We start from the raw sequence: 112,885 nt of genomic DNA on the forward strand, positions 1-112,885 counted from the left end.
AAGCGCAGCCAACTGCTGCGGCCGACCAAGATTTCGGCCAGCGATCCGCCGTCGCATTGGTGGCCGTGCGAACGATAACGGCGGACAGCGCTCGTACAGTCTGGACAGCGGCCGCGTCCCTGTGGTTGTTTGCGTCGATCGGCAAAACCTGTGGGGATGGGGCTCAAAAGATGATTTCAACGATCTACGCGTGGGTGCATTACGCCGCAATTAAGCTGTTGCCTTACGCTCCTCTAATCACGCCTTCCGTAGCCATAATTGCTGGAGCGATCGCGCTGTACTCCATACACGTTACGAGGAGCATCGCCCGGAAACGGGCAACTATTGACTTCTTTCTGAAAACTGAGGCCGACAGCTCAATCGTGAAGCTGTTTCAACAATTCGATACGCACCTCGTGAAAGTAAAGCAGCAGTTGGATGAGGGGATAGCATTTATCGAGATTACAAAGACCGTGGAATACAACACCGTACATGCCTGCCTCAACATGCATGAGCTGATCGCGGTAGGCATCGCGAACAAGGTCTTCGACAAGAAGGTTGCGTACAACTACTGGTCGGGTGCTCTTGTTTCACACTGCAAGGACGCAGCTCAGCTGATCGACGCCAGCAGGGCCGATCCTGATGACCTATCCGCCTACATTGGAATGCTTGAGTTAAACAGGCGATGGAAGAAGAAGCTGGATAATTGGACTAAGAAGCAGCCCAAGCGACAGCTTTTGATTGTGCGCGGCCCCATGGTGCCACACTTCGGAGACCCTGAGGTTTAGGCTGAGGTATGTGCAACCTATATTCGATCACCACCAACCAAGCTGCGATTATCAACCTGTTCCGCGTGGTCAATCGCTACGTCGGCAACCTGCCACCGATGCCGGGCGTGTTTCCCGACTATCCCGCTCCGGTGATCCGAAACGCGGACGCGGGAAGCGAGATGGCGCTGATGCGCTGGGGCATGCCGCCGCCGCGAACCGGCGGCCCGCCAGTCACCAACATCCGCAAAACGTCGTCGCCGCACTGGCGCATGTGGCTCAAGCCGGAGAACCGCTGCTTGGTCCCGGCCAACAGCTTTGCCGAGTACGCGCCGGAGCCGAACCCGGAGACCAAGAAAAAGGACGTCGTCTGGTTCGCGCTCAACGATGATCGACCGCTATTCGCCTTCGCTGGCATCTGGACCACGTTCAACGGTGATCGCGGCACGAAGTCGAAGCCGGTGCCGGGGCCGCATCAGGTGTACGGCTTCCTGACGACCGCGCCGAACGCGGTGATCGCGCCGATCCATCCCAAGGCCATGCCGGTGATCCTGACGACCGACGAGGAGCGCGATGTCTGGATGCGCGCGTCGTGGGATGAGGCGAAGGGGTTGCAGAGGCCGTTGCCGGACGATGTGACCAGGATCGTGATGCGGGGCCAGGATAAGGAAGATAAGGCAGCGGCATGATGATGAAACATCCGATCGCGGGGTCGGACACGCTGCTTGATCGGATCAAGCAAGCCCTGACGCCAAATCGACTTCCGCTTTTGATTACAATCGACGGTGCAGACGGCGTCGGCAAATCCTCTCTTGCATCGTGGCTGGCATGGCAACTGGGAATGCCCGCAATCCAACTCGACCTATACCTGACCAACCTCGAACCAATGCAATGGCTTACGGCAGACCTAAACCGAGTTGTTTCGCGTCGGTTGGACGGTGGGCGCCCCGTGATCGTAGATGGCGTACTCGCGCTTGACGCACTTGATCAAATTGGACGCAAGACTGATTTCCTTGTTCACGTTGAAGGTGGGACAGGAATTGCGCTCGCTGCACAAATAACCGCTTACCATTCCCGCCAAACGCGTCTGGCCGATTTCGCGATCGCCGGGTATACCGATTAACGAAATGCCCGAGAAAAGCTGGCGCCACGTTGCGCTTATAGCCGTGTTGCTGGTCGCATCAGGCGGCGCCGCTCAGTCAGCCGATATAGTCGGGCAGGCCAGCGCCATCGATGGCGACACCCCCGAAATCCATGGCACGCGAATTCGGCTCTGGGGCATCGACGCGCTCGAGAGCAACCAGCTTTGCCGTGGAGAGGATAACCTTCAATATCGGTGGGGGCCAAGGCGACCAATGAACTGGCCGCATTCATCGGCAATCGGTCAATATCATGCAAACCGATGAGCCTCGACCGTTACGGGCGCACGGTCGCTTCATGTGCGGTTGTCGGCACCGGGGATTTCGCGAAAGCGCTTAGGAGCGATGCGTTTGAGTTGCGCCAGGCTGTTAGCCACCGGACCGAAGCAGATCCACTGCTTCAGCTAATCGGTCCGCTGCTTGCACGGCACTCGGCATGGATTGCTTTTCGGAAGGCAGCGAGCCGACGGAATTGGCTGTCAGCCCGGTACCAGCGGCGAGGGCAGCTATCACAATCGCAGCGAGATATTCGGTCCTCATAGCGATGGTTCCTCCCATTTGTGCGCTGCCCAGAGCGCGCGTTCCTTTCAGAACACCCCGATCAAGATGCTATGGGGCGGGGCGGACGGCGAGGGTTTGTGGCACTCTCGGCGCTCTGTCCAAAGACACCAAAGGAGCGCCACATGTCGCAACCTTTTGAGGCGAGCAGGTCCCTCACCGCCCTCGAGCAGGATAGCACGATCATCGCCGTAATCGAGATGGCTCAATCGAAGTGGTTGGTAGCCGCGGTTGTTCCTGGCATCAAACGCCAGCCGCTCAAAAAGCTCGATGCGGATGCGGAGTCGCTGTTGAAGCTCTTGCATCGTTGGCGCAAGGAGGCTGACCAGGCCGGGCATCCGATAAGGCGCGTCGTTGTCGCCTATGAGGCCGGACGCGATGGATTTTGGCTGGCCCGCTCGCTGCGCATGCGCAGTGTTGAGGCTTACGTGATCCACCCTAATAGCATTGCGGTGCCACGCGAACATCGACGCGCAAAGACAGATCGCCTCGATACGGAACTGCTGCTGCGCGCCTTACTTGGATGGCTGCGTGGAGAGAAGCGTCACTGCAGCATGGTCGCGATCCCAACGATCGAAGAGGAGGATGCCAAACGGCCGAACCGTGAGCGAGACAGCCTCGTCACCGAGCAGACGCGGATCGGAAACCAAATCAAGGCGATCCTCACCCGCTTTGGCATTCGTAGGTTTCGGCTGAAATTGCGCAAAGCCGAGCAACAACTCAAAGAGCTGCACTCGGCGGAAGGATCACTTTTGCCGGAAAACACCCGTGCAGAGCTGTTTCGTCACCTCGCACGTCTCCACATGGTGCGTGAGCAAATCCGAGCGATCGAGAAAGCACGCCTGCAGAAGCTCGAAGCTGACCGCGATAAACAGAAACGCCCACACGCGATGGTCCAGCTTATCGCGCGGGTCGTCGGCATCGGCGTTGAGACCGCAGACATGCTGGTTAACGAGGTCTTCTCGCGTCAGTTCCGCGACCGTAAGGCGGTCGCTCGCTACGCCGGCCTTACCGGCTCCCCGGACGAGAGCGGCAAACGCCGGCGTGAGAAGGGTCTTGCCCGCGCCGGTAACGCTCGCGTCCGCACCGGCATGATCCGATTGGCGTGGCGTTGTCTGAGGTTCCAAGAGGGCAGCGCCCTGGCTCAATGGTTTCAAACCCGAACGGCCGACGGGCGCGGTAACACGCGCAAGACCATGATCGTTGCGTTGGCGCGCAAGCTGCTCATTGCACTCTGGCGTCTCGTTACAACAGGCGAAATGTCGGACGGCATTGTCCTGCGTCCTGCGTCATAACCGATAACTTCGAAGGGGAAAGGAGATCAGATAACAGCACGACAGTTTTGGCGGGCCGTGGAGGTGTGGTCTGCCGATGACGATCCGAGGCGGTGGTGATTCGCTTTTCACAATGGCTTTCAAGCCGCGATCAAGGATGGACCCGCCGCCCCGGAGCTCGCCGCCGATGCGCATGATTGCATCATGGTGCGATCCTCGAAGGATCGACCGAATACAAGGCTGCGGCGCGATCAGCGCCTGATAGCGGGCTCGCCTCGGATTTTGTCGCCGTGCCAATGCCGCTGTACACGTGACGTCATGCTCACGGGTGAGACGACCAACGGCGTGTGAAGATGAAGATCGTAAACTTCGCCGCCAGGCCACTCTTGGAATGGCGCATTATCGCTCGGCACGCGCTTTCGCTGTCAATCCCGCGCGCCAAAAGGCGCGCCCCTTGCGGGCTGCAGGGATTGACCGCTCAGCGCGGCCAAGCAAAGGGGGCCCTTCATGCCGAGAATGGAAGAAAGCGCCTCGCTGACACCGAACCAATCGTCGGACTCGACAAGTGGATAGAGAGCAGCGTGTGGGGAAGTTTACCCTTGACAAGGAAAGCCCCATACAAGGCGAAAAAGCCGATTTCGACGAGGAAAGTGACAGACATGATCGCGACCGTAAGAAACGCATCGCGCACCGGTATGAGAGCCATGGCATGCCTCCGCCTCGGGCGGCCCCATCGATAAATTCACCCATGATAAAAAAGTTTCGGTTCCGCCGGATCGGTGCAAGTACCTTCCGCGTTATGACGGCGGCGGCAGGGGACAAACAACGAAGCTGTGCCAATCAAGCCAACGGTGGCAGCCATGGCGAAGCCCCTTCCGCCCCAAGACCCTCACCTAACCGAAGCTTTAGAACTCGACCATTGTCGGGCGATCTGCGAGGAGATCGGTGGGCGGCTTCAGCATAGCCTTGCGCGCGACACCTCACCGTTATCGACGCGCCATTGCCGAACTGGAAGGCAACGCGCCTCCACTCATTCCCGACTGCGAGGACGAACCACCAGCCCGGGAGCGCCCGAAGCGCGGGCGGAGGTTTTGGTGGTTCCCCTAAAAGAGGGACGGCCTCAGGCAACCATGGTCTCCGAGACCGCTCGCGAGCAGGGGCAAGCCTTGACTTCTTGAGCCTTGGTGATGTCGAACGCGGCCCGCAACTCTCGGCGGTCCCGTGATGTGCCGAAGGCTCAACTTGACACCTCCGCGAGACCACCGACCGAGATCGCGGCGACGCTTAGTGCAGGACGGCCGCATTCACATCGAGAAGATCAACGCGCCGTTCCTGTTTAAGCTCAAGGTGAGCGGGCCTGAGTTCGGCGCGGGCATCAAGATGGCGGTCGAGCGGTTGGCTCGAGTTGCACGAGAGCGGGACCTATGTCCGTCTCTTGAAGACGGACGCCGCTTAACTGAAGCGGCCCTATCGAAGGAAGTGAAGGCACCAAAATGAACCAGGTGAATGCCCGGCGCGAGATTATTCGGGAATGGCGTTCGCTTCCGAAGGAGCTGAGACAAACGGACGAACAAGCCGCAGCGTTCGCGATGCAGATCAAAGACAAATACAAATTCTCTAGCGATAGCGCAGACCCATATCAAACCGTCATGGGTTGGCTGCTGAGTTACCTATCGCTTACGCGCAGGCCTGGAGTGAAAGACAGCGGAGCGCCCGTGGCGACTTTCTTTCGCAGGTGATGACCAACTTAGTTCGCTGACTACGTAAGCGCTGTTGCCGTCGTCAGGGATTCGGATAGCCCTTCCACAACCACTCCAGCGCCGCCGGCAGGGTTTGCGCAACCGTCGGGCGGTCGACATGCTTGGCGTTGCGCGCGAACAGGAACTGGTAGTGGTAGCCCTTCTCCGCCAGCACCTTCGCCATCAATTCGGCGGATAGCGTCCAGTCGTGCATGCCATCAGGGATGGTCGGGTTGGGATAGAACAAGTCCTGATCGCCCATCTCGAACCAGTAACGGATCGGCTTGGTGGGCGCGCTGGGGATCAGCGGCACGCCGGGCGGCTCCGACGGCGTGAGCACACCCGCCTTGACGGTGAGGTTAGGACCGGCGGGGCCCGCCCATGGGCTGTGATATTCCCACGCGCCGCCGCGCAGCGCCGGATTGTACGGCCATTGCTGGTTCACCATCGTCGGCGAATAGGCCAGCACCCGGTGATAGAGTTCGGGATGAAACCACGCCATGGTGAAGGCCGCCGTGCCGCTCGAGCTTAGTCCCATGGTCGCGCGGCCCTCGGGGTTCTTGGTGAGTTTTACGCCGGCATTCTGCTCGACGAGCGGCAACACCTCGCGCTCGACAAACTGCGCATAGGTCCCCGACACCGTGTCGTATTCGCGCCCGCGCTGGGCACCCTGCGCGTCCTGCCCGCCATTGCCGATCTGGATCGAGACCATCGGCGGCACGCGGCGCTGCGCGATCAGATTGTCGAGGGTGGTGTTCATATCCTTCCAGGCCATCGAGCCACCGTCACCCAGCACGATGAACGGCGCCTCCGTGCCGGGCACATATTGCGCCGGGACATAAACCTCGATCGTGCGCGTCCAGGTGCCGGGATGGCTGGTTGTGACGATCATGTTTGACTTGTCGCCCGGCGCCGTCGTCGCGATCATGATCGAGCTGTTGCCGCAGCCCGCCACATCGTCGCGGATCAGGCCGGGGTTGTAGATCACGCTGTCTTTCGACGAGAGGGTGAACGACGTAACCTTGCCGCGCGGCACGCCCTCCTTCGCCACCGTCTCAGGCGCGGGCGCATGCGTCGGGCCGACGATGAAGTTGCCCTCAGCGCCGGCCGGCGGCAGCGTGCCGTCGGAAAGCTCGGTTGCGCGCGGATAGTTCGGGTTGGACGGATCGCGCGTGGGTGGCGCCGTCTTGAAATCGAGGCCTGTGGCGTCGATGAAGAAGGGCGCCGTCTTGTCAGAGGTGTTGGCGCCGGGGGGAACGGCCATGTTCTGGGTGACGCAGGGCGATTGCGCGAGGGCGGCAGGCATGAGCGAAACGGCAGGGATCAGCGCCCCCGCGAGGACAGCCAACAATTTGCGCATCGTCTTCTCCCGGCGAAGACGAGTCTCATTGGCTCGCCTTCACGGGAACTATGACGAGCGGCCGGAGGACGGTCAAGCATGGCCCCTAATGGCCGTCATACTGCGAAAGCGGAGTATCCAGTGACGCCCCGGCGCGGGGTATCGCAGACGACATTAAGCGCTCAGGGATCACAACGGTGCCGAGGGAGCCGCATCGCGACCCTTGATCAGGTCCAGTGCGAGGGCATCGATAGCCTGCGTCCATTCACGAGGCGGTCGGGATCAGCGTCACGGCCGTGTCGTCCGATTTTACTTGTCGGTGCCAAACTTCCCGCGACTTCGTGCCTTGGCGCTTTTTGGACGCCGGCGAGCTGAGCGTGCGGACGGTCTCGTTATTGCTGGCGTCCAAAAACCAGCACAATAGCCGACATGACGGTTGTGGTTTAGCATCGTCGTTTTTGCGCATCGCGTCCCAGAAGCGCCGGGCGTCGACCTCATGCGCAAAACCAACGACGATATCGTCGGCATACCGCACAATCATCATTCCGCCCGTGGCCTCGTGCCGTCACCAGCGCTCGGCCCATAGGTCGAACACATAGTGCAGGTAGACGTTGGCGAGCAGTGGCGAAATCACCGACCCCTGCCCCGTCCCCTTTTCACTGATTGTGACGACCCCGTCCTCCAGCACGCCCGCCTTGAGCCATTTCTGGATCAGGCGGATGATGCGGGGATCGGCGATCCGATGCTCGAAAAACGGATCAGCCAACTTTGACTGACTTCGTCGAAAAAGGATCGAACGTCCGCGTCAAGAATGAAGTTCACCTTCTTGTCGGTGATCCCGACCGCCAGAGCGTCCAGCGCATCGTGCTGGCCGCGCTTCGGCCGGAAGCCATAGCTGAACCCGAGGAACTCTTCCTCGTAAATGCAGTTCAACACCGCAACGGTCGCTCTTCCTCTCCGGCTTCCTGCCAAGAGAGCGTGGGGATGGATGCGCAGCGGGGAGACAGGTTTCCTCTTTGGCCGGTCTCCCGCACATATCACAGATCGCGCTGTCGGTGTCCTGCTCGACGGCGCGTTGGGCAAGGCACCCGTTGACGCAGGGGTGTCTTGTCAGGGCGGAGCGCCCGCGCCGAGTGCCCAAGGCGACGGGTTGCAAGGCCGGTTTCACGTCGCGCAGGGCTGGAACAGGAGCATCCAGCCCGCCTCTGATGTGGTCGAGAAACAGGACTATAGCGCTGTTCGGGATGTCGTTGATGTTGCAGCGGTAAAGGTCATTTGTCAGGGGTTGCCGCATGCGACGGGTCGCCGCACATGATCCAGATCAACGCTGCCCGCTCGACTGTCGCCAAAAGTGGTGCATGCATTTGACCCAAGACCGGGCTTTCAACATCGAAGTGGCCCTTGGCCTTCATGCTGTCGCCAATGGATCTGCTCGTCCTGTCTGCTGTTTTCACCAAGCGGATAGCAGGATGTAGGTGATCAGAGCGACGCTGAGAATGATGGTCGCCAGGACAGACATCCGCTGGATCTGTTGGTCGAGCGTTGGTAGAGGCGGCACATGAGAAACATCGTGGACGAAGCCGGCGAGATCATCGCGATAGCAACGGATGACCATACGCTCATCGGTGGCCACCACCGCCTCGCGGTGGCGGCCAGCCTCGGTAAAAAACTGTTCTGGCAAGATACCGGCGAACCTGTGAAGCTTAATCCCTTCTTCGGGGGAAGTTCTCATCGAAAGACAGCCTGATGCGCAGTCCAACTTGACGCGACTGGCCGAGCGTCCGGTCGAGGCGCATCACGTCGATGCTGCCGACCACTCCTCCTCGCGTTCCAGCCGCACCGCCTCGCACGTCGGGTTCTTCGACTTGAGCCACGTCCTCGACCGCCCGCTGCGATAGGGTGCATCCGTCCGCTTCGACACGATGCCCTCCAGCCCCATGCGGCAGACATGCTCGAAGACGGTTGGCCCGTCACCCGTCACATGCTCAGTGAACCGGATGGCGCGCCGCTTGGCCTTGCCGATCAGCTTGGAGCCGGCGCTGGCGCTTAATCAACGGCAGGTCGCGCAGGTCGTTGCCGTCATGCTCGATCAGGTCTTACCGATTAAGTACGGTGGGAGGTTGGCGAGCCGGGCTTCTACCTGGCCACGTGACCACTTCTGCCGCAGCACGATTGCGCCGCGCTGATCGTGGCCCACGATGTGGAACGAGTTCTTGCCGATATCGATGCCTATCACGGCGATCGCTGAGCTGAGTTTCTGAGACATGGCGTGCTCCTTGTCTTGGGCGCCCCTTGCCAGCTTGTCATGCTGGCAGGGCCGGAGCACGGCCGGACCATTCCATTGGCGGACCTCAGCTCAGCTGCTCGCATAGCGCCAGTCCTGACGGATCAGACGCGATCACGCGCTCATCCGCCGAGCCGCATTGTCCAGATAGGCGGCGAGATGCGCGCTGAGGTCGCGCGCGTCATCGCCGGCGCCATCGATCAATGCTGACTTCCGACGCCGCAGGAACTGCATCCCCATGAGGTAGACGCCCGGCGCCGGGACAACGCCGCCGTCATGCGTGACGTAGCCTTTGCGGTCGAGCACCGGCAGCTCCAGCCAGGAATAATCCGGCCGATAGCCGGAAGCCCATATGATGGTCCTGATCCCGCTCTTGACCAGGTCCATGCCGAGCGGGGGCGCGTCCTCGACGCGGGTCGGCGGCAGCCGATCGGGCGTCGCCACCGCGCCGTCGAGGCCGTTCGCGCGCGCCCATTCATCGAGGAGCTCGAGCAGCCTCCGCATCTTGAGATCGGAAAGCGCGCACATGTTGCGCAGCGAGCCGGAAAATTGCGCCTTGCCGTCCTGTGTGATGCCCGCGAGACGGCCGGTAAGCTTTACACCAATGTCGGAGAGCGCATTGAGGTCGAGCGTCGAGCGGTCCGGCGTGCCGGCAAGCTGCAGCGAGGGAACGCGCCGCGCCCGCACGACGTCGTCCACCTGGTCATAGCGTTCGTCGAGCACGCCTGCGGCGTCCATCCACCATTCCAGATCCTTGCCGCGATAGACGCGCGGGGCCCGGATATGCTCGCCGACCGCGAGCGTGACTGGCCGTCCCGAGCGCTGGAGCTCGTGCGCGATCTGTGTGCCGCTCGAGGACGCGCCGACGACGAGAACGCCACCGTCGGCAACCTGAGTCGGATTGCGATAGGATTGCGCTGTCAGCGTCGCGACCGACGGCGGCACGCTCGCCGCAAAGCTCGGCACCTTCGCGGTGTTGCACGCACCCGAGGCAATGACGACGGTGCGGCATCGCCAGTCGCCGCGATCCGTGCGCACGAGGTACCCCGCACCATCGCTGCGCACGGAGGTGACGGTCGTATGCGTTCGCACCGGGGCCGAGATCGATTTCGCATAGCCTGCGATAAAGTCGACGATTTCCGGCAGCGTCCGATAACCATCGGGATCGCTGCCCGTATAGGTGAATCCGGGCAGCCGGCTCTGCCACTTGGGCGTGAGCAGCCGCAGCGAGTCCCATCGCTCGGTACGCCAGCTCTGCGCGACTTCGCCGCGCTCCAGCAGGACATGGTCGATCGAACGCTCCGCGAGGCAGCGGCTCATCGCAAGAGCCGCGTGCCCCGCACCGACAATGACGGTGGTGACAGCGCTCATCGGGCCGTCTCGGCAAGATAGTGGTCGCTGCCGCGATCAGTTCACCACGACGGTAACGTTCGTCGGATTGGTCACGATGTCATAGACCGCCGAACGCTTCTGCGATTGCGCAACCAGCGCCTCGATGTCCTCGGGCTTCGCGTCGGCATCGATCTTATATTTCACCGTGATGCCCTTGAAGCCGTTGCGCACCTCGCTGTCGATGCCGAGGATGCCGGCAAGGTCCATGTCGCCCTCGATGGTCGCGGTCACGGACTTCAACTGGATGTTCCGGTTCTGCGCGACCGCCGCGACGCCTGCGGTGAGACAGCTTGCCAGTCCGACCAGGACGAACTCCACCGGCGTCGCGCCCTTGTCCTCGGAGGCGAAGACCTCCGGATGATCGGCATCGAAGTTGAAGGTGGTCTTGCGGTGCTGCTCTTCGCCGAGGCCGAAGAAGCTTTCGACGGTCGAATGGCTGTGGGTGCCGTTCTTCCACTCGCACGCCGCGCGCCACTTGAACTGCGCGGCCTCCGGAGCCTTGGTGAGAGCGTCGCGCGCGTCGAGCAAAGCCTGAACGTTGACGCCATTGCTGACAGTTGTACCGTTTGCCATGATGTGTCTCCCTGTTAATATCCGTGCGGTTGAGTTACTAATCCCGCGGCAATTTCGTTGCCGCGCGATCAGAAGTTCTGAAAGAGCTAGACAAGCGAAACCTCGATTGCCAGCGGCGGCCGCTCCCTGAGGGTGCAGTCCACGGTCGATTGCGTCTCGGCGATTTCGGCCAGATCACGCAATTGCTGATCAGGGACATTTTCCGCCCCGATCTCAATCGACATACGCAGGCTACTGAGCGCTGTCGAAACTCCATCGATGCCCGTCATTCCGCGAGCGTCTGTCTCACTGTGTACGGTCACCTTGAGCGATCTCAGGGTGATACCGAGGCGAGCAGCAAGCATGGCGATCGACGTAGCAGTACATGAAGCCATAGAAGCTCGCAGCAGCCAGCCGGGGTTCGGCCCACTCGCATCACCTCCCATGGCAGGCGGCATGTCGGTGATGACCCTCTCCCCATGGGGCCCCGTGACTTCACACCGCAGTCCATTCTGCCACGTTGCGCTCGCCGGCGGGTTCGATTTCTTGGCTGCCGCCGGGCGTTCGAGGAACACACGGTGTAGTCTTTCCAATGACTCGCGCACGCGCGAATTTGACATGGTCCGATCCTCCCAAATGGACGTACCGAACTGTTCGTCCGGCGAAAGGGGTTCACTTCGTTCCTGCAACGACAACGAATTCTCCCGGTATCGAATAGTGGTCGCTAATCAGATAGGCCTTGAGGGACTCGAGATATTCCTTGCGCGCTTCTGACTTCGTGTCGGGCGAAAAGTGACTGTAGGCGAGCGCCACCGGTCCGCCGACGAATGCCGCATCACAGGCTTCGTCGCCCGTGGCGTATTCGAGTCGTGTCTCAAGTCGCCTCTCGACAATGTCGCCAAACCCGGCAGCGCTGAACGCATGCTGCAGGTTCTGGGCTGTGCCAAGGCGAAAGAACATTGGGCAAACCTCCGATTGGACACGCGCATCAACGATGGGGAAAATTTCCGCCCACCCACACTTGCTCCGCTGGCCCCAAACGGCGCATACGGCGCGCCCTCCCGGCCGCAGCACTCTATGGAAGTCGCGTATCGCCTTCTCGGGATCAGGCACGTACATCAGGCCTAGAGCGCAAAGCACGACGTCGAATGAATTGTCGCCGAAGGTCGACTGCTCGGCCTCCATTCGTTCGAACTGAGCATTTGCGATTCCCCGACCGGCCGCGATGTCTCGCGCGGCGAGGACCATCTGCTCAGAAATGTCCGTGCCGACAATCATACCACTGGGCACAATCGCGGCGGCAGCTCTGAGGGTCACAAGCCCCGTGCCACAGGCAACGTCCAGAACCTCGCCCCCGGGCTCAAGGGCGGCCAAATCGAGTAGGGTGGACTGTGCCGGTTCGAGTTGGGTTTGCCACGAACGTTCATAATACGAGGCGGCCTTGTCCCATCCGTACCGTTGCACGCGTCGTTGCAGCTTAGCGTCCATCTTCATCCTCTCGATGAGGATCGTCGCAATCGGCAGGATGGAGGATGCGCCCGAAATAGGTCTAAGTGTTTGAGGATAGCTTGATTTGTCCCTGAGATTGCCCTGATTATTCGCTGAGGACGCGGCCGATTTCCAAGGCGAACGGGGGTACTCGTGCGGTTCGACTGCCTCGATCCTACCCGACTCCCATTGCCGGAAGTCACGTCTTTGAGTGACGGTCGGAGTCCCGCGATTGGCTCCCAGCATTCAGGAATCAAACGTTTCGATGCCCTGGCGCGTGAGCCCCGCCTGCTATGCCACCAGTAGGTTCGGCCAGGCGTGGCACGAAGGTGCGCCCCAAGGTCTCAGCGCTGGGCGGGCGCCGGCGCTAACCAGGCAGCGTCGAGCGGGCCTTCGAGATCGTGCGAGCGCACTTCGCCTCCGTGGCTCGGGCAGTTGACCCGCACGTGTCGCGCAGCCAAGAAGCCGTGCCAGCGGCCGCGCGCGTGTCGGCGGCAAGCATCCTGCTGGACCGCGGCTGGGGCAAGCCCACCCAGCCGCACACCGGCGAGGACGACAAGGACATCCACGTCACCATCCGGAACATAGTCCAGGAGCGGCGTAAGGATTGACGTCGGTGTCCCCATTCAACGGCCGGCGCAGTTGTGTCGCTGCAGCAGCCGGCTGACAGGCAGCACGGCGCGCCCCGACGGGAAAAAAGATGACATGCGGCGGCAGCGGCGCGGTGCGGTGTGCCTGACGAAGCGGCCCTTGGCATCGCGAGAACGTATCATCGATCAATCCTCCAGCCCGAGCCGAACGCGAGCGCGCGCGATGGTCTTGTACGACAGCTTGCCGAGGCCACGGCGCTCGATCTCGGCGGCAGCAGCCCTTGAGGACAAGTGCGACAACTCCCGCAGGACAGGCTCCAGCTCGGCGTCACGGGCTGCGGCGGCGCCGCGGTTGGCGTCGGCGATCTCCTGCCTGCCAAGCCTGACGCCGCGCGCCTTGGCCGCTGCCAGTGCTTCCTTGGTGCGCCGGCTGATCATCGCGCGCTCCTGCTGCGCCATCGCCGCGTAGATGTGCAGCATGAACGGGTCGACGTTCCTGCCCAGCGCGGTGACGATGAACGGCACCCGCTGCGCCATCAGGCCTGAATGAACGCGACGTCACGGCTGAGCCGGTCGAGCTTGGCCACGCCAACTTCACACCGGACCTTCTAGCTAGGGTGGCGGAGATTCTCCGCTATCGCTTCATCTCGCCTCGAATCGAGTGTCAAGGAAAGCCGATGTTCAATCCGATTCCCGACAATCACGCGAATGAAGCCTATGAGGTCGTGCCCGCTAGCTATCCTGCGGGCTGGTGGACAGTTACGGCCCAAGGCATCCCCATTCGCCATTTCGGCGATAAGCGGATGGCGGAGCGGTACGCCAGCGACCCGGAATATCGGGCGAGCGTCGTCAGCGGCGGGACCGAGAGCGCAAGGCGGAGTGGTTACGCAGGGGTCTGCAAAACCAGTTGCAATAGATCAACCGCCGTCGCCCTTCTTGCCGCGCCATCATTGATGTGCCGTGCATCACAGTCGAGGCGAGGCCGATATGTTGTCATCCGCCTGCAATGGGGAAGCGGAGAGCAACATGAAGATCTATCTGCTGGTGATGCTGACGAGCGCGCTTCTGATGGCGATTCGCTTCACCACCGCGCGGGAACAGCAGTCGAATTCGCCCCAGGTGTCTCTTTCGCAAACAAGCACCTGCGCCGGCTCTATCTTTGATGTGCCGTGCCGTCGCCCTTCTTGCTGCGCCGGTCCAATCAGCAAAGCGGGCGCGCGCAATGAGACACCCGACTCACCCCACTGACTGCCACACGACCCCAAAACGGAGAATCGGAATGCCCGTAGCAAGATCACGACGACCTGTTCTCGCTTTCGCAACATTGGTGCTCGGCATCGCGCTTGGCTCTCCCGCCGCTGTTGCGGCCAGGCCAATGCACGCGCATGGTAAGCCCTTGGTGTGGTCACACGCGCAAGTCTATGGGACGAATAGCCAGCCTGCGCCGCGCGCCTTTAGGCCGCAACCGCAGAGCCATATTGATGATCCGCTCGCTTCCCTCTGGCTGGGATAACAACGGTCGGCAGTTGCAATGGCGCCAGAGCCGCAGCGCCGGTCGGCGACCAAGCAAGAAACGCTCGACGATGCTTGGCTCGCCGGGCCGGCCCTTTTCAGTGAAATTACAGCAAGGCGTCACGTATGATATGACGGCAGCAGCTGATGATTTGCCCCACAAGGGCTGTCGATTGATGCCGGTCCGGTATTGGGACGGGCGACCAAGGGAGGTCTGGCCATCCGGACGAATTCACGATGCCAGCGCGATCCGAATCATCCGCGCGAGATCAGTGCTGAGGTAAGGTTTCGGCAGCAGCAGCACGCCGGAGTCAAGCCGGCCGTGATGCATGATGGCGTTCTCGGTATAGCCAGACGTATAGAGCACCCTGAGCTCTGGGCGTCGCTTCAATGCTTCGGTTGCGAGTTGCCGGCCGTTCATGCCGCCGGGGATGATCACGTCGGTGAACAGCAGATCGACGCGTTCAGCACCGTTGATGATTGCCAGCCCTTCGGCGGCATTGCCGGCGGTCAGCGTCCGATACCCGAAACGGCTGATCTGCGTCACGACGTATTCGCGGACCAGCGCATCGTCTTCGACAATCAGGATAGATTCGTCGCCGTGTTCGCCCCCGGAGATGCCAGTTTCGGTGGCCGGCGCATCCGCGACACCTGCGGCTTCCGGCAAGTAAAGCTTCACCGTGGTGCCGTGGCCCTCCTCGCTGTAGATCTTGACATGTCCGTTCGACTGTTTGACGAAGCCGTAGACCATGCTGAGACCTAGCCCCGATCCCTTGCCGATGTCCTTCGTGGTGAAGAACGGTTCAAACACCTTGTCGAGCAGGCTGCGAGGGATTCCCTCCCCTGTGTCGCTCACCGCAATCATGACATAGTTGCCCGGCTTAACCTCGCTGTTCATGCTGGCGTAGCTCTCGTCGAGCACGACATTCTTGGTCTCTAACGTCAACTTGCCGCCGTTCGGCATAGCGTCACGCGCATTCAGGGCGAGGTTCAGGATCGCGGTCGAGAGCTGACTGGAATCGATCAGAGCCGGGGCGGCATCGTGCGCCAGCATCGAATCGATTTCGATCTGTTCGCCGAGTGTCGGTCGTAACAACCGTGCTGCATCGATGACCAAGGCGTTGACGTCAGTGCTGCGTGGCTGCAGCGGTTGTTGACGGGCAAAGGCCAGCAGATGCTGGGTCAGGTCGGCCCCCCTTGATGCGGCGGCGCCAATCATATTCGTTATCTGGGCGAGATGCGGACGATCCTTGACCGCATCGCCGAGGATTTCGATGGTGCCGGTGATTACGGTCAGAATGTTGTTGAAGTCGTGGGCAACGCCGCCGGTGAGTTGTCCGATGGCTTCCATCTTCTGCGCTTGCCGGATCTGGGCCTCGTTGGCCTCGATCTCCCGGAAGCGTCTGACCATGGCCTCCGCCTTGTGACGTTGCCTGGTTTCCTCCTCAAGTGCCGCATATGCTTGCTGAAGCTGGAGGCGTGTCGGCAGCACCAGGAGCCGGGGCAGCATCATCAAAAGGGCGGCTGTGATCCCGACTGAGACCAGCGCCAGAAGGCCTTTGATAAAGCCCTCGATGTCGTAAGCCGGTACCCACAAAGTGAGGATCGACAGCAGTCGAGTCACTCCGCAGACCGTGGCAAATGTGGCAAATGCCCAGAATACGCCGCGGAACATCACATCGCGGTGGCGCCGCCACACGAAGAACCCGAGGACGAACGCGGTAGCAAAGAACGCGACGGCGACCATGGCGTCGGAAACGGCATTCAGCCAGATCAATCCCGGCTTCCACAGCAGGCACGCGCCATACGGGCTAAGCGTCGACATGTCCAGGATACCCTCCTAGAAGCGGACAGCACGGGTTCAATCGCGATCCGATCGGCCCGCCGAGATGACACATCCGATCATTCAGCTTTCCGCCGACCGCGCAAGCGCCACGCCGGCCGGCGAGGATTGCTGCAGTGATCTGGGAGCCACCAGAACCCGCCTGCTGCACTTCAGGAAGCGAGCCAGCCAGGCGCTGATGCCAAAAACACCCGACAGGTCAGACTTTTCGCCGCCGGCTGGGTTCTGCCCCACACCGACTAAATCCAGCGTTCGTCCGCATGGCGGCTGCTGGGGGCAAACCGGAAATAGCCTGCGAGCGACCGAAACGACGCTCGTGACCCGTTACATACATCCCGGGATCAGAGATATTTCGTCTAAGAAGCTATCCAGGAGATGACTGTGGGTGCCTCTCTCTACGAGCCAATCAACGTCTACAAGCCGATAGCGCCGGACGTCGGGATAGTTGATGGACCATTCGAGTACTTGACCGTGGGTGGCGTCAGATTGCCACTGCCTTTCACTACACGGATGACAATCGTGCGCCTCTCGAACGATGACCTCTTCCTCCACTCGCCAATCAAATTTAATGTGGCGCTCGCAAGCGAGCTACAGCGGATGGGGACAATCCGACATCTCGTTTCGCCCAACCAGTTTCACTACGCTCATATCGGGGAGTGGTCGAAAGCCTTTCCCGATGCGATTACATGGGCATCTCCGCTCGTCCGTCAGAGAGCGCGCGCTCGGCAGATCGATGTCACGTTTGCGCGAGACCTCGACCCCAATCCGCCTGAGGAATGGCGGCATGACATCGACCAGACGCTGTTTCCCGGTGGATACTTCAAAGAGTTTGTTTTCTTTCATAAGGCGTCGAAGTCGCTGATTCTCGCGGACGCGATCATCAACATCGAATTAAGCAAGATGCCGGAGCCTTGGCGAACGGCGACAAAGCTCACTGGTATGTATTATCCCCGCGGGCAAATGTTTTTCGGCATGTGGCTCCCGCTGCTGCTGCAGCGGCGGAGGGCAAAGGCGGCGTTCGCAAAAATCTACGCTTGGCAACCCGAGCGCGTTTTGCTCAGTCACGGCCGGTGTTTCGAGTCCCGAGGCAGCGAAGTGATTGGGAGGATATTCGGAGGGCCGGCCTCTTGAAAGTGGCTCAGTCCGCCTCCCCGAACGCCAATTTCCGCTTTCCACACTTTAGCAAACGTTTCGGCGGCTACGTCGTTCAGTTCTACTCCTGGCCCTGAGCTTGCCGATCGGCTTATCCGGAGCGGCCTATCGAGGGGAGACCGGACTGGGGGCTTGGCAACCGGTTTCGGCATTGGGGATGGCCACTGAAACATGTCTTGACATTCCGCCGCATTTCAATAATCGTTGAAATATGGAAAAAGTAGATGCTGTCGCCGCTTTGGGCGCGCTCGCTCAAGACAATCGCCTCGATGTATTCCGGCTGTTGGTGCAGGCGGGGCCGGAAGGTATGGCAGCGGGCGCGGTGGCCGAGGTGCTTGACCTTGCTCCCAACACGCTGACGTTTCACTTCGACCGGCTGCGCATGGCCGGGCTCGTCACCGCGCGGCGCGATGGTCGATCAATCATCTACATGGCGCGGTACGAGCGGATGAATGCGCTGGTCGCTTTCCTCACCGAAAACTGCTGCAGGGGTGCGCAGTGCTCGCCCGGCGCAGCGCGCAAACCGAAGCGCACGAAAGTGCCTGCGTAAAAGCTCCAATACAGCCTAGGAGGTCCGCATGACAGACACCAAGGAAGCCGTCCGCCAGAAGTATAGCCAAGCCGCCTTGCGCGCAAGCTCCTGCTGCGGGTCGGATGCATCAACGAGCCCCATCACGTCCAACCTCTACTCCGAACAAGAGACGGGAGCGCTGCCCGAGGCGGCTGTCCTGGCCTCGCTCGGTTGCGGCAATCCGACCGCACTTGCGGAGTTGAGGGAAGGAGAAACGGTGCTCGATCTCGGATCGGGCGGCGGCATAGACGTTCTGCTCTCCGCACGTCGCGTTGGCCCCTCGGGCAACGCATATGGTCTCGACATGACCGATGACATGCTCGCGCTTGCCCGGGAGAACCAGAAGAAGGCCGGGGCGCTGAACGTCGAGTTCCTCAAAGGAGAAATCGAGCACATCCCGCTGCCGGACAATTCCGTCGACGTGATCATTTCAAATTGTGTGATTAACCTGTCAGCCGACAAGGACCAGGTGCTGCGTGAAGCATTCCGGGTGCTGAAGCCCGGCGGCCGTTTTGCGGTCTCCGATGTTGTGGCCCGAGGGCAAGTGCCCGACCAACTACGGAGCGACATGCTGCTCTGGGTCGGCTGCATCGCTGGCGCCCTGGAAGAGGACGAGTACAACTCCAAGCTGAAGGCTGCGGGTTTCGAGCAATCCAGCATCGAGCCGACCCGCATCTACAAGGTGGAGGACGCTCGCGAATTCCTAGCTGGCAAAGGCATCGACGTGGACGCAATGGCGAAAGAGGTCGACGGTAAGTTCATGGGTGCGTTCATCCGGGCCGTGAAGCCCCGCGATGGCACGTCGTGCTGCGCGCCCACGTGCTGCAGCTGAACGTGGGCAGGTACGGCCAGCACCCCAATTTCATGACAGTTGCATGACACGGCGAGTTCAAGTTGCTCGCGTTGACCCACGAACAATATTTCGATAAGTCTGGACACGTCGAATGAGATCGAGGGGAGGATTGGCCGTGCCCGACAAGGTCTACAACGTCCTGTTTTTGTGCACTGGCAACACTGCCCGCTCGATCCTGGCGGAATCGATCGTGCGCAGAGACGGAGCTGGCCGGTTTCGCTCGTTCTCGGCGGGAAGCCAACCTAAGGGAGAGGTGAATCCGTTCGCCTTGAAAGTCCTACGGGCCGCGAACTACCCGACCGACGGCATGCGCTCCAAAAGCTGGCTGGAGTTCGCCGCGCCCAACGCTCCGGTGATGGACTTCGTCTTCACTGTCTGCGACAGCGCCGCCGGTGAAGCGTGCCCGGTGTGGCCCGGGCAGCCGATGACGGCGCATTGGGGCATCGAGAATCCGGCCGCCGTGCAGGGGACCGAGCTCGAGAAGGAGGCGGCTTTCGTGGCTGCGTTCCGGTACCTGAAGAACCGCATCTCGATCTTCATGAATCTGCCGCTACGCTCGATCGACAGCCTGTCGCTCGGTGCCAAGCTGCGCGAGATCGGCAAGCTGGAAGGAAGCAGCAACCCCCACCCGAAGGCCGGCTGATGGACAATTTCGATCTCTCACGGCGTTTGGCCGCCGAGGCGCTCGGCACCGGAATCCTGGTCGCGACCGTCGTAGGGTCCGGCATCATGGCCGAAACGCTGACCAAGGACGTGGCGCTCGCGCTTCTCTGCAACACGCTGCCGACCGGCGCGATCCTCGTCGTCCTGATCACGGTTCTAGGACCGATCTCCGGGGCGCACTTCAACCCGGCCGTGACGCTGGTCTTCACCGGCAAGCGCGAACTTCCTGTGCAGGAGGCACTGCTGTACGTCGTTGCCCAGATTGCGGGCGGCATTGCCGGAACGATGGCTGCACACCTTATGTTCGGACTGCCCATTCTCGACATATCGATGAAGGTGCGGACCGGCGGCGCGCAATGGTTCGCGGAGGCAGTGGCCGCATTCGGACTTGTCGCAACGATCCTGGGGGGTATTCGCTTTCTACGGAATGCTGTGCCATGGCTCGTCGGCCTCTACATCACGGCCGCGTACTGGTTCACCGCTTCTACTTCGTTCGCCAACCCCGCCGTGGCGATTGCGCGCTCGTTGACCAACACATTCGCGGGAATCCGTCCCATCGATCTGCCGGGGTTCATTGTCGCTGAGCTGCTCGGCGCCATTCTCGCTTCCCTGCTGATGAACTGGCTACTGGGAAGGCCGGCGGTCCGCGGACCGGTACCTATTGCAGAGACTTCACGATGAACATTACGATCTATCACAAACCCGATTGCGCACGTCGCGCAACACGCTCGCAATGATCCGCCAGAGCGGCGTCGAGCCTACTGTCATCGAGTACCTTAAGACGCCGCCCTCCCGCGAAAAGCTGGTCGAGCTTATTAAGGCCATGGGCATTCCGGTTCGCGCACTGCTTCGCGAGAAGGGCACGCCATTCCATGAGCTCGGTCTCGACGATCCGAAGTGGACGGACGACGAACTGATCGATCAGATGCTTGCACAGCCAGTCCTGATGAACCGCCCCATCGTCGTCACGTCCGAGGGGGTCAAGCTATGTCGGCCTTCGGAGGCGGTGTTGGATTTGCTCCCGAATCCGCACATTGGCCGCTTCGTGAAGGAAGACGGCGAGGTCATCGAGACCTAGAGCCACCAGCTCGCGGATGACGTTGGCCGGCATGGGCCCCGACTTGGACGTCGGGGCCGCTCGCCTCAGACCCGGTAGTCGAGCGGCTTGAAGCTGAGATGCTTCACGCCCTCGGGCGCATCCGCGAGCTTCCGGATGTTCGCCCACGTCTGCTTGTAATTCGGGATGATGAATTCGTTCACCCCGGGTGAAACCACGTTGCCCTGCACGCCGGTCGCTTGGGCGAAGAGCATGAACGTTTGCTTCGGTTTGGCGGTCGGAGTGGGATAGACCATCGCTTGGGTCGAGCCGTTGTCGTTGTAAAGCTCGACCAGATCGCCGGGCTTGAGCCGCAGTTCGTCCATGTCTTGCGGGTTCATCTGGAGGTAGGGATAGGGCATCCGGTCCGTGACAAACTCGTTGTCCTGGTCGAGATAGGCGCTCTGCCAGGTGACGTTGGCGCGGCCGTTATTGATGAGGAACGGGAATTCCTTCATCTCGGCTTCTTTGCCGGGCGCCTGCAGACCGCGCCACTGCGTCTCCATGAACTTGGCCTTGCCGTCCTTGCTGCTGAACTTGCCGTCGGTATAGAGCCGCTTGGTGCCGACGATCCGCTCCGCGGCCCCTGCTGCCCCCGTCGTTGTGCCGGTTGGCGTGCCCGCGGCGGCCGCGCCGGTCTCAAGTCCAACGGCGGGCTCCTGGAAGCCGTTCGTTCCCATGGTACGCAAGCGGGCATAGGTGACAAACTCGCCGCCTTTTTCATGCTGGTGATAACCATCCATGAAGGCATCTTCTTCGGTCTTCCAATCGAAGCCCTTGAAGTGGTCGGCGATGTCGGCCTTGCCCTGCTCACGCAGCACGCGCTCCATATTGTTGGCGATACGCGCGGCGATCAGGCTATCAGGCATCGCCTGGCCGGGCGGGTCCATGTACTTCTCAGTCAAACGCATACGGCGTTCGCCGTTCATCGAGGTGAGGTTGGCCTCACCTGATGTTGCCGCCGGCAGCCACACGTGGCACGCCTGGCCAATTTTCGTCGGCACGATGTCCACGTCGACCGCAAAGAGCCCACCTTGCTTGATCGCTCCCGCGATCGCGTTGATCATCGCGGGCCGGTCGCCATAGGGCGCCGTCATCATGGCGTCCTTCACCATGTCGGTACGCTTCTTGTACGCCTGCTTGAACTTGAATGCGTTCAGCGTGGTCTTGTAGTGATCGCAGCCCCAGATGTGATGGACGCCGCCTTTGCCTTCGATCAGGAGTTGGTCGACATAGGCTGCGGGCCGCCCCACATGCGCGTCGGACGGCCGCGAGTAGCCTTCCTGGTGCCCGCCCATGCGGACGCAGCCGCCGCCGGGCCGACCGATATTGCCCGTTGCGAGCGCGACATTCACCAGGGCGCCGTTGGTGCGGTAGTTGTCGTTGCCCCAGATGAGTCCCTTCTCGTACGCGAACATCGCTCGACGCCGCGCATTGCCTGCCTTGGGCTGTGCAATCCATTCAGCGGATTTGCGAATTTGATCGGCAGTAAGACCCGTAATCTGCGCTGCGTCTTCAAGGCTGATCTTGTTTGCGGCCTTCATCTGGTCGAAGTTCGTCGTCGAGGCGTCAATGAATGCTTTGTCGAGCCAGCCCTTGTCCGCGATGTGGGTCATCCACGCATTGAACAGCGCGAGGTCGGTACCGGAATTGATCGCCAGGTGCATGACGTTGTCTTTGCCGGCCTCGACCTCGCAGGCATTGACCGTCACCGTTCGACGCGGATCGACGATGATGACCTTGGCGCGTTCGACCGGCTCGGAGCCAAACTCGGCCTTCTTCTTGTCGAGCGACGTGCCGCGCAGGTTCGGAACCCAGTGATTCAGGAAGTAGTTGGTCTGGGTCTCGAGCGCGTTGGTGCCGACTGCGACGAGCGTGTCGGCGAGCTCGGCATCCTCGTAGCAATTGTTGAGCTCGCCCACGCCCATGTCGCGGGTGGCGTGGACTTCCGAGTTGTACGCTGGACGATTGTGAATCCGGATGTTCTTCACCTTCATGGCGCCGAAGTAGAGTTTGCCGGTGCCCCAGGTGTTCTCGTAGCCGCCGCCGGCGCCGCCATGGTCGAACGCCGAGACGAACACGCCGTCCTCGCCCATGTCGTTCATCACGGCGACCGTCACGCGCGCGACGAGGTCAAGCGCATCGTCCCAACTGGTCGGCTGCATCTGCCCGTAGCGCCAGACCATGGGATCCGTGAGGCGCTGCAACTGCGTATTGCGCTGTTGCGAGTAGCTCATCTCGGCCATCCGAGCGCCGCGAATTGATCCCAACCCTGAGTTCACGACACAGTTCTTGTCGGGCTTGATGACGATGTGCATGTCCTGGCCATTCTGGCGGACGATGTTGTACATCGCAGGCGAGTACCAGGCTTCGGTTTCGGCACCCTGCTGCTTTGAAAGGTCGACACCAAATTTATTCTGATTTGGAGCGGTGCCGCCCTGCCTGCTGGCAGCCCAGGTGTAGGCCTTGTAGCCGCACCCAACGATGCAATAATGGCAAGTGACGTTGTGTTCCTTGGCATCCGCGGGGATGATCGGGAGCCGGTCGATTTGACGCTTGTAGGCCATGGTCGTTCCTCCCCTTAGAGCACGTTGGAAAGGCGGCCGTAGAGCAATTCGTCCACGCCTTCGGCGTAGATGTCGCCCTTCTCGTCGACGCGTAGCACGTACTGCGGGAGATTCTGCGTGGCCTGGCCCCAGATCTGCTGGCCGCCCGCCTCGCAGTCGAACCGCGAGTAATGGCCGGGGCAGTTCATGGTCCGATCGGCGGCGCTGTAGTTGAGGGTGAAGCCCTTGTGCGGACAGATTGTCGTGAAGCCGACAATATCGCCTTCGGGACCCGCGCCTCCTAGCACTTTCGTGCCCAGCTTGAGGAGCACGCCGGGAGCCTTATCGTCCGGATAGGAGACGTTCAGCGGCTCGTTGAGCTTGAGATCCTTGAGGTTGGCCAGACGGTTGACGGGATAGTCCACCCTTGCGCCTGCCGGCGCGGCCTGGGTGGGCGTGATTGAGGTGATGGCAACGCCGGCGGCGGCAAGACCCGCCCCGCTCATGAAGCGACGGCGGCCGACGTCGACCATACGATCGCAGCGCGACATGGTGAATGCTCCTCGACCTTCGCCAGTACGCCTACTGGCGGGTGTTTCCTCGAGATCGGCCCGGTACGCCTACCGGCCGGAGCGCTCGTTATTCTTCAGTCGCACGCCCTTCACATCGAGGGGCTACGATGTGTCGAGACGTCTCGACATATTAAATAGTCGAAACGTGCTGGCTTGTCACCTGCTCTGTGGGTTAAAGATGACGTACCTAAATGACTCGCGCGGAGATTACGGAATGCGGAAGTCGATGCTGGCGGTTGCCAGCCACGCCAGCATGGGGCCGGCCGAAGGAAGCCTGACGGAGCCTCACGCGATCTCCGCTCTTGCCGCGCTTGCTCAGCCCACGCGTCTTGCGATTTTTCGTCTGCTCATTAAGCACGAGCCGGTCGGCATTACCGCCGGCGTGATCGCCGATACGATTGGCGCACCGCACAATACGCTTTCGTCCCATCTGGCCATCTTGGTCCGGGCGGGGCTGCTCCGGAGCGCGCGCGAGGGGCGAACCATCATCTATCGGGCGAACGTTGAGGGGATGCGAGCGCTGATCGGGTTTCTGGTCAATGAGTGCTGTGACGGCCATCCCGAGCTCTGCAACTTGGTCGCGGCGGACGTGAGCAAAGCCTGCTGTGCCCCCACCGGCTCCAAGGCTCAAGTACGGCCGAAGAAAACCGCAGCCAAGCGGAAAGCATGAGGGCCGCAGCCCGTATCGTCGGAACGGCGGGGGTCAGATTTGGCCGCTGAGCCCTTGTCTCGCAGCCAGAAGAGTCGGGTGTTAAAACCCGACGTGGGTTCTTCGAGGGCGGGACTTCCGATTCTGGCCCATCAGCGAAGTGATCGCGCGCCTCATCGGTGGCGCCATCAACGGACTCTCCGCCGCACACCGCGATTTCCTAGCCGCTGGCGGCTTACTGATCGGCGACGGGCAGCTCGACTACAGCCAGGAGCGTATCCTCGAAGCCTACTATGCCTGGAAGCTCAACAGTTGGACGACGCTGACGTTCGACTACCAGTTCATTGCGAACCCCGCCTACAACGCCGATCGCGGACCGGTTTCGATCGTCTCGGGCCGCCTGCAGGCCGAATTCTAGTCAGAGCCGGACCTCATGAAGCTTCAGGATTTTCATAACGCGGCGATCGGGCAAGCGCTGCGCCCTAACGTTTGGGACGTCGCCGCACTGATTTTGGTGATTGGCGCCTTGGTGCTGATCGTCTACGGCGGCGAGCAGACCACGGCGCCGCTGTCCGAGCTGGAGCGGACGCCGGTGTCGCTTGATCCGTCGCACCTGCCGCTTTATGCGCTGCGCACGACGATGCGGATGCTGCTCGCCATCGTCTGCTCCACGATCTTCACCTTCATCTATGCGGCGATCGCCGCCAAGAGCCGGCGCGCGGAGATGGTGATGATCCCGCTGCTCGACATCCTTCAATCGGTGCCGATCCTGGGCTTCCTCACCTTCACCGTGGTCTTCTTCCGGAACCTGTTTCCGGGGCAGGTGCTGGGCGCCGAGCTCGCCTCAGTGTTCGCGATCTTCACCAGCCAGGCTTGGAACATGACCTTCAGCATGTACCAGTCGATCCGCAACGTGCCGAAGGATCTGGAAGACGCGGCGCAAAGCTTCCACCTCTCGCCCTGGCAGCGCTTCTGGCGGCTCGACGTGCCGTTCGCGATGCCGGGCCTGATCTGGAACGCGATGATGTCGATGTCGGGCGGCTGGTTCTTCGTGGTGGCATCGGAAGCCATCACGGTCGGCAACACCACGGTGACGCTGCCGGGCGTCGGCTCCTATGTCGCGCTGGCCATCCAGCAGCAGAATCTGGAAGCGATCTTTTTTGCCATGGTAACGATGCTGTTCGTCATCATCGCTTATGATCAGTTGCTGTTCCGCCCGATCGTCGCCTGGGCCGACAAATTTCGCTTCGAGCAGACTGCGTCGGGTGAGGCACCGACCTCCTGGATGCTTGACCTGTTCCGCCGCACCCGGGCGCTGCGCGCCCTCACGCTTCCCTTCGCGGCGGTGAACCGAATGATCTCGAATTTGCGCATTCCACTGCCGCAGCTGGTGCCAGCCGGAAAGGCCAAGGGTCGCCCGTCGCGCCTGATCGACGCGCTCTGGATCGCCGTGATCCTCGCTGGCACCGCCTACGCCGCCTGGCTGACCTATCGCTATCTCTCAGCCGATCTCGGCCTATCCGATGTCCTCGTTGCGATCCGCGACGGGCTGATCACGCTGCTGCGCGTCGTCGTGCTGATCAGCCTCGCCACGCTGATCTGGGTGCCGGTCGGCGTCTGGATTGGACTTCGTCCCAAGCTTGCCGAACGTATCCAGCCGCTGGCTTAGTTTCTGGCGGCTTTCCCGGCCAACCTCGCCTTTCCCGTGTTCGTCGTCGCCATCGTCCGCTTCAAGCTCGCCGCGAACATCTGGCTGAGTCCATTGATGATCCTCGGGACACAGTGGTACATCCTGTTCAATGTTATCGCAGGTGCGAGCGCGTTTCCGACCGATTTGCGCGAGGCCGCCGGCAGCTTTCACCTCGGGGGATGGCGTTGGTGGATCAAGGTGATCCTGCCTGGCATTTTTCCCTACTACGTCACCGGCGCGATCACGGCGTCCGGCGGCTCGTGGAACGCGTCCATCGTCGCGGAGGTCGCGAGCTGGGGCGAGACACATTTGCAGGCCACGGGCCTTGGGGCTTATATCGCCACCGCAACCGAGGCCGGCGATTTCCCGCGCGTCGTGCTCGGCATCGCCACGATGTGCATCCTCGTGACGTTGTTCAATCGCCTGGTCTGGCGGCCGCTCTATGCCTTCGCCGAACGCCGCCTGCGTCTCGGTTGACGAGGAGATCATCATGCTCGACCATCCCGCCGCACTCATCGATATCCGCGGCGTCTGCCGCTCCTTTCCAAAGGGCTCGGGCGAAGAGCTGCTGGTGCTCGAAAAGGTCGATCTCACCATCCGCTCCGGTGAGATCGTTGGCCTGCTCGGCCGCTCCGGCTCCGGCAAGTCGACGCTGCTGCGGATCATTGCCGGCCTGATGACGCCCTCCTCGGGCAGCGCAACCTGCCGCGGCGAGACCATCGTCGGCCCGCCGAACGGTGTTGCGATGGTGTTTCAGTCGTTTGCCCTGTTTCCCTGGCTGACCGTGTTGCAGAACGTCGAGCTCGGGCTGGAGGCGCTCGGCGTCGAGGCCGCCGAGCGGCGCAAGCGCGCGCTGGCGGCGATCGACCTGATCGGCCTCGACGGCTTCGAGTCCGCTTTTCCCAAGGAGTTGTCCGGCGGCATGCGCCAGCGCGTCGGCTTTGCCCGCGCGTTGGTGGTGCATCCGGACCTGTTGCTGATGGACGAGCCGTTCTCAGCCCTCGACGTGCTCACCGCCGAGACGCTGCGCACCGACCTGATCGATCTCTGGATCGAAGGCCGGCTGCCGATCAAGTCGGTCCTGATGGTGACCCACAATATCGAGGAAGCGGTGCTGATGTGCGATCGCATCCTGGTGTTCTCGTCCAATCCGGGGCGTGTCGCCGCCGAGATCAAAGTGGATATGCCGCATCCGCGCAACCGGCTCGACCCCTATTTCCGCCAGCTCGTCGACAGCATCTATGCCCGCATGACCCAGCGCGCCGAGCCCAAGGCGCCTTCGCTCGAGGGCATTCCCGGCACCGGCGTCGGCATGATGCTCCATCACGTCTCCTCCAACGTGCTGTCCGGCCTGATCGAGACGCTGGCCAGGGCACCCTACAACGGGCATGCCGACCTGCCGGTGCTAGCAAGCCAGCTCCAGCTCGAGGCCGACGAGATCCTGCATCTCGGCGAGGCACTGCAGTTGCTGCGCTTCGCCCAACTCAGCGAAGGTGATCTTGTGCTGACGGAGGCCGCCAGGCGATTTGCGCACCTCGAGACCGATGCGCGCAAGAGGATGTTCTCCGAGCATCTCCTCACTTATGTGCCGGTCATGGGACTGATCCGTCGCGTGCTGGACGAGCGTCCGTCGCACACGGCCCCGGCCGCACGCTTCCGGAACGAACTCGAGGACTATATGTCCGAGGAGGATGCGGCCGATACGATCAAGACCATCGTGTCCTGGGGGCGCTACGCCGAGCTGTTCGCCTACGACGAGCAGTCCGAGACCTTCAGCCTCGAAAACCCGGGCTAGGTGCCTAGCGGCCCCAGCGGTCCTGCCAGATCTTCTCGCCGATGGTGCAGCTTATACGTGGCTCCTTCTCGGCGATCGGCACCACGCGATGTTCGGGCGCCTTTCCGGCGACCTCGAGCAGAAGCTTCGTCCGGATGGCCTCCTTGAAGTTGTCGCGGTCCTTGATCGCCACGACGAAGGAGCCCGGCCCGCCGATGACGCAGTCCTCGTAGTACCAGTCGAGGTTCTCGATATCCATCGAGGAATAGGACGGCTCCTTCACCATGACCGGCAGGCCGTTGATGACGATGCCCTTTGCCAGGGCCTCGTCGCGGGCGGGCGTGATCGGCGGTCCGTTGTTGTTGGGACCGTCGCCTGAGATGTCGATGACGCGCCGAAAGCCGCGGTTCAGGTTCTCGTCGAAGAGAGGCATCGCGTACAGGATGGCGCCCGAGATCGATGTCCGCGACCCTCGCCGGACGGGCGTCTGCATGATTTCATTGGCGACGGCATCGGCCGTCTCGGGCCCATCGATCACCCGCCAGGGAATGATCAGCTTCTGATCGCTGGACGCCGACCACTCGAAATACGTGATCGCGATCTTGCCGTTCGGACCGCCTCTCAGCGCCTGCAGGAACTCCTTCGATACGATGGCCTGGGCATAGCCCTCCCGCTGGACCGCCAGTTCGTCGAGATCCATCGAGTAGGAGACGTCGACCGCAATGACCAGCTCGACATCGACCGAGGGCGCAGCCTGTTTGTCCGCGGCCTCCTGTCGGCCGCCGACACCAGCGATGCTGCTCCCCGCGAGTAGACCCGCAACGAAAAACGATCCAATGGAGACGCCCCATCGAGCCTGCATGAGTAAACCTCCGCGTCGCACGCGCGATGGTGACATGCAGCGGCCGCTGCCGAAAGCGGAAAGGCGTACTTCGCCAATTCACGTTCCCGGGATGTGGGAGTATTGCGCACCAGACGCGATCGAACATGGAGCGGATCTGGTCGCCAGCATCTCACGGTACCGGTACCTGGTCCCTTTTAATCTAGACTGAGCGCCCCAGGCCCCCTTCTGCGACAGCTGTCCACCACCAAGAGGCAGTCGGTGGACGCGCATTTCGATGCGCCTGCGGCGGATGTCACCCGGCGCGCTCTCCAGAAGTTGGGATCACCTTGTGGTTCTGCCCTCGTGCTTGATCTTGCTCGACCGGAACGTGGTGTAGTTGAGCATGCTTTGCTTTGTAGCCGGGTCTGAACCACCTCAGTTCAGTTGGCCCCTCCGCCTCTTTGTCCCAAACAAACCAGGCATAGGCAGTCGTCCCGCTGCCTTTCGGCGCGACACCGCTTGGGTAAAAGGTAATGCGCTCACTGAAAACCCAGACGCGGGCAGGTGGCATTTTGGAAAAGATCGTATTGGCTCTGTTCGTGCCCTCTAAGAAGGCCAAACGCAGGAGAAGTGCGAACTTTCGCTTCGCCAGCTTGACGCCGCTAGCGACAAACCCCTCGGCGCAATTATAGGGCGGATTGGTTACGATGTTGTCGGTCGTCCACTCTGCACGAAGAAAGTCAACACCGACCTCTCCATATCCCCGATCATGCAAGTCAGAACTGCGAACAGGTTGGCCAGTCTGCTCCAGCACGCGCGACATGCTGCCATCACCGCACGCGCACTCCCAAATTTCGCCGTCGAACTTTTCATTATCGACCAATGCGAATGTTGCCCAAGCTGGCGTCTGGAAAAAGTCCGGTCCACTGAGGTCAGCGAACCTCTTCGTTGTCGGCTTGAAGCCGCCATTCAGATTGTAAGTGAGATCGGTCACGCGAGATCTCCTTTGGAATAGGCGGAGTATCAGACTCGTTGATGTCGCAATTCCGCAAGGAGCTTCTGTGAGTCAAATTGACTCACCCCTTCCCCATCAAGCATTACGAGTTTCCGATGGCGGACCGGCCGGGCTCTTGCTCGCAATATCCAAACGCTGATCGAAATGGGAATTCTGCTAGGGCGTGTACTCAACAACTCGCAGATGTCCGATCTTGAGGGCTAAGCGGAAATATTACGCTCGGTCAGAGTATTACCGGTTTTGACCCATAGGCGACATTGGCTATTGCCTCGCTTCGGCGCTCGATACGCGGTTCCGCGCTCGGCTGCGGGGGGATCGCGCAACGATCTTTCATTCTTGCCGATGTCGCATAGCGGCTCTAGCCCCGCGAGCTACCGTTGCTTGGCCGGCCGGAGAGATAAATACCCTGCGCGCCGCCTTACACTCAGGACAAAGACCGCCCTTCAAGGAGGCAAACATGTTCCGTGTGCGAACGCTCTTCATCAACACAGCGCAAATGGTTGCGATGCTTGTGACGCTCGGTGCGCTGGGCTTCGCGTGCAGCCCGGCCAAGGCCGCTATTCGTATCGAGGGCCAAGTTCAAGCGGGCGGTGGCGGTATCGCAAATTCGTCCGTCACGCTTTGGGCTGCGAGTGCGGGCGAGCCCAAACAACTGGCGCAAGCAAGAACAAACGGTGACGGCCGTTTCCAACTCACCAGCCAGGAAACGCCCGGCGCGGATGTGATTTTATATGTCGTTGCCAAAGGTGGCGAAGCCTTGGTCAACAGGGGCGCTGGCGACAATCCGGCGATTGCGATGGTATCGGTCTTAGGTAACTCGCCTCCGTCCACAGTGGTCATCAACGAGATGACAACCGTGGCATCGGTGTGGACCAACAACCAGTTCTTTGATGGGACTGCGATCAAAGGTCATGCGCTTGGTCTCAAGATCGCCGCCGGCAACGTCCCGAGCTTTGTCGATCTTCAGACAGGTGGATGGGGTCCGACTATTCAAGACCCGCTTAACGGGAGCCAGACCCCCACCATGGCGAACTTCGCTACCCTGACCGACCTGCTGTCCGCTTGCGCTACGCTAGTAAAACCAGACGCATGCAGCAGCCTATTTGCAGCCGTGACACCTCCGAAGGGAAGCGCGCCGACGGACACGCTGACGGCGGCGCAGGCGATTGCCCGCTATCCCTGGTATCAGCCCGAGCGGTCGTTTCGATTGCTAAGCGAGTTCTATCCAGTGCCTGCGGGTAAAACCATGCGCCAGGTCCCGTTCATGCCATACCTGAAATTCCCTCCGAGTGCCTGGGTGCTGCCGTTGAAGTTCGACGGGGGAGGCTATCGCGCAGGCGGCGGGGCAATGTTCGACAGCGAAGGCAACCTATGGACCGGCGACAACTTTACAATTGGCTGGCAGGGACAGGATGATCTTTGGCAGGGTAACGCGACCAAGTTCAACCCGAATGGAAAACCGTTATCCCCAATCACTACCGGTTTCGCTGGTGGAGGAATGCAGGGGGGCTCATTCGGCTTAGCAGTCGATGCTAACGATAGTGCTTGGATCAGTAGCTACGGCGGCAAGTCCATCGCGGTGTTCGATAAGAACGGCAAGCCGTTGACGCCCCCAGAGGGAATTACGTTCAACGGCAAGCTCGGGCTGATGCAGGGCATTATTGCCGCGCCGAATGGCGATATGTGGGCACTGGGCGTCAGCAAAAACCAGCTACTTCATTTTCCAAAAGGGGATCTGAACAAAGGGCAGATCGTATGCGAGGGGCGTGAAGTAGAACCGTGTAAGTCGTTCCTAGGCCCGTTCCATCTAGCCATTGATCAACAGGACCGTATTTGGGTGACGAATGGCGCTGGGGCCCACGCAACGAGGTTTCCTGCCTCTGATCCGAGCAAAGCAGAGAAGTTCAGCACTGGTTGGAGCGGCAGCGGGCTTGGCATCGACAGTCAAGGCAATGTGTGGGTGACAAACCGGCTAGGTAACTCGATCCGAGGGGAGTTGACCGTAGCAGATATGATCGCAAGGTTAGAGCTCGGCGGCAACGCGGATGAAGTCTTAACACGAACAATGTCTAAACATCGCGGTGGTGACGGCAGCGTCACCTTGTTGAAGCCCGACGGCAGCGAATATCCCGGCTCGCCTTTCAAGGGCGGCGGTCTACCCGGTCCTTGGGCTGCGGCCATTGACGGCAACGACAACGTTTGGGTCTCGAACTTTGCCGCTCCGAATAGCCCAATTACTCAGCTGTGCGGTGTCCGTACAGAAAATTGCCCGCCAGGAACGAAGACGGGAGACCAGATTTCGCCACTTGGCGGTTATGTCGGCGGGGGCTTGCAGATGCAGACCGATCTTGCCATTGGGCCGGCAGGCGACGTTTGGGTCATGAATAATTGGCAGGATATAGATAGCTGCTTCGGCGTTCCCGACGAGGCGCTCTCAACCCGCTGCGGCGGACAAGGTGTCACGATCTTCTTCGGGATGGCCAAGCCTGTGCGCGCGCCGCAGATCGGCCCGGCCAGGCAACCGTAAGTCGATGTCTCCTGTTGGCCCTTCTGCGACCTCGAGCAATGTCCGCTCTGCCGCCGCTGTTGGGGGTTGAGCGGACATCAGTCGGCCAAGCCGCTTACTGAGTACACGCCCCAGTACTCAAGTGCCTCGCGGAAAATGATGTAGAAGACGTGCCACAGTAACCGGTACCGGTACCTTGGTCGCTTCAATCCCGACTAATGCCCCCGGGTCCTCCCCCCTCCCGTGACGCTAGGCGGAGCGTGTGCTTACTGTTGCGCCGGGCATGATAGGTGTCTGGCCGACTGGTCCGGCAGCCGTTAGCGGCGGCGAGGCACCGCCAGCTCCGCGCGCATCTCGTACTCTTCGATGATGAGGCCGCCAAGCTCGCTGCCATGGAAGACGCCGGTGAGCTGACGCTCGATAAACTTGTATTCGGCGCTGCCCTCGCGCGCGTGGTTCAAGCGATAGACCAGATCGGCGATCGTGTCTTCCAGCTCGATCTCTTCGGCGGACTTCGGAGCGTCAGGATCGTAGTCGGTCATTGGCCCCTCGCGAGAGTGCGGCAGACGACCGTCCTTCCACAGCAACCCATTTTCGTCGCAGGCATAGGGATCGCTGCCGCACCGAATTATTCTACCCTAGCTGAGAGGAAACAACCACGGCACAAAGTGCAACCACGTTACCCCCAAACGGTAGAGACGCCGACGGGCTGGAGGCATGAAGCATGGGCCTGCACACGCGCACACGGCAAGAATGACTCGCTGCGATTCCGAAAACGCGGATCGTACAGAATCTAAACGGTGGTATAGTCAAATACAGCGGATTTTATAGAGGTATCCCGAGCGCTTCCACATCGTGCATGAATTTGTCGAGGTGGACTCGGGCAAGGGCCACGATGCCTTGGACCGCCGTCCTCAGCTCAGAGCCGCGCTGGCGCACGCCAAGAAGTACAAGTGTCACCTCGGCGTCGCCAAGCTGGATCGCCTCAGCCGCGACGTCCACTTCATCAGCGGCCTCATGGTGCATCGGGTGCCGTTCCTCGTCGCCGAACTCGGCGCCGACGTCGATCCGTTTGTCCTGCACCTGTTCGCTGCGCTGGCGGAAAAGGAACGCACGCTGATTGGAACGCGCACTCGCGCTGCGCTTGCTGCAGCGAAGGTGCGCGGCGTCAAGCTTGGTAATCCAGATCTCCAAGGCGCCCGAGAGCGAGCGATCCATCAAATTCGGCAAGCCGCCGACAACCACGCCGTCGCGGTACTCCCCCTCATTCAGCAAATTCAGCAGAACGGGGCGAATTCGCTGCGCCAAATCGCCGATCGATTGAACGCTCAAGGGATACTGGGACCCCGTGGCGGCGCCTGGCACGCGACCAGCGTCAGAAACGTCCTGGCTCGCGGTCTCTAAGATTTTGCGTGCGTCGGCCCGGCGAGCGGGCCTACGATCCTAACTCTCGTCGGCCGTTTCTTCATCATCGCAAAACTTGAAGATCACGACCAACGTGAGCGCCCATTCGGCAATCAGTCCCCAAAAGATCAGTTTACCAGCCCGGCGGTCGTGCCAGTCGGCGTGAGATCGGCGTCAATCGTCTCGTTGAACTGCCTGATGACGATGCGAAGCGGTTCGCCGTCCTCGCCGGCGATCGGCTGAACGGCTTTGCCCCAACCGCGGTCCAACAGGATGGCGATGGCCTGTATTCGTGCGCTGGGTGGCGCATCGGCCTGACGCATGATGGCGGCAAGCGATCGCACGGCCTCGCCTGTATAAGACCTACACAGTGACCTTATGTCCGGTGGTATTGCTTTGCGTGCCAATGCTCTACGGGGTGGGTACCCCCTCCTGTTGGCGCCCTAGCGTATCCAATGCCATCGCATGATGAGGTGGTAGGATCTCGACTTTTGGTTCCTGGTTCAATGACATCCGACCGGTGCTTTGGAGCATGAACCCAGTATAGCGCAATTTGTCCTGAGCGGCGAATGCCTGACTTGCTGACGACCGACCGGCGCAGCTCCAGCTTCGCCAGACTGAGAAAGCCGCCCGCTTTCGCGGCAGTAGATTGTCGGTGACATCGGGTAGAGATCAGCCTCACGGCGTTCGAACTTGAATCGCTTGCCCGTCAACCGGCTCCAAGGTCAGTGATGTCGGCGATCTGGAAAGTTGACCTTGTGGTGTCATGGGTGAGACCACACGGTCTCGTGGGTGAGACCTTGTGGTCTCACGGACGGGACCATAAGTCTTCCCACGGTTTCGTAGGTGAGACCGGGTCCGGTCTCGTGGGTGAGACACTCTTAAGCTATCCATCTGTACCCCTCTCTGCACTCTCTCGACGGGTACGGAGCGGGATGATGTCTGCGGTAACCCAGGTCTCGAAGTCACGAGAGGCGGGCTGGCCAGTGAGATCACATCTGAACTCGGTGAGCCGCCACTCGGTGGCCTGGCGCTTAATATCGAAGCGCCCCTTGGTGGTGGCGACGATAAAGCCGCGATCTTGCAAAACGATCAGGGCTCGGGCGGCAGTCGCCTTCGAAACTAGAATTGACCGTGCCGCCTCGCGTGCCGAGAAGCCGATGCTGCCGTTGTTGTTACCGCGGTAGAGCATGGCGAGTTCGATGTAGATGGCGCGCGCGTTGCCGTCGAGGCTCCGCCAGGCCTGCGTCTGCATCATTCGGTGGTAGATCCGGACGTAACGCTCAGTTGTGGTGCGCTTCGTTTTCATGCGGATTTCCTCCCGCGGGCGTAGGCGATCATCCGAGATTGCACCCAGCGCCGGACCTCGACCGATGGCTCGACCGGCACCGGCCGTGCGCCGTGGGGCGGCCAGTCGCCGAACTTGTAGCGGTACTGGTGAGCGACCCACCCGGGCTTGTAGCCGCGCTCGGCCGCGATGCCGGCGAGCATGGAGTGCCATTCGTCGCGGAGATGGGGGTCGTCGGAATGGGGTCGGGCCCTGCGCGAAGAAGCGACGAGGCCGAGGTCGCCATCGATCACCTCAATGGCGCATGGCGATGGCGCCGGCAAATATCCGCAGCTGAGACAGGCCATCCCGCCGACGCGAGCGGCGCCACAATCCTGGCATTCGACGATCCTAGGCCCGCCAGGCCTGTCGCCGGTACGGGCGGCGTGGGTCGAATTCTCCGCGTGGTGATCGGGATCGAGCGTCCACTCGACGTAGTCCTCGGCGAAGCCGAGCCTATAGGTCGCGCCGCTATGATCGATGACGATGCAGTTGGGTTTGTCCGCCGCGGGGCGAAGTCCGCGACCGATCATCTGGCGGTAAAGCCCCATCTGCTTCGTGGGCCGCGCCAGGATGATGCAGCCGAGCACCGGCATGTCCCAGCCCTCGGTCAGCACCATGCAGTTGGTGACGACCTCGAGCTCGCCGGAGGCCAGCCTCGCAAGCGTCGCGTCGCGCTCATCCATCGGCGTCGTGCCGTCGATGTGCTCGGCGCGGACACCGGAGGCAATGAATTCGTCTCTGATATGGACACTGTGGCGGACGGAGGTCGCAAAGCAGACGGTCTTCCGCCGCTCACCGAACTTGTACCAGTTGCTGATGATGTCGCCGACCAGCTTCGGCTTGTCCATCCGATCGGCGAGCTCGCTTTCGACATAATCGCCGTGGCGGATGTGGACGCCATGGAGATCGGGATCGACCGGGGCATAAACCTTCGTCCCGACGAGATAGCCCTGCGCGACCAGCTCGCCGACCTGCGGACACTGCAACATCACCTGAAAGACGTTGCCGAGCCCGCGGCCGTCGCCACGGCACGGCGTTGCGGTCAGGCCGAGCAAGACTGCGTCGGGATAGTGCTCGATGATGGACTGATAGCTGCGTGCGACGACGTGATGGGCCTCATCGACAATGACGTACTGGGCCTCGGGCAATTCCATCGTGCCCGCCTTGATGGCTCGGCGATGTAGCGTCTGCACGCTCGCCACCTGCACGAGCTCGAACGGTCGCGGCTGGTCTCCGGGCCGGATGACACCGTGCGGAATTCCGCGCAGCTTGTTGCTGGTCTGGGTGATGATCTCGCGGCGGTGGGCGAGAAACAGCGAGCTAGAGGCTTTGCAGCGGGCCTGCTCGATGATGGCCCGCGCGATCACGGTTTTGCCCGACGCGGTCGGCGCGACGATAATGATCCGGCGCTGCCCCGCCTCGACCGCACGCCAAAATTCTTCGATGACCATGGCCTGATATGGGCGCAGCACCTCGGTCATGGCGTGCCCCGCGATCTCGGATGCTGGATTCCGGCCATACGGGCTGAGCGGATTGTGGCCCCCACGCTGTTCCAGCCGTCGTCCTGGGCGAGGCCGTTCGCCAGACAGGCCTGCCGGAGCGACTCGACGACCTCGGCCTCGGTGAGCTCGCCGCCGGCGACCAACCTGAAGAGGTTGAAAGCAGCCTTGTTGAGCGCGTGATTTCGCGAGCCGCGCGGGGTTGCGGCGAGTATCGCGGTCTCGTCGCGCAGCGCGGCCTGGCCGTAGGCGCGACCGCTGGTGTTGCCTATGGGACGGATCGTCGCGAGCGCGGCCTCGCTGATTGATCTGATGGGCTTGGTGCGAGCCGCGATGATCAGCCAGGCCGGCGCCTCGACCAATGGCGTCTGCGCATCTTCGAAGGCGTAGATGTGGCCGGATTCATGGACGGATGGCGGTGCGACAACGTAACCGCCATCGGCGCGAACATCGAGGCCGTCACCGATCCGGGCCGCGGAGGACGGGATCGCACCGGGATATGCAAACCACAGGTGGCGGCCTCGCGAAGTGATCACACTGCGCGTTTTCGGGATGGCTCCGTACCTCACCTCGAGGTCGCGCAGGCTTACCGCGCCTTCGTCGCCGTCAATGTCGAGCACCCAGGCGCCGGAAGACGCTCCGGTCGGAATCCCGATGTTCCGATCGGGATCGGTCCAGTAGCGGCGGATGGTTGCCGGATTGGTCGTCGCGGCATAGAAGCCGCGCGCAACCGCCGGCGTCTTGCCGCGCGGCACAATTGGGAACACCGGCAGCCGGCGGGCGGCGTAATCAAGTGCTGCGGCGAGAAGGTCGTTCATGACATCACCCAACCCTGAGCGGTGACTGAAACGCCGCAAAACTTGCGTCGTCGGGATCGGTAATGGCGATGAGGCTGCCTGAATTCTTGGTGGCGAGCCTCATGCAGTCGCCCCGCACCGAGCCGACGAGATCGAGGAGGTGGGGAAGCTGGATCGCGGTAACGGCCTCGCCCTCGGTCTCGGCGGCGAGATCCTCGACGTTGTCGTGCGAGTTCAGGTGCAGGCCATCAGCATCCCAGCGCAGTGTCACCCGCTGTGTTTTTACGAGCGGATCGGCGGCTGCCTTGAAGCGGGCGAGCGATTCCGCGAGTTTGATGCGGTCGACGAGGACGGCGTTCGGCCTCTCGCCCGCGGTCACGCGCTCGCAGTCGGGAAACGTTGCGTCGATCAGTTTGGCGGTGAGCGCGAAGCTCGCCCCATCGAGTCCGAACAACCGATCCGTCCGGCGCAGTACGACTTTGCCAGTGGCATTGGCGAGAAGGCGAACAATGACCTTCGCCAAGTCGCGGTGGACGATCAGCGAGCGATCGACCGAGAGCGAGGTTGCCGCTGGAGTCGTAATGAAGCAGGCCCGCACGCCATCACTGGCAGCCCCGACGAGATTCTTCTCGGTGTTGTACAGGCAGATGCCGCGGAGAAAGTACAGTGTTTCTTCCTGCGTGATCGCGAATGCTGGCCGCGCGAACAGGTCGCGCGCGATCTTGGCCTCGACCTCGATGGCGCCGGTGATCTCGCCGAGCCCGAACATCTGCGGCAGATCTTCAAGCGGAATGACCGGCAGCCTGAATATTGATCTGCCCGAGGTGATCGTTGCGCCCTTGTCGTCGGCGGCGATCGTGATTTCGGCGTCGGCAGGCAAATGACGCACAAGGCTGGTGAGCCGTTCCAGCGGCAACGCCATGTCGCCCTCGGCCGTGGTCTCGAGCCTGGTCCTGATGGTGCCGTCGATGCTGGTCGCGGTGACGGAAAGACAGTCGCCATTGGCAGCGAGCCGGACGGCCCCCAACGCGGGAATGCGCTGGCTTTCGCGCTCGCGGACTGGAAGTGCAGCACGGTCGAGCGCGGCTACCAGCGAGCCGCTCAGGGTCTTGATGAGGCCCGCCATCACTGCCTCTCGATCGCGAATAGGTCACGATGGCACCCGAGGCAGACGATGCGAACGTCGCCGTGGTCGAGCGGCTCAACATCCTGTGCGCGGAGTTCGCGCTCGCAGCAAGGGCAACGTAGCCCGGCGACCAGGCGCACGGCGGCATGCAGGTGGATAGCAGTCCAGATATGCGGCTTGGTGAGCATTGAGCTGTCCTCCAAGAATGAAGAGGGCGCCATCTCGCGACGGCGCCCCTTTGCCCGTTTTGCTACGACATCTCCGCTCCTTTGACGCAATAGTTCGCCTCAGCCGAGCGGCGATTGCCTCGGCGAAACTCAGATCCAAATTTTTAGTGTGCCGGCGCCGATTACTCGGCGGCGCCGGCGGCAGCGTTCGTGTCAGCCTCGCGCTCGCGCCGCCACGCTGCGGCGCTTTCACGGCTGATCAGGACGCGCGTGCCCACGCGAAACTCGACGGGCGTGAGGCCGAGCTTGCGCATCTTGTAATACTGGGGGACCGAGATGCTGTGCCTTACGCAGAACGCTTCGATGCTGTAGGCGTCGAGATCGGTTCCCGTCACCATCCCCATCGAGGTGATCTTCCTACCCGTGACTTCGGGGCGATAAGCCATGCTGGTCCTCCAACAATCCGGCGGACCCTAGAAAATTCATCGGAAGAAGGTCAGGGGTAATTCGGGGGTAATTCGGGGGCAATTAGCGTCGTACCAGGATCAACAACTCGACGAGCTTCTTGCGCAGGTCTTTGCGATCTGAGGGCGCCCACTCTATCCCGTCGTCCAGAAAGGCTGTAGCTTCTACGACCAAGGTGTCGACGTTGCGCAGGCGCTTTGGATCGTCAACGGCTACCGCGATCAGCCATTGCGCGATCAGCGTGTGCCAGTCATCTTTCGGCTTGGGCCCCGGCTTGGCTCGCACTGGCGCCGTCTCGTCATCCGTTTGGCGCAGCGCTGGCCAGACCTTCTCAACGTCCGGGTGCCAGAGGAAGTACACAAACCCGACTGGATCGGGACCATCACGGGTCCGAGTAAACGAGGCAGTGGCGTGGGCCACGAGTTCGCGGTGGGCCCAAAACTCGCGTGTCAGCGGTTCGGGGTCCCCGCTCTCGATGTTCCGCCGCATGCAGCGCACGCGACCGCTGGCGAGTGCTTTGTTCATATCGAGGCTCGCGAGTTTCGAATGCCCGCGGCGCTGATAGAGCAGTTTGTATTCCTCTTGAGCCGGCAGCCAGTGCGGATCGTCAAGCGACGGCTCGGTCTTGCGCGGTTTGCTGCCCATCGTCAGCGCCCCGCGATCGGGGTGACGTTTCCGGGGACAGAGGCAAGCGGCGGCTCATGCTGAAGCAGCGCCGCGCGCGAGATGTCGTCGGTATGGTCCGTGATGTGCTTGCTATAGGTCCGCTCGATCATCGCGACTGAGGTGTCGTGCGTTGCGGCGACGATCCGCACAGGCACGTTGCGCTTGAGCGCGCGGACGATGCTGCTGTGCCGCAATGCGTAGAGCGTCACCTCTTCGTGATCGCGGCCGATCGCGCGCACAACCTCCGCAATGTCCTCGCGGTAGTCGTTGCTTGGGCTCTTGCTCCATGGCTGGCCGTCACCCTGCAATAGCAACGGCGCATCCGGCTTGTGACCTTGGCGGCCTTCTTCAGCTTTGCCGCAAGCGCCTCGCTGATCGGCACGTTGACGCGCTCGTGCTTGCGCGCAACGCGGTTCTTGCTCCCGCCCTTGGCCGACCTCGGCATCGACAGTCGCGGGTTCGCGCCGCCATGAAGGTCCTCGACCAGAAGCCGCGTCGCCTGCGATGGCCGTGCACCGGTCTCAGCCAGCACGTGGACGAACAGGCCGAGCGCGGAACAATGCGCATAGCTGGCATTGATGAACCGGCCCACGGTTTTGTCATCGAGGATGACATTGCGCGCAACCGTTGCGTCGGGAAGCGCTTCCAAGCCGGTTCGCCATGCCTCGTTGTTGCGAATGCGTGCATCGTGCGATGCGGCGAGATTCAGGGCGGCGCGGAGGCCTTTGCAGTAGCGGACGACACTCGCGGGCTCCAGTCCCCTCGCGAGCAGGCTGTTGCGCCAGACGTTGAGTTCCTTGGCGTCGAGCAACTGGACCGGCTTGGATAGTAGGACCGACGTGAGATGCGAGCGCGGATGGCGCGCGTTGTAGACGCTGCCATTGCGCGCCTTCAGGTCGTCCTCGTAGCGATCCAACGCCTCGCTGACCGTCGCCGGACGGCTGTCGTCGCCGATATCGCCGGGCTGCCTGCGCGCGAGCGACTTCGCAACATCCTGCGCCTGATAGAAGTCCAAGATGGTCTTGCCGTCGCTGGCGTCGAAGTCGTCAGCCTCCGCGAAGGCTTTGGTCCAGTAAGAGCCGTGGCCGTCGCTGACCTTCGCCACCCAACTGCCGTTGGTCTTGTTGCGCCGGTAGAGCAGCGCCATGCCGCGCCCTAGCGAAGAACCGGTGTACGGCTTGCGGCGAACTGCTAATTTCAGCCGCGCGCTGCGGCTTTCGAGCAGGCTGTTGCGGACTTTGCGCGCCATTTGTGTCCCAGAAAGTGTCTCAATGATGTGTGTAAAAGCCGATAGAGGCACACACTATCATATGGACATATTTCCTGGAAGCTCAATGGCTTAAGTGTAGGCGAATAGAACCGCATAGAAGCCTCTGGAGAGCTAATTCTCCCCTTGTGGGAGAAGGTGGCGCGAAGCGCCGGATGAGGGGTTCTCTCCGCGAATTCACTGCGAGAGATGTGTGCGCGGAGAGAGACCCCTCACCTGAATGAGCACGCATCTGCCTGCGGAGTTGCCCTCTCCCACAAGGGGAGAGGGCACAGCAATGCGCAGCGCGTTTGTTGCGTTTGACCTTAATCCGCCTGCCTTGCGCTCTTACGCTGGCGTAAAGCTATCAGCGCAAATTTTAGGGAATTTTGCTCGGAAAAACTGATTTGCCGATTTTACCGAATTCTCGCGTTTTACGGCTAGCGTGGTTCCCAGAGGAATTCGGCGTGCTGCCAAGCGGACAGGGCGGCCCGCCAAGAACTGGGGACATTCGCCATGAACGAAGCGAAATCGCTTCTGCAGGATCTGGATGACGCGATCGCGCGCGGCACCGACGAAAGCCGTGCACGTGCGTTGTGGCATGCGACCGACCTATTGATCACCGGCCGCTACAGCGCCGACGAGATCAGCATGTTCGGCGAGGTGATCGGCAAGCTCGCCGACGAGATCGAGGTGGCGGCGCGGGCGCAGCTCTCCGATCTGATGGTCGCCTGCGACCACGCCCCGCTCAACGTGTTGCATCAGCTCGCCTTCGACGACGAGATTGCGGTCGCCGGCCCCGTTCTGCGCGAGTCCGACCGGCTCGACGAGAAGACGCTGATCGAGAACGCCCTGCGCAAGGGGCAGGATCATCTGCTGGCAATCTCCCAGCGCAAGTCGATCGGCGAAGCCGTGACCGACGTGCTGGTCAAGCGCGGCAACCAGGAGGTCGTGACCTCGGTCGCCAGGAACGAGGGCGCGCGCTTCTCGGGCTCCAGCCTGTTGCACATGGTGAGGCGCGCCGACGGCGATTCGATCCTCGCCGAGCAGCTTGGCCTCCGCAAGGACGTGCCCCGGCACATCTTCCAGCAGCTCATTGCGAAAGCGTCGGAGGACGTCCGCCGCCGGCTCGAGAGCGAGCGGCCGGAGATGATGTCGCAGATCCAGAGCTCGGTGACTGGCGTCACCGGCGACCTGCAATCGAAATTCGGACCGTCCTCGCGGACCTATTTCGTCGCCAAGCGCGTGGTGACGACGCAGCACCGCCAGGGCAACCTCAACCAGGATTCGATCTCGAACTATGCGCGCCAGCACCGGTTCGATGAGGTGCAGATCGGCCTGTCGCTGCTCTCGGCGCTGCCGGTCGACGTGATCGAGCGCGCGCTGATGGACCGCAATCGCGAGATGCTGCTGGTGCTGTGCAAGGCACTGAATTTCTCGTGGGACACGACGATGTCGCTACTGTTCCTCGGCGCCAAGGATCATCTGATCACCGCGCGCGACCTCAAGGACAATGAGCGCGACTTCGGCCGGCTCAAGATCGAGACGTCACGCAGCATCCTGAAGTTCTACCAGTCGCGCAAGAACAGCACCGCTGCCGATCCGGCGGCAGGCCGCAGCGCCGAACTCCAGATGCACTGAACAGGGAATTGGCAGGGGAGTATTTGCCATGTTGCCTCAATTCGGCACCGCAGCCCGCAAGAATCTCAACAAGACCCTCAACAAGCCGCTGAGTGCCGATGCCGGCGGAGCGAAACCGGACAAGGCCTCGGTCGATGCGGCCTGGCTCGTGCTCGAGGCCGCCAACGATCTCGGCGACCACGCCGCCGTGGAAGCCTGCCGCCGGGTGATCGACGCCGACCTCAACGGCGCCGCCGCCGGCCGCTCCGACCTCGATCTGGTGCTGGATTATTTCCGCTAGGGGTAAGTCTGCTGACCGCCGCGTAGACTCATTGGCAAGTCGCGCTCACCGAGCGCAGCAAAAGAGCGTCCGCTAAGACTGTAGGATGGGTAGAGCGAAGCGAAACCCATCATTCCTCCCCTGATCAGGCACACCTCTGTCATCGTCCCTGGCTCCGGCTACCGAGGGCGGCGTTGATCTTGATCAATAGTTTGGGCTGAGAACCACATGCAATGACCTGCTTCGTCCGCGGGCAGATCGATCGTGGCGATTCCCGGCCTCGTTTCTGTGCCTCACAGGTATCGCGCTTTGGGCGGTGATGGTCCCCGCGGGCCATTTTCTTGAGAGGGGAGCACTGCCATGCGCGATTCTGCTGACCGGCCGAGCGTGATGCACGCCCATTTGCGAACCCCGCGAGCCGCCGCTATCGCGGGTGTCGTGTTCTCGATCCTGCTCTTTGCAGTCTTCCTGCTGATGCGGCATTCGGTGCCGCGGGATCCCATGGAAACGGGCGCCTGGCTGCACACCGGAGCGACCAACGTCGTGATCGCGTTGAATCTGGTGCCTTTTGCCGGAATAGCCTTTCTCTGGTTCGTCGGTGCACTCCGCGACAGGCTTGGGCAGCGCGAGGACCAGTTCTTCGCAACCGTGTTCCTTGGCAGCGGTCTTCTGCTCCTGGCGATGCTGTTTGCGGCAGCGGCCGTCGTGGGAGCGATCATACTCGCGTTTCACGCCGCCCCGGAAGTCCTGGTCAATTCGGCGACGTTCCATTTCGGACGCGCACTGGCCTACGGAATGATCAACATCTACGTGGTGAAAACAGCATCCGTCTTCATGATCACGACGTCGACGATCGGCGTCTACACCGGCCTCACGCCGCGCTGGCTGGCGCTTGGCGGATACCTGATCGCAGCGATCCTTTTGATTGGCAGCTACTATTTCGATTGGAGCATCGTGGTATTCCCAATTTGGGTTCTCCTGATCAGCGTCAGCATTCTGACCGACAAGAACGCCGCAACGACCGGGTCGCCCGCGTAGCCTCGCCGAGGCGAGGCGCTGCGAATTCCTCAAAGGGCGGCGAGGACGAGAAGAACGAGGCCCAGGATGGCAAATCCAACCAGGCCATAGGTGATCGTCCATGCCAGGCTGTCACGCGCGAGCCTGATCCCGAACCACGGCAGCACGCGCCTGACGACCGCCGTCGAGACGGCCGTGAGCAGGGCGCATCCGACGGCCATGGCAACAAGCATGGACCAGGGCGGATCGACGAGACCGAGCGGCACCAGCCAGGCGGGTGCGGCCGCCCTCCAATGCGTGAGCAAGATGGATGCGCCGGTCCCCCACACAAAGGAATGCACGAACGTCTCGCCGAGCGAGTCGGGAACGAGCCGTATCCCGACCTTGCGCAACGCCCACTCGGTCATCCTCTCGCTGGTGAAGAAGATGAACAGGCCGAGATCGAGCGGAAACCGCGTCCGCAACAAGCCTGCGATGAGGCCGAAGAACAGCACGTGAAAGATGAACGACACGAAGTATTCCACGATCCCCCATTCGGAGCGGGATGACTGTGCCGATACTTTCGAGGGGGCGATGGCCGGGCTGCGCGGGGGCGGGGGCGCCGGCGGCGTCCATTGGCGTGGCTGCTTGCGTGGCTCCATTAACTTAACCCCCTGCGGAAGGATGGACATCCCGGCTTGCCCCCGTCTGGACGGCCACGTCGAGCGCTGTAGTGGGATTAGTCGTCGACGGGGCGGGACCGGTTCAGACACGCCGTACACAACCTGATCTCACCGCCGCGATTGCCCCGTGGCTCTCATCGTCGGGTGCGGTAAATCACGACGTCTTCGCCGCGATGAATCGTGCTCCGCTCCAGGCTGAAATTTGATTTCTCCAACACGCGACGGGATGCACCGTTCTTGGCGGAAACCACGCCGATAAGGGACGGCAGCTCGAGCTGTGCCAGTCCTATGTTCGTCAGCGCGCTCGAGATTTCGCTTGCAAGTCCCTGGCCCCAAAGACTGCGCTTGAACGTGTAGGCGATCTCGATCTCGTCGACGTCATCCAAAAGAATGTGCCGAATTCCTGCCCGCCCGGCGAACTCCCCCGTCGGCGTTCTCAGTGCCCAGAGCCCAAAGCCGTGACGATCCCAATGGGCCATGTTGACCGCGAGATAAGCCTTCGTCGCCTCGGGCGAGCGCACGCCGCCGAGATAACGGGACACTTCGGGATCGAGGTGCAGCGCGACCAGATCCGTTAAGTGACCTTCGTGCAGCCTTTCGGCGGTCAGCCTCTCGGTGGTGAAGGATCGCATGGAAGCAGATAGCGGCTTGCCGTCCATTCAGACGCGCTCGACGAGACGCGCGCGCGACGGCGCCGGCTCGAACCGGTCGGCGAAATATTGCGTTTCGTGCGCCACGAATCCTTCGCGGAATTCCATGATGCTCACGGCGTAAGACGGTACATCGTCATAGCTGAGCGTGAATTCAGTCACCCAGAGATCGCCGCCGCCAACAATTCGCCGGACCGAAAAGCGCTTCCTGTTCGGCTGCACGAACCGGCTCTCCCTGATGTTATGCCGGCCACGGATCCGCTCGCCGGACTGCGGATAATCGAGCACGGCATCCTCGCGGTAGATGTCATGCTCGACGTCGAAATCGCCGGCATCCGACGCATTCCAGTGACGCTCCAGCGCAAGCCGCACGGTCCGGTCATCCATATGAACCTCCTGCATGGTGGCGCCGAGCAAAGCATGGAAGAATGCGCCGCGCTAGCGGGCGTGCTGAACGCGCGGCTTCAAGTCTATCAAGCCCCGATCCACAAGCGTGCGGTGGAATCGGCGTTTCCGTTCGGAGGCCGATGCAAAGTAGGTTTCTCCGCAATCGTCAAGCAAGCTCGCACGCGTGGCGAATATTGGGTCAAGCGGCAGGCCCGCACGTTGCAAGGCGACGGTTCCAAGAAAAGCGATATCGAGGTCAGCGCCCCGTCCGGGGTCGAACTGGGGGATATTCAAAGCCTCGATCGCGTAGAATGTGCGAAACGGACGCCGGCTGTCTTCCGGACCTTCCAGGTGGCGATCGATCCGTCTCGTCAATACGGGCTGGTGGTCTCCATAGTGCATCACGAGAACAGGTCGCCCCGGAAACCTGTTGGCCAGCTTCTCTCTGAGCTTTTGCCAGGTCGAGGCGGTCTCGACGAGCCGCGCGTAGTATTCGGCATATTCGGCATCGGCGAGGCTGGCCATGGCAAAGGCGCGCTCCTGCTCAAGCTGTCCGGGCGGCACAAGCCGCCGATTATGCGGACCGTGATTGAAGTTGGTCAGCACGTAAAGAAATCGAGGTGATGGGTCGTCGGCAATCCTCTTGGCATGAGCATCGATCACCGCTTCCAGAAACGTCGCGTCCGAATTCGTCGCCTCGAAACGCCTGATATCAAAGGGCGGCGGAAAGTCGTCAATGAAGATGCGTTCGTCGATGCCGATCGAACCGTAAAACTCGTCATAGTCGAGAAAGTCGCGACGACAGCTCGATGTGAGTGTCGTCTTGTAGCCGAGCGAGGCCAGCGAGCGCGGCAGGCTGCTGTGGAACCGGCCGGCGCCTTTCCTGAAGAGGTAGTAGGCGCTTGAACCGAAGCTGGCGCTTGAAAGACCGGTCAGCAGGCTGAATTCCGACTGCCACGAGCCGCCACCGTAGATGTCCACGTTGAGGCGCCCGAATTCCCCCTCTGCCGGGGACAGGAACGCTTCGACGACCGGCTCGATCGGCAGTCCAAAGATGCGCGGGTCGAAGATCGACTCGTGCTGGATGACGATGATGTCCGGACGGTCGCCGGAGCGCTCGGGAATCGCCTCCTTCAGCGGCAGCGGTTCGTTTGCGATATCGCTCAGAGCCAGCCCATTGAACTGCCGCCAGGACGCGGGGTCGATGAGCGAGGCCATGAAGGTGGAATAAAAGCACCGCCCTTGCGTCAGCGTCAGCCGCAGGGACGTGGCGCCCTTTATGGCGGAAGCCTTCGCAAAGCCGATGAGTGCAAGGCAGAACAAGGGAATTCGAAAGGCCACAGAAATCGGAGATCCGGCGGCGTAGACCAGAACCGCGATCGAAGCGAGAGCGAGCAGGATGCCGGCGACCAGAACACCCAGCATCATGCGTGGGTATTGCAACACAAAGAATGGGACTGTACCTGCAAACGCAAGCGGCAGATCGGAAACGATCAGTTTGAGTGCGCTGTGCTTGAATTTGACGATTGATACACCGGCGATTGCGACTGCCAGCACGCCGGACAGCAGGATCGCTCTCTCGAAATCGGCAACGAAAACCAGCAGCAGAGCTGCGTTCAGGAAGAGCGCTGCGATCGCAAACAGCAGGTGTTCAACGCTGCGTTCTGTCAGCGCAACGGCGCAGATGGTCGTCACAAGTGCCAGGGTCAAAGCCATGGCAGCAGAATGCCCTGAGGCTTCGATTTCTTCAATTCGGTTCTCGGGCGCTGATCGCCGGCTATTTTGCGGACCGGCGGCAAGCTGATGCGTGCGGCGCAGCCAACGCCGCACCCCATGCGGACAAGCTGCGCTCCATCCGGGCCGGTGTTCTAGACCGGGCCGTGCGAACCGGGCGGGACCATGTAGAGCGTCATCGCGAAGATCGCGTAGATGAACAGCAGGAGAGCGCCGATGAACCAGGCCGATCGCCCGCTACTGGTGATGAAGCTCGTCACCACGGTGGCAATCATGACCATGGTCACCGCGCCGGGCCAGAATTCAAGGTCCATCGGCTGCGGCCCGACGACATAGCTGAGCAGCACGAGAACGGGGGCGACGAACAAGGCGATCTGGGCCGCGCTTCCGAGCGCGATGCTCACGCTCATATCAAGCCGGTTGCGGCGTGCCGCGCCGAATGCCACCGCCATCTCGGCCGCGGCGCCGACCAGGGCGACCACGATGAAGCCGACGAACGCCGGGCTCATGCCCAGCGCTTCGGCTGCCTTCTGCACGGACTCGACGAAAATCTCGCTCACCAGCGCAACCAGCACGGTCACGATTCCCAGCGTCGGAATTGCCACCGCGATCGGTAGCATCGGTCCGGCCGCTTCGCCGTGGTCGCTGCCGGCGAACAGCTCCTTATGCGTCTTTAGCGAGAACAGCATGCTGAGGCCGTAGGCCGCGATCAGCAGGATCGCCAGGGCGGCACTCAGGCGGTGCACCGCCGTCTCGCTTCCGGGAAAGTTGAGGTCGGCGACGGCGGAGGGTGACAACAGGGCGATCGTGGCCATCAGCAGCAGCGCGGAATAGAGCCTGCCGCCGGCGCGGTTGTAGTCCTGCACGTGGTGTCGCAGTCCGCCCAGAAGCAGGGATGCGCCCAGCATGAACAACGAATTGGTCACGATGGCACCCGCGATCGAGGCCTTGACCAGCATGTATTCTCCGGCATGCAGCGCCGTGACCGCGATGATCAGCTCCGTCAGATTGCCGAGTGTGGCATTCAACAGGCCGCCGACCGCATCACCGGTCTTCTCCGCGATGGCTTCCGTCGCGTGGCTGAGCAGGCTCGCGAGCGGAACGATGGCAATCACGGCCAGCACGAACAGCAGCGTATGTGCGTCAGGCATGATGCGCTCGAGCGCGATCACCACGGGCACGAAGATCAGCATCCACAAGAGCGGGCTATGCCGGATTTCCTTGAGGAGCGCGTCCATCGTCGGTCCTTCGCGATCAGACCTCGACGCTGACGCCGGGAACCGGCCGGGCATTGATCTAGCTCAATGGCTTGTGAGGGCTCTTCGAAGAGGTGGCGTCGGCAAACATTCCCGAATAGCATCGGGCGTCCCAAGGAGGGCGCGATGGACAGGACGGACCGGTATATCGCCCTGGCCAACATCGACCACTATCTCAGTCTCCTGAACAATGCTGATCTCAGCGAGAAAAATCGCGATACGATCATGAAGCTGCTGCTCGCCACCGAGGACATGCTGAGCCACGATCTCGAGCAGCTTGAATTCGCCGAGCGCAGGGCGGCCAATGGCCGAAACCGCGTGACCTACCTTACAATTCTGCGAAATAGTTTTATTGCGGGGTCAGCGGATCGCGAACAAGCCGACAAGTTGCTCGCCAATTTCGAGGCCATCCAGCGTCAGTTGGAAGCCTTTTGTCACACGATGCGTGAAAAGGTGAATTCGCGTCCGATATGACGAACGTCTTCGAGCGGCGCGACCATGGTTGAGAGGCGTTTTCGGGAGACCGCGGATGGCGTGCCCCGCAGCGCAAACGTCCCGCTGACCGAGATGATGAGGAAAGAAGCGACGAGGCTCGTCGCGGCCAAGCAACGAGCCTCGCGCGAGCCTCAATAGCAGGGCGGATACGGATAGTAGCCACAAGCCCGGCGATAGCCGTAGGCACCATAGGCTGCGGCTCCTGCCGCCGCGGCACCGTAATAGGCGCGACGATGTACTCTGCGGTTGACGCCTGCAACGCTCATGGGCGTCAGTGGCCGCCCAACGCGCGCCTCGGCGCGATCAACGGACACCGACAGCGCCTCCGTCGGCGAATAACTGAACGACAGAGGGGCTGCTGTTAAGAGGGCGGCACTCACGATCAGTCCAAGAAGCCTGGCATGTCCAGTCATTTGCTCTCTCCTTGCAGGACGATGAGAGGACGTGACATGCGACCGGGTCGCGCCATTGATCGAAATCAATGCGGAACCCGCGACGGTCCGGGTTGACGAGCCTTGATCCATCGTGCCGGTGATTTGACCGACGCATCAACGGATTTTCCGATATGCATGGGCGGCGTCGGCCGCCGCCGGCTACTTTGCATGGGGTTGTTTTCGAGATTTTGGTTTTGGGGGCCGGAGGTCCGCGAAAGCGAGCCCGTCGAACGTGGAGTGCTAGCCGGCGCCCAGCGCCACCGCGATGTTGTAGGTCGCAAGGCTCGCGGCATAGGCGAGCGCCAGCATGTAGGCGAAAGTGGTCGCCATCCATTTCCAGCTTCCGGTCTCGCGCCGGATCACCGCGAGCGTGGAGGCGCATTGCGGGGCAAAGATGTACCAGGCGAGCAGCGACAGGGCGGTTGCCAGCGACCATTTCGTCGCCAGCACCTGGCCGATCTGCTCGGCCGCTTCCTTGCCGCCCTCGATCGCATAGACGGTGCCGAGGGCTGCCACCGCGACCTCGCGCGCCGCCATGCCCGGGATCAGCGCCACCGCGATCTGCCAGTTGAAACCGACGGGCGCGAGCAGCGGCGCGATCGCCTTGCCGAGGATCGCGGCGAGGCTGTAGTTGATGGCGGGGTCCGCGGCGCCCACCGGCGGCTGCGGGAACGAGGCCAGGAACCAGATCAGGACCATCATCGAGAAGATCGTGGTGCCGGCGCGCTGCAAAAACATCTTTGCGCGGGTGAAGATGCCGATCGCGATCGATTTGAGCCGCGGCATCTTGTAGTCGGGCAGCTCCAGCATGAACGGCGCCGGCGCGTAGTCTCGCAGCATGAAGAACTTGATCAGGAACGAGACGAGAAGCGCGCTGGTGATGCCGGCGGCGTAGAGCCCGAACATCACGAGGCCCTGGAGATTGACGAAGCCCCAGACCTGCTTGGCCGGAATGAAGGCGGAGATGATCAGCGTGTAGACGGGAATGCGCGCCGAGCAGGTCATCAGCGGCGCGATCAGGATCGTGGTCAGCCGGTCGCGCCTGTTGTCGATCACGCGCGTCGCCATGATGCCGGGAATGGCGCAGGCAAAGCTCGATAGCAGCGGAATGAAGGCGCGGCCGTGCAGGCCGGCGCCGCCCATGATGCGGTCCATCAGGAAGGCCGCGCGCGCCATGTAGCCGAAATCTTCAAGCAGCAGGATGAACAGGAAGATGATGATGATCTGCGGCAGGAACACGATGACGCTGCCGACGCCGGAGACTACGCCGTTCTGCAGGAAGCTCTGCAACAGGCCGGCGGGCAGGGTGTCGTGCACGAACTGCCCGAGCGCGTCGAACGAGGACGACAGCAGCTCCATCAGCGGCTGCGCCCAGGCGAACACCGCCTGGAACATCACGAACAGGATGAGGGCGAGCACGATGAGGCCGCCGACGGGATGCAGCACCACGGCGTCGATCCGCGCGGTCCAGGTGTCGGGCCGGCTCGGCAGGCTCACTGTGGAAGCGATGATGCGGTCGGCCTCGCGCTGCGTGGCGCGTAGCTCGGCGACGCTGAGCGGCCGCCACGTGTTCTCTTGCGGCTCGGGCTGAATCTGCGCCGAGATCTCGTCGGTCAGCTTGAGCAGGTCGGCGGTGCCGCCCTTGCGCACCGCGATCGAGGTGACCACGGGCACGTCGAGCGCGTTGGCCATCTGCGCCACGTCCACCGTGATGCCGCGGCGGGTCGCGATGTCGAACATGTTGAGCACCAGCACGATCGGCCGTCCGGTGCGCTTGAGCTCGAGCAGAAGGCGGATGGTCAGGCGCAGATTGGTGGAATCGGCCACGCACAGCACGAGATCGGGCTGCGTCTCGCCCGACGCCTTGCCGAGTACGATGTCGCGGGTGATCTCCTCGTCCGGGCTGCGGCCGCGCAGCGAATAGGTGCCGGGCAGGTCGACCACCGAGACCTGGCGTCCCAAGGGAGTGACGAAGAAGCCTTCCTTGCGCTCGACGGTGACGCCGGGATAGTTCGCGACCTTCTGCCGGCTGCCGGTCAGCGCATTGAACAGCGAGGTCTTGCCGCTGTTCGGCGTGCCTACGAGGGCCAGATGCAGCAGGGGAGCTTCCATGGGATCAAGGTCCGGTCGCTATCTACGCGACGATGATGGCCATGGCTTCGCGACGGCGCACCGCGATGGTGACGTTGTCGACGCGCACGGCGATCGGGTCACGGCCGACGATGCCCTCGTGCAGGATCTCGACCTTGGCACCCTCGACGAAGCCGAGCTCGATCAGGCGGCTTTCCAGCTCGACGTCCGACAGGGCCGAGCCCGCATCGCTGGCGGAAAGATGCTGGATGACGCCCGAATAGCCGCGTTCGGCCAGCCCCAAGGGCAAACTCGAGGGTGAACCCGAGGGCATGTGCGTGGATATTTGCGGGCGCGTGATCTTGTCGTCGGTCATGCCCTGTATTTTCAACGGCAGCGGGACAGGTCAAGCGCGCTCACGCAGCCGCGACCGCACCTTAGAGTGATTATAAAGTGCGGGTCTCGCGACGGGTTTTGTCGAGCGCCTTCGCGCTCTATTGCGCCGGGACCTTCTGCTCGGGCAGGACGGCCATGGCGCGGGCCTTGAAGTAATCCAGCACGAACAGGCGGATCGCGGACGACAGGTTGCCCTGCTGGCGGTTGTTGTCGATCTCGCCGACCAGTTCCGACAGCGTCATGTTGCGCAGGCCGGAGATCTCCTTCATGCCGTTCCAGAAGGCCTCTTCCAGGCTGACGCTGGTCTTGTGGCCGGCGACGACGATCGATCGCTTGACGACGGGCGATTTCATGGCTGTTCCTCGCGCTCGATCCGATGCTGATCCAGGCGCTCCTTCGCTTGGGCCTCGCGCTTCTCCTCCGCCGATCGCTCGGCCTTGGTGCGGCCGAACTTCGCCCGGTTGGCCTCCGCCTGCTTCTCCGAGGCTTCCCGCTCGGCGCGCTTCCGGAAGCGGTTCAGGTTGATGACGTTCCCCATGCCGCGTCTCCATCAGCCGGTCCTCGGCAGGGAGGATGAAATCTTCAGAAATGATGCGCTGCGTTGCGTCCCATGAGACTTGATCGCCATTTGGTCCTCGTCAATCGGCCTCTGATACCATCAAACAATCAATTTCGCCCGGTCGTGGGCAAACACCCGCCTAGCATGCGCCAAGGCCAGAACATTGACGGTAATCAAATCCCCTTGCCCGGATCTTATATTTCTTGCCATTTTTTCCTCCGTATCTTTACGGAGGTCTAGCGAAATTCGGCAACTCAACCGGGACGGGTCATCTTCTCGGGCTGGACCAGCCGCTCGAACTCGTCGGACGACACCAAGCCGAGCCGGAGCGCCTCTTCCTTTAACGTGGTACCGTTGGCATGCGCCGTTTTCGCCACCTTGGCCGCATTGTCGTAGCCGATCTTCGGCGCCAGTGCCGTGACCAGCATCAGCGAGCGCTCCATCAGCTCGCGGATCCGCTTCTCGTCGGCGCGGATGCCCGAGACGCAATGCTCGGTGAAGGAGCGCGCGGCGTCGGCCATCAGCCGGATCGAATGCAGCATGTTGTAGGCGAGCACGGGCTTGAAGACGTTGAGCTCGAAATGGCCCTGGCTGCCGGCCACCGTGATCGCGGTGTGATTGCCGAACACCTGGCAGCACACCATGGTCATCGCCTCGCACTGGGTCGGGTTGACCTTGCCGGGCATGATCGAGGATCCCGGCTCGTTCTCAGGGAGGATCAGTTCGCCCAGCCCCGAGCGCGGGCCCGATCCCAGCAGGCGGATGTCGTTGGCGATCTTGAACAGCCCCGTGGCCACCGAATTGATGGCGCCGTGCACCAGCACATAGGCATCGTTCGACGCCAGCGCCTCGAACTTGTTGGCGGCGCTGGTGAAGGGCAGTTTCGTGATCCCGGCGACATGCTTGGCGAACAGCTTTGCAAAGCGCGGCTTTGAATTGAGACCAGTGCCGACTGCGGTGCCGCCTTGCGCGAGCGGATAGAGATCCTTCACCGCGACCTTCAATCGCGCGATGCCGCTTTCCACCTGTGCGGCATAGCCGGAAAATTCCTGGCCGAGCGTCAGGGGCGTCGCGTCCTGGGTATGAGTGCGGCCGATCTTGACGATCTCCGCGAATGCCTTCTCCTTCCTGCGCAGCGCGCCGAGCAGCTCGGACAGAGCGGGAATGAGATCGGCCGTGATCCGGCCGGCGGCCGCGATATGCATCGCGGTGGGAAAAGAGTCGTTCGACGACTGGCTCATGTTGACGTGGTCGTTGGGATGAACCGGCTTCTTGGTGCCGAGCTCACCGCCGAGCAGCTCGTTGGCGCGGTTGGCGATCACCTCGTTGAGGTTCATGTTGCTCTGGGTGCCCGAGCCGGTCTGCCAGACCACCAGCGGGAAGTGGTCGTCGAGCTTGCCCTCGACCACCTCGCGCGCAGCGCGGATGATGGCATTCGCGCGGCGCTGGTCGATGAGGCCGAGCTCGCGATTGGTCTGGGCTGCGGCCAGCTTGACGATGCCGAGCGCATGCACGAGCGAAATCGGCATGCGGTCTTCCCCGATGCGGAAATTCTGCCGCGAGCGTTCGGTCTGCGCGCCCCAGTAACGGTCGGCGGGGACCTCGATGGGACCAAAACTGTCGGTCTCGATCCGGGTGGAAGAGTGGCGTGAGGGGCGGGTCGTCTTGTCCATGAGCACATCCATTCCGCCGCGCAGAATGCGCGCGGCTTCTCGATGCTCATCTATATAGATGGTTTGGCCGCGCTTGCGCTCTCGCGCGCCGCGACCTCAATCATTTCTTGCGGAAGCGATCCAGCCGCACGACCTCGGCGCCGCCTTGGTTGGGCGCGGTCGGCTCGTCCTCGGCTTCCGCCTTCTCGGCAGCCGGCGCGGGGACCGACACGGCCGACGGAGCAGGGGCCGCAGGGAGTGCCGCGGGCGGCACTTCGGCGACATCGGAGGTGTCGAACTGGAGGCCGAATTTCACCGACGGGTCGAGGAAGCTCTTGATCGCGCTGAACGGCACAACCAGGCGCTCCGGGATGCCGCCAAAGGACAGGCCAACCTCGAAGCGGTCCTCGAGCACGGTCAGATCCCAGAACTGGTGCTGCAGGATGATCGTCATTTCGTCGGGGTATTGCGCGAGCAGCCGTGGCGACAGCTTTGCGCCCTCCGCCTTCGACACGAAGGTGATGAAGAAGTGATGCTCGCCCGGCAATCCGTGCGCTGCGGCATCGCTCAGCACCTTCCGCAGCACGCCGCGCAATGCGTCGCGTGCCAGGACGTCGTATCGGATATGATCGGTCGCCATTATGGATCCTGACTATCGGTCCTGTCGTATTTCCCTAGCCGGTGCCGCGCCGACTCGCCAAGCCGCAATGGTACCGCGCCCGACCGGCCAACAGGAGTCCCCGCCCGCGAGAAAAAATGGGTGGGAGAAAAATGGAAGTGGAGGCTTCTGTTGCCAGGTGCCTCCGAACCCCGCCTAGCGGAGCTTAACCCGCTAGGACTTTAAAGTGGTCTTTCAAACTGCGTTACGCAGCCTGAGCAACCTGAGCAACGTTGTCGTTGGCAACTATTGCAGTAGCCCGATAACGGCGGAACAATACCGGGAAAAAGTACGCCCTTTACGCCCTCGTCGATCCTATTTCGCCCCCGCCAAAGCCCGCTTCTCGGGTAGCCCTCTAGTGGGCTTTGGTGGAGGCGCCGGGTACCGCCCCCGGGTCCGAATGGTTTATTGCGACGACCGTTTATTTCCATAGCCGGCAAGCCGGCACCCCCAATATAGGGGGCAAAGGTTGGGAAAGACAGGGGTTTGGTGCGAGTTCCTTTGGATAGGTGCCGGCCGCCCGCAAGGCCGGCCTTGGCGCCGGGATAACCGCCCCCTTAAGCTGCCGCCATGTCCTCGGATTCCGCACCGGCCGTTCAAGAGCCGGATAGTCCCGCCAAGACCGTCCCGCCGGGCCTCTTCGCCCTGTTCATGGCCTTCGCCAGGATGTCGCTGGCCGGTTTCGGCGGCGTCCTGGTGTTCGCGCGGCGGGCGATCGTGGACGACTACCGCTGGATGACGGCGGACGAGTTCAACGAGACCTTTGCGCTTTGCCACTTCCTCCCCGGTCCCAACATCGTCAACCTGTCGATGGTGTTCGGCTCTCGCCTGCGCGGGCTGGCGGGCGGTATCGCTGCCTTCGCCGGGCTATTGGTGCCGCCGACGCTGATCATGACGGCTCTGGCCGTGCTCTACGCCCATTTCGGCGAGCTGGAGGTTTTGCGCCGCACCCTTGCCGGGGTGTCCTGTGCGGCGGTCGGGCTGCTGATTGCGGTGGTCTTTCGCATGATGACGCCGCTCTTGAAGCGGGCCGACGCCATCGCCCTCGTCCTGATGGCCGCCGTGTTCGTCGCGATCGGCGTAGCTCGGCTGCCGCTCCAGGCGGTGCTGCTGGTCGCAATCCCCGCCAGCATCGCGATCACGGTTGCCATGCGACGGAAGGTAGCAGCATGAACAGCGACAACCCGATCTGGGCGCTGATCTCGACCTTCGGCCTGATGTCGCTGTTCGCGGTCGGCGGCGCGGCTGCCGCGGTGCCGGAGATGCACCGCATCGCCGTCGACGTGCATCACTGGATGACCGACAAGCAGTTCGCCGACGCCTTTGCGATCTCGCAGCTCTCGCCCGGCCCGAACGTCCTGATCGTCACGCTGATCGGCTATGCGGTTGCCGGGATTCCCGGCGCGCTCGCGGCAACGCTCGCGATGTGCCTGCCGACGGCCCTGCTTGCCTACTATGTGAGCCGCCTCCTCAACCATCCCAGCCAATCACGCTGGCCCGCCATGATCCAGGCTGCACTGGTTCCGCTGTCTATCGGCCTGATGGCGGCAAGCGCCCTGATCCTGGCTCGATCCACCTCGCACACGGTGATTGCCGCGCTGCTGATGGCGGCCGTTGCGGTGCTTGCCTCGGTGTCGCGCGTCAATCCGCTCTGGCTGTTGCTCGCCGGGGGCATCTTGGGTTTTGCTGGCGTTGTGTAATGAAAGTCGCTAGGCAATGATGCTGGTGGTGGGGGTCCAATTCCATCCAATAGAACAACAAGGCTCGTGACTTAGGGGTCGCGGAGGAGACATGCATGGCCGACACGATGGGCCACTCGGCGACAACGACGCGAAACACATCGGTCGCGATCGGCATCGTCCTGCTGGCGTTCGCGCCGCAGATATTCGAATTCATCTGGTCGATCGGCACGATCTTCGGATGGGGTAGCGGGCGTGGCCCGGCAACCGTCCTGATCAGCCATGCGACAGCGTTGTTTGGCGGAGCTCCCGGCGCGATGCTGGGATCTTTTGCTGCCGATGCCAAGAAGACACTGTCTTCCGACGTCCTGCTGGCGCTGATCTACTCCTATCCTCTGATCGTGGTCGCGATCCTCACGCTCTTCATGATCATCCGCGCGCCGCAGGACTATATCGGCGGCATCGTGTTGATGGCGGTGGCCCTGTTCGCGCTGTGGGCCTCGAGCGATCTGCACGGCATGCAGGGCTTCAAGTTCGGTGCGGGCACCGCGCCGCGCATGTTTGGCGGGCTGCTGGTCGCGCTGTCCGCGGCCATCGCGCTGACGGGACTGCTGAGCGAAGGAGCGGGGCTGTCGCATTATTCCTGGCGCGGGCCGCTGTTCGTGATGGCGGCGATTGTCTTCTTCGCCCTGGCGATCCGGCCGCTCGGCCTCGTGGTCACAGCCTTCGTGAGCTTCCTGATCGCGGCGACCGGCTCGCACGAGACACGCTGGATCGAAGCCGCCATCGTCGGCGCCTGCCTGACGCTCGGCTGCGCGCTGCTATTCCCTTACGTGCTGGGATTGCCGATGCCGATGTTCCCGCGATTCCTGGTCCAGTGAGGGCGTGATGGTCGATCTCTTTCACAATCTGGGCCTCGGCTTCGGCGTCGTGTTCCAAGTCAGCTGGTGGTCACCCTGGTGGCTCTTCGGCCTGTCGCTTCCGATCTCGATCAATATCCTGATGTGCCTGATCGGGGCCCTCGTCGGCACGCTGGTCGGCGTGCTGCCGGGCATCGGCACGGTTGCAACGGTTGCGATGCTGCTGCCGATCACGTTCGGGCTGCCGCCGGTCGGCGCGCTGATCATGCTCGCCGGCATCTATTACGGCGCCCAATATGGCGGCTCGACCACCTCGATCCTGGTCAATATCCCCGGTGAAGCGACCTCCGTCGTCACGGCCATCGACGGCCATCAGATGGCCAAGCAGGGCCGTGCCGGTCCGGCGCTGGCGATTGCGGCGATCGGCTCGTTCTTCGCCGGCTGCGTGGCGACCGTCCTGATCGCCGTTCTCGGCGCGCCGCTCACAAAACTCGCGCTGGCGTTCGGTCCGGCCGAATATTTCTCGCTGATGGTGCTCGGCCTGATCTTCGCAGTGGTGCTGGCGAAAGGTTCGGTGCTCAAGGCGATTGCCATGATCGTGTTCGGCCTGTTGCTGTCGATGGTCGGCTCCGACATCGAGACCGGTGCCTCGCGCATGGCCTTCAACATCCCCGAGCTCGCCGACGGCCTCGGCTTTGCGACGGTGGCGATGGGCGTGTTCGGCTTTGCCGAGATCATCCGCAACCTCGACGCCGGCGCGGAAATGAACCGCGATCTCGTGCAGCAGAAGATCACGGGCTTGATGCCGACCAGGAAAGACCTGATCGACTCGGCGCCCGCGATCGGACGCGGCACCATCCTCGGATCGATCCTCGGCATCCTCCCCGGCGGCGGCGCGGTCATCGCGTCCTTCGCCGCCTATACGCTGGAGAAGAAGATTGCGAGGAATCCGTCGCGGTTCGGCCGCGGCGCGATCGAAGGCGTGGCTTCGCCGGAGAGCGCCAACAACGCTGCGGCGCAGACGTCCTTCATTCCGCTGCTCACGCTCGGCATCCCGCCGAACGCGGTGATGGCGCTGATGGTCGGCGCGATGACCATTCACGGCATCGTGCCGGGCCCGCAGGTGATGCAGAAGCAGCCGGACCTCGTCTGGGGCATGATCGCCTCGATGTGGATCGGCAACCTCATGCTGATCATCATCAACCTGCCGCTGGTCGGCATCTGGGTGCGCCTGTTGCGCGTGCCCTACCGGCTGATGTTCCCCTCGATCGTGATCTTCTGCGCGATCGGCATCTACTCGGTGAACAACGCGCCGGTCGACGTCATTCTCGCAGGCGTGTTTGGCCTCGTCGGCTACTGGCTGATCAAGCACGATTTCGAGCCGGCACCGCTGCTGCTCGGCATGGTGCTCGGACCGCTGATGGAGGAGAACCTGCGCCGCGCGCTGCTAATCTCGCGCGGCGACTGGAGCGTGTTCGTGACGCGTCCGCTCTCCGCCGTGCTGCTCGCTATCGCAGCCGCCCTCCTGGTGCTCACGGTTCTGCCGGTGCTGCGCGCCAAGCGCGACGAGGTGTTCACGGAATCGGAGAATTGAGGCCGGCGTTTGCCCACTTGGCCAGTATTATCAAGAGGGTAGGGCAGGGGCGGGACGCCAGTTCCGCCCCTTGTCGTTTGCCGGCGGAACGCTCACTTTTCCGGGTATAATCTGTGCGAAGCAGCGAATCGCTGCTGTCGCAGCACGGGACCGGCCGCTAAGTTCGCCGTCCCCCAAAAGGCCCATAGCGCACGCAAATGCACCAGTATCAGGACCTGCTCGAGCGGATTCTTTCGGACGGCGCCGAGAAGCGCGACCGGACCGGCACCGGCACACTGTCGGTGTTCGGCCATCAGATGCGCTTCAACCTTGCGGCCGGCTTTCCGATGCTGACCACCAAGCGGTTGCCGCTGAAGGCGATCGTGCACGAGTTGCTGTGGTTCCTCAAAGGCGACACCAACATCAAATATCTGCGCGACAACGGCGTCACCATCTGGGACGAATGGGCTGACGCCAATGGCGATCTCGGGCCGGTCTACGGCCATCAATGGCGCTCCTGGCCTACGGCCGACGGGCGCAGCATCGACCAGATCGCCAATGTCGTCGAGATGATCAAGAAAAACCCGGATTCGCGCCGGCTGATCGTCACCGCCTGGAATCCGGCTGACGTCGAGAAGATGGCGCTGCCGCCCTGCCACCTGCTGTTCCAGTTCTATGTCGCGAACGGCAAACTGTCGTGCCAGCTCTATCAGCGCTCGGCTGACGTCTTCCTCGGCGTCCCCTTCAACATCGCCTCCTACGCGCTGCTCACGATGATGGTCGCGCAGGTCACGGGCTTGAAGCCCGGCGACTTCGTGCACTCGCTCGGCGACACGCATCTCTACTCCAATCATCTGGAGCAGGCGCGGCTGCAACTGACGCGGACGCCACGTCCACTGCCGGTGATGCGGATCAATCCGGACGTGAAGGATATCTTCTCCTTCCGCTTTGAGGATTTCGAGCTCGTCGGCTACGACCCGCATCCGCATATCAAGGCGGAAGTCGCGGTATAAATGTCGCTCAACATCCGCCGCGCGCGCCCGGGCGAGGCCGGGCTCGTTCTCTCCTTCATCCGCGAACTCGCCGAGTACGAGAAGCTCACGCACGAGGTCGAAGCGACGGAAGCGATGATTGCGGAGGCGCTGTTCGGCGCGAATCCTCGGCTCTATTGCGCGCTCACCGAATGGAACGGCGAGGCGGTCGGCTTCGCTGCGTGGTTTACAAATTTCTCCACCTTCAGCGGCCGCCACGGCATCTATCTCGAGGATCTCTATGTGCGGCCCTCGCATCGCGGCAAGGGCATCGGCAAGGCACTGCTCAACTATCTTGCGAAGGAATGCGTCGACAACGGCTGGTCACGGCTGCAATGGGCAGTGCTGGACTGGAATGCGCCGTCGATCGCGTTCTACGAGTCCCTTGGCGCCGTCATGATGGATGACTGGACGCTGTGCCGCGTCACCGGTGATGCATTGACGCGGCTTGCGGGGAGGGCGCGCTGATGGAGATCGTCTTCATCGTCGCCATCGCGGAGAACGGCGTCATCGGCGCGGGCAACGCGATTCCATGGCGGCTGAAATCCGACATGCAGCGCTTCAAGGCGCTCACCATCGGCAAGCCCGTGGTGATGGGCCGCAAGACCTTCGAGTCGCTGCCCCGGCCGCTGCCGGGCCGCACCAACATCGTCATCACCCGCGATGCGAGCTTCCGTGCGGCTGGCGCCGTCGTGACCACGTCCTCGGCTGATGCCTATGCGATCGCGCGCGGCGATGCCCTGCGGCGCTCGGTCGCCGAGATCGCCGTGATCGGCGGCGCCGAGATCTACCGGCAATGGCTCGATCGCGCCGACCGGCTCGAAGTCACCGAGGTGCACGCGCGGCCCGAGGGCGACACTGTTTTTGAGATCAGCAACGTAGATTGGGAGGAGGTCGCGCGCGTCCGTCATCCGGCGGCAGGCGACGACAGCGCCGACTTCTCCTATGTGACATATCGTCGGCGGCAGCAACATTAACCGCTTTGACCAATGTTTACATTGACATTTCCCCAGCGCGGCATAGCTCGGAGGCGGTCAGGCGTGCGTTGTAAGGGGGCAAGGCGTCCCCTATAAAGCCGGACCGGACAAAGCGGGCGGGGGCAATTCCAGACCCTGCCGAGGAGACTGTCGAATGCCGTGGAAGAATCAGGGCGGTGGCCCGTGGGGCTCGGGCTCGAAAGGGCCATGGGGCACAGGCCCGCAACCGGTCGGGCCGAGGCCGCCGGATCTGGAAGACCTTCTGCGACGCGGCCAGGACCGGCTCCAGCAGCTCCTGCCCGGCGGATATTTCAGCGGCATCGGCATCACCGTCATCGTGCTGTTCATCGTCGCGATCTGGCTTGCCTCCGGCTTCTTCCGTGTGCAGTCGGAAGAGCTCGGCGTCGTCCTGCGCTTCGGCAAGCATGTGCGCACCGTGCAGCCGGGCCTGAACTACCATCTGCCCTATCCGATCGAGACGGTGCTGCTGCCCAAGGCGCTGCGCGTCTCGACCATTTCCATCGGCATGACGCTGATCGACGATCCCTCACGGCGCGGCCGTACCATCCGCGACGTGCCGGAAGAGAGCCTGATGCTGACCGGCGACGAGAACATCGTCGACGTCGACTTCACCGTGCTCTGGCGCATCAAGCCCGACGGGGTCGGCGACTTCCTGTTCAACATCCAGAATCCCGAAGGTACCGTGAAGGCGGTCGCCGAAAGCGCGATGCGCGAGGTGATCGGCCGCTCGCAGATCCAGCCGATCCTGACCGGCGCCCGCAACACCACCGAGCAGGGCGTGCAGGAATTGATGCAGAGGACGCTCGACGGCTACGGTTCCGGCATTCTGATCACCCAGGTGCAGATGCAGAAGGTCGACCCGCCGGCGCAGGTCATCGACGCCTTCCGCGACGTGCAGGCGGCGCGCGCCGACCTCGAGCGGTTGCAGAACGAGGCCCAGACCTATGCCAACCGTGTCGTGCCGGAAGCGCGCGGCCGCGCCGCGCAGATCCTCCAGGCCGCGGAAGGCTACAGTCAGCAGACGGTCGCCGACGCCAAGGGTCAGAGCGCGCGCTTTTTGAAAGTGTACGAGGAATACAAGAAGGCGCCGGACGTGACGCGTGAACGGATCTATCTGGAGACGATGGAGCGCGTGCTCGGCGGCTCGGAAAAGCTCGTCTATGACGGCGCCGCGACGGGCCAAGGCGGTGTCGTGCCGTTCCTCCCGCTCAACGAGCTGACGCCGAAGCGGCCGCCGGCCACCTCCGGCCAGCAGAGCGGAGGCACCCGATGAGGTCTCCGGTTACAGGCATCGTCTCGCTGATCGTCCTCTTGCTCATCCTGATCGTGGCCTACAGCTCGGTCTTCACGGTGCAGCAGACCGAGCAGGCGCTCGTGGTCCGGCTCGGCGAACCCGTGAAGGTCGTCACCGAGCCCGGGCTGAACTTCAAGGCGCCGTTCATCGATAGCGTGATCAGCATCGACAATCGCATCCTCGATCTGGAGAACCCGTCGCAGGAAGTGATCGCCTCCGACCAGAAGCGGCTCGTGGTCGATGCCTTTGCGCGCTACCGCATCAAGAACGCGCTGCGCTTCTATCAGAGCGTCGGCTCGATCCAGGCGGCCAACCTCCAGCTCACCACGCTGCTCAACGCGGCTCTGCGCCGCGTGCTCGGCGAGGTCACCTTCATCACGGTGGTGCGCGACGAGCGCGAGAAGCTGATGGGCCGCATCCGCGAGCAGCTCGACCGCGAGGCCGACGGCTACGGTATCTCGGTCGTTGACGTCCGGATTCGCCGCGCCGACCTGCCCGAGCAGAACAGCCAGGCGGTCTACGATCGGATGAAGACCGAGCGCCAGCGTGAAGCGGCCGAGTTCCGTGCGCAGGGCGGCCAGAAGGCGCAGGAAATCCGCGCCAAGGCTGACCGCGAGGCGACTGTGATCGAGGCAGAAGCCAGGTCGCAGGCCGAGCAGACGCGCGGCGCCGGTGAAGCGGAACGCACCCGGCTGCTCGCGGAAGCCTACGGCAAGGACCAGGACTTCTTCGCCTTCTTCCGTTCGATGTCGGCCTATGAGACCGGGCTGCGCTCGAGCGACACCCGCTATCTGCTGCGGCCGAACTCGGATTTCTTCCGGTACTTCGGTAGCCCAAGCGGCAAAGCGGGCGCCGAAGCGCAGGCGGCGCCGAAACAGTAAGACGATACAAGGGGCGGCGCCAAAGCCGCCCCTTCGCGGAACAAGAACGGCACAAGGGGAGGTTCCAGTCCGATGAGGTCCATAGCGTTTGCCGACTTCCTCATCGGCTTGGGCATCCTGTTTGTGCTGGAAGGCTTGATGTTCGCGGCAAGTCCCGCCTGGATGCGCAAGGCGATGAAGAGCGCGCTTGCAACTCCCGATCACATCCTGCGCGCCGTGGGCATCTGCTCGGCCGTGGCTGGCCTGATCCTGATCTGGTGGATCCGGCACCACTGAGCCCGGCACCTGCAAGGCGAACGCTAAAGTGAAGCGAAGCCGCCGGTTTTTCGCCTTATTATCCGGGTCTTGAGGCCCGTTAACCTCCGTGCTTGCGCCGCCACCCCGTTCGAGCGCAGTCTGGAGAACGAATCCTTAATTCTCTTTCGGAGATCACAATGACCGCTGCCACCATTGCCACGACCCGTTTGCGCCATTGCGTGCGACTTGGGCTGGCTGCGATCGCCATTGGGGCGTTCAGCGCGTTCGGCTCCCCGGCTTACGCGCGCGGACCGGAGGGCATCGCCGACGTCGCCGAAAAGGTGATCGACGCGGTCGTCAACATCTCGACCTCGCAGACCGTCGAAGCCAAGGGCGGCGGCACCAACACCATGCCGCAACTGCCGCCCGGCTCGCCCTTCGAGGAATTCTTCGACGACTTCTTCAAGAACCGTCGCGGTCCCGGTGGCGGCAGCAAGGGCGGCGACAGGGGGGACAACGGTCCGCCGCGCAAGACCAACTCTCTGGGCTCCGGTTTCATCATCGACACCTCCGGTATCGTCGTGACCAATAATCACGTCATCGCGGATGCCGATGAAATCAACGTCATTCTCAACGACGGCACCAAGGTCAAGGCCGAGCTCGTCGGCGTCGACAAGAAGACCGACCTCGCCGTCTTGAAGTTCAAGCCGCCGAAGACGCTGGTCTCGGTGAAGTTCGGCGACTCCGACAAGCTGCGTCTCGGCGACTGGGTGGTCGCGATCGGCAATCCCTTCAGCCTCGGCGGCACGGTCACGGCCGGCATCGTCTCGGCCAAAAACCGCGACATCTCGTCGGGCCCGTATGATAGCTACATCCAGACCGACGCCGCCATCAACCGCGGCAATTCCGGCGGCCCGCTGTTCAACCTCGAAGGCGAGGTCATCGGCGTCAACACTCTCATCATCTCGCCCTCCGGCGGCTCGATCGGCATCGGCTTCGCCGTGCCGTCGAAGACGGTGGCCGGCGTCGTCGACCAGCTTCGCCAGTTCGGTGAACTGCGGCGCGGTTGGCTCGGCGTGCGCATTCAGAGCGTGACGGACGAGATCGCCGAAAGCCTCAACATCAAGCCGCCGCGCGGCGCGCTGGTCGCAGGTGTCGACGAGAAGGGCCCGGCCAAGCCCGCCGGCATCGAGCCTGGCGACGTCGTCGTCAAGTTCGACGGCAAGGACATCAAGGACCCGAAGGATCTCTCCCGCGTCGTCGCCGATACGGCGGTTGACAAGGAGGTCGACGTCGTCGTCATCCGCAAGGGTCAGGAGGAGACCAAGCGCGTCAAGCTCGGCCGCTTGCAGGATCCCGACAAGGTCCAGGCCGCAGTGAAAACCGACGAGCCGGTGCCGGAGAAGCCGGTGACGCAGAAAGCGCTCGGCCTTGATCTGGCGACGCTGAACAAGGACCTGCGCACGCGCTACAAGATCAAGGATACGGTCAAGGGTGTGGTCGTCACCAATGTCGACGCCAATTCGGATGCCGCCGACAAGCGGCTCTCGGCCGGCGACGTCATCGTCGAGGTGGCGCAGGAGGCTGTCTCCAGCGGCGCCGACGTCCAGAAGCGCATCGACCAGCTCAAGAAGGACGGCAAGAAGTCGGTGCTGCTGCTCGTCTCCAACGGTGATGGCGAGCTGCGCTTCGTGGCGCTGAGCGTGCAATAAGGCACGCTCTCGGCCACACACTCACTGTCATGCTCCGCGAAGGCGGGGCATCCAGTACGCCGTGGCCTCTCCGTGTACGTCGCTGTCTCTGGAATACTGGATCACCCGCATTCGCGGGTGATGACGTCGTAGGAGACGTCAAGCTTCGACAAACTCCTCGCGCTTGTACCCCTGCGCATAGAGCAGCGCGGTGAGATCGCCATGATCGATCCGCGCTGCCGCCGCAGCCGCCACGGCAGGCTTGGCGTGATAGGCGACACCCAGCCCAGCAGCCTGGATCATCGCGAGATCGTTCGCGCCGTCGCCGACGACCAGCGTATCGATCTCATCGAGATCGAACGACGCGATCAGGTCGACCAGCGTCGCGAGTTTCGCCGCGCGACCCAAAATCGGCTCCTTCACTTCGCCGGTGAACTTGCCGTCGCGCACGATCAGCTCGTTGGCGCGGTTCTCCTGGAAGCCGATTTTCGCGGCGACCGCGTTGGTGAACAGCGTGAAGCCGCCGGACACGAGACAGGTATAGGCGCCGTGGGCGCGCATGGTCGCGACCAGTTGGCGTCCGCCCGGTGTCAGCGTGATGTGCTTGGCGAGGACGTCGTCGACGACGCCGACCGGCAGATCCTTCAGCAGCGCGACGCGTTCGCGCAAGGCGGGCTCGAACTCGATCTCGCCGCGCATCGCGCGCTCGGTGATTCCAGCGACATGCGCCTTGAGCCCGACGAAATCGGCGAGCTCGTCGATGCACTCCTGGCCGATCATGGTGGAATCCATGTCGGCGAGAAAAAGTCTCTTGCGCCGAAAGCCGACAGGCTGCACGACGATGTCGATCGGCAGGTCGCCGCGCAGCTCGCGCAACCGCTCTTCAATGGCGTGACGATCGCCTTCGAGGTTATCCTGCGCACCAAAGGGAATGTCGACCGCGACCCCGTCGAACAGCCAGTGCGCGGGCGCGGCCGAGGGCAGCACGGCACGCGCGCCGTCGACGATGGTAGAGTCGAGCGCGGGACTATTGGGGTTGCAGATCAGCGTGGCGACGAGGGACATTTGAGGTTTTCGTGAGCGAGGGGCAAGTGAGCAAGGCCGTGCTTATCGCAGGCCCGACCGCCAGCGGCAAGTCGGCGCTCGCGCTCGAGCTTGCGCTGAATGCCGGCGGCGTGGTGATCAATGCCGATTCCATGCAGGTCTATCGCGATCTGCGCGTCATCACGGCGCGCCCGACGCAGGAGGAGGAGGCGCAGGTCCCGCACCGTCTCTATGGCCATGTCGACGCGGCCGTGAATTTCTCCGCCGGCGCCTGGCTCGCGGATGCAGCGGCAGCGCTCGCCGAGGCCCGGGCGCAAGGCCGCCTGCCGATCTTCATCGGCGGCACCGGGCTCTATTTCAAGGCGCTGACGAAGGGCCTCTCGACGGTGCCGCCGATCCCGCCCGAGGTGCGCGACAGCGTGCGTGCGCGGCTCGAGCAGGGCGGCGTCGAGGCGCTGCATGCGGAACTCGCTGCCCGCGATCCGGCCGCCGCCGGGCGGCTGAATGTGCGCGACCGCACCCGCATCGCACGCGCGCTCGAAGTGGTCGAGGCGACCGGACGCTCGCTGCTCGACTGGCATCGCGAGGGCCAGCCGCCGCTGTTGCCGAAAGACAGTTTCAGCGCGCTGTTTCTCGCTCCCGAGCGCGATGAGCTTTACGCCCGCATCGATGCCCGCTTCGACGCCATGCTTGGGGCCGGCGCTCTCAAGGAGGTCGAGCAGCTCGCCGCGCGCGATCTCGATCCGCTGCTGCCGGCGATGAAGGCCCACGGCGTGCCTACGCTGATCCGGCACCTCCGTGGCGAGATCAGCCTGGACGAGGCGGCGGCGATCGGCCAAGCCGACACCCGCCATTACGCCAAACGCCAGTTCACCTGGTTCCGGCACCAATTGCCCGAGTTCGAATGGGTGAAGCCCGAGGAGGCGAGGGGGTGGCTGGCTGCTGCCGTGAGGGCGGGGTGAGGCGTCTCGCTCAGCCGTCGTTCCGGGGCGCGCGCAGCGCGAGCCCGGAACCCATAACCCCAATCGGGCGAGTGGCGATGATTGCCGGCCATCGCTTCGCGTCAAATCACGGCCTGGGGTTATGGATTTCGGGCTCGCTCGCCTTGCGCGAGCGCCCCGGAATGACGAGCTTTTGCGCTCCCGCCATAAATTCCCTCTCGCCGAACCGCCGGAACGCCGCTACACTTTTCGAAATCGCGCGAAAATGGCCGCATTGCCTTGACATCCGGGCTTTGGCCGCTATGGTTCGCGCAACCTTTGGGAAGCCGGGCCGACCTCATGCGTAACATTATTACCAAACTCCTTATCGTCGTCGTACCCAGGCGCATCGCCGGGGATGGCTAGCGGCCATCCAAAACCGAGCGGTGCGCATGGGGCCTCTTGGGGCCCTTTTTTATTTCCCGAACCAGACCTCGAAGAAGCCGCTGACAACAGCGCATCCGGAGCAAGACAATGACCGAGAACAGCCACGATCCGAACCAGATGACCGGCGCCGCGATGATCGTGCGCGCGCTCATCGATCATGGCGTGACCGACATCTTCGGCTATCCCGGCGGCGCAGTGCTTCCGATCTATGACGAGATTTTCCAGCAGAGCGAGATCCAGCACATCCTGGTCCGGCACGAGCAGGGCGCGGGCCATGCCGGGGAAGGCTATGCGCGCTCGACCGGCAAGCCTGGCGTCGTGCTGGTGACGAGCGGCCCCGGCGCCACCAACATGGTGACGCCGCTGACGGACGCGCTGATGGATTCGATCCCGCTGGTCTGCATCACCGGCCAGGTGCCGACCCATCTGATCGGCAATGACGCGTTCCAGGAATGCGACACCGTGGGCATCACGCGTCCCTGCACCAAGCACAACTGGCTGGTGCGCGACGTCAACGATCTCGCCAAGGTCCTGCACGAGGCATTCTACGTCGCGACCTCGGGCCGGCCGGGCCCGGTGCTGGTCGACGTGCCGAAGGACGTGCAGTTCGCGACCGGCACCTACCATCCGCCGCGCAAGTCCGACGTGCACGTCTCTTACGCGCCGCGCGTAAAGGGCGACGCGATGCAGATCCGCAAAGCCGTTTCGCTGCTCGCCAATGCCAAGCGTCCGGTGATCTATTCCGGCGGCGGCGTGATCAATTCCGGGCCTGAGGCCTCAAAACTGTTGCGCGAGCTGGTCGAGGTCACGGGCTTCCCGATCACCTCGACGCTGATGGGCCTGGGCGCCTATCCGGCGTCGGGCAAGAACTGGCTCGGCATGCTCGGCATGCACGGCACTTACGAAGCCAACATGACCATGCATGACTGCGACGTCATGCTGTGCGTCGGCGCGCGCTTCGACGACCGCATCACCGGCCGCGTCGATGCGTTCTCCCCCAACTCGAAGAAGATCCACATCGACATCGATCCGTCCTCGATCAACAAGAACATCCGTGTCGATATCCCGATCATCGGGGACTGCGGCAACATCCTCGGCGACATCCTGCAGGTGTTCAAGGCCGAGGCGAAGAAGCCCGACATCAAGGCGTGGTGGCAGCAGATCGCGCAATGGCGCGCGCGCAATTCGCTGTACTTCAAGAAGAACAACGACGTCATCCTGCCGCAGCACGCGATCCAGCGCCTGTTCGAGCTGACGCGCGGCAAGGACGTCTACATCACCACCGAGGTCGGCCAGCACCAGATGTGGGCGGCGCAGTTCTTCGGCTTCGAGGAGCCGCATCGCTGGATGACGTCCGGCGGTCTCGGCACCATGGGTTACGGCCTGCCGGCCGCGGTCGGCGTGCAGGTGGCCCACCCGGACAGCCTCGTCATCGACATCGCCGGCGATGCCTCGGTGCAGATGACGATCCAGGAGATGTCGACGGCCGTGCAGTACGAGCTGCCGATCAAGATCTTCATCCTGAACAACCAGTACATGGGCATGGTGCGGCAGTGGCAGCAGCTGCTGCACGGCAACCGGCTGTCGCATTCGTACTCGGAGGCGCTGCCGGATTTCGTCAAGCTCGCGGAAGCCTATGGCGGCGTCGGCATCCAGGCGCACAAGCCCTCCGATCTCGACGGCGCGATCAAGGAGATGATCTCGGTCAAGCGTCCGGTGCTGTTCGACTGTCGCGTCGCGGCGCTCGAAAACTGCTTCCCGATGATCCCCTCCGGCAAGGCGCATAACGAGATGCTGTTGCCGGAGCAGGCCAATGACGAGGCCACGGCAGTCGCGTTCGCCGCCGGCAAGGCGCTGGTGTGATGCGATGTTCGACCTGAAGGAGCTCGAACGCGCACATGCGATCGTGGGGCAGGCGGTGCCGGCGACGCCGGCACACGCCTGGCCGCTGCTGAGCCAGCGGCTCGGTACCCGCGTCGTTGTCAAGCATGAGAACCACACGCCGATCGGCGCCTTCAAGGTGCGCGGCGGGCTCGTCTATCTGGAGCGGTTGAAGCGCGAGCGGCCGAACACGCCCGGCATCATCTCGGCAACGCGCGGCAATCACGGGCAGAGCCTGGCGTTTGCCGCAAGCCGCCACGGTGTGCCCGCGGTGATCTACGTGCCGCGCGGCAACTCCGTCGAGAAGAACCGCGCGATGAACGCCTTTGGCGCCGAGCTCGTTGAGCACGGCGAGGACTTTCAGGCCGCCCGCGAGGAGGCCGAGCGCCGTGCGCAGTTCGCCGGCCTGCACATGGTGCCGTCGTTCCACCCGGACCTGGTGCTGGGCGTTGCGACCTATGCGCTGGAATTGTTCCGGGCCGCACCTGACCTCGACATTCTCTACGTGCCGATTGGCCAGGGCTCAGGCATCTGCGGCTGCATCATGGCGCGCGACCTGCTCGGCCTGAAGACCGAGATCGTCGGCGTGCAGTCGACGGAGGCGCCGTCATACGCGCTGTCGTTTGCGGCCGGCACGGTCGTGACGACGGAGACCAGCAACACGCTCGCCGACGGCATGGCGACGCGCATTCCCGACGCGGACGCGCTCGCGCTCATCCGCAAGGGCGCCTCGCGCATCGTGCAGGTTACCGACGACGAGGTGGGCGCGGCGATCCGCGCCTATTGGACCGACACGCACAATCTCGCCGAAGGCGCCGGCGCGGCCGCGCTTGCCGCTGCGCTGCAGGAGAAGAGCAAGCTCGGGGGCAGACGAGTGGGTCTCGTGCTCTCGGGCGGCAATATCGATTTCGATCTGTTCCGCCGATGGGTCGGGACGGACGCGCCGACAAGCCAAAGGGTGGTCGCATGATGCGAGCCGGAGCAACAACACCGCCGTCATCGCCCGGCTTGACCGGGCGATCCGGTACGCCGCGGCGGGCGTGGGAATCTCAGGCGTCGGTGGTTACTGGATGCCCCGCCTTCGCGGGGCATGACAAGAGAGACATTTGAGGGGACGATAATGAACCAGCCCGCATCCGCCTATTTCCTCGAGGACCGCCACGATCCCAACGAGACGCATACGCTGTCGGTGCTTGTGCAGAACGAGCCGGGCGTGCTCGCCCGTGTCATCGGCCTGTTCTCGGGTCGCGGCTACAACATCGAGAGCCTCACGGTCTCGGAGACCGAAGCCCAAAAACATCTCTCGCGCATCACCATCGTCACCACGGGCACGCCGATGGTGATCGAGCAGATCAAGCACCAGCTCGACCGCATGATCCCGGTCTATCGCGTCGTCGACATGACGCAGACCAAGCGCTCGATCGAGCGCGAACTGGCGATGGTGAAGGTGCGCGGGGAAGGCGAACATCGCGTCGAGGCGCTGCGGCTCGCGGACGCATTCCGCGCGCGCGTGATCGACGCCACTACCGAGAGCTTCGTGTTCGAGATCACCGGCAATACGGACAAGATCAATCAGTTTATCGACCTGATGCGTCCCATCGGCCTGGTCGAGGTGTCGCGCACGGGCGTTGCCGCGATCGGTCGCGGGCCTGAAGGGATGTGAACCATGCTGGCGCGCGACTGGTACTACAACGAACGCAACCGGATGGGCATCGAGCCCGCGGTCGCTTCGATCTACGACAATCACGATGACGCCGATCTGCGCGCGCGCGCCGCGCTGAAAATGCTCGGCGTACAGCGGGGCTGGCGCATCGCCGACATCGGCTGCGGCAACGGCGTGCTCGCGACCGAAGCCGCGCTGATGGGCGCCGAGGTCGACGCCATCGATATCTCGCCGGCGATGCTGGCTCTTGCCGAGATCTATGCCCGTGACCGCAAGGCCAAGGTCGCGACGCAGTCGGCCGGCCTGCTCAGCTTCGCCTATCAGCCGGACTCCTACGACCTCATCGTCAGCGAATTCACGCTGCATCATTTGCCGGATTTCTGGAAGGTGGTGGCGCTGTCGCGCATCTATCGCGCGCTGAAGCCGGGCGCGAGCTTCTATCTGCGCGACATCGTCTTCGTCTCGATGCCGGATGCGGCAGAGCGCGACGTCGAGCAATGGGCCGACTTCCAGATCAAGAACCACGAGTTTTCGCGCGAGAGCGTCGTCACGCATATGCGCGACGAATATTCCACCTTCGGCTGGGTGATGGAGCGGATGCTGACTGACGTCGGCTTCACGCTGGTCTCGGCCGACTACCACGCCCCCATGCACGGCACCTATCTGCTGTGCAAACCCACCCCTTCGACGTAAGCGCCGGCGAGCAAGGCTGAACGACAAGAACACGCAACAGAACAGAGCCCGAAGAAGAACAATGAAGCCGGCCGACATCCTCATCGCCGTCATGGTGGCGATCGTCTGGGGACTTGCCTTCGTGGCGAGCCGGCTGGCGCTCGACGAATTGTCGCCGGAGTTGATGACTGCACTGCGCTTTTCGATCGCCGCGGTGCCCTGCCTGTTCATCCGCAAGCCTGACATCGCCTGGCCGCTCCTGATCGCGATCAGCTTCACGCTTTTCCTCGGCCAGTTCCTGTCTCAGGCCTACGGTATCGCCCATGGCGTGCCGGTGGGGCTCACGAGCGTCGTCGTGCAGAGCCAGGCGCTGTTCACCATCGGCTTTGCCGTGCTCGCCTTCGGCGAACGGCCGACGCCGGTCCAGACATCAGGCGTTGCCATTGCCGCGGTCGGCCTGCTCTTGATCTGCGGCACCGTCGGCTATGATTTCAGCGTCAGTGCCTTCGCCGTGCTGATGATCTCGCCGATCTCCTTCGCGATCGGCAATCTCCTGCTGCGCGGCGCCCGCGGCGTGCCGATGTTCGAGCTCTTCGCCTGGCTGTGCCTGACGTCGGCCGTGCCGCTGTTCGCGCTGGCGCTGATCGCCAATGGTCCCGGGCCGACCTGGCGAGCGCTGACGCACATGTCGCTGACGTCAGCCCTCTGCATGCTGGCGCTTGGCGGTGTCTCGACCAGCATCGCCTATTGGCTGTGGGGCCGGCTGCTGCGCGACTATCCGGCTGCGCAGGTCGTGCCGTTCGCGCTGCTGGTCCCCTTCGTCGGCTCGGCTGCGTCCAGCATCGTGTTCGGCGAACGGTTCGGACCCCTGCGGCTCGCCGGCATGCTGACTGTGATCGGCGGTATCGCGGTGATGCTGCTGGCCAGGCGCCCACAAGTCCTGCCGAAGACAGCGTGAGGTGAAGATGTCGCTCCTCTATGCCTTCATCGTCTTTGCGGTCGTGATGTACTTCACCCCCGGGCCGAACAACATCATGCTGCTGTCGTCGGGCCTGACCTACGGCTTCCGCCGCACCATTCCGCACATCGCCGGGATCACCATCGGCTTTGCTTTCATGGTCGCAACGGTCGGTCTGGGGCTGGGGACGGTCTTCCTGGCCTATCCGATCCTCCAGACCATCCTGAAATATGCCGGCGCCGCCTATTTGATCTATCTGGCTGCCGCGATCGCCCTTTCCGGCCCGGCCAAGCCGGGCGAGGAGAAGGGCAGGGGCCCGATGACCTTCTGGGGCGCGGCCATGTTCCAGTGGATCAATGCCAAGGGCTGGGTAATCGTGATCGGCACCATCACTGCCTATGCGGCGATTGCCCAATTCCCCGTCAATATCGCCATCCAGACCTTGATCAGCCTGATCGTAGGCACGGTCTCGACCGTGGTCTGGGCCCTGTTCGGGAGCGCGCTCCGGCCGGTCCTGACCTCAGAGCGCCTTGTCCGCGCCTTCAATATCCTGATGGCGGTTCTGTTGCTTGCCTCTCTCTACCCCGTTTTCATGGATGCATGATGTCGCGGATTTCCATGCAGAAACGGGTTTCCTTCGGGGCGGAAAATGCTCTAGACAGCCCCCGAAATCCGCAAATTTCACCTTTGGACCCTGACCATTGGCCGATTTTCGGCCCTCAATGAGGAAACGACTATGCGTGTTTATTACGATCGCGACGCCGACCTGAACCTGATCAAGGGCAAGAAGGTCGCCATCGTCGGCTATGGCAGCCAGGGCCACGCCCATGCGCTCAACCTGAAGGACTCCGGCGTCAAGGAGGTGGCGATTGCGCTGCGCAAGGGCTCGGCCTCGGCCAAGAAGGCGGAGAACGCCGGCTTCAAGGTGATGGAAGTCGCCGAGGCCGCCAAATGGGCCGACCTCGTCATGATGCTGACCCCGGACGAGCTCCAGGGCGATATCTATCGCGAGCACCTGCACGACAACATGAAGAAGGGCGCTGCGCTCGTCTTCGCCCACGGCCTCAACGTCCACTTCAACCTGCTCGACCCGCGCGCCGACCTCGACGTGCTGATGATCGCCCCGAAGGGCCCCGGCCACACCGTGCGCTCCGAGTATCAGCGCGGCGGCGGCGTGCCCTGCCTGATCGCGATCGCCAAGGACGTCTCGGGCAACGCCCATGACCTCGGCCTTTCCTACGCTTCGGCGGTCGGTGGTGGCCGCGCCGGCATCATCGAGACCACCTTCAAGGAAGAGTGCGAGACCGACCTGTTCGGCGAGCAGGTGGTGCTTTGCGGCGGCCTGGTCGAACTGATCAAGGGCGGCTACGAGACCCTGGTCGAAGCCGGCTACGCCCCTGAGATGGCCTATTTCGAGTGCCTCCACGAGGTGAAGCTGATCGTCGACCTGATCTATGAAGGCGGCATCGCCAACATGAACTACTCGATCTCCAACACCGCCGAATACGGCGAGTATGTCACCGGCCCGCGCATCATCACCGACGAGACCAAGAAGGAGATGAAGCGGGTTCTCAACGACATCCAGTCCGGCAAGTTCTCGCGCGACTGGATGCTCGAGAACAAGGTCAACCAGACCTCGTTCAAGGCGACCCGCGCCAAGCTCGCGGCCCACCCGATCGAGGAAGTCGGCGCGAAGCTCCGCGACATGATGCCCTGGATCAAGAAGGGCGCGCTGGTCGACAAGAGCAAGAACTAAGGCCTCTTTCCCTGGACCCAGCGCGGCGCGCAAGTGATGCGCTGCTGATCCGGGGGCCATGGGTCCCGGCTCTACGGTGCACCGCTTACGCGCTGCACCGCGTCCGGGACGCGAGAGTCAAGCAACTGACGCGCTCTCGACGGCCAAACCAAATCTTAAACCTTCGCAACTACAACCGGCGCGAGATCGCAAGCTGCGATCTCGCGCTTTCCTCTCAGCGCCAAGCGCTGGTGCTTCATTCAAATTCTTCGATGTTGAAGCGCAGTCTGAAGATCAAGAACTGACGCTTAAAGCACATTCTTGATCTCGCGCGATTTCTGAGGCTTTGGCCTCACCCTCACAATCCTCAAAAGCCCTGCGACTTCAGAGTCTAAGATTCGGCTCTTCATCTGCGCTGTGATCATTCGCGCGAATCCACGAAGACGGCTTCGCGTAGTACATCATCTTAAGAGCTGACGTCTGATCGATATTCTTGCCGGCCATCGCAGATGCGAGCGCTGGCGCCTAGCCCGCCGCAGCCGGCTTCGGGCGCGAGCTCGCGGCCATCGCGATCAGCCGCAGCGCCATCACGGCGAGGAGGGGGACGAGGAAGGCCGCATAGAGCGGCATCGCCGGCACGCGCTTGCCGAACGAGACCATGAACTGAAACCAGAGATAGTAGCCGCCCGTCAGGTGCAGGGCGCGCCAGGCGCGGGGGCCGAGCAGCTCGGCCGTGCGGTCGAACGAGGTCGCCGCCATCGCGATGATGGCGGCGTAGCCGATCCCGCCGAAGAGGTAGGATGCGGCCGAGGTCGCTGCCGCAAAGCCGGCCGGATCCATCCTGGCGAAGGCGAAGATCGCAACCGCATGGAGGCCGTGGGAGAGGGCAAAGCCGAGGCCGAGATAGCGCCGGTTGCGGCGCTGCCAGCGGGTCCAGGCGTTGGGCCAGAGCCGCGCCAGGGCGGCGGCACTGAAGGCCAGGCAGAAGAGGAGGAGCGAGCTGCGCGCCGTGAAGCGGATCACCATCCGAACGCCCTCGACCTCGAACTGCCGCATCGCGGCGATCCAGATACACAGGACGATCAGGTTCAGACTGAGCAGGGCGAGCAGGCGCCAGCCCTCGAACCAGCTTTGACGTTGCGACATGACGACGGTCTCCTCCGTTATGTAATCATCGATTACATTTGGCGGACTCGTCTAGGTCAACGGTGTAATCGGCGCTTACATTCACGTTCGGGTGATGCTAGGAGTTTTCGATGCCCGCCCGTGAGCCCCCAAAGCGCCGCTCCCGCGCCGCCGAAGCCCGGCCTTACCACCACGGCGATCTCCGCCGCGTGCTGATCGACGCTGCGCTGCAACTGGCGGCCGAAGGCGGTGAGGTCTCCGTCCGCGAGGCGGCGCGGCGGGCGGCGGTTTCACCGGGAGCGCCGTTCCGGCATTTTCCCAACCGGGACGCACTGATGGCTGCGGTCGCCGAAGAAGCGCAGCGCCGGTTTCGGGTGGAGATCGATGCTGTGCTGACGCAGGCGCCGGCTGGCGATCCGCTCGCCCGCCTGCGCGCCTTCGGCCTTGCCTACCTGCGCTGGGCGATGCGCAACCCCGCCCACTTCGAGATCATCTCGACAGGGCGCTACTTCGCGCATGGCAGCTCGCCCGAGCTCACCCGCGACAATGCCGAGCTGATCGGGCTGACCGAGCGGATGCTGCGTGAGGCCGCGGCGCAGGGCCTTTTGCGACAGGGCGAGCTGAAGCCGATCCAGATCGCCGCCCGCGCCCTGGTTTACGGTTTCGCCCGCATGAACCTCGACGGCCACTTTCCGCGTTGGGGCGTGGAGGAGGGCGAGATCGAGACGATGGCCGAAGCGGTGATCGACGTCTTCATCTCCGGCATCGCGAAGCCCAAACGCGGCAGCTGACCCTGTCCAACCCTCATGGTGAGGAGGCGCGCAGAGCCGTCTAGCGGACGATGCTTCGCATCGCCGCGAGAACCATAGAGGCCCGGCCGCCGGTCCGGGCCTCGCCCTTCGAGACGCCTGCTTCGCAGGCTCCTCTGGGTGAGGGGATAGAGTAGGGCGCGCGGCGCGCACTTCATTCGCCGCCCGCTGACATTAAGCGAAGGTCGGACAGCGCATCGCGTTGCCTGTCCATGGCTGTTCCGTTACAGTTTTGTGACACGGCGCTCCCCGGCGGCGCCGGACGCCCTGGCCGCCAGCAGGCTGGCCAGATGGCTTGGCATCACCGCGCCGGATCGTGTTCAGCGTGTCGTCGATGGCGTCCGCGCCCAACCCAGGTCCTTCCGCCGCCACCGCCGTGCTGGCGAGCGTTGCCGCGATCGGCATCTGGCGCTTGCTCGCCGTCGCGGCGCCGCATCTGGCCGCGCTCGCGCTGATGTACGAGACCGAGACCGATTTCAGTTCGCGCCTCGGCTTCGCGCTCAGTTGGGGCATCCTCAATTTCTTCTGGATCACGCTGCTCCGCCGCCCCGCGCTGTCGGGCGCGCTGTCGCTGACCATGGTCGTGGTGCTGGTGCTGCTGTCGCGGCTCAAGCACGACGTCGTGCAGATGACCGTGAACTTCATCGACCTGATGATGATCGACCGCGACACCGTCGCCTTCCTGTTCACGATCTTCCCAAACCTGCGCTGGTCGGTGATCGGCGCCTGCCTCGTCATCCTGCCGCTGATGTATGCACTGTGGTGTCTCGATCCGTTCCGCGTCCGCCGCCTGCCGGCGCTCACCTGCAAGCTCGCCTGCCTCGCCGCGCTGGTCGGCTATTCCCTCTATCATCCGGACGAAGCCTGGCGCGGCTATTACGACGACGGCTATCTCTCAAAATTCTTCCGCTCCGGTGTCACCGCGGTCTCCGACTTCGCGCAATACGGCTTCATGGAGTCGGCTGCGTCCACCGGCGAGCATCTCAACATGCCGCTGGTCGATGCCTGCCACCCCGCGGGGCGGCGGCCGAACATCATCATGATCCATGATGAATCCAGTTTCGACATCCGCGCCGCGAGAGGCATCAAGGTGCCGCCTGACTATGGCAGCCATTTCAAATCTTGGGACGGCAAGCAGCGCACCTTCCTCGCCGAGAGCAATGGCGGACCGAGCTGGTTCACCGAATACAACGTGCTCGCCGGCCTGTCGTCGCGCTCCTTCGGCCGTTTTGCCTATTTCGTGACGCGCATCGCCTCGGGGCGCGTTGAGCGCGGCCTGCCGCTCAGCTTGCGCCGCTGTGGCTACGACACGATGTCGCTCTATCCGGCTTACGGCGCCTTCATGAGCGCGCGCAGCTTCCAGATGACGACCGGCATAGAGCGCTTCTACGACGCGAAGGATCTCGGCGCCAAGGACGTCGAGCCCGACTCCTTCTTCTACGACAAGGCGCTTGAGTTGATGGGCCAGCAGCCGCCGAACAAGCCGCTGTTCAGCTTCATCTATCTCGGCGCCAATCATTTCCCCTGGGAGACACGCTTCCGTCCCGACCTGATGCCGAACTGGCGCGCGCCGGGCAACACATCGTCGATCGACGAATATCTGCGCCGGCAGGCGATGAGCGCCGAGCAGTACCAGGCCTTCCTGGCCGGCCTGAAGAAGAAATTTCCGAACGAGCCGTTCCTGATCGTGCGCTATGGCGATCATCAGCCGGAATTCGCGCCGCAGATCCTCGAACCGGGCCTCGACGAAGGCAGTCTCGGCAAGAAGCTCGACGACTATGATCCGCGTCTCTACGCCACCTATTATGCGATCGACGCCATCAATTTCGAGCCGGTGAACAGCGACGCCGTGATGGACACGATCGACGGCGCCTATTTGCCGCTGGTGATCCAGGAGGCCGCCGGTATCCCGCTTGACCCGTCCTTCGCCGCGCAGAAGGACGTCATGCTACGCTGCAAGGGCATCTTCTATGGCTGCAAGGACGGCCAGGAGGCGCGTCGCCTAAACCGCCTGCTGATCAACGCCGGCATGATCCACGGGCTGTAGCGTTGCTCGCCCGAGCGACGCTCTCTCGCCGTCACCCTGAGGTGTGAGCCCTGCGGCGCAAGCTCGCCGCTGGGCGAGCCTCGAAGGACGACGGCCAGGCTGCGTCTCGGCCGTTCACCCTTCGAGGCTCGCGTTCCGCGAGCACCTCAGGGTGACAGGTCTGGCAGATGCGCGTGAGGCCACCGCGCCTACCGCTTCCCCACCTTCTCCCACAGCCACTTCGCCACCACATCGGGCGACGAGTTCGCATCGTTGCCGCTGGCGCGCAGATTTGCTTCGCGCATGTCGGCGATGTCGATCCGTTCGAGCAGCGGTTTCAGGGCGGCCTTGAGCCGGTCATCGCCGGCGCGCTTGGGAGCGAGTAGCAGAATGGCGTCGTAGGGCGGGATCGCGTTCTTGGGATCGTCGAGCGTCACGAGGTCGTATTTCGCGATCAGGCCGTCGCTGGTGTAGCCCGCGATGACGTCGACCTCGCCGCTTGCGACCGCCGCATACATGAAATCAGGCTGCATCTGGCGCTGGGCGCGGAACGCGAGCCCGTAGGCATCGCGCAACGCCGCCCATTCCGGGCGCGAGAAGAACTCGTAGTCGGCGGCGATCGAGAGGCCTGCCGTATGCGCGGCGAGATCGGCGACGGAGTGAATGCCGAGCGCCTCGGCGCGCTTGCGCGGCATCACCAGCGCATAGGCGTTCTCGAAGCCGAGCTCGCCGAGCAGAGTGATGTTCTGTTTGGCGAGTGCCGTCTTCAGCTCGTCGATCAGCTCCTTGCGCGGCTTGATATCCGTGCGGTGCAACTGATTGGCCCAGAGCGTGCCGGAATAGTCGACATAGAGATCGATGTCGCCGGCCTTCAGCGCCTCGAAGGCGACGTTCGAGCCGAGGCCCGAGCGCGTCGTCGCGGGCAGGCCAGCCGCCGCCAGGCGGTCCCGGATCAGGGCCGACAGCACGTATTGCTCGGCGAATGTCTTGGCGCCGACGACGTAAGCGGGCGACGAGCGTCCAAGCGATGGCACCAGCGTCGCGGCGACCAGCGCGGCAATCCCGACGCCGCCGAGCGTCGTGCGCAGCCGGTTGCGGTTGCGCAAGCCGGTTTCGATCAGGCCAAGCAATTGATCCACCGCGAGCGCCAGCACGGCGGAGGCAAAGCAGCCGAACAGCACGAACACCCAGTTCTGGGTTTGCAGGCCGGCGAAGATGTAATTGCCGAGGCTGGTCTGCCCGATCGGCGTCGACAAAGTCGCCGTGCCGATCACCCAGACGGCGGCGGTGCGAATGCCCGCCATCATCACCGGCAGCGCCAGCGGCAGCTCGACCATGACAAGCGATTGCCGCGGCGTCATGCCGACGCCTTGGGCCGCTTCGAGCAAAGCGGGATCGATGCCGTTCAAGCCGGTGATGCCGTTGCGCAGCACCGGCAGCATGGAATAGAGCGCCAGCGCCAGCATCGCCGGCAGGAAGCCGAAGGCCGAGAAGGCGACGCCGAACCAGGCGAGTGTCACGGAGGCCGCGAGCAGCAGGAGCGGATAGAACAGCGCGAGCAGGGCTAGCCCCGGCACGGTCTGCACGATGCTCGCGAGCGCGAGCAGGATATTGCGCGCCACCGGGCGATTGCGGCAGAGGATCGCGAGCGGCAGGCTCACGATGAGCCCGAGCGCGAGCGCGGCAAGGCTCACCCGCACATGGTTGCCGAGATAGTCCGGCAGATGCGACAGCGCCTCGCCCCAGCGTGGATCGGAGATCAGGCTCATGCCGCACCACCCTGCGGCAGCCGCTCGTTCAGTCGCGCGACCTGGCGCCGCGGCGTGCGGAGCAGCTCCAGCACATAGGCATCGTCGCTTCGGCCGAGCTCCGCCGGTGTGCCCTGTGCGAGCAGCTTTCCGGCGCGCATCACCGCGATGCGGTCGGCAAGCAAGATTGCTTCCGTCATGTCATGGGTGATCATGACCGTGGTCAGGCGGAGCTTGTGATGCAGCGCGCGATAATCTTCGCCGAGCGCGTCGCGGGTCAGGGGATCGAGCGCGCCGAACGGCTCGTCCATCAGCACGATGCGTGGACGCGCGGCCAGTGCCCGCGCCACCCCGACGCGCTGGCGCTGTCCGCCGGACAGGTCTTGCGGCAATCGATCCCGATGCTGGACACGGTCGAGCCGCACCAGGTCGAGCAGCTCATCCACGCGTGCGGCAATCTCTTTCTGCGGGATGCCCAGCAGCTTCGGCGTGATGCCGATATTGTCCGTAACGCTCAGATGCGGAAACAGCCCGCCGCTCTGGAAGACGTAGCCGATGCGCCGTCGCAGCGCGACCGGGTCGACGCGGCTGATATCCTCGCCCTCAACCGTGATCGTGCCACGGTCGGCCTCGATCAGCCGGTTGGTCAGCCGCAGCAGGGTGGTCTTGCCCGAGCCGGAGCCGCCGACGATGGCCAGAAACTCGCCCTCGGCGACGTCGAGCGAAATGCCGTTCACGGCCACGACCGGGCCGAAGTTTTTCGCGACCTGCGCGTAGCCGATCACGGGTTTGGAGGCCATCGGTACCGACCCAGCCCTGCACTCCCGCAAGGGGAGTTTGATGGAGGCGACCCCGCATGCGTACCACGCTTGGCCGCTCGATTGAACTTGCCGGCGCAAGCGGCTAAGGCATCCAGCCAGGAGCTGGGAGAAAATCGGCAGATGACAATGCCCACGGCGGTGGCGCTCGAGGATACGAAAGTCGCATTCCGGCTGGGGGACGGGCGCGTCTATACCGCGGTCGAACAGGCGCAGCTCGCTGTCGGCCAAGGTGAGTTCGTTGCCATCGTCGGCCCGACCGGCTGCGGCAAATCCACCCTGCTCAACGTCGCCGCGGGGTTGCTGAAGCCCGCCGCTGGCAGCGTCAAGGTGTTCGACCGGCCGCTCGCCGGCCTCAACAAGGATGCCGGCTATTTGTTCCAGGCCGATGCGCTGTTCCCCTGGAAGACGGCCATCGACAACGTCGCGATCGGCCTCGAGATCAAGGGCACGCCGCGCCCCGAGGCGCTTGCGCGCGCACAGAAATGGCTGACCTCGGTCGGGCTTGGCGCGTTCGCGGGCCGCTACCCGCATATGCTCTCCGGCGGCCAGCGCAAGCGTGTGGCGCTGGCGCAGGTGCTGATCCGCGATCCAAAAATCCTGCTGATGGACGAGCCGTTCGGCCCGCTCGATGCCCAGACGCGGCAGGTCATGGGCAATCTCCTGCTCGAGCTCTGGAGCGCCGACCGCAAGGCGGTGCTGTTCGTCACCCATGATCTGGAAGAGGCGATCGCGCTCGCCGACCGCGTCGTGATCATGTCGGCAGGCCCGTCCTCGCGCATCATCGGCGACTGGCGCGTCGAGCTTGCACGCCCGCGCGACATCTTCGAGGTGCGGCTGGACAAGGAGTTCCATGCGCTCCATCGCGAGATCTGGAGCGTGCTCAAGGATGAGGTGATGAAGGGCTACGCACAATCCACCCAGGCGGAGGCGGTCTGATGTCGCGCCTCACGCTGCTTTCGCTGCAATTGCTGGTCGCCGTGGTCGCGATCGTGCTGTGGCAGGTGCTCTCTACGGTTCCGGTGTTCGGAAAGATCCTGTTGCCGCCATTCTTCTTCTCCAACCCGGTCGACGTGTTCAGCCAGATCGTCAAATGGTTCGCGAGCGGCGTGATCTGGAAGCATCTCTGGATCACGCTCTGGGAATCGATCCTCGCCTTCGTGATCGGCTCGCTCGGCGGCGTGCTGGTCGGCTTCTGGTTCGCGCGGCAGCCGGTGGTCGCCGCCGTGTTCGATCCCTATGTCAAGATGGTCAATGCGCTGCCGCGCGTGGTGCTCGCGCCGATCTTCGCGCTGTGGCTGGGCCTCGGCATCTGGTCCAAGGTCGCGCTCGGTGTGACGCTTGTGTTCTTCATCGTGTTCTTCAACGTCTATCAGGGCGTCAAGGAGGTCAGCCGCACCGTGCTTGACAATGGCCGCATGCTCGGCATGAGCGAGCAGCAATTGATGCGGCACGTCTACTGGCCCTCGGCGCTGTCGTGGATGTTCTCTTCGCTGCACACCTCCGTCGGCTTTGCCGTGGTCGGCGCAGTCGTCGGCGAATATCTCGGCTCGGCCGCAGGCCTCGGCTATTTGATCCAGCAGGCTGAAGGCGTGTTCGACGTCGCCGGCGTGTTTGCAGGGATGTTCGTGCTGTCAGCCTTCGTCCTCCTGATCGACATGGGCGTGACGATGGTGGAGCGCCGGCTTCTCGTGTGGCGGCCGACGGCCGCGGACGGGCGAGGCTAGTGATGGTGCGACCGTTGCCGGACCCGCGCTGGGATGCGGGCCCGGACACCTGTGTGAGCCACTCGAGCTCAGTCCAGAAGCTTGGTGTCGTCGGGGGCCTGTGGCGGCGTCTTGATCGCGATCGCCTTGACCTGTCCGCTGATCGGCTTGGTGCCGCCATGCGGCGTCCCCTTGGGAATGATCACGAGGTCGCCCGGCTTTACCGTCACCTCCTTGTCGCCGAGCCAGATCGTCCCGGTCCCGTCCAGGATGTACTGGATCTCGTTGGTGTTGGGATGCAAATGCTTGGGCACGTTGCCGACCTGGATCGAGACGGTGGCGCCGTCTGCGGCCATGAACATCTTGGAGCGGTAGCCGACCTCGTTCGCAGGCCCGAGCGCATCGCCTTGCATCTCGCCGGTGTGGATGAGTTGCGCGGTGATGTTCTCGGCAGCCCAAGCCGGCTGGAACAGGTAGGTCACGCCGCACCCTGCGGCGAAGGCGGCGGCGAGCGAGACGGCGATTGCGATGCGGTTCATGGAAGATCCTCCGGATCCAGGGTTGTTGTTATGCCGTCATGCTATTGCGTCGAAAGTCCGATGACCAGTGTCCTGGCCAGCGCTTCTCAAGCCAGTCCTGCTGCTCTAATGTGCCGCCAGCCGAACGGAGGAAACTAATGAAGAACACGATTGCCAGGCTCGCGGGCGCGCTGCTCGCGCTCACGCTCACCACCGGCTTCGCCGCAGCGCAGAGCAAGGTCACCATCGCGGTCGGCGGCGGCTCCTGCCTGTGCTATCTGCCGACGGTGCTGGCAAAACAACTCGGTGAGTACGAGAAGGCCGGCGTCAATGTCGACCTCGTGGACCTCAAGGGCGGCTCCGATGCGCTCAAGGCCGTGCTCGGCGGCAGCGCCGATGTCGTCTCCGGCTATTTCGACCATTGCGTCAACCTCGCCGCCAAGAAGCAGGAGTTGCAGGCCTTCGTGGTCTATGACCGCTATCCCGGCCTCGTGCTGGTGGTCGCGCCCTCGCATACCAACGAGATCAAGTCGGTGAAGGATCTCGCCGGCAAGAAGGTCGGCGTCAGCGCGCCCGGCTCCTCGACCGACTTCTTCCTGAAATATCTCCTGAAGAAGAACGGCCTCGATCCCGCCGGCACCGCGGTGATCGGCGTCGGCCTAGGTGCGACCGCGGTCGCGGCGATGGAGCAGGGCCAGATCGATGCGGCCGTGATGCTCGATCCCTCCGTCACCGTGCTCCAGGGCAGCCACAAGGACCTGCGCATTCTCAGCGACACCCGCACGCAGAAGGACACGCTCGAGACCTTCGGCGGCGAATATCCGGGCGGCGCGCTGTATTCGACGGCGGCCTGGGTCGCCGGCCACGAGAAGGAGACGCAGGCGCTGACCAATGCGATGCTGAATACGCTTGCCTGGATCCATTCGCACTCGCCGGAAGACATCATGGCGAAGATGCCGGAGGAAATGGTCGGCAAGAACAAGGAGCTCTATCTCGCCGCGCTGAAGAACACGATCCCGATGTTCTCGGAGACCGGCAAGATGGACCCGAAGGGTGCGGACGCCGTGCTTGCGGTGTTCAGCGTCGGATCGCCCGAGGTTGCGAATGCCAAGATCGACGTCAGCAAGACCTTCACCAACAAGTTCGTCGAGCAGGCCAAGAAGACCACGGGGATGAACTCAAAATAATAATGCCAGGCAAATGACGTGAAACTTTGATATGCAGGCGTCATGACGTCTCCGAGCATTCATCGCGTCAAGACGCTTGATCTATCGGTAGGATCGGAGGCGTGGCCGTTCGAGCAAGAGCGGCGCGCCGAGATCGTGGCGCATTTCGCCGAGAAGCAGCGCGAACGGCCAAAGCTGTGGAACGGCCGCGTGCTGATCGGCCGCGATCCCGTTCTCTCCGAAGATCGTTTCGCAGCGAGCTACTTCGAGACCGACTTCGCCAGCTTTCTCGCTTGGCGCGACTGGGGTTTCCCCGACAAGGCTGTGTTCAACGGCTTTGGCATGGGCGCGCTGCGCGCCTCGGACGGAGCCTTCGTGCTGGGCGTAATGGGCGAGCATACGGCGAATGCGGGACGCATCTATTTTCCGTCGGGCACGCCGGACCTCGATGACGTCAAGGACGGCGCGCTCGACATTCCCGGCAGCGTAGAGCGCGAGATCGAGGAGGAGACAGGGCTCACAGCCGCCGACTATCAGGCGGAAGCGCATTGGCATTGCGTGGTGTCGGGACCTGCGATCGCGCTTATCCGGGTGCTAGACATGAAGCTGCCGGGTGAAGCGGTTCGCGCCCGGATCGAGGCCAACCTTGCGGCGCAAGAGCATCCGGAGCTTGCCGGCATTCACCTGGTCCGCGGGGTCAGTGATCTGACGCCGACCATGCCGCGGTTCGTCACGGCCTTCATCGAGCAGCAGTTCGCCGCGCGCTGACGCGTTAAGCCCGCGACGCTATTCGGCTTGACATCGCATCTCCCAGCCCATGTGATGGGCGAAAAAGTAAAAGCAAGAAGACTGCAACGCACAATCGTCCAGGGAGGTTTTGATGCGCATGCGCATGGCTGCCCGCTTGGTACGTCACTTGGTACATCACCTAGTACATCGCCTTGTACCTGGGCTGATGGTCGCGATCGCGGCGTCGGGTCTGGTGGCATCTGCCCAGGCTCAGGAGAAGAAGATCAAGATCGGCGTGATTTTTGACCTGACCGGCCCGCTCGCCGGCGGCGGCTCCGAGCTCGAATATATTGGCGCCAAGATCATCCTCGACCAGTTCGCAAAGACCGGCGTCGAGGGCTACAAGGTCGAGGCCGTCTACGCCGACGCCCAGAGCAAGCCCGACGTCGCCATCAACGAATCCGTCCGCCTGCTCGAGCAGGAGAAGGTCGACATGGTGCTCGGCTTCTTCTCCTCGGCGCAATGCGTGCCGGTCGCGGCCCGCGTCGAACAGTTGAAGAAGTTCATGTGGATGACGACCTGCATCTCGTCCGCCGTATTCTCCGACAAGAACTACAAATACGTGTTTCGCCCGCAGGCGAGCGGCGACCAGTTCGGCATGATGACGATGGACTTCATCGCGCAGAACGCGAAGGAGAAGCTCGGCAAGGAGCCGAAGGACCTGCGCGTCGCCATCATCCACGAGGACGGCACCTACGGCGTCGACGTCGCCAAGGGCAACGAGGCCGGCGCCAGGAAGGCCGGCTTCAACGTCGTGCTGAAGGAGGGATATTCGGCGACCGCGCCCGACCTTTCCGCGCTGGTCACGAAGCTCAAGCGCGCCAAGCCCGACGTGATTTTCCACACCGGTTATAATCCCGATATCACGCTCCTGCTTCGCCAGGCGCGCGAGCAGGGCCTGAAGTTCGGCGCGCTGATGGGTCATGGTGCGGGCTACGGCGTCTATGAGAAGCTGAAGGAGGGCATGGGCGCTGACGCCAACTACATCTTCAACACCGATCCGATCTCGATCTGGCTCGCCAACCAGAAGACCATGGATCCGAAGCTCGCGCCCGTGATCAAGATGGTCGGCGAGGAGTTCGACAAGATCAAGCCGGGCGTTGCCATCCGTTCCGCCCATGTCGGGATCGGCGCTTCCAACACCTACGTCTTCATGGCGGACGTTCTGCCGCGCGCGATCAAGAAGTATGGCGGCATCGATCCGGACGCGCTGCGCCAGGCAGCGCTCGATACCGACATCCCCGAAGGCGGCACCATGCTCGGCTTCGGCGTCAAGTTCTATGGCGAGGGAACGCCGATGGCAGGCCAGAACGAGCGATCGTTCCCTGTCGTGATCCAATATCTCGACGACAAATCCTATGTGGTGTGGCCGAAGAGCCAGATGCAGCGCGAGGCCGTGCTGCCGCTGCCGAAGGGCACCACCTACAGCAACCAGTAGCGCGGCGGAGGGATGCGGTGCTGGAAGTTCGCGGGCTGGTGAAACGTTTTGGCGGCTTCACGGCCGTCAACAACGTATCCTTCAGGGTCGATCAGGGGGAGATCCTCGGCCTGATCGGCCCCAATGGCTCGGGTAAGAGCACCATCTTCAACATGCTCTCGGGCACGCTCAACCCGACCGCCGGCTCGATCGTGTTCGCAGGTAGCGAGATCGCGGGGCTCGCCCCGCATAGGATCATCAATCGCGGCATCGGCCGCACCTTCCAGATCCCGCGGCCGTTTCGCCGCCTGACGATATTCGAGAACGTCGCGCTCGCCGGCTACTACGGGCAAGGCCGCCACAGCCGCGCCAAGGCAGAGGAGGCCGCCGAGCGCGCGCTCGCCATGGTCGGCCTGCCGACCGATCGGCATGCCGGTGTCGACGGCTTGGGTGCCGCAGGGCTCAAGAAGCTCGAGCTGGCAAAGGCGCTCGCCACGGGACCAAAGCTGCTGCTGGCCGATGAAAGCCTCGGTGGCCTTGATGAAGCCGAGATGGACCAGGCCGCCGACATGCTGCGAAAGATCCGCGACGATCTCGGCATCACCATCATCTGGGTCGAGCACATCATGGGCGTCCTGATGCGCGTGGTCGATCGCGTGATGGTGCTCGATCACGGCGAGAAAATCTCGGAGGGGCTGCCGAGCGCAGTCGCCAGCGACGTGCGGGTCATCGAGGTCTATCTCGGCACCGACGCCGAGACCACACAAGCCGCGGCTGCCGAAGCGCGGCGCCGCGCCGGAGGTTAGCAACCATGCTGGAGCTTCGATCCGTCGACGCCGGCTATGGCAGCTTCCAAGCGCTGTTCGACGTCCATCTCGAGGTCAAGCCCGGCGAGGCGGTCGGCGTGATCGGCCCGAACGGTGCTGGCAAGACCACCTTGATGCGGGTGATCTCGGGCCTGATCCGTCCCGTGCGAGGATCGATCCGGATGGAGGGCGTGGACGTCGTGACGACGCCGGCGCACCGCATCGTCGGTCTCGGCATCGCGCATGTGCCGGAGAACCGGCGGCTGTTCCCGCAACTGTCGGTCGATGACAATCTCAAGATGGGCGCCTTCATGAAGGAGGCACGCCACAAATATGCCGAGCGTCTGGAGATCGTCTTCGACCTGTTCCCGCGCCTGAAGGAGCGCCGCCACCAGATGGCCGGTACCATGTCGGGTGGCGAGCAGCAGATGTGTGCGATCGGCCGCGCGCTGATGTCCGATCCAAAGCTCCTGCTGCTCGATGAGCCCTCCGCAGGGCTCGCCCCGGTGGTCGTGCAGCAGGTGTTCGAGCTCGTGAAGCGGATTCGTGCGAGCGGGCTGACGGTTCTGATCGTCGAGCAGAATGTGCAGCAGGTGCTGCGCGTGGTCGATCGCGCCTATCTGATCGAGGCCGGGTCGATCCGCGCGTCCGGCAGTTCGGCCGAGATGCTGGCGAGCGATACGGTCAAGGAAGCTTATCTCGGGGTGTGAGGGGCGGGCAGGCGCATGCAGGCGTTTCTAGACATCTTCGACATCTACCTGCTGGAGGCTGTCATCAACGGCATCCTGCTCGGCGGCGTGCTGGCGCTGCTTGCGCTCGGCCTGAACCTGATCTTCGGCGTCATCGACGTCACCTGGATCTGCTACGCCGAGCTCGTGATGATCGGCATGTACGCCATGTACTTCATGGTCCAGTATTACGGCATCAGCTATTTCATCGCCGCGCCCTTCACCATCCTGCTGGTCGCGTTGCTCGGTGCGGCGCTGCATTATCTCGTCATCGCGCCGCTCCTGACCGCGCCGCCCATCAACCAGTTGCTCGCAACCGGCGGCGTGCTGTTCGTGCTCCAGAGCTTCGCCACTGTCGCTTTCGGCATCGACTTCCGCAATCTCGGCATCCGATTGCCGGTGCTCGCGCTCGGCGACATGAATTTCAGCTATGCCCGGCTGTTGTCCTTCATTGCGGCGCTGGTCGGCATGGTCGCCGTCTATCTCTTCATGACGCGTACCTTCACCGGTACGGCGATCCGCGCCATCTCGCAGGACCGCCAGATCATGGCGCTGATGGGCGTCGATACGAAGAGGATGTATATCATCACCTCGGCACTTGGCGGCGCGCTCGCCGGCCTCGCCGCCTGCCTCCTGGTGTTGCAATACGACGTGCATCCATTCGTCGGCCTGTCGTTTGGGCCGATCACCTTCCTGATCTGCGTGCTCGGCGGCCTCGGCAATTTCATCGGCGGCTTCATCGCCGCCTTCGTCTTTGCCGAGATCATCTCGCTCGGCGGCCTGTTCTCCGATCTCGAATGGGGCTACGTGCTGGCGTTCGCCTTTTTCATCGTCATGATGTTCATCCGGCCCGCCGGCCTGCTCTCGAGGCGCCGATGACGAGACAGGCGCAGCTTGTTGCATGGGCGGTCGGGCTTGCAGCGCTCGTTGCGCTGCCATTTGTCTATCGGGATCCCTATCACCTGCACATATTGGTGCTGATCCTGATCTGGTCGTTCGCCTACACATCCTGGTCGATGATGGGGCGGTTCGGCCTGGTCTCGCTCGGCCATGGCGGCTTCATGGGGATCGGCGCCTATGTCACGGCGCTGTTGTGGAACCATCTGGGCTTGTCGCCCTGGATCGGCATTCCCATCAGCATGATCGCGGCCGGTGCGCTGGCGCTTGTGGTCGGCTATCCCTGTTTCCGCTTCCGGATCACCGGGCACTACTTCGTTCTGGTCACCCTGGCGCTGTCAGGCATCGTGCTCCAGATCATTACCGCCACGCGCGACTGGACCGGCGGCTCGCTCGGCTATACGCCCAACCGGGCGGCGGGCAACAAGCTTTGGGCGCTCCAGTTCGATGACAAGACGACCTGGTATCTGGTCGCGCTTGCGGTCTGGTTCGCCGGGCTCGTGGTCTGGCACTGGGTCGATCGCAGCATGAGCCGCTTCGCGCTGGAGGCGATCTCGGAGGACGAGGACGCTGCGGCCGCCGCCGGCGTCGACGTCACCGCGGAGAAGCTGAAGATCACGCTGATCAGCGCGCTGATGACGGCGCTGGCCGGCGCGATCTACTGCCAGTACCAGATGTTCATCACGCCCGACACGGTGAGCGGCATCGCCGTGTCGCTCCAGATGGTCTTTGCGGCCATCGTCGGCGGCCTGTTCGTTTCACTGGGCCCGACCGTCGGCGCCATCATCACCATCCTGCTCGCCGAATCCCTGCGCATCGGATTTGGAACCAAGGCCGTCGGATGGGACAACCTCGTCTACGGCGTCCTGCTCGTCCTCTTCATCATATTCCTCCCCAGGGGCATTCTTGGTAGCCTGCTCGAACGATTGAAGCCGCAACGCAAACCGTCTCCGAGTTCATGAACAAGAAACCCTCCAAAACGCTCGCCGCAGAGCTCGCCAGGTTCATCACGCCGTACCGTTTCGACGGTTCGGGGAAATTTCACCTGAAGGACCACAAGACGAACGAAAGGGGCGGTCTCGACAAGGACGAGGCGCAAAAGATCCTCGAGGTCAACAAGAAGAATCTCGCCGATTTCCAGGAGAAGCTCTACGCGCAGGACCGCTGGTCGGTCCTGATCATCATCCAGGGTATGGATGCGGCCGGCAAGGACAGTGCGATCAAGGCGCTGTTCGAAGGCATCAACCCGCAGGGCTGCGAGGTCCATGCGTTCAAGGCGCCGACCAGCCACGAGCTCGATCATGATTTTCTCTGGCGCCATGTCGTTGCGCTGCCGGCGCGCGGTCTTATCGGGATATTCAACCGCTCCCATTACGAGGAATGCCTGGTGACGCGCGTGCATCCGGAAATCCTCGCCAAGGAGAAGCTGCCGCCCGGGCTCGTCACCAAGAACATCTGGCGCGAACGGTTCGAGGACATTTCCGCCTTCGAGCGCTACCTCGTCCGCAACGGCACCGTCGTGCTGAAATTCTTCCTCAACCTGTCCAGGGAGGAGCAGCGCCAACGCTTTCTCGACCGGTTGGAGGACCGCTCCAAGCAGTGGAAGTTCTCGATGGATGACATCAAGGAGCGTGCGCTGTGGCCGCGCTACCAGGCGGTGTATCAGGACATCGTCCGGCACACCGCGACGACCCATGCACCCTGGTATGTCGTGCCCGCCGATCACAAATGGTTCGCGCGTGTCGTCATCGGATCCGTCATCGTCGCCGCACTCGAGCGGCTCGACCTGCAATTTCCGCGCGCCGACAGGGCTTCGCTGCGCGAGTTCAAGGCGGTGCAGCAGGCCCTGGAGGGTGAAGCGAAGGGAGGGAGGAAGCGCGCAAGGTGAGGGGCAACGGCAGCAAGAACGTGAAGAACGTCAACTTCGCGCTACAGGGTGGCGGAGCGCATGGCGCGTTCGTGTGGGGCGTGCTCGACCTCGTGCTGGAGGACGGGAGGCTAGCGATCGAGGCGATTAGTGCGACCAGCGCCGGTGCGATGAATGCGGTGGCGATGGCTTCGGGCATGGCGCTCGGCGGTGCCGAAGCGGCGCGCGAGAACTTGCATCAGTTCTGGTACGAGGTTTCGCGCATGGACATGGTGTACGACCTGTTCTCGCCGCTCAACCAGTGGATCCAGGCCCTGAAGCTGCCGCCGGAGTATCATCCGGTGCACTCCTTCATCCACACACTGACCCACACGGTGGCGCCGAACGTTCTCAATCCCTTCCACTTCAACCCGCTGCGCGCGCTGTTGCAACGGGTCGTCGATTTCGACCGGCTGAATTCCTCGCCGGACGCGCCCCAGCTCTTCCTCAATGCCACCAATATCCGCACCGGCAAGATCAAGGTGTTCCAGACGCCGCTCTTGAGTGCGGACGCCGTGCTCGCCTCGGCCTGCCTGCCGCCCTATTTCCAGGCCGTCGAGATCGACGGCGAGCATTATTGGGACGGCGGCTATCTCGGCAACCCTGCGATCTTTCCGCTGATCTATCGCAAGGGCAGCCACGACGTCATCATCGTCCAGGTGACTGCGATCCGGCGTGACGAGTTGCCGGCGAGCGCGGCCGACGTGCTCCACCGTATCAACGAGATCAGCTTCAACTCATCGTTGATGCGCGAGATGCGCGCGATCGCCTTCGCGACGAAACTGATCGACAATGGCGAGCTCGACAAGGAGACCCACAGCCGCATGTACATGCACTGGATCGGCAACGATCAGTTGATGTCGCAGCTCGGCACTGCGACGCAATTCCACCCGGAATGGAGCCTGTTGTGCCGGTTGCGCGATGAGGGCCGCGAGGCGGCGCGAAGCTGGCTCGACAAGCACTTTGGGCAGATCGGCAATGCCTCGACGGTCGATCTGACCGAGATGTTTCTCTGAGGTCGGGTTGTCCTGTTCGAGCTGCCTCTTGCGATCCCGACGCCTTGCGGGGCGGCAGAAAGAGATGCACCCAGGTTGGCAATCATCGCGAGACTTAGGCTCGCTTGATTGAGAGCACTTCAAAGGTCTTGGTGATTGTTGCGACCGCGTTGTCATATTTGGCGAGCGCCACACAGCAAACGAGCGCGTCAACTATCGCCAGCTGAGCGATGCGGCTCGTCATAGCTTCCGTCCGGAAGCTGGTTTCCTTGGCCATCGTGTGTAGCATGATGTCGCAGTAGCGCTGAATGGGCGACTTGCCGAAGTTCGAAATGCAGATCGTCGTCGCGCCGGCCTCCTTCGCAAGCCGTGTCGCCGCAATCGTCTCATGCGTGCTGCCGGAATGCGAAATCGTAAGGACCGCGACGTGCGGCCCGGTCAGCGAGGCGCTGATCGCCTGAACGTGTGAATCCAGGACGACCTTCGATTCGATTCCGATCCGGAGCAGGCGATAGTTCGCATCCTCAGCCACGGGCGCGGCGCTGCCGATTCCGTAGACCTCGACGCGATCGGCCTGGTGGATGGCCTTCACGGCAGCAGCCATCTTTGCGGAATCGACGACCTTGCGCGTGTCCTGCAGGGCCTGCAGGTTGGACTGGAAGATCTTCTCGACGACAGTCGCGACGTCGTCGTTCCGCTTCAGATCCTCGTGGATGAACTGAACCGGTTGCACAAGATCGCGCGCGAGCGCGATCTTGAGCTGCTGGAACCCGCGCGCACCGAGTTGCTGGCAGAACGCGACGACGCTGCCTTCGCTCGCCCCAGCGCGTTCGGCGACCTCCGTCACGGACATGTGCACGACTTCCGCAGGATGGGCGCTGATGAAGTCCGCGATCCGGCTCGCCGTTGGCGGCAGGTCGGCCTTGGTCGCTGCGATCCGTTCGAGCATGCCGCTCGGAGAAAGAGTCGGCGAATGCTCGGGCTTGCCGGCTGGGTCCGCCTGTTTCATGCGTGGTTTTTGCACGCCGCGCTTCTTCGTCGTTGAGGGCATTGTCAATCACCTGATAGGACGAGACGCTGCATCGTCTCGACATTAAGATAGCGGATTCCGAGCCGGCCGGCGCCTGCTCCATCGGTGTGCGGGTTGTCACCGATCATCACGGCCTCGGATGGACTGACGCCGAGTCGCGTCAACGCTCGTTCGAACAGCGCAGGCTCGGGTTTGCCGATGATGCGATATGAGACGGCGCCGGCACAAGACAGGACCGCCGCAAGCAGTGCGCCGGTTTCCGGTACGACCGATCCGGCCCTGCCGGGATGCGTGGTATCCGGGTTCGTCACGATCAGTTGGGCGCCGTCCCGTACCAGGTTTGCCGCGAATGACAACTTGTCATAGTTGAAGGCGCGATCGCGCGCGATCACGACGATGTCCGGCTCGAGCATTGTCATGTTCAGACCCAGGCCTCGGCCATATTCGCGGAGGGCAGGGCTGCCGAGCAGCATCACGCGCGAAGCGCGCCGCTCTTGCGCGATGATGTCGAGCGTGCAGGCACCGGCGAGCACGATCCGGCCGGGGTCAATTGGAAGGCCGATCTGGAGCAGCAGCCGGGCAAGCTCGGCGGGCGTGTGCTCCGCGTCGTTGGAAACCAGGGCGAATTGTCCGCCGAAGGCGTCCAGCATGCGCCGCGCACCTGGCAAAGGTTTGTTGTCGCTGATCAGTGTCCCGTCGAGATCGACGAGATAGCCCCGTGCTCTCCATCCCTGCTTCACCTTCCGCCTCTCCGCCCTTGAATTGAATGTTGTTCAGTCTATAAGCAAACTAGGACTGAGACAAATTCATCAAACTATTATCCGACGGTGCCAATGATCGGCAACATGGAGGCGGGGCATGGCCCGGATTTCGGTCGAGAACATCGGCAAGGCGTTCCGTCAGACGGAGTCTTGAAGGATGTGTCGCTCGACATCGCCGACGGTGAGTGCCTGACGTTGGTCGGCTCGAATCCTGTGAGACGGACCTTGAGCGAACAACGGGTGGCTTCGGATGAAGTCCTGATCGCGCGGATCGCGCAAGGCGACCGGCGCGCCATGCAGGTGCTGTACGGACGGCACCATGTCAGGGTATTCAGCTTCGGGCTTCGGCTCGTCCGCGACGAACAGGTTGCGGAAGATCTCATCAGCGAGGTCTTTCTCGACGTCTGGCGTCGGGCTGGCAAGTTTGAAGGCCGATCTGCTGTCTCAACCTGGCTGCTGGCGATTACGCGTTTCAAGGCCCTCTCGGCGCTACGGCGCAGGAGGGACCTTACGTTGGAAGACGAGGCTGCCCACGCGATCGAGGACACGTCCGACGACCCGGAAGTGGCCACGACGAAGAAGGATACCGGCGAAGCGTTGCGCAAGTGCCTGGGCGGGCTTTCGCCGGAGCACCGGGAGATTGTCGATCTCGTCTACTACCACGAGAAAGCCCTGGAAGAGGTGGCCGAAACCGTCGGGATTCCGGAGAACACCGTGAAAACGCGCTTGTTCTACGCGCGGAAAAAACTGGCCGAGTTGCTGAAGGCCGCCGGCGTTGAACGAGGTTGGCGATGAGGGGATCGAGCAAAAAGGTGCTGGAAGAAGACGGAAGACGCCAATGAAGTCGAGCTACTGCTTCCAGGGTACGCCGGGGCCTGCTGAACGTGCGCGCTGGGTCGAGGAGGGGCTGACTCGCGATCTCGCTCGCCGGCGAATATGCCGTTATCCGCGAGGAACATGCCGACACCATCGCTTGGGTCGGCGCTTGCGATTTGGTGATCAGACGATGAGCAAGGGCGATCTCACCAACCTGATCAACAGAGTTTCAAGCGAGAAGATCGTCAATCTCGCCGTGAGCATAGCCTCTGGTTTTCCACTCTAGTCTCGCCGTCAATGAGCCGAACGACTTTAAGAGGCTTGTCGCGGCAAAGGTTTGCGACCGCTGATCAGCGTCCCGTCCAGATCGACGAGATAGCTCCGTGTCCGCACTCCTGATCCACGTTCCACCTTTCCGCCTCGGGTTATTGACTGAGCTTTATTCAGTTCATAACTAAACAATTACTGAGACAAATTCATGAAACTGTCATCCGACGGTGCCAATGATGCGGCGGCATGGAGGCGGCAGATGGCACGGATTTCGGTCGAGAACATAAGCAAGGCGTTCCGTCAGGCGGACGTCTTGAACGACGTGTCGCTCGACATCGCCCATGGTGAATTCCTGACGCTGGTCGGTCCGTCCGGTTGCGGCAAGACCACGTTGTTGCGCATCATCGCCGGTTTCGAAGACCAGGACAGCGGCAGCATTCGGATCGCTGACCGCTGCGTCGACGCCTTGCGGCCGAAGCAGCGCGACCTGGCGATGGTGTTTCAGTCCTATGCGCTGTACCCGCACATGACGGTTGCGAAGAACGTCGCGCTTCCGTTGACCATGCGCCGCATGAATGTCTTGCAGCGGCTGCCGCTGATCGGTCGCATAATGCCCGGGGCAGGCGAGGCTCGGCGAGCGATCGCCGCCGACGTGTGCGCCGTCACGTCGGCGCTTGGCATTGACCATTTGCACGATCGCAGGCCATCGCAGCTTTCCGGCGGCCAGCGTCAGCGCGTCGCACTCGCGCGTGCCATGGTGCGCCAGCCGCTTGCCTTCCTGATGGACGAGCCGCTGTCCAATCTCGATGCAAAGATGCGCCTGCAAGCGCGTGCGGAGATCGCCGAACTGCATCATCGCCTCGGGGCGACGTTCATCTACGTGACCCACGATCAGGCTGAAGCGATGACCATGTCCGATCGTGTCGCCGTGATGATGGGCGGCCGCCTGCTCCAGGTTGCTCCGCCGCAACAGGTCTATGACGATCCGGCGACGATCGAGATCGCCCGCTTCATCGGGACACCGGAGATCAACGTCATTCCAGCGACGGTGCGCGCCGATGGTTGCGTCGAAGTACTGGGCCGCTCCTGGCCGATATCGGCGCGGGTCGATGCCGGCGCGCCGGTTTCACTCGCGATCCGTCCCGAAGCGTGGACGCTCGAAGACGAGAATGCTCGCGGAGCCGAGCTGACCGGCACGGTGCGGCATTTCGAGCCGCTGGGTTCGGAAACGCTCGTCTATGTGGGGGTCGAGAACCTCGCGTCCGCCGTCGTGATGCGCGCTGATCCCGTGGATGCGGCTAGGCTCGCGGTCGGGCGCCGCGTTCGCATTTGGGCGGATCCATCGCGTGTCCTCCTGTTCGACGCGACGGGCCGGCGCGTTCGGGCAACGGCGAGCAACGCCGTGCCGCGTCTTGCCGAGGTGCGTCATGGCTGAGGCGGGGACGTTGAAGGCACCGAGCGCTTCGGCTCATGCTGGAACGGCGCGCCCCGCAGGCCTGGCGGCAGAGATGCTGGCCGGATGGATACTCGCATCGCCTGCGGTGATGCTGATGTGGCTGCTGCTGCTGGGGCCAGCCGTAGCAGTCGTCGTTCTCTCCTTCACCGATTGGACGTTCGGTGCGCCGACGATCGCCTGGGTCGGTCCTGGCAATTACGCCGAGATGCTCGCGGACCCGTCGTTCTGGGTCTCGCTGAAGAATACGCTGCTCTACGTCTCGTTCTCCGTGCCGCTTTCGGTACTGCTTGGATTGCTGGTGGCGCTGCTGATCGAGGCGGGGACGTCGTTGCGCGGGTTTTACCGCGCAGTCTATTTCCTGCCGGTCACCGCGACGCTGCTGGCGATGGCCTTCGTATTCCAGTTCGCGTTCCATCCGACGATCGGCGTCGTCAATCAGCTCTTCGCGGTCCTTGGGTTGCCGACGCTCGACTGGCTGAAGACGCCGTCTACGGCGCTCTACGCGCTCGGCGTCATCGGAATCTGGCAAGCTGTCGGCCTTAATATGGTGCTGTTCCTTGCCGGCCTGAAAGCCATCCCGCGCGACCTTTACGAGGCTGCTGCGCTCGACGGTGTCGACGGCGCCTGGGAGCGTTTTCGGCTGGTCACCTGGCCGCTGCTCGGCCCGGCCGCCGTGTTCGTCGTGACGATCACATCGATCCGGTCATTCCAGGTCTTCGACACTATCGCGGTCCTTACGCAAGGCGGCCCCAACAAGTCCACCAGCGTGCTGCTCTTCCAGATGTACCAGGAGGGCTTCTCCTTCCTGCGCTCAGGCTACGCGGCCGCGCTCACCTGCGTGTTCCTGGGGATCGTGCTGCTGCTGACGCTGGTGCAGACCACTCTTCTCGACAAGCGCGCCCACTACGGATGACGCGGATGAAGGGTAGAACGAATCTCGCAGGTCTTGGCTTCGGACTTTTCCGGCATCTCGTGCTCGGGGCTGGCGCGATCCTGATGCTCGCACCTTTCATCCTGATGGTGTCGATCAGCCTGAAGACACAAGGGGAGATCTATGCACCGCATTTCCATCTGCTGCCGGATGGCTGGAAGGGGCTGTCGAACTATGCGGCGGCCTTCACCAGGCAGCCGCTCGGGCGCTACCTGCTCAACGGCCTCTTCGTCGGCGTCTGCATCTTTGTAGCTCAGGTTGCCCTTGCGCTGCCTTGCGCCTACGCGCTGGCGAAGCTCCGGTGGCACGGTCGCGAGACGACCTTCGTCCTCGTACTGGCCGGTCTCCTCGTCCCGCCCCAGGTCACCGCGATCCCAATCTACGTCATGCTGTGGAAGTTCGGCATATTGGACAGCTATCTTGCGCTGATCCTGCCGCCCTCGATCTCGGTCTTCGGCATCTTCCTGATGCGGCAGTTCTTTCGCACCGTGCCCGACGATCTCCTCGATGCGGCGCGGCTCGACGGTCTCTCCGAATTCGCCATCGTCTGGCGCATCATGGTGCCGACTGCGATCCCAGCGCTGGTGTCGTTCGGAATCCTCTCGCTGGTGTGGCACTGGAACGACTTCTTCTGGCCATTGATCGTCGTCCAGTCCGAGCAGCTGGCACCTCCGCCGCTCGGTATTCTCTTCTTCGCCAATGCCGAGGCCGGCACCAACTACGGCTACCTCATGGCCGCAGCGGTCGTGGTCAACGCTCCGCTCGCAGTCGCCTTCCTGTTCGCCCAGCGATGGTTCATCGACAGCATGACCATGTCCGCGGTGAAGTGAAGGCGAAGGACCGATCAAGCTCCAGAGACAGGAAATAAACATGAAGCGCTCCCGACGACAGTTCCTCTCTAACGCCGCCGCGGTTGCCGGCACCGTCGCCATGCCGTCCTTTCTCCGCGCTCAATCCGGTGTGACCGAAATCAGCGTCGCCTACTCAATACCGGTGCTGTTCAAGGATTTGATGGAATCCCTGGCGAAGGAATTCCAGGCCAAGAATCCATCGGTCAAGGTGACGCTGCGTGCGCCGGAGAACGGCTATGAGGAGATCATGCAGCGGACCCTGCGTGACGCCGTGACCAACTCGCTGCCTGATGTCGCATTCCAGGGCCTCAACCGCCAGCGCACCCTCGACGAGCGCGGCATTCCTGTCGACCTCGCGCCGTTTCTGGCGGCCGACCCCGAGACCAGGGATCTCGGGTTCTCGCCGACGCTGCTGTCGCTCGGCCAGGTCGGCGGCAAGCAGACCGGCATCGGCTTTGCCCTGTCGACGCCGATCCTTTACTACAATGCCGATCTGGTGAGGGCGGCCGGCGGCGACCCCGACAAACTGCCGACGAGCTGGGACGAGGTCATCAAGCTCGCCGCGGCGATGCATGCCCCCGCCAAGACCATCACCGGTATCTTCTACGACTGGACCATCACAGGCAATTGGGGCTGGCAGGCGTTGGTGCTGTCGCACGGCGGCGCCTTCCTTGACGACAGCGAAACCAAGGTGCGCTTCACCGAGGCTGCGGGGCGCCAAGGCGTCCGCGTGCTGCGTAGCCTGGTCGACGACGGCAAGATGCCCGATGTGAAGCCCGAGGTCATGTTCCAGGACATGTTCTCCGGTCGCATGGGCATTTCCATGCAATCAACGGCGCAGCTTGCGCGCTACAATCGCGAGATCGGTGGGCGCTTTCGTCTGGCCTGTGGCCGTTATCCCTTGTCTGCACCGAATGCTCGCCTGCCGGCCGGCGGCAACGTCGCGATGATGTTCACAAAGGATTCCGCCAAGCAGAAGGCGGCATGGGAGTTCATCAAATTTGCGACCGGTCCGATCGGCGCAACCATGATGGTGAACGCGACCGGATATATGCCGGCAACTTCGATTCCTGCCCAGCGGGACGATCTGCTCGCGAAATTCTATCGCGACAATCCAAACCACATGATCTCGATCCGCCAGCAGGACGTGATCACCGGGTGGTATGCGTTCCCGGGCCCGAACGCGCTGCGGGTCACCGATACGATCAATGATCACCTGCAGACCATCGTGGCGAAGCGGGGCGACGCTGACCCAACGCTCGACGACATGGGGAAAACTGTGCAGGCCTTGCTGCCTCGGAAGCAGGGCTGACGGTTGTCCGCGAGAGATCGATCATGACCCGCACACGCCTTGCCATCATTTCCGATATTCACCACGGCCGGGACACCCTTAGCAAGAAGGGCTCGGCCGCGCTCCCGTTGCTCGAGCGCTTCATCAGCGATGTCGACAAGGGTGATTTCAGCGCCGTGATCGACCTCGGCGATCGCATTTCCGATGAAAGTTCAGCACGCGACCGCGAGCTTCAGGCCGACGTCGCCCGGTTGTTTCAGGCCGTCCGCATCCCGCGTTACCACGTCAGCGGCAATCACGATCACGCGATGCTTAGCGCGGCTGAGAACGAGGCTATCCTGGGAGCCCCGACGTCGTCTCGCTCCCAGCTTGTCGGCGACGTGCGGATCGTCTTCTGGCAGCCCGATGTGAGCCTGACGCTTGAACGCGGCTTTCATCTCGCTCCAGGCGATCTGCGCGAGCTTTCGGATATTCTCGAGGCCGATGATCGACCGACCTTGCTCGTGAGCCACGTGCCGCTCTCCGGGCATGCCCAGATCGGCAACTACTATTTCGAAAACAATCCGGGGCATTCCACCTACGCCGAGATCGCTGACATCCGGCGGGTCATTGCCGCTGCTCCGTGCCCGATCGTCGCGCTCGCAGGTCATGTCCACTGGAATACGGTGAGCACCGTGGACGCCACGCCGCACATCACGCTGCAATCGTTGACCGAGAGCTTTACGACTGCGGGCGAGCCAGCCGGGACGACCGCCGTCCTGGAGATCGAGGGCGACGTTCTAACGTGGACCGTGGGCGGTCGCGATCCCTTCGCCGTGACGCTGCCGTGGCGCCATGCCAAATCGAAATGGACGGCGCCGCTTCCCGATTTTGCAACGATAGTGAATCAAGTCCGTCGATAACCTCGTTGACGCAAATGCCAGTGGAACCGTTTTATTCCGATCCGCGAACACGCGCGCCGTCACTTCACATTTGCTCGCTGCACCATTGATCCCGCTTGACAGTTTTATGTCGCGGGAGGAGCATGTCACCGGTCGCCCAGCGCGACGCGTAACGTCCATGTCATGAGCAAGGGGAGGTCTATGACACCACCTCCGCAGATCCAGCCGCGTTAAGTGCGATGGAGCTCGTTCGGACTATCGCATAGCGGTAACATCCGCGAACGGCACGCCGGGTCAAGGTTAAGTGGGCCGCATCAGTGAGGCATGGCCCCTTACCGGCCCGGCGCTGTAATTTTGAGCATTCCGGTTTCTGTCGGCGACGATGGCGCAGCCATCGCCCGGCGAAGCGTTAGATGTTCTCCTGCGTTCTGGGCAAATCACCAAGTCATCGATCGTAGTCCGGCTCTCCGTCGCGGAGCCTGGGCACGATTGTGTGGCGAGCGCTCGACATTGCCTCGAAGACGGCGGCCCGGTCGCATACGCGTTGACGTTGTGTGTCATGCGTCGCAGCAAATGCCAAGAGAAAGTCGCCGCGACGGCAAACTTCCGACACAGCACCGGGGCGAATAGCGGTGATCCGACATGGACGTACACAAGGCGGTGCCGGTTCTGACACCGCCTTAGCCATTTCTGGGGACTCATCGTGTCGCAAAGGCTGTCTTCGGCGCTTCTCGCTGCCTGCATCTTCCTCGCGATCTCAACTCTTTCCGGTGCTCGCGCCGAACCGGCGCCGCCGCCTGCGACCGGCAATGCTGCAACGCTCTCCCCGGAGCAGGCCCGCCGCGCACTGGACACGCTGCAGGACGATCAGAAGCGTGCCCGGATGATCGATACGCTGCGCGCAATCGCCAGTGTGTCGGATCAGCCGCAGGGTGCCACACCCGCGCCCGAGCAGAAGGCGCCCGCTTCGCTGTCAGCCGACGGGCTCGGCGCACAGCTTCTGCTGACGGTCTCGGAGGAGATCGGCGAGATCTCGCGTCAGGTCGCCGACATGGCGCGGACACTCACGCATTTTCCGGCGTTCTACTACTGGATCGTGCGGACGGCGAATGACCCCGCCGCCTACAATCTGCTGATCGAGATCGCGTGGAAGCTGGCGCTGGTGTTCGGCTGCGCCTTCTGCGCCGAGTGGCTGATTTTCCGCCTGATCAGGCGTCCGGTCGCATTCCTGGAGGCGCGCGTGCCGCAGGCTCCGCACGTGCCCACGCAAGCGCTCCCCATCATCGAGCCGCCATTGTCCGTGGCTGCCGAGCCTGAGCTGCATCGCCGCCACGCCAGTCTGGCCCGCGCCTGGCAACTCCTGCTCCGTCTGCCTTTCGTGCTCGGCCGCCTCGCGATCGAATTGCTCCCGGTGTTCGTCTTTGTCGGCATTGCCACGACGTTGCTGGGTACCGAGATCGGCGAGCCGGCGACCGTCCGCCTCGTCATTCTCGCCGTCGTCAATGCCTATGCGTTCTCGCGAGGACTGATCTGTCTGGTCCGGGCACTGGCGGGGCCCTTCGGCCTCTTTCCGGTTCGCGCCGAGACCGCGGCCTATATCGAGATCTGGGCGCGGCGCATCGTCGGCGTCGGTGTTTCCGGCATCGCCTTTGCCAATGTGGCGCTGCTGCTCGGCCTGCATCGGGCCGGCTATGCCGCCTTGCTGCGCATGGTCATGCTGATCGTGCATCTCTTCATCGTGGTCATCATCCTGCAATGCCGCCGCCAGGTCGCCGAGGCCATTCGCGCGCCGGCCGGCCGGCAGGGCCTTGCGGCAAGGGTGCGTAATCGCGTTGCCAGCATCTGGCACTATCCTGCGATTGCACTCGATCTGGCGCTGTGGGCGGTCTGGGCGCTCAACATCCAAAACGGCTATTCGCTGCTGCTCCAGTATTTCGTCGGCACCATCGCGGTTGCGCTGATCACGCGCGTCGCCATCATGGTGACGCTGAGCCTGATCGACCGCGGCTTCCGCATCAATCCGGAGATCCTCCAGCGCTTTCCCGGCCTCGAGATCCGCGCCAACCGCTATCTGCCTCTGCTGCGCAAGATCGTCTCGGGTATCATCGCCTTTATCGGCTTTGTGGCCGTGCTGGAGGTCTGGGGCGTTGATGCCATCGTCTGGTTCTATGGTGGCCAGATCGGCAGCAGGCTCGTGTCCGCCGTCGCGACCATCGGCATTGCCGCCGCAATCGCGGCTGCGATATGGGAGGCCAGCAATGCGCTGATGGATCGACAGATCAATGCCCTGTCGCGCGAGGGCCACTACGCCCGCGCGGCGCGTCTGCGCACGTTTCAACCGATGCTGCGGACGGTGTTGCTCTGCCTGATTGCGACCGTCGTCGGTCTCACCGCGCTGAGCGAGATCGGCGTCAATGTCGCGCCGCTTCTGGCGGGGGCCGGCATCGTCGGTATCGCCATCGGCTTCGGCTCGCAAAAGCTGGTGCAGGATCTCATTACCGGCCTGTTTCTCCTCATCGAGAATACGGTGCAGGTCGGCGACACCGTCAGCGTATCCGGGCTGACGGGGGTGGTCGAAAATGTCTCGATCCGCACCATTCGCCTCCGCGCCGGCGACGGCTCGGTGCACATCGTGCCGTTCAGCGCGGTGACCACCATTACCAATTCAAGCCGTGGCGCGGGCAATGCATCGGTCAGTGTCAATGTCGCCTACAAGGCGGATACCGATCGCGCCGGGCAAATCCTCAAGGACATCGTCGATGAAATGCGTCGGGAGCCGGAATTCCGCGCCGCGATCCGCGGCGATCTGGAGCTCTGGGGCATCGACAAGGTGGACGGCTCCATGGTGTCGATCGTCGGCCAGATCCGTTGCACCGACAGCGGCCGCTGGCCGGTTCAACGCGAGTTCAACCGCCGCATGAAGCTGCGCTTCCAGGAAAACGGAATCGAGATTGCTTCCTCCGCCCAGACCATTCTGATGCAGATCGCCGCGCCGGCCGACGCGGCCTCGAACCTGACCTTGCGGCGGGCGACCGGCTGATCTTCTTCCTTGCCTCCTGAACGGCGACGTCGTTCACTTCTCGCCACAAACAAGCCCGCCGGTCAACTGCGGGCGCAAGCGGGAGGCTGGGAAATGATGGGTGGATTGTCGGCCCGATTGCGCGGCTTTGTCACTGTGATTTGCGCACTGATCGGACTCGTTGCGTTCGCCGCACCGGGGACGAGCCAGTCATTCCCGTCGCGGCCGATCACGCTGGTGGTGCCGTTTGCGGCGGGCGGACCGACCGACACGCTGGCGCGGATTCTTGCCGAGCGGATGGCGGCCGATCTTCGCGCAACGATCGTGGTGGAGAATGTGGTCGGCGCGTCCGGCAGCATCGCAGGCGCGCGCGTCGCGCGGGCAACCCCCGACGGTACCACGATCACCATCGGTCATTGGGGCACGCACGTGCTGAACGGCGCGATCTACAAGCTCAGTTACGACGTGCTTGCCGATTTCGAACCGATCGCGCTGGTTGCCAGCGGGCCTCAGCTCATCGTCGGCAGGAAGACCCTGGAGGCCGGTAGTCTCAAGGAGCTGATCGCCTGGCTGAAGGACAATCCGAACAAGGCGTCAGCCGGGACGGCCGGCGCTGGCTCCGGCGCGCACGTCGCCGGCGTGTTCTTCAAGACGAGGACCGGTACGGAATTCCAGTTCGTGCCCTATCGGGGCGCGGGTCCGGCCATGATCGACCTCGTAGCCGGGCAGATCGACCTGATGTTCGATCAGGCGTCGAATTCGTTGCCGCAGATCAAGAACGGAACGATCAAGGCGTTTGCAGTGACCTCGCCGACGCGACTTGCCGCCGCGCCTGATATTCCGACGGTCGACGAAGCGGGCCTCCCTGGCCTCTACATTTCCTACTGGCACGGATTATGGGCGCCGAAGAACACGCCCAGGGACGTCCTCGAGCGGCTCAACGCGGCAATCGTGGCCGCGCTCGCCGATCCAAAGGTCCGTCAGCGCTTTGCGGAGCTCGGTCAGGAGATCCCGCCACGCGAGCAGCAGGCTCCGGCCGCACTCGCAGCGTTCCAGAGCGCCGAGATCGACAAGTGGTGGCGTATCGTGAAGATCGCCGACATAAAGGCGGAATAGGGCGCGGCATTAACTTTTTGGCTGGCCTGATGCAGCCTGCGTCATTCTTCATCACACGTGCATCGCTGCGGTGCGAGATCACAATCGGGTCTTGACCTGCAATGTCCTTGATCTCAATCAAGGGGTGGCGGACAATGTTTGTTCTGACAAAAGAAACTCTCGGGGGAATTCGTGAATAGACCTGACCGGGTCACCGCCCACTCAACGCCTTCCAGCTCAACGCCTTCCAGCTCGACGCGTGGCATGACGCTGCTCCGCGATCCCTTGCTCAACAAGGGCACCGCTTTCACCGAACAGGAACGTGCCGCACTCGGCCTGCGTGGCCTTTTGCCGCCTTGCGTGCTGACGATGCAGGACCAGGCGGAGCGCGTCCTGATCAATTTGCGCAATCTGCCGAGTGACCTCGAGAAGTATGTTGCGTTGAACGCGTTGCATGATCGCAACGAGGCGCTGTTCTTTCGCGTCGTCTGCGACAATATCGACGAGATCCAGCCGCTGATCTACACGCCGACGGTCGGGCTCGCCTGCCAGAAATACGGCCTGATCTTCCAGCGTCCGCGCGGCATGTTCATCTCTTCGCGCGATCGCGGCCAGATCGCCGAGATTTTGAAGAACTGGCCTTATCCCGCCAAGTTGATCGTGGTGACCGACGGCGAACGGATTCTCGGCCTCGGCGATCTCGGTGCCAACGGCATGGGCATCCCGGTCGGCAAGCTCTCGCTCTATTCGGCCTGTGCCGGCGTGCATCCGGAGCAGTGCCTGCCGATCGTGCTCGACGTCGGCACCAACAATGAGGAGCTGCTGCGCGATCCCTATTATCTCGGTTTGCGCGAACGGCGCCTGACGGGCGAAGCCTATGACAGTTTCGTCGACGAGTTCATGCAGGCTGCGCGCAAGACGTTTCCGGGCGTGCTGATCCAGTTCGAGGATTTTGCCAACCACGCCGCGTTCAAGCTGTTGCACAAATACCGGGACGAGGCTTGCGTCTTCAACGACGACATCCAGGGCACGGCGGCGGTGGCGCTTGCCGGCCTGTTCTCGGCGCTGCGCGTCAGCGGCGGCAAGCTCAGGGACCAGCGCATCCTGTTCCTCGGCGCGGGCGAGGCCGCGACCGGCATCGCCGATCTCGTGGTCTCGGCGATGATGGCGGAGGGCGCTTCCGAAGCCGAAGCGCTGATGCGCAACTGGCTGGTGGATTCTCGCGGCCTTGTCGTCAGGGGGCGGGCCGGCCTGTCCGGTCACAAGCTGCGCTACGCCCACGACCATGGGCAGATCGCCGACTTCCTCGCCGCGATCGAAACGCTGAAGCCGACCGCGATCATTGGCGTCGCGGCGGTCGGGGGCGCGTTCACGCCGGACGTGCTCAAGGCGATCGCGAAGCTCAACGCGCATCCGATCGTGTTCGCGCTCTCCAATCCGACCTCGAAGGCGGAGTGCTCGGCCGAGGACGCCTATCGCTACACCGAGGGCCGCGCGCTGTTCGCCTGCGGCAGTCCCTATGACCCGGTGACGCTCAACGGCAGGACGTTCGTCCCGCGCCAGGGCAACAACTCCTACATCTTCCCGGGCGTCGGGCTCGGCGTGATCGCCAGCCGGTCGCGCCTCGTGACTGACGAGATGTTCATGGCCGCCGCGCATTCGCTCGCTGACTGCGTCGGCAAGGATGATCTCGATCAGGGCAGCCTCTACCCGGCGTTGCCACGCATCCGCGAGGTCTCCGCCAAGATCGCCGCGGCGGTTGCGCAGGTCGCCTATCAACGCGGCCTTGCGGACGGGCCCGCGCCCAATGACGTGATGGGCCTCGTCCGGTCGCAGATGTACGAGCCGCATTACTGACGGCTTCGCCCGCCCGCGCGGGCGGATCGGTCAGCACCCCGGCACTATCTGAGGTGGAAACGCCGTTGCGCGGCGCGGCCGTATATGCGACGATCCGTAGCGTTACAAGAAACTTCTAGCCGCAAGGTCAGATACCATGGACGATCGTTTGCCCGAACTGGGCGACCTCGAGCGCGAGGTCATGCAATTGGTTTGGGCTCATGGGCCGGTGACGGCCGAGGTCGTGCGTGAACGGTTGCCGCGCCGTCTCAAGGAGTCGACCGTCCGCACTGTCCTGCGCCGGCTGGAAGAAAAGGGCTACGCGCGGCACACTGTGGACGGACGCACCTATGTCTACCAGGCGGTCGAGCCCCGCGCACGCGTCGCCGCCAAGGCGGTCCAGCGCATCGTCGACTGGTTCTGCAACGGTTCGATCGAGGAGGTGCTGGTCGGCATGGTCGATAATGCGATGCTCGATCAGCAGCAGTTGCGCACGCTGGCTGACCAGGTGGCCAAAGCGAAAAAGGTGAGGGGAGTGAAGAAAGAATGATCGCAACTCTGGCAGAGGCGGCGCTGCGCTCCTTTGTACTGGGAGGCGTCGTCTGGTTTGGTCTTTATCTCTTTCGCGTGCGCAATCCGCACGTGCGCATGACTGCGTGGGTCGTCGTGCTGCTTGCCTCGCTCGCGATGCCGTTCGTGATGCATTGGCCGACGCTCACCATCACGCGCCTGCCGTTGCCGGTGGCAGCGCCGGACGATGTCTGGCCGGCTGAGGTACTGATCGGGGAGTCCTTGTCGCCCGTGTTGCCCGCCGACCACGGCGCAGCCCTGGCTTCGCCAGTGAAAATCCCCGCGCCGATCAACTGGTGGGGCATCGCCACGATCGTCTATGCCGGCATCGCTGGCGTCCTGCTGCTGCGGCTCCTCGTCGGCCTCTGGCTGACCTTTCGTCTGGCGCGGGCTGCGAAGCCGATGGGCGGCCCCCGGGTTGTCAATGCCGAGGTGCGCGTCAGCCGCGACGTCGGCGGTCCCGTCACTTTCGGATCGATCATTCTCGTGCCGCCGCAGTTTCTTGACTGGGATGCGCAAAAGCGGCTCGCCGTGCTCGCCCATGAGGGCGCGCATGTCGCCAATCGCGACTTCTACGTCCTGCTGCTCGCCTCACTTAACCGCGCCGTGTTCTGGTTCAGCCCATTCTCGTGGTGGCAGCTCGCGCATCTGGCGGAGCTTGCCGAGATCATCAGCGACGTTCAGGCGATCGAGGCGATCGACGACAGGCTGTCCTACGCGGAGATCCTGCTCGACGTCGCAACTTCCGTGAAGCCGCGTCCGATGGAGCTGGCGATGGCCCGGGCATCGACGGTGCGCGCCCGCGTCGAGCGCATCATTGCAGCGGCGGCGATGCCCGCTGCGGTCGGCTGGCGCAAGCGCGTCTGGATCGCGGCCATGATCGTGCCGGCCGTGATCGTCTCGACCGGCATGATCGCCTATCGCACGCCGGAGGCGAGCCCGGCCGTGGAGGAGGCCGGCGAGACGGGCAGCGGGCAGCACTATCGCGCGTTCGTCAATTTCTACGCGCTTGGCCCGACGTCGGTGTTAGCCATCTTCCGCGACGGCGATGAATTGTTCGGGCAGTGGGCCGGGCAGCGCAAGCTGCGACTGACGGTGCAGGATGGCATGGCGTCCTATGTCGCCTCGTTCGGCAACATCGCGTTTCCGGTCGATGCGGAGCGCCGGTCCTCGGAGCTGATGATGCGGGTGAACGGTCGCGACGTCCGAGCCACCCGCCTCGCCGAGATGCCGGCTCCGGCCGTCGATCCTGCCTCGCTCGACCAGTATGTCGGCTGGTACAAGGTCGCCTTCAACCGCGTGCTGACCGTCAAGCGCGATGGCAATCGGCTGCTGGCGCACGAAACCGGCCGGCCCGCCTTTGCCCTGATGGCCGAAGGCGCCGACGCGTTCTCGATCAGGGGCGACGATCTCGTGGTCTTCCTGCGCGACGATCAGGCCCAGGTGGCGCGGGTCCTCCTGCACAGCGCGGCGTCGGGCCCGCGCCTGGCGGGACGCATCGATGCGGCCGTCGCAGGCAGCATCGAGGCCGACTTCCTGCGGCGGATCGCGGAAGTTCCGGAGCGGTTTAGGGACCAGGTCCCGGCGCCGGGCAGCAAGGAGATGATCCTCCGCGGCATCGAAGATTTGCGTCGCGGTACGCCGAACTACGACGCCATGAGCGCGCCGCTGGCCGCCAAGATCCATCGGCAGGCCGGTGAATTACACGCGACGTTCCTGGCGCTGGGCGCAGTGGAATCGATCTTCTTCCGCGGCGTCGGCCCCGGCGGATACGACATCTATGGCGCGAAGTTCGAAAACGGCACGGCTGAGTTTCGCCTGCTGATCGACCCGGACGGCAAAACTGGCGACGTGACCTTCCGTCCCGACGGCAACGACGAACTCGGCGGCATCGTCGCCTGTTCGGAACAAGCCGCCGTTCGCGGCCAGGCCGGCGGCTCGCCGATCAGGATCATGTTCTACAACGACACCGGTGACGACATTCAGGTCTTCAACCTGGATACGGACGGCAATCGGCGAATGCAGACAACCATCGGCAGCAGCATGACGTCGTCCTTCCTCACCACAGTCAAAAGTCCGTGGGTGATTGCCGACCGGTCGGGACAATGTCGCGAGATCCTGCTGCCGGGACGGCAGACGCGCTTCTACAACGTCGACGCGCCGCATCCCGGTGCGCGGCTGGGGCGCGCGACCCGGCGGAGCATGCCGATCGCCAACGGCGAGGAGATGCTGCGGCAGTACATCGAGGGAGTCGGCAAGGGCCGTCCGGACTATGACCACATGACCACGGAGGTTGCCGAGCTGACGCGTCAGCAGCTTCCGTTCGACCAGGCGATCCTGACGCGGCTCGGTGCGCTGCGCGCGATGTCGTTCCGCGGCGTCACCGCGCTCGACAGCGACATCTACATCGCCCAGTTCGCCAACGGCTCGGCGGAATGGCGGATCGGGGTCAAGAACGGCACCATCACGAAAATCGCGCTGGGGCCAAATTTCTAGGAACGCACGCAAGCGAGCTGCGCGGCTGCAAAAGGCGCAACGAGAACATCAAATGAGACGGCGCCAATTTGTTTCACTTCTCGGTGGAGCTGCGCTGGTGCCGATCACCACGTTGCCGGTGTATCCGGACCCGCCCGACGACTCCGGTATTCCGGCCGCGCGAGACGACGGCTGGCCCGTCGCGGCCGTCAATGAGGACAAGCTTGTCGACAGCGCTGCACTGCGCAGGATGGCCGATCGCCTCGCGGCCCCCGGCACGGCCAATGTGCACGGCATTCTGGTCGCACGCAGTGGCCGGCTGGTGTTCGAGCGGTACTTCAAGGGCACCGACGAAATCAACAACCGCCAGGTGGAAAACGTCACCTTCGATGCCGATACACTGCACAACGTGAAATCGGTTTCAAAGAGTGTCGCGTCGCTCGCCGTCGGGATCGCAATCGATCGCGGGATCATCGGCGGCGTCAATGAACCCATCTTCAGTTTCTTTCCCGAGTTGGCCGATTTGCGTTCCCCCGAGAAGGAAGGCATCCGGCTGTCGCACCTGCTCACCATGTCTTTGGGTCTGAAGTGGGTGGAAGCGATTCCGAGCAACGAGGACGACAACGACGAGGTGCGCATGCATACGGCGCCAGATCCTTGTCGCTACGTCCTCAGTCTTCCGGTGACGGCTCTGCCAGGACGGGAATTCTTCTACAACACCGGCGCGCTTACGCTCCTGTCGGCCATCAGGCGCAAGTCCACTGGACGCCCCCTCGACGAGTTTGCGCGTGAGGCTTTGTTCGAGCCGATGGGCATCACCCGCCTCGCGTGGGCCCGGGTCAAGGGGATAGCGATGCCGGAGGGGGATTGCGCTTGCGGCCACGCGATATGGCAAAAATCGGCCAGCTCGTCCTCGCGGGCGGCCGGTGGAACGGTCGCCAGATAGTTTCGAAGGCATGGATCGACGCCTCGATGACACCGCAGCTGAAAGCCACGGGCCCCTTTTTCTACGGCTATCTCTGGTGACTGGGTCGCACCCAGATCAATGGGCGCGAGGTCCACTGGGTTGGTGCGCTCGGTCGAGGCGGGCAGTCGATCCGCATCGTCCCGGAGCTCGATCTCGTCGTCGTGGTGACCGCGGGTTACTACCAGGACTACAGCCCGCAAGCGTTTCAATTGCAGTACGGCGTTTTCAGGGATGTCTTGCGGGCGATTTCGCCTACGGGCTGAACGCCTTGATTTGCGGCACGAGGCTGATGAGCACCCGTCGCGGACCGCTCAATCGGAGCTTGCAGCCGACAAGCGCAAGTGCTACGATTTGTAGCATTACAACGTGTCATGGTCGACCGAACCGGCTTGGCGCGATGGTTCGGTTGGCTGACATATCGGGCACCCGCCATGAGCAATTCTACAAAGGCTGAAGCCGTGCTGGCGCTCCATCGCTTCGGCATGGGGCCGCGACCGGGGTCGATTGCCGCGATCGAGGCCGACCCGCGCGCAGCGCTGATCGCCGAGCTCGACCGGCCCCTGCTACTGGCAGACGCAGCGAGCCTTCCCTCCAGCGCCAAGGCCTACCGCACGGTAGCGGACGCCAATGCCAAGCGTGCGGCGCGAGCCAAGCAGGAAGCCAAGAAGCAGCAGATGGCCGCGGCTCCCGTCATGGCCGAAGGCCAGGACGCAAGCCAAGGAAACAACCAGAGGCGAAAGCCAGGACAGACTCAAGGGCAGGGTCAGGGCGCAGAAACCGCCGAGATGGCGGCCAAGAAGGCCGCCGACGCCGTTCCCGATCCGGGGCGGCCGATCTATCTCGAGGAGGCGAAGGTGCGCACGGAGGCGGCGCTGGCTGCGGAGATCGGCTTTGCCGAGCGGCTGGTGTGGTTCTGGTCGAACCACTTCTGCATCTCCGCAAACAAGATCCAGAGCATGTCGGGTGCCTATGAGCGCGAGGCCATTCGTCCGCACGTGCTCGGCCGTTTCAACGATCTGTTGCAGGCGGCCGAAGGTCACCCGGCCATGCTGTTCTATCTCGACAATCTCGGCTCGATGGGCGCGAACTCGATCGCCGGCATCAATCGAAGCCGCGGCCTGAACGAGAATTTTGCGCGCGAGATCATGGAGCTGCACACGCTCGGTGTGCGCAGCGGCTATACGCAGGATGATGTCATCAGCTTCGCCAACGTGCTGACGGGCTGGACCCTGATTCCGCCCGGCAACGATCCCGAGCGAGGCGGTGAATTCAGCTTCAACCCGCGGCTCCACGAGCCCGGCGGGCAGACCGTGCTCGGCAAGCTCTACGACCAGGAGGGAGTGGAGCAGGGGCGCGCCGTGCTGCGCGACCTCGCGGCTCATCCCGCGACCGCGACACATGTCGCGACCAAGCTCGCGCGCCACTTCATTGCGGAGACGCCGCCGCCGTCACTGGTCGAGCAAATGGCGAAGACGTTTCGTGAGACCGACGGCGACCTCAAGGAGGTTGCGAAAACGATGGTGTCCGCGCCCGAGGCGTGGAGCGAGCCGCCGTCCAAGCTCAAGCGTCCCGGCGAATGGGTCGTCGGCATGGTGCGCGCGACTGGCATCACGCAGGCCGATCCGACGCGCTTCACGGGAGGGCAAGAGCTGCTCGGCGAGGCGCTGTGGCGGCCGCCGGCGCCGAAGGGCTATCCCGATGACGAAGCGAGCTGGATCGACGGCGTGGGCCGGCGGCTCGACATTGCCAACAATTTCGCCGAGCGCGTCGCGGGCCAGGCCGATCCGCAGGACATCATCGAGACCGTTTTCGCATCAACGGTCTCGCCAGAGGTGAAACAGGCGGTCAATCGCGCCGAGAGCCGGCAGCAGGCGCTCGCGCTCCTGTTCATGTCGGCGGACTTCCAGAGGAGGTGAGCATGAGCTTCGCCAACCACCTGCCGACACGGCGTGAGCTGCTGATCGGCTCGGGCGCGCTGTTTGCGTGGAGCCAGATGCCGAAGCTCGCTCGCGCAGAAGGGCGCGATCCGCGGCTGCTCGTCATCATCCTGAGGGGCGCCCTTGACGGTCTCGGCGCGGTCGCGCCCGTGGGCGATCCCGACTGGATCTCCTTGCGTGGCGAGCGCGCACTGGTGCTGGACGGCAAGACGCCGGCGCTGCCGCTCGATTCCTTCTTCGCGCTCAATCCGGCGATGCCCAATCTGCATCGGCTGTACAAGAGCCAGCAGGCGCTGATCGTGCACGCCACGGCGACGCCCTATCGCGAGCGCTCGCATTTCGACGGCCAGGACGTGCTCGAGAGCGGGATTGCAAAGCCCGGCGCGATCGGCTCCGGCTGGCTCAACCGGTCGCTGGCCGCGCTGGAATCGGGCGGTCGCGTCGATCCACGCGGCAGCCGTGCGCTCGGCGTCGGTGCGGTGACGCCGCTGGTGGTGCGCGGCTCGGCACCCGTGATGTCATGGGTGCCGCAAAAGCTTCTGTCGGCGAGCGAGGACACGCAGAACCGCCTGCTCGATCTCTATCAGCACACCGATCCGAAGCTCGCCGCCGTGCTCCAGGCGCGCATGAAGCTTGCCTCGCTCGGAGGCCCTGCGGGCATGGGCGATCCGATGTCGGAGGATCCTACGCTGATGCCGCCGGGCATTGCGCGCGTGCGCGCCTACTTCGCCGAGGCCGCCGGTAC

At 63.0% G+C, this 112,885-nt stretch carries 111 protein-coding genes, 1 other RNA gene and 6 pseudogenes (3 of these 118 cut by a window edge); 71 read left to right on the forward strand and 47 right to left on the reverse strand.

What is annotated here, in order from left to right; all coding sequences use genetic code 11:
• Positions 1–78: pseudogene (locus tag NLN62_RS29885) on the forward strand (hypothetical protein); it begins 329 nt to the left of the window's first position.
• Positions 1–767: the 3' portion of a DUF4760 domain-containing protein gene (locus NLN62_RS29890; RefSeq protein ID WP_254111210.1), read on the forward strand. 37 nt of this gene lie to the left of the window's left edge; 767 of the gene's 804 nt are visible here — the last part of the coding sequence; the start codon falls outside the window, past its left edge; it ends in the stop codon at positions 765–767. Before NLN62_RS29885 ends, NLN62_RS29890 begins: the two are co-directional and overlap by 115 nt.
• Positions 768–775: 8 nt before the next feature.
• Positions 776–1,435 carry an SOS response-associated peptidase gene (locus NLN62_RS29895; RefSeq protein WP_254111211.1) on the forward strand — a complete coding sequence of 220 codons (660 nt, stop codon included), beginning with the start codon at positions 776–778 and terminating at the stop codon, positions 1,433–1,435.
• Positions 1,432–1,869, forward strand: coding sequence for a hypothetical protein (locus tag NLN62_RS29900; protein ID WP_254111212.1), 438 nt, complete (start codon positions 1,432–1,434; stop codon positions 1,867–1,869). Before NLN62_RS29895 ends, NLN62_RS29900 begins: the two co-directional genes overlap by 4 nt.
• A gap of 654 nt (positions 1,870–2,523) precedes the next feature.
• Positions 2,524–3,738, forward strand: a complete 1,215-nt coding sequence (locus NLN62_RS29905; RefSeq protein WP_254107559.1) for an IS110 family transposase — start codon at positions 2,524–2,526, stop codon at positions 3,736–3,738.
• A gap of 484 nt (positions 3,739–4,222) precedes the next feature.
• Here the strand turns inward: NLN62_RS29905 and NLN62_RS29910 are convergent, their stop codons facing one another.
• The gene (locus tag NLN62_RS29910; protein WP_254111213.1) at positions 4,223–4,423 is read right to left on the reverse strand and encodes a hypothetical protein; all 201 of its coding nucleotides are present in this window, start codon (positions 4,421–4,423) and stop codon (positions 4,223–4,225) included.
• A gap of 581 nt (positions 4,424–5,004) precedes the next feature.
• Between NLN62_RS29910 and NLN62_RS53605 the strand changes: the two genes are divergently transcribed.
• Positions 5,005–5,214 (forward strand): hypothetical protein, encoded by a 210-nt coding sequence (locus NLN62_RS53605; RefSeq protein WP_371933036.1) that lies wholly within the window; start codon positions 5,005–5,007, stop codon positions 5,212–5,214.
• Positions 5,211–5,456 carry a hypothetical protein gene (locus NLN62_RS29920; protein WP_254111214.1) on the forward strand — a complete coding sequence of 82 codons (246 nt, stop codon included), beginning with the start codon at positions 5,211–5,213 and terminating at the stop codon, positions 5,454–5,456. The genes NLN62_RS53605 and NLN62_RS29920 overlap by 4 nt, the downstream gene beginning before the upstream one ends.
• 43 nt (positions 5,457–5,499) lie before the next feature.
• Here the strand turns inward: NLN62_RS29920 and NLN62_RS29925 are convergent, their stop codons facing one another.
• From NLN62_RS29925 to NLN62_RS29960, 10 genes and pseudogenes are all read right to left on the reverse strand, one after another.
• Positions 5,500–6,816, reverse strand: a complete 1,317-nt coding sequence (locus tag NLN62_RS29925) for an esterase family protein (RefSeq protein WP_254111215.1) — start codon at positions 6,814–6,816, stop codon at positions 5,500–5,502.
• A 244-nt stretch (positions 6,817–7,060) separates the two neighbouring features.
• Positions 7,061–7,339 carry a hypothetical protein gene (locus tag NLN62_RS53610; protein WP_371933037.1) on the reverse strand — a complete coding sequence of 93 codons (279 nt, stop codon included), beginning with the start codon at positions 7,337–7,339 and terminating at the stop codon, positions 7,061–7,063.
• Positions 7,340–7,360: 21 nt separating this feature from the next.
• Positions 7,361–7,561 (reverse strand): hypothetical protein, encoded by a 201-nt coding sequence (locus NLN62_RS53615; RefSeq protein WP_371933038.1) that lies wholly within the window; start codon positions 7,559–7,561, stop codon positions 7,361–7,363.
• 684 nt (positions 7,562–8,245) lie between these two features.
• The gene (locus NLN62_RS29935) at positions 8,246–8,527 is read right to left on the reverse strand and encodes a hypothetical protein (protein WP_254111216.1); all 282 of its coding nucleotides are present in this window, start codon (positions 8,525–8,527) and stop codon (positions 8,246–8,248) included.
• Positions 8,528–8,590: 63 nt separating this feature from the next.
• Positions 8,591–8,716, reverse strand: coding sequence for a hypothetical protein (locus NLN62_RS53035; protein ID WP_256575978.1), 126 nt, complete (start codon positions 8,714–8,716; stop codon positions 8,591–8,593).
• Positions 8,717–8,893: 177 nt separating this feature from the next.
• Positions 8,894–9,061 (reverse strand): annotated as a pseudogene (locus tag NLN62_RS29940) (IS110 family transposase); the annotation flags it as partial.
• Between the two features lie 132 nt (positions 9,062–9,193).
• The gene (locus tag NLN62_RS29945; RefSeq protein WP_254111217.1) at positions 9,194–10,450 is read right to left on the reverse strand and encodes an NAD(P)/FAD-dependent oxidoreductase; all 1,257 of its coding nucleotides are present in this window, start codon (positions 10,448–10,450) and stop codon (positions 9,194–9,196) included.
• Positions 10,451–10,486: 36 nt separating this feature from the next.
• The gene (locus NLN62_RS29950; RefSeq protein ID WP_027526663.1) at positions 10,487–11,044 is read right to left on the reverse strand and encodes an OsmC family protein; all 558 of its coding nucleotides are present in this window, start codon (positions 11,042–11,044) and stop codon (positions 10,487–10,489) included.
• Between the two features lie 86 nt (positions 11,045–11,130).
• On the reverse strand, positions 11,131–11,643 hold the full coding sequence (locus NLN62_RS29955) for an OsmC family protein (RefSeq protein WP_254111218.1): 513 nt from the start codon (positions 11,641–11,643) through the stop codon (positions 11,131–11,133).
• A gap of 52 nt (positions 11,644–11,695) precedes the next feature.
• Entirely contained in the window at positions 11,696–12,511 is an 816-nt protein-coding gene (locus NLN62_RS29960; protein ID WP_254111219.1) for a class I SAM-dependent methyltransferase, read from the reverse strand.
• Positions 12,512–12,957: 446 nt separating this feature from the next.
• Here NLN62_RS29960 and NLN62_RS29965 point away from each other — a divergent pair, with 446 nt between their 5' ends.
• Positions 12,958–13,122 carry a hypothetical protein gene (locus NLN62_RS29965; protein WP_254111220.1) on the forward strand — a complete coding sequence of 55 codons (165 nt, stop codon included), beginning with the start codon at positions 12,958–12,960 and terminating at the stop codon, positions 13,120–13,122.
• Between the two features lie 165 nt (positions 13,123–13,287).
• On the opposite strand, the gene NLN62_RS53620 is transcribed toward NLN62_RS29965, so the two are convergent.
• Positions 13,288–13,638, reverse strand: coding sequence for a recombinase family protein (locus NLN62_RS53620; RefSeq protein ID WP_371933039.1), 351 nt, complete (start codon positions 13,636–13,638; stop codon positions 13,288–13,290).
• Between the two features lie 489 nt (positions 13,639–14,127).
• Between NLN62_RS53620 and NLN62_RS29975 the strand changes: the two genes are divergently transcribed.
• A complete protein-coding gene (locus NLN62_RS29975) occupies positions 14,128–14,349 on the forward strand; it encodes a hypothetical protein (RefSeq protein ID WP_254111221.1) in 222 nt (73 codons plus the stop codon).
• Positions 14,350–14,845: 496 nt separating this feature from the next.
• Here NLN62_RS29975 and NLN62_RS29980 read toward each other — a convergent pair whose 3' ends face one another.
• A complete protein-coding gene (locus NLN62_RS29980; RefSeq protein WP_254111222.1) occupies positions 14,846–16,438 on the reverse strand; it encodes an ATP-binding protein in 1,593 nt (530 codons plus the stop codon).
• Between the two features lie 393 nt (positions 16,439–16,831).
• Here NLN62_RS29980 and NLN62_RS29985 point away from each other — a divergent pair, with 393 nt between their 5' ends.
• The 6 genes and pseudogenes from NLN62_RS29985 to arsC all read left to right on the forward strand — a co-directional run bounded on the left by NLN62_RS29985 (position 16,832) and on the right by arsC (position 20,773).
• Positions 16,832–17,587 carry a DUF4336 domain-containing protein gene (locus tag NLN62_RS29985; RefSeq protein WP_254111223.1) on the forward strand — a complete coding sequence of 252 codons (756 nt, stop codon included), beginning with the start codon at positions 16,832–16,834 and terminating at the stop codon, positions 17,585–17,587.
• Positions 17,588–17,819: 232 nt separating this feature from the next.
• A complete protein-coding gene (locus NLN62_RS29990) occupies positions 17,820–18,158 on the forward strand; it encodes an ArsR/SmtB family transcription factor (protein WP_371933040.1) in 339 nt (112 codons plus the stop codon).
• A gap of 28 nt (positions 18,159–18,186) precedes the next feature.
• Positions 18,187–19,011 carry an arsenite methyltransferase gene (locus NLN62_RS29995; RefSeq protein ID WP_254111225.1) on the forward strand — a complete coding sequence of 275 codons (825 nt, stop codon included), beginning with the start codon at positions 18,187–18,189 and terminating at the stop codon, positions 19,009–19,011.
• 136 nt (positions 19,012–19,147) lie between these two features.
• A complete protein-coding gene (locus NLN62_RS30000; RefSeq protein WP_254111226.1) occupies positions 19,148–19,675 on the forward strand; it encodes an arsenate reductase ArsC in 528 nt (175 codons plus the stop codon).
• Positions 19,675–20,376, forward strand: coding sequence for an MIP/aquaporin family protein (locus NLN62_RS30005; protein ID WP_254111227.1), 702 nt, complete (start codon positions 19,675–19,677; stop codon positions 20,374–20,376). Before NLN62_RS30000 ends, NLN62_RS30005 begins: the two co-directional genes overlap by 1 nt.
• Positions 20,373–20,773 (forward strand): annotated as a pseudogene (gene arsC / locus NLN62_RS30010) (arsenate reductase (glutaredoxin)). The gene NLN62_RS30005 and the pseudogene arsC overlap by 4 nt, the downstream one beginning before the upstream one ends.
• Before the next feature lie 65 nt (positions 20,774–20,838).
• On the opposite strand, the gene NLN62_RS30015 reads toward arsC, so the two are convergent.
• Together NLN62_RS30015 and NLN62_RS30020 are read right to left on the reverse strand one after the other, a co-directional pair.
• Complete coding sequence (locus tag NLN62_RS30015; protein ID WP_254111228.1) at positions 20,839–23,358, reverse strand: arsenate reductase (azurin) large subunit; 2,520 nt, start codon at positions 23,356–23,358, stop codon at positions 20,839–20,841.
• A 14-nt stretch (positions 23,359–23,372) separates the two neighbouring features.
• On the reverse strand, positions 23,373–23,888 hold the full coding sequence (locus NLN62_RS30020; protein ID WP_254111229.1) for an arsenate reductase (azurin) small subunit: 516 nt from the start codon (positions 23,886–23,888) through the stop codon (positions 23,373–23,375).
• A gap of 235 nt (positions 23,889–24,123) precedes the next feature.
• Here NLN62_RS30020 and NLN62_RS30025 point away from each other — a divergent pair, with 235 nt between their 5' ends.
• The 4 genes and pseudogenes from NLN62_RS30025 to NLN62_RS30040 all read left to right on the forward strand — a co-directional run bounded on the left by NLN62_RS30025 (position 24,124) and on the right by NLN62_RS30040 (position 28,043).
• Positions 24,124–24,579, forward strand: coding sequence for a helix-turn-helix transcriptional regulator (locus tag NLN62_RS30025; RefSeq protein ID WP_254111230.1), 456 nt, complete (start codon positions 24,124–24,126; stop codon positions 24,577–24,579).
• Between the two features lie 154 nt (positions 24,580–24,733).
• A pseudogene (locus tag NLN62_RS30030) lies at positions 24,734–24,976 on the forward strand (carbohydrate porin); the annotation flags it as partial.
• A gap of 15 nt (positions 24,977–24,991) precedes the next feature.
• Positions 24,992–26,725: pseudogene (locus NLN62_RS30035) on the forward strand (ABC transporter permease).
• Positions 26,726–26,738: 13 nt separating this feature from the next.
• Positions 26,739–28,043: an AAA-associated domain-containing protein gene (locus NLN62_RS30040; RefSeq protein ID WP_254111231.1), complete on the forward strand. Its 1,305-nt coding sequence runs from the start codon at positions 26,739–26,741 to the stop codon at positions 28,041–28,043.
• Between the two features lie 4 nt (positions 28,044–28,047).
• Here the strand turns inward: NLN62_RS30040 and NLN62_RS30045 are convergent, their stop codons facing one another.
• Both NLN62_RS30045 and NLN62_RS30050 read right to left on the reverse strand, forming a co-directional pair.
• A complete protein-coding gene (locus tag NLN62_RS30045; protein WP_254111232.1) occupies positions 28,048–28,884 on the reverse strand; it encodes a DUF1194 domain-containing protein in 837 nt (278 codons plus the stop codon).
• 274 nt (positions 28,885–29,158) lie between these two features.
• Positions 29,159–29,839, reverse strand: a complete 681-nt coding sequence (locus NLN62_RS30050; RefSeq protein ID WP_254111233.1) for a hypothetical protein — start codon at positions 29,837–29,839, stop codon at positions 29,159–29,161.
• 478 nt (positions 29,840–30,317) lie between these two features.
• On the opposite strand from NLN62_RS30050, the gene NLN62_RS30055 reads away from it, so the two are divergent.
• A complete protein-coding gene (locus NLN62_RS30055) occupies positions 30,318–32,387 on the forward strand; it encodes a hypothetical protein (RefSeq protein WP_254111234.1) in 2,070 nt (689 codons plus the stop codon).
• 296 nt (positions 32,388–32,683) lie between these two features.
• Here NLN62_RS30055 and NLN62_RS30060 read toward each other — a convergent pair whose 3' ends face one another.
• A complete protein-coding gene (locus NLN62_RS30060; RefSeq protein ID WP_254111235.1) occupies positions 32,684–32,908 on the reverse strand; it encodes a hypothetical protein in 225 nt (74 codons plus the stop codon).
• Positions 32,909–33,239: 331 nt separating this feature from the next.
• Here NLN62_RS30060 and NLN62_RS30065 point away from each other — a divergent pair, with 331 nt between their 5' ends.
• Positions 33,240–33,770 carry a recombinase family protein gene (locus NLN62_RS30065; RefSeq protein ID WP_254113747.1) on the forward strand — a complete coding sequence of 177 codons (531 nt, stop codon included), beginning with the start codon at positions 33,240–33,242 and terminating at the stop codon, positions 33,768–33,770.
• A gap of 128 nt (positions 33,771–33,898) precedes the next feature.
• Here the strand turns inward: NLN62_RS30065 and NLN62_RS30070 are convergent, their stop codons facing one another.
• From NLN62_RS30070 to NLN62_RS30110, 9 genes are all read right to left on the reverse strand, one after another.
• A complete protein-coding gene (locus tag NLN62_RS30070; protein WP_254111236.1) occupies positions 33,899–34,114 on the reverse strand; it encodes a hypothetical protein in 216 nt (71 codons plus the stop codon).
• A 542-nt stretch (positions 34,115–34,656) separates the two neighbouring features.
• Positions 34,657–35,079, reverse strand: a complete 423-nt coding sequence (locus NLN62_RS30075; RefSeq protein WP_254111237.1) for a hypothetical protein — start codon at positions 35,077–35,079, stop codon at positions 34,657–34,659.
• Entirely contained in the window at positions 35,076–36,581 is a 1,506-nt protein-coding gene (locus NLN62_RS30080) for a DEAD/DEAH box helicase (protein WP_254111238.1), read from the reverse strand. Before NLN62_RS30080 ends, NLN62_RS30075 begins: the two co-directional genes overlap by 4 nt.
• Positions 36,578–37,417, reverse strand: coding sequence for a bifunctional DNA primase/polymerase (locus NLN62_RS30085; RefSeq protein WP_254111239.1), 840 nt, complete (start codon positions 37,415–37,417; stop codon positions 36,578–36,580). The genes NLN62_RS30080 and NLN62_RS30085 overlap by 4 nt, the downstream gene beginning before the upstream one ends.
• A gap of 4 nt (positions 37,418–37,421) precedes the next feature.
• The gene (locus NLN62_RS30090) at positions 37,422–38,522 is read right to left on the reverse strand and encodes a DNA polymerase III subunit beta (RefSeq protein ID WP_254111240.1); all 1,101 of its coding nucleotides are present in this window, start codon (positions 38,520–38,522) and stop codon (positions 37,422–37,424) included.
• Positions 38,523–38,871: 349 nt separating this feature from the next.
• Complete coding sequence (locus NLN62_RS30095; RefSeq protein WP_254111241.1) at positions 38,872–39,135, reverse strand: hypothetical protein; 264 nt, start codon at positions 39,133–39,135, stop codon at positions 38,872–38,874.
• A gap of 82 nt (positions 39,136–39,217) precedes the next feature.
• On the reverse strand, positions 39,218–39,799 hold the full coding sequence (locus NLN62_RS30100) for a hypothetical protein (RefSeq protein ID WP_254111242.1): 582 nt from the start codon (positions 39,797–39,799) through the stop codon (positions 39,218–39,220).
• 2 nt (positions 39,800–39,801) lie between these two features.
• Positions 39,802–40,059: a hypothetical protein gene (locus NLN62_RS30105; RefSeq protein ID WP_254111243.1), complete on the reverse strand. Its 258-nt coding sequence runs from the start codon at positions 40,057–40,059 to the stop codon at positions 39,802–39,804.
• A complete protein-coding gene (locus NLN62_RS30110) occupies positions 40,026–41,069 on the reverse strand; it encodes a site-specific integrase (RefSeq protein WP_254111244.1) in 1,044 nt (347 codons plus the stop codon). The genes NLN62_RS30105 and NLN62_RS30110 overlap by 34 nt, the downstream gene beginning before the upstream one ends.
• A gap of 513 nt (positions 41,070–41,582) precedes the next feature.
• Here NLN62_RS30110 and NLN62_RS30115 point away from each other — a divergent pair.
• The 3 genes from NLN62_RS30115 (at position 41,583) to NLN62_RS30125 (ending at position 44,004) form a co-directional block, all read left to right on the forward strand.
• Positions 41,583–42,707: a DUF2336 domain-containing protein gene (locus NLN62_RS30115; protein WP_027524409.1), complete on the forward strand. Its 1,125-nt coding sequence runs from the start codon at positions 41,583–41,585 to the stop codon at positions 42,705–42,707.
• A gap of 28 nt (positions 42,708–42,735) precedes the next feature.
• Positions 42,736–42,987, forward strand: coding sequence for a hypothetical protein (locus NLN62_RS30120; RefSeq protein WP_027524410.1), 252 nt, complete (start codon positions 42,736–42,738; stop codon positions 42,985–42,987).
• A 339-nt stretch (positions 42,988–43,326) separates the two neighbouring features.
• Positions 43,327–44,004 carry a hypothetical protein gene (locus NLN62_RS30125; RefSeq protein WP_254111245.1) on the forward strand — a complete coding sequence of 226 codons (678 nt, stop codon included), beginning with the start codon at positions 43,327–43,329 and terminating at the stop codon, positions 44,002–44,004.
• Positions 44,005–44,033: 29 nt separating this feature from the next.
• Here NLN62_RS30125 and NLN62_RS30130 read toward each other — a convergent pair whose 3' ends face one another.
• The 5 genes from NLN62_RS30130 to cax form a co-directional block, all read right to left on the reverse strand.
• Positions 44,034–44,495 carry a hypothetical protein gene (locus tag NLN62_RS30130; protein ID WP_254111246.1) on the reverse strand — a complete coding sequence of 154 codons (462 nt, stop codon included), beginning with the start codon at positions 44,493–44,495 and terminating at the stop codon, positions 44,034–44,036.
• A 284-nt stretch (positions 44,496–44,779) separates the two neighbouring features.
• Positions 44,780–45,277 carry a GNAT family N-acetyltransferase gene (locus tag NLN62_RS30135; protein ID WP_254113749.1) on the reverse strand — a complete coding sequence of 166 codons (498 nt, stop codon included), beginning with the start codon at positions 45,275–45,277 and terminating at the stop codon, positions 44,780–44,782.
• A gap of 27 nt (positions 45,278–45,304) precedes the next feature.
• Positions 45,305–45,682 carry a nuclear transport factor 2 family protein gene (locus NLN62_RS30140; protein WP_254111247.1) on the reverse strand — a complete coding sequence of 126 codons (378 nt, stop codon included), beginning with the start codon at positions 45,680–45,682 and terminating at the stop codon, positions 45,305–45,307.
• A 51-nt stretch (positions 45,683–45,733) separates the two neighbouring features.
• Positions 45,734–47,512 carry a sulfatase-like hydrolase/transferase gene (locus tag NLN62_RS30145; protein ID WP_254111248.1) on the reverse strand — a complete coding sequence of 593 codons (1,779 nt, stop codon included), beginning with the start codon at positions 47,510–47,512 and terminating at the stop codon, positions 45,734–45,736.
• Positions 47,513–47,550: 38 nt separating this feature from the next.
• Positions 47,551–48,654: a calcium/proton exchanger gene (gene cax / locus NLN62_RS30150; RefSeq protein ID WP_254111249.1), complete on the reverse strand. Its 1,104-nt coding sequence runs from the start codon at positions 48,652–48,654 to the stop codon at positions 47,551–47,553.
• A 144-nt stretch (positions 48,655–48,798) separates the two neighbouring features.
• Here cax and NLN62_RS30155 point away from each other — a divergent pair, with 144 nt between their 5' ends.
• Complete coding sequence (locus tag NLN62_RS30155) at positions 48,799–49,146, forward strand: hypothetical protein (protein ID WP_254111250.1); 348 nt, start codon at positions 48,799–48,801, stop codon at positions 49,144–49,146.
• A 152-nt stretch (positions 49,147–49,298) separates the two neighbouring features.
• Here NLN62_RS30155 and NLN62_RS30160 read toward each other — a convergent pair whose 3' ends face one another.
• From NLN62_RS30160 to ssrA, 8 genes are all read right to left on the reverse strand, one after another.
• A complete protein-coding gene (locus tag NLN62_RS30160) occupies positions 49,299–49,580 on the reverse strand; it encodes a hypothetical protein (protein ID WP_027524415.1) in 282 nt (93 codons plus the stop codon).
• Between the two features lie 261 nt (positions 49,581–49,841).
• A complete protein-coding gene (locus tag NLN62_RS30165; protein ID WP_254111251.1) occupies positions 49,842–51,713 on the reverse strand; it encodes a ferrous iron transporter B in 1,872 nt (623 codons plus the stop codon).
• 22 nt (positions 51,714–51,735) lie between these two features.
• The gene (locus tag NLN62_RS30170) at positions 51,736–52,047 is read right to left on the reverse strand and encodes a FeoA family protein (protein ID WP_027524417.1); all 312 of its coding nucleotides are present in this window, start codon (positions 52,045–52,047) and stop codon (positions 51,736–51,738) included.
• Between the two features lie 118 nt (positions 52,048–52,165).
• Entirely contained in the window at positions 52,166–52,420 is a 255-nt protein-coding gene (locus NLN62_RS30175; protein ID WP_027524418.1) for a ribbon-helix-helix domain-containing protein, read from the reverse strand.
• Positions 52,417–52,605: a DUF4169 family protein gene (locus tag NLN62_RS30180; RefSeq protein WP_027524419.1), complete on the reverse strand. Its 189-nt coding sequence runs from the start codon at positions 52,603–52,605 to the stop codon at positions 52,417–52,419. Before NLN62_RS30180 ends, NLN62_RS30175 begins: the two co-directional genes overlap by 4 nt.
• A 275-nt stretch (positions 52,606–52,880) precedes the next feature.
• A complete protein-coding gene (gene fumC, locus NLN62_RS30185; RefSeq protein ID WP_254111252.1) occupies positions 52,881–54,311 on the reverse strand; it encodes a class II fumarate hydratase in 1,431 nt (476 codons plus the stop codon).
• 88 nt (positions 54,312–54,399) lie between these two features.
• Positions 54,400–54,918 (reverse strand): SspB family protein, encoded by a 519-nt coding sequence (locus tag NLN62_RS30190; RefSeq protein ID WP_027524421.1) that lies wholly within the window; start codon positions 54,916–54,918, stop codon positions 54,400–54,402.
• A 136-nt stretch (positions 54,919–55,054) separates the two neighbouring features.
• Positions 55,055–55,421: a transfer-messenger RNA gene (gene ssrA / locus NLN62_RS30195) on the reverse strand.
• A gap of 85 nt (positions 55,422–55,506) precedes the next feature.
• Here ssrA and NLN62_RS30200 point away from each other — a divergent pair.
• The 11 genes from NLN62_RS30200 (at position 55,507) to NLN62_RS30250 (ending at position 65,201) form a co-directional block, all read left to right on the forward strand.
• A complete protein-coding gene (locus tag NLN62_RS30200) occupies positions 55,507–56,109 on the forward strand; it encodes a chromate transporter (protein ID WP_254111253.1) in 603 nt (200 codons plus the stop codon).
• Entirely contained in the window at positions 56,106–56,636 is a 531-nt protein-coding gene (locus NLN62_RS30205) for a chromate transporter (RefSeq protein ID WP_254111254.1), read from the forward strand. Before NLN62_RS30200 ends, NLN62_RS30205 begins: the two co-directional genes overlap by 4 nt.
• Before the next feature lie 95 nt (positions 56,637–56,731).
• Entirely contained in the window at positions 56,732–57,496 is a 765-nt protein-coding gene (locus NLN62_RS30210; RefSeq protein WP_254111255.1) for a tripartite tricarboxylate transporter TctB family protein, read from the forward strand.
• A gap of 7 nt (positions 57,497–57,503) precedes the next feature.
• Positions 57,504–59,069, forward strand: a complete 1,566-nt coding sequence (locus tag NLN62_RS30215; protein ID WP_027524425.1) for a tripartite tricarboxylate transporter permease — start codon at positions 57,504–57,506, stop codon at positions 59,067–59,069.
• A gap of 197 nt (positions 59,070–59,266) precedes the next feature.
• Positions 59,267–60,061, forward strand: a complete 795-nt coding sequence (locus NLN62_RS30220) for a thymidylate synthase (protein ID WP_254111256.1) — start codon at positions 59,267–59,269, stop codon at positions 60,059–60,061.
• The gene (locus tag NLN62_RS30225) at positions 60,062–60,547 is read left to right on the forward strand and encodes a GNAT family N-acetyltransferase (RefSeq protein ID WP_254111257.1); all 486 of its coding nucleotides are present in this window, start codon (positions 60,062–60,064) and stop codon (positions 60,545–60,547) included.
• Positions 60,547–61,056 (forward strand): dihydrofolate reductase, encoded by a 510-nt coding sequence (locus NLN62_RS30230; RefSeq protein WP_027524428.1) that lies wholly within the window; start codon positions 60,547–60,549, stop codon positions 61,054–61,056. The genes NLN62_RS30225 and NLN62_RS30230 overlap by 1 nt, the downstream gene beginning before the upstream one ends.
• Positions 61,057–61,210: 154 nt before the next feature.
• Entirely contained in the window at positions 61,211–62,350 is a 1,140-nt protein-coding gene (hflK, locus tag NLN62_RS30235) for an FtsH protease activity modulator HflK (RefSeq protein WP_027524429.1), read from the forward strand.
• On the forward strand, positions 62,347–63,252 hold the full coding sequence (gene hflC / locus NLN62_RS30240) for a protease modulator HflC (RefSeq protein ID WP_027524430.1): 906 nt from the start codon (positions 62,347–62,349) through the stop codon (positions 63,250–63,252). The genes hflK and hflC overlap by 4 nt, the downstream gene beginning before the upstream one ends.
• A 72-nt stretch (positions 63,253–63,324) precedes the next feature.
• Positions 63,325–63,528, forward strand: coding sequence for a DUF2065 domain-containing protein (locus tag NLN62_RS30245; protein WP_027524431.1), 204 nt, complete (start codon positions 63,325–63,327; stop codon positions 63,526–63,528).
• Positions 63,529–63,686: 158 nt separating this feature from the next.
• Positions 63,687–65,201 carry a Do family serine endopeptidase gene (locus NLN62_RS30250; protein WP_254111258.1) on the forward strand — a complete coding sequence of 505 codons (1,515 nt, stop codon included), beginning with the start codon at positions 63,687–63,689 and terminating at the stop codon, positions 65,199–65,201.
• 138 nt (positions 65,202–65,339) lie between these two features.
• On the opposite strand, the gene serB is transcribed toward NLN62_RS30250, so the two are convergent.
• Positions 65,340–66,245, reverse strand: a complete 906-nt coding sequence (serB, locus tag NLN62_RS30255; RefSeq protein ID WP_254111259.1) for a phosphoserine phosphatase SerB — start codon at positions 66,243–66,245, stop codon at positions 65,340–65,342.
• 11 nt (positions 66,246–66,256) lie between these two features.
• Here serB and miaA point away from each other — a divergent pair, with 11 nt between their 5' ends.
• The 8 genes from miaA (at position 66,257) to ilvC (ending at position 74,521) form a co-directional block, all read left to right on the forward strand.
• Positions 66,257–67,186, forward strand: a complete 930-nt coding sequence (gene miaA / locus NLN62_RS30260) for a tRNA (adenosine(37)-N6)-dimethylallyltransferase MiaA (RefSeq protein WP_254111260.1) — start codon at positions 66,257–66,259, stop codon at positions 67,184–67,186.
• A gap of 492 nt (positions 67,187–67,678) precedes the next feature.
• On the forward strand, positions 67,679–69,454 hold the full coding sequence (locus tag NLN62_RS30265; protein WP_254111261.1) for an acetolactate synthase 3 large subunit: 1,776 nt from the start codon (positions 67,679–67,681) through the stop codon (positions 69,452–69,454).
• Between the two features lie 4 nt (positions 69,455–69,458).
• A complete protein-coding gene (locus NLN62_RS30270) occupies positions 69,459–70,442 on the forward strand; it encodes a threonine dehydratase (RefSeq protein ID WP_254113751.1) in 984 nt (327 codons plus the stop codon).
• 150 nt (positions 70,443–70,592) lie between these two features.
• Positions 70,593–71,135 (forward strand): acetolactate synthase small subunit, encoded by a 543-nt coding sequence (gene ilvN, locus NLN62_RS30275; RefSeq protein WP_027524437.1) that lies wholly within the window; start codon positions 70,593–70,595, stop codon positions 71,133–71,135.
• A 3-nt stretch (positions 71,136–71,138) separates the two neighbouring features.
• Complete coding sequence (locus NLN62_RS30280; protein ID WP_027524438.1) at positions 71,139–71,828, forward strand: class I SAM-dependent methyltransferase; 690 nt, start codon at positions 71,139–71,141, stop codon at positions 71,826–71,828.
• A gap of 61 nt (positions 71,829–71,889) precedes the next feature.
• Positions 71,890–72,765, forward strand: coding sequence for an EamA family transporter (locus NLN62_RS30285; RefSeq protein WP_027524439.1), 876 nt, complete (start codon positions 71,890–71,892; stop codon positions 72,763–72,765).
• Between the two features lie 7 nt (positions 72,766–72,772).
• Positions 72,773–73,369, forward strand: coding sequence for a LysE family translocator (locus NLN62_RS30290; RefSeq protein WP_371933041.1), 597 nt, complete (start codon positions 72,773–72,775; stop codon positions 73,367–73,369).
• A gap of 132 nt (positions 73,370–73,501) precedes the next feature.
• Complete coding sequence (ilvC, locus tag NLN62_RS30295; protein ID WP_027524440.1) at positions 73,502–74,521, forward strand: ketol-acid reductoisomerase; 1,020 nt, start codon at positions 73,502–73,504, stop codon at positions 74,519–74,521.
• Between the two features lie 504 nt (positions 74,522–75,025).
• On the opposite strand, the gene NLN62_RS30300 is transcribed toward ilvC, so the two are convergent.
• Positions 75,026–75,646, reverse strand: a complete 621-nt coding sequence (locus NLN62_RS30300) for a hypothetical protein (protein ID WP_254111263.1) — start codon at positions 75,644–75,646, stop codon at positions 75,026–75,028.
• A 110-nt stretch (positions 75,647–75,756) separates the two neighbouring features.
• On the opposite strand from NLN62_RS30300, the gene NLN62_RS30305 reads away from it, so the two are divergent.
• Positions 75,757–76,416, forward strand: coding sequence for a TetR/AcrR family transcriptional regulator (locus NLN62_RS30305; protein WP_254111264.1), 660 nt, complete (start codon positions 75,757–75,759; stop codon positions 76,414–76,416).
• 352 nt (positions 76,417–76,768) lie between these two features.
• Positions 76,769–78,481, forward strand: coding sequence for a sulfatase-like hydrolase/transferase (locus NLN62_RS30310; RefSeq protein WP_027524443.1), 1,713 nt, complete (start codon positions 76,769–76,771; stop codon positions 78,479–78,481).
• Positions 78,482–78,669: 188 nt separating this feature from the next.
• Here the strand turns inward: NLN62_RS30310 and NLN62_RS30315 are convergent, their stop codons facing one another.
• Together NLN62_RS30315 and NLN62_RS30320 are read right to left on the reverse strand one after the other, a co-directional pair.
• Positions 78,670–80,229, reverse strand: a complete 1,560-nt coding sequence (locus NLN62_RS30315; protein WP_027524444.1) for an ABC transporter permease/substrate-binding protein — start codon at positions 80,227–80,229, stop codon at positions 78,670–78,672.
• Entirely contained in the window at positions 80,226–81,008 is a 783-nt protein-coding gene (locus NLN62_RS30320) for an ABC transporter ATP-binding protein (RefSeq protein ID WP_254111265.1), read from the reverse strand. The genes NLN62_RS30315 and NLN62_RS30320 overlap by 4 nt, the downstream gene beginning before the upstream one ends.
• Positions 81,009–81,149: 141 nt before the next feature.
• Here NLN62_RS30320 and NLN62_RS30325 point away from each other — a divergent pair, with 141 nt between their 5' ends.
• Together NLN62_RS30325 and NLN62_RS30330 are read left to right on the forward strand one after the other, a co-directional pair.
• Positions 81,150–81,965, forward strand: coding sequence for an ABC transporter ATP-binding protein (locus tag NLN62_RS30325; protein WP_254111266.1), 816 nt, complete (start codon positions 81,150–81,152; stop codon positions 81,963–81,965).
• Entirely contained in the window at positions 81,965–82,753 is a 789-nt protein-coding gene (locus tag NLN62_RS30330) for an ABC transporter permease (RefSeq protein ID WP_254111267.1), read from the forward strand. Before NLN62_RS30325 ends, NLN62_RS30330 begins: the two co-directional genes overlap by 1 nt.
• Before the next feature lie 68 nt (positions 82,754–82,821).
• On the opposite strand, the gene NLN62_RS30335 is transcribed toward NLN62_RS30330, so the two are convergent.
• Positions 82,822–83,271, reverse strand: coding sequence for a cupin domain-containing protein (locus tag NLN62_RS30335; RefSeq protein ID WP_027524448.1), 450 nt, complete (start codon positions 83,269–83,271; stop codon positions 82,822–82,824).
• A 137-nt stretch (positions 83,272–83,408) separates the two neighbouring features.
• Here NLN62_RS30335 and NLN62_RS30340 point away from each other — a divergent pair, with 137 nt between their 5' ends.
• The 9 genes and pseudogenes from NLN62_RS30340 (at position 83,409) to NLN62_RS30380 (ending at position 91,975) form a co-directional block, all read left to right on the forward strand.
• Positions 83,409–84,437, forward strand: a complete 1,029-nt coding sequence (locus NLN62_RS30340; protein WP_027524449.1) for an ABC transporter substrate-binding protein — start codon at positions 83,409–83,411, stop codon at positions 84,435–84,437.
• A 42-nt stretch (positions 84,438–84,479) separates the two neighbouring features.
• Positions 84,480–85,184: a hypothetical protein gene (locus NLN62_RS30345; RefSeq protein ID WP_027524450.1), complete on the forward strand. Its 705-nt coding sequence runs from the start codon at positions 84,480–84,482 to the stop codon at positions 85,182–85,184.
• A 112-nt stretch (positions 85,185–85,296) separates the two neighbouring features.
• On the forward strand, positions 85,297–86,643 hold the full coding sequence (locus NLN62_RS30350) for an ABC transporter substrate-binding protein (protein WP_254111268.1): 1,347 nt from the start codon (positions 85,297–85,299) through the stop codon (positions 86,641–86,643).
• Between the two features lie 17 nt (positions 86,644–86,660).
• On the forward strand, positions 86,661–87,428 hold the full coding sequence (locus tag NLN62_RS30355) for an ABC transporter ATP-binding protein (RefSeq protein WP_027524452.1): 768 nt from the start codon (positions 86,661–86,663) through the stop codon (positions 87,426–87,428).
• A 5-nt stretch (positions 87,429–87,433) separates the two neighbouring features.
• On the forward strand, positions 87,434–88,138 hold the full coding sequence (locus NLN62_RS30360; protein ID WP_254111269.1) for an ABC transporter ATP-binding protein: 705 nt from the start codon (positions 87,434–87,436) through the stop codon (positions 88,136–88,138).
• Between the two features lie 15 nt (positions 88,139–88,153).
• On the forward strand, positions 88,154–89,035 hold the full coding sequence (locus tag NLN62_RS30365; protein WP_254103815.1) for a branched-chain amino acid ABC transporter permease: 882 nt from the start codon (positions 88,154–88,156) through the stop codon (positions 89,033–89,035).
• Positions 89,032–90,040 (forward strand): annotated as a pseudogene (locus NLN62_RS30370) (branched-chain amino acid ABC transporter permease); the annotation flags it as partial. The gene NLN62_RS30365 and the pseudogene NLN62_RS30370, both read left to right, overlap by 4 nt.
• Positions 90,012–90,941 (forward strand): polyphosphate kinase 2 family protein, encoded by a 930-nt coding sequence (locus NLN62_RS30375; protein WP_254111271.1) that lies wholly within the window; start codon positions 90,012–90,014, stop codon positions 90,939–90,941. The pseudogene NLN62_RS30370 and the gene NLN62_RS30375, both read left to right, overlap by 29 nt.
• Positions 90,938–91,975 carry a patatin-like phospholipase family protein gene (locus tag NLN62_RS30380; RefSeq protein ID WP_254111272.1) on the forward strand — a complete coding sequence of 346 codons (1,038 nt, stop codon included), beginning with the start codon at positions 90,938–90,940 and terminating at the stop codon, positions 91,973–91,975. The genes NLN62_RS30375 and NLN62_RS30380 overlap by 4 nt, the downstream gene beginning before the upstream one ends.
• 94 nt (positions 91,976–92,069) lie before the next feature.
• Here the strand turns inward: NLN62_RS30380 and NLN62_RS30385 are convergent, their stop codons facing one another.
• Complete coding sequence (locus tag NLN62_RS30385; RefSeq protein WP_254111273.1) at positions 92,070–93,005, reverse strand: MurR/RpiR family transcriptional regulator; 936 nt, start codon at positions 93,003–93,005, stop codon at positions 92,070–92,072.
• A 2-nt stretch (positions 93,006–93,007) separates the two neighbouring features.
• Positions 93,008–93,724, reverse strand: a complete 717-nt coding sequence (locus NLN62_RS30390) for an HAD-IIA family hydrolase (RefSeq protein WP_051389841.1) — start codon at positions 93,722–93,724, stop codon at positions 93,008–93,010.
• Between the two features lie 246 nt (positions 93,725–93,970).
• Between NLN62_RS30390 and NLN62_RS30395 the strand changes: the two genes are divergently transcribed.
• The 14 genes from NLN62_RS30395 to NLN62_RS30460 form a co-directional block, all read left to right on the forward strand.
• Positions 93,971–94,540 (forward strand): sigma-70 family RNA polymerase sigma factor, encoded by a 570-nt coding sequence (locus tag NLN62_RS30395; protein WP_254113752.1) that lies wholly within the window; start codon positions 93,971–93,973, stop codon positions 94,538–94,540.
• Positions 94,541–95,090: 550 nt separating this feature from the next.
• Positions 95,091–96,266, forward strand: coding sequence for an ABC transporter ATP-binding protein (locus NLN62_RS30400; protein WP_254111274.1), 1,176 nt, complete (start codon positions 95,091–95,093; stop codon positions 96,264–96,266).
• Complete coding sequence (locus NLN62_RS30405) at positions 96,259–97,200, forward strand: carbohydrate ABC transporter permease (protein ID WP_254111275.1); 942 nt, start codon at positions 96,259–96,261, stop codon at positions 97,198–97,200. Before NLN62_RS30400 ends, NLN62_RS30405 begins: the two co-directional genes overlap by 8 nt.
• Before the next feature lie 5 nt (positions 97,201–97,205).
• Positions 97,206–98,048, forward strand: a complete 843-nt coding sequence (locus tag NLN62_RS30410) for a carbohydrate ABC transporter permease (RefSeq protein WP_254111276.1) — start codon at positions 97,206–97,208, stop codon at positions 98,046–98,048.
• Positions 98,049–98,088: 40 nt separating this feature from the next.
• Positions 98,089–99,381 carry an extracellular solute-binding protein gene (locus NLN62_RS30415; RefSeq protein WP_254111277.1) on the forward strand — a complete coding sequence of 431 codons (1,293 nt, stop codon included), beginning with the start codon at positions 98,089–98,091 and terminating at the stop codon, positions 99,379–99,381.
• A gap of 23 nt (positions 99,382–99,404) precedes the next feature.
• A complete protein-coding gene (locus tag NLN62_RS30420) occupies positions 99,405–100,262 on the forward strand; it encodes a metallophosphoesterase (protein WP_254111278.1) in 858 nt (285 codons plus the stop codon).
• Between the two features lie 682 nt (positions 100,263–100,944).
• Entirely contained in the window at positions 100,945–103,281 is a 2,337-nt protein-coding gene (locus tag NLN62_RS30425; RefSeq protein WP_254111279.1) for a mechanosensitive ion channel domain-containing protein, read from the forward strand.
• Between the two features lie 96 nt (positions 103,282–103,377).
• Positions 103,378–104,376: a tripartite tricarboxylate transporter substrate-binding protein gene (locus NLN62_RS30430; RefSeq protein WP_254113754.1), complete on the forward strand. Its 999-nt coding sequence runs from the start codon at positions 103,378–103,380 to the stop codon at positions 104,374–104,376.
• 171 nt (positions 104,377–104,547) lie between these two features.
• Entirely contained in the window at positions 104,548–106,212 is a 1,665-nt protein-coding gene (locus NLN62_RS30435; RefSeq protein WP_256575983.1) for an NAD-dependent malic enzyme, read from the forward strand.
• 136 nt (positions 106,213–106,348) lie between these two features.
• Entirely contained in the window at positions 106,349–106,741 is a 393-nt protein-coding gene (locus NLN62_RS30440) for a BlaI/MecI/CopY family transcriptional regulator (protein ID WP_027524466.1), read from the forward strand.
• Positions 106,738–109,257: a M56 family metallopeptidase gene (locus tag NLN62_RS30445; RefSeq protein ID WP_254111281.1), complete on the forward strand. Its 2,520-nt coding sequence runs from the start codon at positions 106,738–106,740 to the stop codon at positions 109,255–109,257. The genes NLN62_RS30440 and NLN62_RS30445 overlap by 4 nt, the downstream gene beginning before the upstream one ends.
• Positions 109,258–109,354: 97 nt before the next feature.
• Positions 109,355–110,182, forward strand: coding sequence for a serine hydrolase (locus tag NLN62_RS30450; protein WP_254111282.1), 828 nt, complete (start codon positions 109,355–109,357; stop codon positions 110,180–110,182).
• Between the two features lie 452 nt (positions 110,183–110,634).
• Positions 110,635–112,119 (forward strand): DUF1800 family protein, encoded by a 1,485-nt coding sequence (locus NLN62_RS30455; protein WP_254111283.1) that lies wholly within the window; start codon positions 110,635–110,637, stop codon positions 112,117–112,119.
• A 2-nt stretch (positions 112,120–112,121) separates the two neighbouring features.
• Positions 112,122–112,885 carry the 5' portion of a DUF1501 domain-containing protein gene (locus NLN62_RS30460; RefSeq protein ID WP_027524470.1) on the forward strand. It continues 493 nt past the right edge of the window, so only the first 764 of its 1,257 coding nucleotides appear in the window; it begins with the start codon at positions 112,122–112,124; its stop codon lies beyond the right edge, outside the window.

The sequence above is a fragment of the Bradyrhizobium sp. CCGUVB23 genome (assembly GCF_024199885.1).
Taxonomy (GTDB): domain Bacteria; phylum Pseudomonadota; class Alphaproteobacteria; order Rhizobiales; family Xanthobacteraceae; genus Bradyrhizobium.

Excerpts from the sequence above, each read along its gene's own strand:
- NLN62_RS30040 (WP_254111231.1), top strand. The coding sequence starts at position 26,739 with ATGCTCGACCATCCCGCCGCACTCATCGATATCCGCGGCGTCTGCCGC.
- hflC (WP_027524430.1), top strand. The coding sequence starts at position 62,347 with ATGAGGTCTCCGGTTACAGGCATCGTCTCGCTGATCGTCCTCTTGCTC.
- NLN62_RS30220 (WP_254111256.1), top strand. The coding sequence starts at position 59,267 with ATGCACCAGTATCAGGACCTGCTCGAGCGGATTCTTTCGGACGGCGCC.
- NLN62_RS30155 (WP_254111250.1), top strand. The coding sequence starts at position 48,799 with ATGGACAGGACGGACCGGTATATCGCCCTGGCCAACATCGACCACTAT.
- NLN62_RS30205 (WP_254111254.1), top strand. The coding sequence starts at position 56,106 with ATGAACAGCGACAACCCGATCTGGGCGCTGATCTCGACCTTCGGCCTG.
- NLN62_RS30360 (WP_254111269.1), top strand. The coding sequence starts at position 87,434 with ATGCTGGAGCTTCGATCCGTCGACGCCGGCTATGGCAGCTTCCAAGCG.
- NLN62_RS30230 (WP_027524428.1), top strand. The coding sequence starts at position 60,547 with ATGGAGATCGTCTTCATCGTCGCCATCGCGGAGAACGGCGTCATCGGC.
- NLN62_RS30375 (WP_254111271.1), top strand. The coding sequence starts at position 90,012 with ATGAACAAGAAACCCTCCAAAACGCTCGCCGCAGAGCTCGCCAGGTTC.
- NLN62_RS30180 (WP_027524419.1), bottom strand. The coding sequence starts at position 52,605 with ATGGGGAACGTCATCAACCTGAACCGCTTCCGGAAGCGCGCCGAGCGG.
- NLN62_RS29980 (WP_254111222.1), bottom strand. The coding sequence starts at position 16,438 with ATGTCGACGCTTAGCCCGTATGGCGCGTGCCTGCTGTGGAAGCCGGGA.
- NLN62_RS30330 (WP_254111267.1), top strand. The coding sequence starts at position 81,965 with ATGTCGCGCCTCACGCTGCTTTCGCTGCAATTGCTGGTCGCCGTGGTC.
- NLN62_RS30405 (WP_254111275.1), top strand. The coding sequence starts at position 96,259 with ATGGCTGAGGCGGGGACGTTGAAGGCACCGAGCGCTTCGGCTCATGCT.
- NLN62_RS30315 (WP_027524444.1), bottom strand. The coding sequence starts at position 80,229 with ATGAGCCTGATCTCCGATCCACGCTGGGGCGAGGCGCTGTCGCATCTG.
- cax (WP_254111249.1), bottom strand. The coding sequence starts at position 48,654 with ATGGACGCGCTCCTCAAGGAAATCCGGCATAGCCCGCTCTTGTGGATG.
- NLN62_RS30080 (WP_254111238.1), bottom strand. The coding sequence starts at position 36,581 with ATGACCGAGGTGCTGCGCCCATATCAGGCCATGGTCATCGAAGAATTT.
- NLN62_RS30415 (WP_254111277.1), top strand. The coding sequence starts at position 98,089 with ATGAAGCGCTCCCGACGACAGTTCCTCTCTAACGCCGCCGCGGTTGCC.
- NLN62_RS30440 (WP_027524466.1), top strand. The coding sequence starts at position 106,349 with ATGGACGATCGTTTGCCCGAACTGGGCGACCTCGAGCGCGAGGTCATG.
- NLN62_RS29920 (WP_254111214.1), top strand. The coding sequence starts at position 5,211 with ATGAACCAGGTGAATGCCCGGCGCGAGATTATTCGGGAATGGCGTTCG.
- NLN62_RS30160 (WP_027524415.1), bottom strand. The coding sequence starts at position 49,580 with ATGACTGGACATGCCAGGCTTCTTGGACTGATCGTGAGTGCCGCCCTC.
- NLN62_RS29950 (WP_027526663.1), bottom strand. The coding sequence starts at position 11,044 with ATGGCAAACGGTACAACTGTCAGCAATGGCGTCAACGTTCAGGCTTTG.
- NLN62_RS30365 (WP_254103815.1), top strand. The coding sequence starts at position 88,154 with ATGCAGGCGTTTCTAGACATCTTCGACATCTACCTGCTGGAGGCTGTC.
- NLN62_RS29910 (WP_254111213.1), bottom strand. The coding sequence starts at position 4,423 with ATGGCTCTCATACCGGTGCGCGATGCGTTTCTTACGGTCGCGATCATG.
- NLN62_RS53610 (WP_371933037.1), bottom strand. The coding sequence starts at position 7,339 with ATGATGATTGTGCGGTATGCCGACGATATCGTCGTTGGTTTTGCGCAT.
- NLN62_RS30100 (WP_254111242.1), bottom strand. The coding sequence starts at position 39,799 with ATGGGCAGCAAACCGCGCAAGACCGAGCCGTCGCTTGACGATCCGCAC.
- NLN62_RS30165 (WP_254111251.1), bottom strand. The coding sequence starts at position 51,713 with ATGGAAGCTCCCCTGCTGCATCTGGCCCTCGTAGGCACGCCGAACAGC.
- NLN62_RS30015 (WP_254111228.1), bottom strand. The coding sequence starts at position 23,358 with ATGGCCTACAAGCGTCAAATCGACCGGCTCCCGATCATCCCCGCGGAT.
- NLN62_RS30305 (WP_254111264.1), top strand. The coding sequence starts at position 75,757 with ATGCCCGCCCGTGAGCCCCCAAAGCGCCGCTCCCGCGCCGCCGAAGCC.
- NLN62_RS30210 (WP_254111255.1), top strand. The coding sequence starts at position 56,732 with ATGGCCGACACGATGGGCCACTCGGCGACAACGACGCGAAACACATCG.
- NLN62_RS30280 (WP_027524438.1), top strand. The coding sequence starts at position 71,139 with ATGCTGGCGCGCGACTGGTACTACAACGAACGCAACCGGATGGGCATC.
- NLN62_RS30200 (WP_254111253.1), top strand. The coding sequence starts at position 55,507 with ATGTCCTCGGATTCCGCACCGGCCGTTCAAGAGCCGGATAGTCCCGCC.
- hflK (WP_027524429.1), top strand. The coding sequence starts at position 61,211 with ATGCCGTGGAAGAATCAGGGCGGTGGCCCGTGGGGCTCGGGCTCGAAA.
- NLN62_RS30245 (WP_027524431.1), top strand. The coding sequence starts at position 63,325 with ATGAGGTCCATAGCGTTTGCCGACTTCCTCATCGGCTTGGGCATCCTG.
- NLN62_RS29935 (WP_254111216.1), bottom strand. The coding sequence starts at position 8,527 with ATGAGAACTTCCCCCGAAGAAGGGATTAAGCTTCACAGGTTCGCCGGT.
- NLN62_RS29975 (WP_254111221.1), top strand. The coding sequence starts at position 14,128 with ATGAAGATCTATCTGCTGGTGATGCTGACGAGCGCGCTTCTGATGGCG.
- NLN62_RS30120 (WP_027524410.1), top strand. The coding sequence starts at position 42,736 with ATGTTGCCTCAATTCGGCACCGCAGCCCGCAAGAATCTCAACAAGACC.
- NLN62_RS30325 (WP_254111266.1), top strand. The coding sequence starts at position 81,150 with ATGACAATGCCCACGGCGGTGGCGCTCGAGGATACGAAAGTCGCATTC.
- NLN62_RS30335 (WP_027524448.1), bottom strand. The coding sequence starts at position 83,271 with ATGAACCGCATCGCAATCGCCGTCTCGCTCGCCGCCGCCTTCGCCGCA.
- NLN62_RS30225 (WP_254111257.1), top strand. The coding sequence starts at position 60,062 with ATGTCGCTCAACATCCGCCGCGCGCGCCCGGGCGAGGCCGGGCTCGTT.
- NLN62_RS29955 (WP_254111218.1), bottom strand. The coding sequence starts at position 11,643 with ATGTCAAATTCGCGCGTGCGCGAGTCATTGGAAAGACTACACCGTGTG.
- NLN62_RS30345 (WP_027524450.1), top strand. The coding sequence starts at position 84,480 with ATGACGTCTCCGAGCATTCATCGCGTCAAGACGCTTGATCTATCGGTA.
- NLN62_RS29925 (WP_254111215.1), bottom strand. The coding sequence starts at position 6,816 with ATGCGCAAATTGTTGGCTGTCCTCGCGGGGGCGCTGATCCCTGCCGTT.
- NLN62_RS30410 (WP_254111276.1), top strand. The coding sequence starts at position 97,206 with ATGAAGGGTAGAACGAATCTCGCAGGTCTTGGCTTCGGACTTTTCCGG.
- NLN62_RS30060 (WP_254111235.1), bottom strand. The coding sequence starts at position 32,908 with ATGACCGACTACGATCCTGACGCTCCGAAGTCCGCCGAAGAGATCGAG.
- fumC (WP_254111252.1), bottom strand. The coding sequence starts at position 54,311 with ATGGATGTGCTCATGGACAAGACGACCCGCCCCTCACGCCACTCTTCC.
- NLN62_RS30125 (WP_254111245.1), top strand. The coding sequence starts at position 43,327 with ATGCGCGATTCTGCTGACCGGCCGAGCGTGATGCACGCCCATTTGCGA.
- NLN62_RS30290 (WP_371933041.1), top strand. The coding sequence starts at position 72,773 with ATGTCGCTCCTCTATGCCTTCATCGTCTTTGCGGTCGTGATGTACTTC.
- NLN62_RS29990 (WP_371933040.1), top strand. The coding sequence starts at position 17,820 with ATGGAAAAAGTAGATGCTGTCGCCGCTTTGGGCGCGCTCGCTCAAGAC.
- NLN62_RS30090 (WP_254111240.1), bottom strand. The coding sequence starts at position 38,522 with ATGGCGGGCCTCATCAAGACCCTGAGCGGCTCGCTGGTAGCCGCGCTC.
- NLN62_RS30300 (WP_254111263.1), bottom strand. The coding sequence starts at position 75,646 with ATGTCGCAACGTCAAAGCTGGTTCGAGGGCTGGCGCCTGCTCGCCCTG.
- NLN62_RS30135 (WP_254113749.1), bottom strand. The coding sequence starts at position 45,277 with ATGCGATCCTTCACCACCGAGAGGCTGACCGCCGAAAGGCTGCACGAA.
- NLN62_RS29985 (WP_254111223.1), top strand. The coding sequence starts at position 16,832 with ATGACTGTGGGTGCCTCTCTCTACGAGCCAATCAACGTCTACAAGCCG.
- NLN62_RS30020 (WP_254111229.1), bottom strand. The coding sequence starts at position 23,888 with ATGTCGCGCTGCGATCGTATGGTCGACGTCGGCCGCCGTCGCTTCATG.
- NLN62_RS30175 (WP_027524418.1), bottom strand. The coding sequence starts at position 52,420 with ATGAAATCGCCCGTCGTCAAGCGATCGATCGTCGTCGCCGGCCACAAG.
- NLN62_RS30310 (WP_027524443.1), top strand. The coding sequence starts at position 76,769 with ATGGCGTCCGCGCCCAACCCAGGTCCTTCCGCCGCCACCGCCGTGCTG.
- NLN62_RS30250 (WP_254111258.1), top strand. The coding sequence starts at position 63,687 with ATGACCGCTGCCACCATTGCCACGACCCGTTTGCGCCATTGCGTGCGA.
- NLN62_RS30055 (WP_254111234.1), top strand. The coding sequence starts at position 30,318 with ATGTTCCGTGTGCGAACGCTCTTCATCAACACAGCGCAAATGGTTGCG.
- NLN62_RS30270 (WP_254113751.1), top strand. The coding sequence starts at position 69,459 with ATGTTCGACCTGAAGGAGCTCGAACGCGCACATGCGATCGTGGGGCAG.
- NLN62_RS30115 (WP_027524409.1), top strand. The coding sequence starts at position 41,583 with ATGAACGAAGCGAAATCGCTTCTGCAGGATCTGGATGACGCGATCGCG.
- NLN62_RS30085 (WP_254111239.1), bottom strand. The coding sequence starts at position 37,417 with ATGAACGACCTTCTCGCCGCAGCACTTGATTACGCCGCCCGCCGGCTG.
- NLN62_RS30340 (WP_027524449.1), top strand. The coding sequence starts at position 83,409 with ATGAAGAACACGATTGCCAGGCTCGCGGGCGCGCTGCTCGCGCTCACG.
- NLN62_RS30190 (WP_027524421.1), bottom strand. The coding sequence starts at position 54,918 with ATGGCGACCGATCATATCCGATACGACGTCCTGGCACGCGACGCATTG.
- NLN62_RS29945 (WP_254111217.1), bottom strand. The coding sequence starts at position 10,450 with ATGAGCGCTGTCACCACCGTCATTGTCGGTGCGGGGCACGCGGCTCTT.
- NLN62_RS29900 (WP_254111212.1), top strand. The coding sequence starts at position 1,432 with ATGATGATGAAACATCCGATCGCGGGGTCGGACACGCTGCTTGATCGG.
- NLN62_RS30005 (WP_254111227.1), top strand. The coding sequence starts at position 19,675 with ATGGACAATTTCGATCTCTCACGGCGTTTGGCCGCCGAGGCGCTCGGC.
- NLN62_RS30445 (WP_254111281.1), top strand. The coding sequence starts at position 106,738 with ATGATCGCAACTCTGGCAGAGGCGGCGCTGCGCTCCTTTGTACTGGGA.
- NLN62_RS30265 (WP_254111261.1), top strand. The coding sequence starts at position 67,679 with ATGACCGAGAACAGCCACGATCCGAACCAGATGACCGGCGCCGCGATG.
- NLN62_RS30110 (WP_254111244.1), bottom strand. The coding sequence starts at position 41,069 with ATGGCGCGCAAAGTCCGCAACAGCCTGCTCGAAAGCCGCAGCGCGCGG.
- NLN62_RS30075 (WP_254111237.1), bottom strand. The coding sequence starts at position 35,079 with ATGAAAACGAAGCGCACCACAACTGAGCGTTACGTCCGGATCTACCAC.
- NLN62_RS30170 (WP_027524417.1), bottom strand. The coding sequence starts at position 52,047 with ATGACCGACGACAAGATCACGCGCCCGCAAATATCCACGCACATGCCC.
- NLN62_RS53620 (WP_371933039.1), bottom strand. The coding sequence starts at position 13,638 with ATGGCGCAGCGGGTGCCGTTCATCGTCACCGCGCTGGGCAGGAACGTC.
- NLN62_RS30350 (WP_254111268.1), top strand. The coding sequence starts at position 85,297 with ATGCGCATGCGCATGGCTGCCCGCTTGGTACGTCACTTGGTACATCAC.
- NLN62_RS29960 (WP_254111219.1), bottom strand. The coding sequence starts at position 12,511 with ATGGACGCTAAGCTGCAACGACGCGTGCAACGGTACGGATGGGACAAG.
- NLN62_RS30430 (WP_254113754.1), top strand. The coding sequence starts at position 103,378 with ATGGGTGGATTGTCGGCCCGATTGCGCGGCTTTGTCACTGTGATTTGC.
- NLN62_RS30320 (WP_254111265.1), bottom strand. The coding sequence starts at position 81,008 with ATGGCCTCCAAACCCGTGATCGGCTACGCGCAGGTCGCGAAAAACTTC.
- NLN62_RS30285 (WP_027524439.1), top strand. The coding sequence starts at position 71,890 with ATGAAGCCGGCCGACATCCTCATCGCCGTCATGGTGGCGATCGTCTGG.
- NLN62_RS30400 (WP_254111274.1), top strand. The coding sequence starts at position 95,091 with ATGGCACGGATTTCGGTCGAGAACATAAGCAAGGCGTTCCGTCAGGCG.
- NLN62_RS30025 (WP_254111230.1), top strand. The coding sequence starts at position 24,124 with ATGCGGAAGTCGATGCTGGCGGTTGCCAGCCACGCCAGCATGGGGCCG.
- ilvC (WP_027524440.1), top strand. The coding sequence starts at position 73,502 with ATGCGTGTTTATTACGATCGCGACGCCGACCTGAACCTGATCAAGGGC.
- NLN62_RS30045 (WP_254111232.1), bottom strand. The coding sequence starts at position 28,884 with ATGCAGGCTCGATGGGGCGTCTCCATTGGATCGTTTTTCGTTGCGGGT.
- NLN62_RS30455 (WP_254111283.1), top strand. The coding sequence starts at position 110,635 with ATGAGCAATTCTACAAAGGCTGAAGCCGTGCTGGCGCTCCATCGCTTC.
- ilvN (WP_027524437.1), top strand. The coding sequence starts at position 70,593 with ATGAACCAGCCCGCATCCGCCTATTTCCTCGAGGACCGCCACGATCCC.
- NLN62_RS30095 (WP_254111241.1), bottom strand. The coding sequence starts at position 39,135 with ATGGCTTATCGCCCCGAAGTCACGGGTAGGAAGATCACCTCGATGGGG.
- NLN62_RS30385 (WP_254111273.1), bottom strand. The coding sequence starts at position 93,005 with ATGCCCTCAACGACGAAGAAGCGCGGCGTGCAAAAACCACGCATGAAA.
- NLN62_RS30140 (WP_254111247.1), bottom strand. The coding sequence starts at position 45,682 with ATGGATGACCGGACCGTGCGGCTTGCGCTGGAGCGTCACTGGAATGCG.
- NLN62_RS30215 (WP_027524425.1), top strand. The coding sequence starts at position 57,504 with ATGGTCGATCTCTTTCACAATCTGGGCCTCGGCTTCGGCGTCGTGTTC.
- serB (WP_254111259.1), bottom strand. The coding sequence starts at position 66,245 with ATGTCCCTCGTCGCCACGCTGATCTGCAACCCCAATAGTCCCGCGCTC.
- NLN62_RS29895 (WP_254111211.1), top strand. The coding sequence starts at position 776 with ATGTGCAACCTATATTCGATCACCACCAACCAAGCTGCGATTATCAAC.
- NLN62_RS29995 (WP_254111225.1), top strand. The coding sequence starts at position 18,187 with ATGACAGACACCAAGGAAGCCGTCCGCCAGAAGTATAGCCAAGCCGCC.
- NLN62_RS30420 (WP_254111278.1), top strand. The coding sequence starts at position 99,405 with ATGACCCGCACACGCCTTGCCATCATTTCCGATATTCACCACGGCCGG.